The sequence below is a fragment of the Corynebacterium sp. c3Ub_189 genome (assembly GCF_039907195.1).
Lineage (GTDB): Bacteria > Actinomycetota > Actinomycetes > Mycobacteriales > Mycobacteriaceae > Corynebacterium.
On record NZ_JASBOF010000010.1, the window covers coordinates 1 to 94,443 of the forward strand.

83 protein-coding genes, 3 tRNA genes and 2 pseudogenes are annotated in these 94,443 nt (G+C 55.8%); 55 read left to right on the plus strand and 33 right to left on the minus strand.

Annotated features, from left to right (window positions below):
• Positions 1 to 175: 175 nt before the first annotated feature.
• The 3 genes from QKD99_RS06200 to QKD99_RS06210 all read right to left on the minus strand — a co-directional run bounded on the left by QKD99_RS06200 (position 176) and on the right by QKD99_RS06210 (position 3,738).
• Positions 176 to 1,048, minus strand: a complete 873-nt coding sequence (locus QKD99_RS06200) for a hypothetical protein (RefSeq protein WP_347950992.1) — start codon at positions 1,046 to 1,048, stop codon at positions 176 to 178.
• 234 nt (positions 1,049 to 1,282) lie between these two features.
• Positions 1,283 to 2,341 carry a hemolysin family protein gene (locus tag QKD99_RS06205; RefSeq protein WP_239278682.1) on the minus strand — a complete coding sequence of 353 codons (1,059 nt, stop codon included), beginning with the start codon at positions 2,339 to 2,341 and terminating at the stop codon, positions 1,283 to 1,285.
• Positions 2,341 to 3,738: a hemolysin family protein gene (locus QKD99_RS06210; protein ID WP_347950993.1), complete on the minus strand. Its 1,398-nt coding sequence runs from the start codon at positions 3,736 to 3,738 to the stop codon at positions 2,341 to 2,343. The genes QKD99_RS06205 and QKD99_RS06210 overlap by 1 nt, the downstream gene beginning before the upstream one ends.
• 147 nt (positions 3,739 to 3,885) lie before the next feature.
• Here QKD99_RS06210 and hemW point away from each other — a divergent pair, with 147 nt between their 5' ends.
• The 9 genes from hemW to QKD99_RS06255 all read left to right on the plus strand — a co-directional run bounded on the left by hemW (position 3,886) and on the right by QKD99_RS06255 (position 13,256).
• Positions 3,886 to 5,025 (plus strand): radical SAM family heme chaperone HemW, encoded by a 1,140-nt coding sequence (gene hemW / locus QKD99_RS06215; protein WP_347950994.1) that lies wholly within the window; start codon positions 3,886 to 3,888, stop codon positions 5,023 to 5,025.
• Positions 5,026 to 5,134: 109 nt separating this feature from the next.
• A complete protein-coding gene (locus QKD99_RS06220; protein WP_284868329.1) occupies positions 5,135 to 6,307 on the plus strand; it encodes an ATP-binding protein in 1,173 nt (390 codons plus the stop codon).
• Between the two features lie 10 nt (positions 6,308 to 6,317).
• The gene (gene hrcA / locus QKD99_RS06225) at positions 6,318 to 7,367 is read left to right on the plus strand and encodes a heat-inducible transcriptional repressor HrcA (RefSeq protein ID WP_284810930.1); all 1,050 of its coding nucleotides are present in this window, start codon (positions 6,318 to 6,320) and stop codon (positions 7,365 to 7,367) included.
• A 69-nt stretch (positions 7,368 to 7,436) separates the two neighbouring features.
• Positions 7,437 to 8,588, plus strand: a complete 1,152-nt coding sequence (dnaJ, locus tag QKD99_RS06230; RefSeq protein ID WP_297846045.1) for a molecular chaperone DnaJ — start codon at positions 7,437 to 7,439, stop codon at positions 8,586 to 8,588.
• Positions 8,588 to 9,346 carry a 16S rRNA (uracil(1498)-N(3))-methyltransferase gene (locus QKD99_RS06235; RefSeq protein ID WP_347950995.1) on the plus strand — a complete coding sequence of 253 codons (759 nt, stop codon included), beginning with the start codon at positions 8,588 to 8,590 and terminating at the stop codon, positions 9,344 to 9,346. Before dnaJ ends, QKD99_RS06235 begins: the two co-directional genes overlap by 1 nt.
• Before the next feature lie 23 nt (positions 9,347 to 9,369).
• Positions 9,370 to 10,350 carry a PhoH family protein gene (locus QKD99_RS06240; RefSeq protein ID WP_347950996.1) on the plus strand — a complete coding sequence of 327 codons (981 nt, stop codon included), beginning with the start codon at positions 9,370 to 9,372 and terminating at the stop codon, positions 10,348 to 10,350.
• Positions 10,347 to 10,964 (plus strand): rRNA maturation RNase YbeY, encoded by a 618-nt coding sequence (gene ybeY / locus QKD99_RS06245; RefSeq protein WP_005326445.1) that lies wholly within the window; start codon positions 10,347 to 10,349, stop codon positions 10,962 to 10,964. The genes QKD99_RS06240 and ybeY overlap by 4 nt, the downstream gene beginning before the upstream one ends.
• A 52-nt stretch (positions 10,965 to 11,016) precedes the next feature.
• A complete protein-coding gene (gene pdxY, locus QKD99_RS06250) occupies positions 11,017 to 11,865 on the plus strand; it encodes a pyridoxal kinase PdxY (RefSeq protein ID WP_225746602.1) in 849 nt (282 codons plus the stop codon).
• 374 nt (positions 11,866 to 12,239) lie between these two features.
• Entirely contained in the window at positions 12,240 to 13,256 is a 1,017-nt protein-coding gene (locus QKD99_RS06255) for a formamidase (RefSeq protein ID WP_284791389.1), read from the plus strand.
• An 84-nt stretch (positions 13,257 to 13,340) separates the two neighbouring features.
• Here QKD99_RS06255 and QKD99_RS06260 read toward each other — a convergent pair whose 3' ends face one another.
• Positions 13,341 to 13,730, minus strand: a complete 390-nt coding sequence (locus tag QKD99_RS06260) for a hypothetical protein (protein WP_225746604.1) — start codon at positions 13,728 to 13,730, stop codon at positions 13,341 to 13,343.
• Between QKD99_RS06260 and QKD99_RS06265 the strand changes: the two genes are divergently transcribed.
• The 4 genes from QKD99_RS06265 to QKD99_RS06280 all read left to right on the plus strand — a co-directional run bounded on the left by QKD99_RS06265 (position 13,729) and on the right by QKD99_RS06280 (position 16,577).
• Complete coding sequence (locus QKD99_RS06265) at positions 13,729 to 13,932, plus strand: hypothetical protein (RefSeq protein WP_225746605.1); 204 nt, start codon at positions 13,729 to 13,731, stop codon at positions 13,930 to 13,932. The genes QKD99_RS06260 and QKD99_RS06265 overlap by 2 nt on opposite strands.
• A gap of 118 nt (positions 13,933 to 14,050) precedes the next feature.
• Positions 14,051 to 15,088: a GTPase Era gene (era, locus tag QKD99_RS06270; RefSeq protein WP_347950997.1), complete on the plus strand. Its 1,038-nt coding sequence runs from the start codon at positions 14,051 to 14,053 to the stop codon at positions 15,086 to 15,088.
• Positions 15,089 to 15,094: 6 nt separating this feature from the next.
• A complete protein-coding gene (gene recO, locus QKD99_RS06275; RefSeq protein WP_347950999.1) occupies positions 15,095 to 15,811 on the plus strand; it encodes a DNA repair protein RecO in 717 nt (238 codons plus the stop codon).
• 10 nt (positions 15,812 to 15,821) lie between these two features.
• Complete coding sequence (locus tag QKD99_RS06280; protein ID WP_080970435.1) at positions 15,822 to 16,577, plus strand: isoprenyl transferase; 756 nt, start codon at positions 15,822 to 15,824, stop codon at positions 16,575 to 16,577.
• A 25-nt stretch (positions 16,578 to 16,602) separates the two neighbouring features.
• Here QKD99_RS06280 and QKD99_RS06285 read toward each other — a convergent pair whose 3' ends face one another.
• From QKD99_RS06285 to QKD99_RS06300, 4 genes are all read right to left on the minus strand, one after another.
• Positions 16,603 to 16,797 (minus strand): helix-turn-helix transcriptional regulator, encoded by a 195-nt coding sequence (locus tag QKD99_RS06285; RefSeq protein ID WP_347951000.1) that lies wholly within the window; start codon positions 16,795 to 16,797, stop codon positions 16,603 to 16,605.
• A gap of 3 nt (positions 16,798 to 16,800) precedes the next feature.
• Positions 16,801 to 17,250: a hypothetical protein gene (locus tag QKD99_RS06290; RefSeq protein ID WP_347951001.1), complete on the minus strand. Its 450-nt coding sequence runs from the start codon at positions 17,248 to 17,250 to the stop codon at positions 16,801 to 16,803.
• Between the two features lie 174 nt (positions 17,251 to 17,424).
• Positions 17,425 to 17,844, minus strand: a complete 420-nt coding sequence (locus QKD99_RS06295) for a transcriptional repressor (protein ID WP_049378544.1) — start codon at positions 17,842 to 17,844, stop codon at positions 17,425 to 17,427.
• Positions 17,845 to 17,914: 70 nt separating this feature from the next.
• Positions 17,915 to 18,205 carry a metalloregulator ArsR/SmtB family transcription factor gene (locus QKD99_RS06300; protein ID WP_204611260.1) on the minus strand — a complete coding sequence of 97 codons (291 nt, stop codon included), beginning with the start codon at positions 18,203 to 18,205 and terminating at the stop codon, positions 17,915 to 17,917.
• Positions 18,206 to 18,389: 184 nt separating this feature from the next.
• On the opposite strand from QKD99_RS06300, the gene QKD99_RS06305 reads away from it, so the two are divergent.
• Genes QKD99_RS06305 through QKD99_RS06315 form a run of 3 tightly spaced genes read left to right on the plus strand, consistent with a single transcriptional unit; the run spans position 18,390 to position 20,721 of the window.
• Positions 18,390 to 19,769 (plus strand): glycine--tRNA ligase, encoded by a 1,380-nt coding sequence (locus tag QKD99_RS06305; protein WP_049378546.1) that lies wholly within the window; start codon positions 18,390 to 18,392, stop codon positions 19,767 to 19,769.
• A gap of 2 nt (positions 19,770 to 19,771) precedes the next feature.
• The gene (locus QKD99_RS06310) at positions 19,772 to 20,281 is read left to right on the plus strand and encodes a hypothetical protein (RefSeq protein ID WP_347951002.1); all 510 of its coding nucleotides are present in this window, start codon (positions 19,772 to 19,774) and stop codon (positions 20,279 to 20,281) included.
• Complete coding sequence (locus QKD99_RS06315) at positions 20,281 to 20,721, plus strand: hypothetical protein (RefSeq protein ID WP_347951003.1); 441 nt, start codon at positions 20,281 to 20,283, stop codon at positions 20,719 to 20,721. Before QKD99_RS06310 ends, QKD99_RS06315 begins: the two co-directional genes overlap by 1 nt.
• A 104-nt stretch (positions 20,722 to 20,825) precedes the next feature.
• On the opposite strand, the gene QKD99_RS06320 is transcribed toward QKD99_RS06315, so the two are convergent.
• Positions 20,826 to 22,853 (minus strand): TPM domain-containing protein, encoded by a 2,028-nt coding sequence (locus tag QKD99_RS06320; RefSeq protein ID WP_347951004.1) that lies wholly within the window; start codon positions 22,851 to 22,853, stop codon positions 20,826 to 20,828.
• Positions 22,854 to 22,907: 54 nt separating this feature from the next.
• Between QKD99_RS06320 and QKD99_RS06325 the strand changes: the two genes are divergently transcribed.
• The 4 genes from QKD99_RS06325 (at position 22,908) to QKD99_RS06340 (ending at position 27,373) form a co-directional block, all read left to right on the plus strand.
• The gene (locus QKD99_RS06325; protein ID WP_347951005.1) at positions 22,908 to 23,495 is read left to right on the plus strand and encodes a YdcF family protein; all 588 of its coding nucleotides are present in this window, start codon (positions 22,908 to 22,910) and stop codon (positions 23,493 to 23,495) included.
• Between the two features lie 133 nt (positions 23,496 to 23,628).
• Complete coding sequence (locus QKD99_RS06330; RefSeq protein ID WP_347951006.1) at positions 23,629 to 24,270, plus strand: ABC transporter ATP-binding protein; 642 nt, start codon at positions 23,629 to 23,631, stop codon at positions 24,268 to 24,270.
• On the plus strand, positions 24,267 to 26,030 hold the full coding sequence (locus QKD99_RS06335; RefSeq protein ID WP_347951007.1) for an ABC transporter permease: 1,764 nt from the start codon (positions 24,267 to 24,269) through the stop codon (positions 26,028 to 26,030). The genes QKD99_RS06330 and QKD99_RS06335 overlap by 4 nt, the downstream gene beginning before the upstream one ends.
• 50 nt (positions 26,031 to 26,080) lie before the next feature.
• A complete protein-coding gene (locus QKD99_RS06340) occupies positions 26,081 to 27,373 on the plus strand; it encodes a deoxyguanosinetriphosphate triphosphohydrolase (RefSeq protein WP_297552616.1) in 1,293 nt (430 codons plus the stop codon).
• Between the two features lie 149 nt (positions 27,374 to 27,522).
• Here QKD99_RS06340 and QKD99_RS06345 read toward each other — a convergent pair whose 3' ends face one another.
• Together QKD99_RS06345 and QKD99_RS06350 are read right to left on the minus strand one after the other, a co-directional pair.
• The gene (locus QKD99_RS06345) at positions 27,523 to 27,756 is read right to left on the minus strand and encodes a barstar family protein (RefSeq protein ID WP_297552618.1); all 234 of its coding nucleotides are present in this window, start codon (positions 27,754 to 27,756) and stop codon (positions 27,523 to 27,525) included.
• A 2-nt stretch (positions 27,757 to 27,758) separates the two neighbouring features.
• On the minus strand, positions 27,759 to 28,220 hold the full coding sequence (locus QKD99_RS06350; protein WP_347951008.1) for a ribonuclease domain-containing protein: 462 nt from the start codon (positions 28,218 to 28,220) through the stop codon (positions 27,759 to 27,761).
• Between the two features lie 212 nt (positions 28,221 to 28,432).
• On the opposite strand from QKD99_RS06350, the gene dnaG reads away from it, so the two are divergent.
• A complete protein-coding gene (gene dnaG / locus QKD99_RS06355; RefSeq protein ID WP_179386822.1) occupies positions 28,433 to 30,355 on the plus strand; it encodes a DNA primase in 1,923 nt (640 codons plus the stop codon).
• Between the two features lie 79 nt (positions 30,356 to 30,434).
• Here dnaG and QKD99_RS06360 read toward each other — a convergent pair whose 3' ends face one another.
• Entirely contained in the window at positions 30,435 to 30,716 is a 282-nt protein-coding gene (locus tag QKD99_RS06360) for a hypothetical protein (protein WP_005324241.1), read from the minus strand.
• A gap of 156 nt (positions 30,717 to 30,872) precedes the next feature.
• Here QKD99_RS06360 and QKD99_RS06365 point away from each other — a divergent pair, with 156 nt between their 5' ends.
• The 4 genes from QKD99_RS06365 (at position 30,873) to QKD99_RS06380 (ending at position 34,399) form a co-directional block, all read left to right on the plus strand.
• Positions 30,873 to 31,022 carry a hypothetical protein gene (locus QKD99_RS06365; RefSeq protein WP_347951009.1) on the plus strand — a complete coding sequence of 50 codons (150 nt, stop codon included), beginning with the start codon at positions 30,873 to 30,875 and terminating at the stop codon, positions 31,020 to 31,022.
• Positions 31,023 to 31,185: 163 nt separating this feature from the next.
• The gene (locus QKD99_RS06370) at positions 31,186 to 32,427 is read left to right on the plus strand and encodes a phosphatase PAP2 family protein (RefSeq protein WP_347951010.1); all 1,242 of its coding nucleotides are present in this window, start codon (positions 31,186 to 31,188) and stop codon (positions 32,425 to 32,427) included.
• Positions 32,428 to 32,513: 86 nt separating this feature from the next.
• On the plus strand, positions 32,514 to 33,695 hold the full coding sequence (gene wecB / locus QKD99_RS06375; RefSeq protein ID WP_347951011.1) for a UDP-N-acetylglucosamine 2-epimerase (non-hydrolyzing): 1,182 nt from the start codon (positions 32,514 to 32,516) through the stop codon (positions 33,693 to 33,695).
• 38 nt (positions 33,696 to 33,733) lie between these two features.
• Positions 33,734 to 34,399, plus strand: coding sequence for a DUF1707 domain-containing protein (locus QKD99_RS06380; protein ID WP_347951012.1), 666 nt, complete (start codon positions 33,734 to 33,736; stop codon positions 34,397 to 34,399).
• 436 nt (positions 34,400 to 34,835) lie between these two features.
• Here QKD99_RS06380 and QKD99_RS06385 read toward each other — a convergent pair.
• Positions 34,836 to 34,908, minus strand: a tRNA-Asn gene (locus tag QKD99_RS06385).
• Positions 34,909 to 35,123: 215 nt separating this feature from the next.
• On the opposite strand from QKD99_RS06385, the gene wecC reads away from it, so the two are divergent.
• The 4 genes from wecC (at position 35,124) to QKD99_RS06405 (ending at position 41,199) form a co-directional block, all read left to right on the plus strand.
• Complete coding sequence (gene wecC / locus QKD99_RS06390; RefSeq protein ID WP_347951013.1) at positions 35,124 to 36,389, plus strand: UDP-N-acetyl-D-mannosamine dehydrogenase; 1,266 nt, start codon at positions 35,124 to 35,126, stop codon at positions 36,387 to 36,389.
• 189 nt (positions 36,390 to 36,578) lie between these two features.
• Positions 36,579 to 37,874, plus strand: a complete 1,296-nt coding sequence (locus QKD99_RS06395; RefSeq protein WP_347951014.1) for a glycosyltransferase family 4 protein — start codon at positions 36,579 to 36,581, stop codon at positions 37,872 to 37,874.
• A gap of 1 nt (position 37,875) precedes the next feature.
• Entirely contained in the window at positions 37,876 to 39,303 is a 1,428-nt protein-coding gene (locus tag QKD99_RS06400) for a glycosyltransferase family 4 protein (RefSeq protein ID WP_347951015.1), read from the plus strand.
• A complete protein-coding gene (locus tag QKD99_RS06405; RefSeq protein ID WP_347951016.1) occupies positions 39,304 to 41,199 on the plus strand; it encodes a glycosyltransferase in 1,896 nt (631 codons plus the stop codon).
• Here the strand turns inward: QKD99_RS06405 and QKD99_RS06410 are convergent.
• Positions 41,184 to 42,032 carry an ABC transporter ATP-binding protein gene (locus tag QKD99_RS06410; RefSeq protein ID WP_347951017.1) on the minus strand — a complete coding sequence of 283 codons (849 nt, stop codon included), beginning with the start codon at positions 42,030 to 42,032 and terminating at the stop codon, positions 41,184 to 41,186. The genes QKD99_RS06405 and QKD99_RS06410 overlap by 16 nt on opposite strands.
• Entirely contained in the window at positions 42,022 to 42,969 is a 948-nt protein-coding gene (locus QKD99_RS06415; protein ID WP_347951018.1) for an ABC transporter permease, read from the minus strand. The genes QKD99_RS06410 and QKD99_RS06415 overlap by 11 nt, the downstream gene beginning before the upstream one ends.
• Positions 42,970 to 43,092: 123 nt before the next feature.
• Between QKD99_RS06415 and QKD99_RS06420 the strand changes: the two genes are divergently transcribed.
• Positions 43,093 to 43,869 (plus strand): DUF6270 domain-containing protein, encoded by a 777-nt coding sequence (locus QKD99_RS06420; RefSeq protein ID WP_347951019.1) that lies wholly within the window; start codon positions 43,093 to 43,095, stop codon positions 43,867 to 43,869.
• Between the two features lie 33 nt (positions 43,870 to 43,902).
• Here the strand turns inward: QKD99_RS06420 and QKD99_RS06425 are convergent, their stop codons facing one another.
• From QKD99_RS06425 to QKD99_RS06435, 3 genes are all read right to left on the minus strand, one after another.
• Positions 43,903 to 45,135, minus strand: coding sequence for a hypothetical protein (locus tag QKD99_RS06425; RefSeq protein WP_347951020.1), 1,233 nt, complete (start codon positions 45,133 to 45,135; stop codon positions 43,903 to 43,905).
• Positions 45,136 to 45,211: 76 nt separating this feature from the next.
• Positions 45,212 to 47,863 carry a glycosyltransferase family 2 protein gene (locus tag QKD99_RS06430; RefSeq protein ID WP_347951021.1) on the minus strand — a complete coding sequence of 884 codons (2,652 nt, stop codon included), beginning with the start codon at positions 47,861 to 47,863 and terminating at the stop codon, positions 45,212 to 45,214.
• On the minus strand, positions 47,856 to 48,131 hold the full coding sequence (locus tag QKD99_RS06435) for a hypothetical protein (protein WP_347951022.1): 276 nt from the start codon (positions 48,129 to 48,131) through the stop codon (positions 47,856 to 47,858). Before QKD99_RS06435 ends, QKD99_RS06430 begins: the two co-directional genes overlap by 8 nt.
• A 180-nt stretch (positions 48,132 to 48,311) precedes the next feature.
• On the opposite strand from QKD99_RS06435, the gene QKD99_RS06440 reads away from it, so the two are divergent.
• The 12 genes and pseudogenes from QKD99_RS06440 (at position 48,312) to QKD99_RS06495 (ending at position 62,698) form a co-directional block, all read left to right on the plus strand.
• Entirely contained in the window at positions 48,312 to 49,511 is a 1,200-nt protein-coding gene (locus QKD99_RS06440) for a glycosyltransferase (protein WP_347951023.1), read from the plus strand.
• A 168-nt stretch (positions 49,512 to 49,679) separates the two neighbouring features.
• Positions 49,680 to 50,621 carry an NAD-dependent epimerase/dehydratase family protein gene (locus QKD99_RS06445; RefSeq protein ID WP_347951024.1) on the plus strand — a complete coding sequence of 314 codons (942 nt, stop codon included), beginning with the start codon at positions 49,680 to 49,682 and terminating at the stop codon, positions 50,619 to 50,621.
• A gap of 82 nt (positions 50,622 to 50,703) precedes the next feature.
• A complete protein-coding gene (locus tag QKD99_RS06450; protein ID WP_347951025.1) occupies positions 50,704 to 51,096 on the plus strand; it encodes a hypothetical protein in 393 nt (130 codons plus the stop codon).
• Complete coding sequence (locus tag QKD99_RS06455; RefSeq protein ID WP_347951026.1) at positions 51,096 to 53,279, plus strand: glycosyltransferase family 2 protein; 2,184 nt, start codon at positions 51,096 to 51,098, stop codon at positions 53,277 to 53,279. The genes QKD99_RS06450 and QKD99_RS06455 overlap by 1 nt, the downstream gene beginning before the upstream one ends.
• Positions 53,280 to 53,281: 2 nt before the next feature.
• Positions 53,282 to 53,959, plus strand: coding sequence for a hypothetical protein (locus tag QKD99_RS06460; protein WP_347951027.1), 678 nt, complete (start codon positions 53,282 to 53,284; stop codon positions 53,957 to 53,959).
• Positions 53,946 to 55,031 carry a glycosyltransferase gene (locus QKD99_RS06465; protein WP_347951028.1) on the plus strand — a complete coding sequence of 362 codons (1,086 nt, stop codon included), beginning with the start codon at positions 53,946 to 53,948 and terminating at the stop codon, positions 55,029 to 55,031. Before QKD99_RS06460 ends, QKD99_RS06465 begins: the two co-directional genes overlap by 14 nt.
• Positions 55,032 to 55,131: 100 nt before the next feature.
• Positions 55,132 to 55,938, plus strand: coding sequence for an ATP-grasp fold amidoligase family protein (locus tag QKD99_RS06470; protein WP_347951029.1), 807 nt, complete (start codon positions 55,132 to 55,134; stop codon positions 55,936 to 55,938).
• A gap of 334 nt (positions 55,939 to 56,272) precedes the next feature.
• The gene (locus tag QKD99_RS06475; RefSeq protein WP_347951030.1) at positions 56,273 to 57,181 is read left to right on the plus strand and encodes a hypothetical protein; all 909 of its coding nucleotides are present in this window, start codon (positions 56,273 to 56,275) and stop codon (positions 57,179 to 57,181) included.
• Between the two features lie 128 nt (positions 57,182 to 57,309).
• Positions 57,310 to 58,731, plus strand: coding sequence for an APC family permease (locus tag QKD99_RS06480; protein WP_347951031.1), 1,422 nt, complete (start codon positions 57,310 to 57,312; stop codon positions 58,729 to 58,731).
• Between the two features lie 86 nt (positions 58,732 to 58,817).
• Positions 58,818 to 59,726: a UTP--glucose-1-phosphate uridylyltransferase gene (locus QKD99_RS06485; protein ID WP_347951032.1), complete on the plus strand. Its 909-nt coding sequence runs from the start codon at positions 58,818 to 58,820 to the stop codon at positions 59,724 to 59,726.
• A gap of 848 nt (positions 59,727 to 60,574) precedes the next feature.
• Positions 60,575 to 61,000 carry a hypothetical protein gene (locus tag QKD99_RS06490; protein ID WP_347951033.1) on the plus strand — a complete coding sequence of 142 codons (426 nt, stop codon included), beginning with the start codon at positions 60,575 to 60,577 and terminating at the stop codon, positions 60,998 to 61,000.
• Between the two features lie 503 nt (positions 61,001 to 61,503).
• Positions 61,504 to 62,698: pseudogene (locus QKD99_RS06495) on the plus strand (IS3 family transposase).
• 464 nt (positions 62,699 to 63,162) lie between these two features.
• Here QKD99_RS06495 and aldA read toward each other — a convergent pair.
• The 5 genes from aldA to QKD99_RS06520 all read right to left on the minus strand — a co-directional run bounded on the left by aldA (position 63,163) and on the right by QKD99_RS06520 (position 67,993).
• On the minus strand, positions 63,163 to 64,596 hold the full coding sequence (gene aldA, locus QKD99_RS06500) for an aldehyde dehydrogenase (protein WP_347951034.1): 1,434 nt from the start codon (positions 64,594 to 64,596) through the stop codon (positions 63,163 to 63,165).
• A 19-nt stretch (positions 64,597 to 64,615) separates the two neighbouring features.
• On the minus strand, positions 64,616 to 65,494 hold the full coding sequence (locus QKD99_RS06505) for a dihydrodipicolinate synthase family protein (RefSeq protein ID WP_347951035.1): 879 nt from the start codon (positions 65,492 to 65,494) through the stop codon (positions 64,616 to 64,618).
• A gap of 3 nt (positions 65,495 to 65,497) precedes the next feature.
• Positions 65,498 to 66,292: an amidohydrolase family protein gene (locus QKD99_RS06510; protein WP_347951036.1), complete on the minus strand. Its 795-nt coding sequence runs from the start codon at positions 66,290 to 66,292 to the stop codon at positions 65,498 to 65,500.
• 12 nt (positions 66,293 to 66,304) lie between these two features.
• Entirely contained in the window at positions 66,305 to 67,096 is a 792-nt protein-coding gene (locus QKD99_RS06515; protein WP_347951037.1) for an SDR family oxidoreductase, read from the minus strand.
• Between the two features lie 150 nt (positions 67,097 to 67,246).
• Positions 67,247 to 67,993 carry an IclR family transcriptional regulator gene (locus QKD99_RS06520; protein WP_347951038.1) on the minus strand — a complete coding sequence of 249 codons (747 nt, stop codon included), beginning with the start codon at positions 67,991 to 67,993 and terminating at the stop codon, positions 67,247 to 67,249.
• 259 nt (positions 67,994 to 68,252) lie between these two features.
• Between QKD99_RS06520 and QKD99_RS06525 the strand changes: the two genes are divergently transcribed.
• From QKD99_RS06525 to QKD99_RS06540, 4 genes are all read left to right on the plus strand, one after another.
• Positions 68,253 to 69,455: an enolase C-terminal domain-like protein gene (locus tag QKD99_RS06525; RefSeq protein WP_347951039.1), complete on the plus strand. Its 1,203-nt coding sequence runs from the start codon at positions 68,253 to 68,255 to the stop codon at positions 69,453 to 69,455.
• Positions 69,456 to 69,468: 13 nt separating this feature from the next.
• Entirely contained in the window at positions 69,469 to 70,800 is a 1,332-nt protein-coding gene (gene fucP / locus QKD99_RS06530; protein ID WP_347951040.1) for an L-fucose:H+ symporter permease, read from the plus strand.
• Positions 70,793 to 71,236, plus strand: a complete 444-nt coding sequence (locus QKD99_RS06535; protein WP_347951041.1) for an RbsD/FucU domain-containing protein — start codon at positions 70,793 to 70,795, stop codon at positions 71,234 to 71,236. Before fucP ends, QKD99_RS06535 begins: the two co-directional genes overlap by 8 nt.
• Before the next feature lie 842 nt (positions 71,237 to 72,078).
• The gene (locus tag QKD99_RS06540) at positions 72,079 to 74,841 is read left to right on the plus strand and encodes an AAA family ATPase (protein ID WP_347951042.1); all 2,763 of its coding nucleotides are present in this window, start codon (positions 72,079 to 72,081) and stop codon (positions 74,839 to 74,841) included.
• A gap of 645 nt (positions 74,842 to 75,486) precedes the next feature.
• On the opposite strand, the gene QKD99_RS06545 is transcribed toward QKD99_RS06540, so the two are convergent.
• From QKD99_RS06545 to QKD99_RS06570, 6 genes and pseudogenes are all read right to left on the minus strand, one after another.
• Positions 75,487 to 75,906, minus strand: coding sequence for an organic hydroperoxide resistance protein (locus tag QKD99_RS06545; protein WP_005328206.1), 420 nt, complete (start codon positions 75,904 to 75,906; stop codon positions 75,487 to 75,489).
• Positions 75,907 to 75,960: 54 nt separating this feature from the next.
• Positions 75,961 to 76,053: pseudogene (locus tag QKD99_RS06550) on the minus strand (organic hydroperoxide resistance protein); the annotation flags it as partial.
• Positions 76,054 to 76,061: 8 nt separating this feature from the next.
• Positions 76,062 to 76,673 (minus strand): hypothetical protein, encoded by a 612-nt coding sequence (locus QKD99_RS06555; protein WP_347951043.1) that lies wholly within the window; start codon positions 76,671 to 76,673, stop codon positions 76,062 to 76,064.
• Between the two features lie 38 nt (positions 76,674 to 76,711).
• The gene (locus QKD99_RS06560) at positions 76,712 to 78,283 is read right to left on the minus strand and encodes a PTS ascorbate transporter subunit IIC (protein ID WP_347951044.1); all 1,572 of its coding nucleotides are present in this window, start codon (positions 78,281 to 78,283) and stop codon (positions 76,712 to 76,714) included.
• Between the two features lie 11 nt (positions 78,284 to 78,294).
• Positions 78,295 to 79,110 (minus strand): PTS sugar transporter subunit IIA, encoded by an 816-nt coding sequence (locus QKD99_RS06565; RefSeq protein WP_347951045.1) that lies wholly within the window; start codon positions 79,108 to 79,110, stop codon positions 78,295 to 78,297.
• 303 nt (positions 79,111 to 79,413) lie between these two features.
• On the minus strand, positions 79,414 to 80,319 hold the full coding sequence (locus QKD99_RS06570) for a DUF5067 domain-containing protein (RefSeq protein WP_284815331.1): 906 nt from the start codon (positions 80,317 to 80,319) through the stop codon (positions 79,414 to 79,416).
• Between the two features lie 131 nt (positions 80,320 to 80,450).
• Between QKD99_RS06570 and QKD99_RS06575 the strand changes: the two genes are divergently transcribed.
• From QKD99_RS06575 to QKD99_RS06590, 4 genes are all read left to right on the plus strand, one after another.
• Positions 80,451 to 80,524: transfer RNA gene (locus QKD99_RS06575), tRNA-Ile, on the plus strand.
• Between the two features lie 108 nt (positions 80,525 to 80,632).
• Entirely contained in the window at positions 80,633 to 81,688 is a 1,056-nt protein-coding gene (locus QKD99_RS06580; RefSeq protein ID WP_347951046.1) for a TRIC cation channel family protein, read from the plus strand.
• A gap of 96 nt (positions 81,689 to 81,784) precedes the next feature.
• On the plus strand, positions 81,785 to 83,377 hold the full coding sequence (locus QKD99_RS06585) for a mechanosensitive ion channel domain-containing protein (protein ID WP_347951047.1): 1,593 nt from the start codon (positions 81,785 to 81,787) through the stop codon (positions 83,375 to 83,377).
• A 130-nt stretch (positions 83,378 to 83,507) separates the two neighbouring features.
• Entirely contained in the window at positions 83,508 to 84,596 is a 1,089-nt protein-coding gene (locus tag QKD99_RS06590) for an alkene reductase (protein WP_347951048.1), read from the plus strand.
• A 147-nt stretch (positions 84,597 to 84,743) separates the two neighbouring features.
• Here the strand turns inward: QKD99_RS06590 and QKD99_RS06595 are convergent, their stop codons facing one another.
• The gene (locus tag QKD99_RS06595) at positions 84,744 to 86,414 is read right to left on the minus strand and encodes an alkaline phosphatase D family protein (protein ID WP_347951049.1); all 1,671 of its coding nucleotides are present in this window, start codon (positions 86,412 to 86,414) and stop codon (positions 84,744 to 84,746) included.
• 402 nt (positions 86,415 to 86,816) lie between these two features.
• Between QKD99_RS06595 and QKD99_RS06600 the strand changes: the two genes are divergently transcribed.
• Positions 86,817 to 87,611, plus strand: coding sequence for a serine hydrolase domain-containing protein (locus QKD99_RS06600; protein ID WP_347951050.1), 795 nt, complete (start codon positions 86,817 to 86,819; stop codon positions 87,609 to 87,611).
• 474 nt (positions 87,612 to 88,085) lie between these two features.
• Positions 88,086 to 88,496 carry a hypothetical protein gene (locus tag QKD99_RS06605; protein ID WP_040425190.1) on the plus strand — a complete coding sequence of 137 codons (411 nt, stop codon included), beginning with the start codon at positions 88,086 to 88,088 and terminating at the stop codon, positions 88,494 to 88,496.
• Between the two features lie 79 nt (positions 88,497 to 88,575).
• On the opposite strand, the gene QKD99_RS06610 is transcribed toward QKD99_RS06605, so the two are convergent.
• Positions 88,576 to 89,361 carry an HAD-IIA family hydrolase gene (locus tag QKD99_RS06610; protein ID WP_225746655.1) on the minus strand — a complete coding sequence of 262 codons (786 nt, stop codon included), beginning with the start codon at positions 89,359 to 89,361 and terminating at the stop codon, positions 88,576 to 88,578.
• Entirely contained in the window at positions 89,358 to 89,651 is a 294-nt protein-coding gene (locus tag QKD99_RS06615; RefSeq protein ID WP_225746656.1) for an acyl carrier protein, read from the minus strand. Before QKD99_RS06615 ends, QKD99_RS06610 begins: the two co-directional genes overlap by 4 nt.
• Positions 89,652 to 89,678: 27 nt before the next feature.
• Between QKD99_RS06615 and QKD99_RS06620 the strand changes: the two genes are divergently transcribed.
• Positions 89,679 to 90,677: an alpha/beta hydrolase gene (locus QKD99_RS06620; protein WP_347951051.1), complete on the plus strand. Its 999-nt coding sequence runs from the start codon at positions 89,679 to 89,681 to the stop codon at positions 90,675 to 90,677.
• Between the two features lie 114 nt (positions 90,678 to 90,791).
• On the opposite strand, the gene aceE is transcribed toward QKD99_RS06620, so the two are convergent.
• A complete protein-coding gene (gene aceE / locus QKD99_RS06625; RefSeq protein WP_347951052.1) occupies positions 90,792 to 93,539 on the minus strand; it encodes a pyruvate dehydrogenase (acetyl-transferring), homodimeric type in 2,748 nt (915 codons plus the stop codon).
• 337 nt (positions 93,540 to 93,876) lie between these two features.
• Between aceE and QKD99_RS06630 the strand changes: the two genes are divergently transcribed.
• Both QKD99_RS06630 and QKD99_RS06635 read left to right on the plus strand, forming a co-directional pair.
• Positions 93,877 to 94,275, plus strand: a complete 399-nt coding sequence (locus QKD99_RS06630) for a DUF3052 domain-containing protein (protein ID WP_005324380.1) — start codon at positions 93,877 to 93,879, stop codon at positions 94,273 to 94,275.
• Between the two features lie 68 nt (positions 94,276 to 94,343).
• Positions 94,344 to 94,416, plus strand: a tRNA-Val gene (locus QKD99_RS06635).
• Positions 94,417 to 94,443 lie beyond the last annotated feature (27 nt).

Genomic DNA, 94,443 nt, shown 5'->3' on the forward strand with positions numbered 1-94,443 from the left:
ATGCTCGCGAAGGCTCTTTCTTATTGCGGGCGAAGTCTCGGTGGGTTCTCTTGCAAGGCGTTCGCCATTACCCTCCCTTCGCGCTCACCGGCGCAGCGAATTCCGCGGCGAAAGCGCCGCTGGTGAGCGCGAAGGGCGGCGGGGTAGAGGAAGGCGGGAGGCAGGAAGCGAGGACTTAGGCAGAACGGGCGGTCTTTTGTCTGGCGGAGATGGTGGAAATGAGGTCGGTCAGGAAGCGAGTGGGGTGGTCGATGAGCTGCCGTGGGGTATAGCAGAGGACGGTGAAGCCGGCCTCGCGCAGACGTCGGTGGCGCTCACGCTGATGGGCAAGCGCCTTCGCGGGGATGATGTCGATGAGGTAGGCGTTGTTGATGCATAGAGCGGTTGTGGTGCCTGGCAGCGCGGTGAACGGCGCCTCGAAGAACATGGGCCAGGGGAAATCGGCCTCAATGATAAGGGCGCGGGCGAAAGACTCGTAGGGAGAGCGGGAAAGAGCAGAGGCGTGGTGGATTACGGCGCGGACGATGCGGCTATTGCGCACCCGGCCCATGCGGGCGAACTCTTCCTTGAGGTCTTCTCGGCTGAGGCCGGAACGCAAAGCGGAGTCGGCGGCGATGAGGCCGTCGGTGAAGCCGTGGTATCGGGCGACGTCGATAACCGCGCGGGCCTTGGAAACGCATCGGGTGCCGTCCACGAGGACGGGCTCGGGAAGGGAAGCCTTGCGGTAGATGCGCTCGGGATGGCGGCGGTCCTTGTGGGGAAGCGTATTGGTGGGAAGGGCCATTTCAATCTTTTCCTCGGCCGTGGCGATGACCCACAGTCCGTGAACGCGGGCGGCGGACTTGGAGATGAGTACCGCGGTATAGGCGCTGCGGGCGGCGGCGATGGCGCGCAGGCGCAGCTGGGAGGGGAAGTCGAGGCAATGGTAGTGATCGCGCTGGACTGCGATGCGTGGTGCGAGTTTGAGGTAGGTGCCGTTTTTCAGGTCGGTCCAAAAGGTGGGGTGGTTGGTGCGGATGGAGTCGATATTGGTCAGTGGTGGTGTCATGCCTCCTAGAAAAGGGCACACCGTCGGCCGGCGCGAGGAAATGCCGGCCGGGGCTGTGGATAACGAGGCGGCCGTGAAGGCAGAGTGAGCGAAGTGGCGGCTGGGAAAGTCGCGGACGCAGTTATCCACAGCCCCAGGAAATATTCCTTGCGGGCGGGTGCGAAAACGGCAAAGCCCGCGCCGGCCACAATGAAGCGGGCACGGGCGCGGGCGCGGGCGAGGACGCGGCGGGAACTAGACGGCTGGGGGAGGGGTGACCTTATCTAGCTGCTCGGTAATCTGCGGCCATAGCTGGCCCATGATGTCGTCCCAGGTAAGAATCCACACGGCGTTGTCCTTATCGGCCTTGCCCACCATGACGAGCTGCTCGTTGCGAGCGCGCATGTGGTCCAAGGTCTTTTGCACGGTGGTGGAAGAAGACACGGACAGGGCAGGGCGGGAGAACTCGAGAACCGGGGTCTCTGGTTCTGCCAGCAAGGTATCGCGCACGTGGACCACGCGGGGGACGCGGGAGTCCTTAGGGAAGACCAGCACGCGCATGATGTTCTTGCGCACAACGAGGTCTTGGAGGTCTTCCACGGTGGCGTCGGAAGGCAGGGGCACTACCTCAGAGCCGTGCTCGCGGGCCATGGCGCCCACAGTGGAGTTTTCCAACTCGATGACATCAGAAATCTGGTTGGCAGACTCATCATCCAAAGCGCCGGTCTCGCGGGAGTGCTCGACCAAGGTGCGCAGGGTTTCGGCGTCGTAGCCGGCCGCACCGGCGCGGTCGACGGGCTCTTCGCCGGCCATGGAGACCATTTTGTTGGCCATGACGTTGATCCACTTCAGCAGCGGGCGGAAGATCCACACGAAGCCACGTGCGGGGACCGCGATGAACTGCAGGGCGGTCTCCGGGTGAGTAATAGCCCAAGACTTCGGTGCCATCTCACCCAGCACGAGGTGGAGGAAGGTGACGATGAAGAGGGCGAGGAGGAAGCTGACGACGTCGGCAATGCCCAGCGGCAGGCCCGCGGCCTCCAGCGGTGCCATGAGCAGGTGGTGCACCCACGGCTTGGTCACAGCACCGAGCACAAAGGTGGCGGCGGTAATGCCCAGCTGCGCGCCGGCGAGCATGATGGTCAGCTCATTGAGCGAGCGCAGTCCGGCGCGGGCGGTACGGGAGTTTTCCGCATCCTCTTCCAAGCGGTTGCGGCGAGCGCCCATCAAGGAGAACTCGATAATCACAAAGAAGCCGGAAGCGGCGATGATAAGCAGGGTAACGAGGAGGTTAAACCACCAAGATTCGGTCATTATGCATCCTCCTTCTTAGCGGCATCATCATCGGAGTGGTCGGAGTAATCCTCCACCAGCTCGATGGCAAGCACGGACGGCACGTGGCGGTCCACCTCTTGCACACGCAGGCGGAGGGAGCGAACGGGGGCCTCATCGTGGTCCACCCAGTCCTCGGGCTCGGCCTCGAGCTGGATGGTGTGTTCCTCGCCTACCTCAGGCAGCGCACCGGAGTGCGCAATGACGAGGCCGGCGACGGTCTCAAAGTCGCCCTCAGGCAGGTCGTGGCCGATGGCGCGCTCGATCTCATCAATCGGCGTATCGCCGTCGACCAACCAGTGGGAATCGTCCTGCTCGGTGATTTCCTCGGTTTCTTCGATATCGTGCTCATCGGTGACATCGCCCAAGATTTCCTCGGCCAAGTCCTCCATGGTCACGATGCCCACAAAGCCGCCGTATTCATCGATAACGCACGCCATCTTCTGGTCGCTATCGCGCAGCTCTTCCACCACATCCGGCAGCGGCATCAGCTCAGGGACCACGACGGCCTCCTGCATGATGCTGGTGGCCTTGGTGGCGGCGGGCAGGTCGCTTCCCAGGACGTCGATAAGATGCACCACGCCGATTGGATTGTGTTCATCGTCGATGACGGGGTAGCGCGTGTGGTCGGTAGACATCATCTCGCGGACCTCACCAAGGGTGGTGTCCGGATCAATGACGTCCACACGGGAGCGTGGAATCATGGCGTGTTCAACGTCGTGCTCTGGGAAGTCCAGCAGGCGGTCTAGCACCATGTAGGTATTCTCATCCAGATCGCCGGCCTCGTGGGAGGAATCCACGATGGATTCCAGGTCATCGGCGGTGGCAGAGGAATCGACGTCTTCTACCGGTTCGATGCCAAAGAGCTTGAGGATGGCATTGGAAGAGTACTCAAAGAAGTGGATGAGCCAGCCAAAAAGTCGCAGGTAAAGCTGTGTGGAGGCGGCCAGCCAGCGCGCCGTCTTCATCGGTGCGGCGATGGTGTAGTTCTTGGGGAAGAGCTCCGCAAACAGCATCGTCGCAATCGTGGAGATGAAAAGTGCCGCGATGGTACCAACGGTGACTGACACCGCGGAGGGAACGCCGACGCCGCCCAGCAACGTACCCAGTCCTTGGCCCACGAGCGGCTCGGCCACATAGCCGATGAGCAGGCCGGTAATCGTAATTCCGAGCTGCGCGCCGGAGAGCATAAAGGAGGTCTGCTGAGTAATAGCCAGCGCGCGTTGTGCTGTCTTATCCCCCTCAGCAGCCTGGGTCCGCAGCTGCGTGCGGTCCACGGACATATAGGAAAATTCTTGAGCCACGAAGTATGCGTTCGCGACGATGATGAGGCCGATGACTACGAAGCCGGCCAGAATCATCAAAATAGCCGATAACATGATTTACTCCCCACCGCCTAAAAGGAGGTAGGGACATCGACTCGGAGGTTCCACTGAGGGTGCCTTTCTACTTGGGAAGATGGAAACATACTACATGCTTAACCCCGCTTTCGGCCATTTTGTTCCCGGCCTATTAGGGTTTTATCCATGACTGAACCCTTCGGGCTGTATATCCACGTTCCTTTCTGCGCCACTCGTTGCGGGTACTGCGATTTCAATACCTATACCCCAGGCGAGCTTGGCAGCCCGCGCGATCTCACCGGCCCCTACCTGGATGCCTTGGACCGCGAGCTGGAGTTGGCGGCTGCGCGCGTGGGCCGCCCGGCCGAGACCGTTTTCATTGGCGGCGGCACGCCTTCGCTGCTGGGCGGGCAGGGTCTGAGCCGCATCTTGAACACCGTCCGTTCCACCTTTGGCCTGAAACCTGGGGCGGAGGTCACCACCGAATCCAATCCGGAGTCCACCTCGCCGGAGTATTTTGCCCAGCTTGCCGACGCCGGCTATACCCGCATCAGCCTCGGCATGCAGTCCGCATCCCCGGGCGTTCTCCAGCTCCTCGAGCGCGCTCATACACCCGGCCGCGCCTTTGCCGCCGCCCGCGAGGCCCGCGCCGCCGGCTTCGAGCATGTCAACCTCGACATGATCTATGGCACTCCCACCGAAACGGATGACAACGTGCGCGAGACGCTCGACCGCGTGCTAGAGACGGGCGTGGACCACGTCAGTGCTTATTCGCTCATCGTAGAAGACGGCACGCGCATGGCGCGCAAAGTCAATAAAGGTATCCTGCCCGCCCCCGATGAGGACGTGCTGGCACGGCGCTATGAGATGATTTCTACCACCCTCGAGGCAGAAGGATTCGAGTGGTACGAGGTCTCCAACTGGTCCAAGCCCGGCGGCGAGTGCGAGCACAACCGCATCTACTGGGTAGACGGCAATTGGTGGGGTGCAGGCCCAGGCGCCCACTCGCACTTGGGCAACGAGCGCTTCTTTAACGTCAAGCACCCCTCGCGCTACATCGAGGCCCTCGGCCGCGACGAGCTGCCCATCAAAGAGACCGAGACGCTTACCGACGCCGACCGCCACATGGAGAAAATCATGCTCGGCCTTCGTCTGCGCGAGGGCATCCCGGAGGCCTGGCTCGATGCCCACGCTGCCCCCGCCCTCGAGCGCTTCATCGGCCGCGGTCTGCTCGAGCGCGCCGGCAATCGCGTACGCATCACCAAGCCCGGCCGCCTGCTGGCCGATGGCATCATCACCGATCTCCTCGTCGCCGAAGAAACCTAATCCTCGTTCCCAGATCTTTAGACTTAGTCCAGTAGAAACCAAACCAGTTAGTTTTGACTCAGTCGATGAGAAACCTGTTATTCCGCTATTTTCTTGTTAGTCTTTTGATATGGACGATGCACTAAATCCGTATACTCCCGGTTCGGGACTTGCCCCTACAGTCCTCACTGGGCGCGACAGGGATCTACAAGCTTTTGACAACTTGATTAAGCGTGCAGAAAACAATTTGCTTGGCCGCCCGATGCTGCTCATTGGCCTTCGTGGAGTCGGCAAGACGGTCCTTTTGAACCAATTGAAATCACGGGCCGATAAGTGTGACTGGCTCACGGTAAAAGTTGAAGCTTCGCAAGGAGTGCGCGGGGCAGAGAGCGTACGGCGGGCAATTGCCAACGGGCTAGGAAAAGCTTCGCTGCGCTACCGTGCGAAGGCGTTGGTGAAAGAGAGTGCTTTGGCACTGTCGCGGGCGGTTGCATCATTTCACCTTTCCTTGGGGGACGGAGCAATGAACCTAGGAGTGGAGACTAAGGATTTAGCTCCTGTTACCGGAAACCTAGAGCTCGACCTGCAGGATGTCACCTCTGCTGTAGCGGAAACCCTAAAAAGGGATCGAAAGGCCCTTGCTTTCTTTATCGATGAAATGCAAGACCTAGATGAGGAAATGATGGAGGCGTTAATTTCAGCCCAGCATGAAGCAGGCCAAAACCGTCTACCCTTTTATATAATCGGCGCTGGTCTACCGAGCTTGCCCGGAAAAGTTGCTAGGTCGCGCTCCTATGCGGAGCGCATGTTTGAGGTACACACCATTGACCGCCTTGGCTTGCATTCGGCGCGCAAAGCTCTATCTGCACCCGCTGAGCGCCAAGACGTGGAATTCGAAGATGGCGCTCTGGATTTTCTTGCGGAGGCAAGTGGACAGTATCCGTACTTTTTACAGGAGTTTGGATCCCAAATTTGGAAGGTAGGCGAAATCTCACCGTTTACCATTGCGGATGCAAGGCAGGCCGCTCGCTTGGGAACAAAGCAACTAGACGCAGGCTTCTTCCAAGCTCGCTGGGATCGAGCTACGCCAGCTGAAAGAGACTATCTCAGTGCCATGGCAGCCTTAGGCGATGGTTCAGCGGAAACGAAAGAAATCGGTGAACGTCTAGGGAAGGATAATAAAGCTCTTGGTCCGGTGCGGGCTAAGCTCATAAACAAAGGTCTCATTTATTCCCCTGAGCACGGTAAAGTCAGGTACACCGTCCCGAACTTTAAAGAATTTATCATTCGCCGAAGCGAATAGGAGCGCCATAGTGTCTACCTCAACCGATGCCCGCCGCAAGGAAGTCCTGCGCGCCATCGTGGCGGACTATATTGCCTCCCAGGAGCCGGTTGGCTCTAAGTCGCTGCTAGAGCGCTACCAGCTGGGAGTTTCCTCGGCCACCATCCGCAATGACATGGCCGTGCTCGAATCCCAGGGCCTTATCTCCCAGCAGCACGCTAGCTCCGGCCGCGTGCCCACCCAGCAGGGCTACCGTCACTTCGTTGACTCCCTCCATGAGGTTAAGCCGCTTTCGGCCCCAGAGCGCCGCGCGATGCTCAACTTCTTGGAAGGCGGCGTCGATTTGGAGGATGTGCTGCGCCGCTCGGTGCAGCTACTGGCGCAGGTGACGAAGCAGGCGGCCGTCGTCCAGCTGCCCAACCTCAAGGTCTCTCGCGTCAAGCACTGCGAGGTCGTGGCGCTGTCCCCAGTGCGCCTGCTGCTGGTGCTTATCACCGATAACGGCCGCGTGGACCAGCGCAATGTGGAGCTCGATGAAATCATCGACCAGGATCAGACCTTCCGCTTGCGCGACATCGTCAATAGCGCGCTGGTAGGCAAGACGCTTAGCGACGCCTCCGTGAAGCTCGCCCACCTCGTCGATGACGCCCCCTTGGATATCCGCCACCACGTGCTCAAGGTGGCCACCACGCTCATCGAGACCCTGGTGGAGCAGCCCTCCGACCGGCTGATTATGGCCGGCGCCTCCAACCTCACGCGCGTGGCGCGCGAGTTTCCGGAAGGTCTGCCCAAGATTATTGAGGCACTAGAAGAGCAGGTCGTCGTCCTCAAGCTGCTCGCCCGCGTGCCCGATTTGGGCAACGTCTCCGTGGTTATCGGTGAGGAAAACGAGGAAGACCAGCTGCGCCAAGCCTCCGTGGTGGCCACGGGCTACGGCCTGGGCACGGGCGATGAGGTGGCCACACTCGGCGGCCTCGGCGTAGTGGGGCCGACCTTTATGGATTACTCGGGAACAATTTCTAAGGTCTCTGCCGTTGCACGGTATGTGAGCGAAATTTTGGCCGGCGAGCAGTGCGAGTAAACTGGCTGGCCGCGAATAATTTTTTCAAGTTAACCCCAACAAGACGAATTAGAAGGAATATCTCTTACAGTGGCTCGTGACTATTACGGCATCCTCGGTGTTGATAAAAACGCAACTGACCAGGAGATTAAGAAGGCCTACCGCAAAATGGCCCGCAAGTATCACCCGGATCTGAACCCGGATGATGACGCTGCCGCGGAAAAGTTCCGCGATGCCGCGTTGGCCCAGGAGGTACTGCTGGATCCGCAAAAGCGCCAGATTGTGGACATGGGCGGCGACCCCATGGAGCAGGGTGGCGGCGGTGCTGGCGCCGGCGGCTTTGGCGGCTTCGGTGGCGGCGGCCTCGGCGATATTTTCGCCGAATTCTTTGGCGGCGGCGCCGGCGGTTCCCGCGGCCCGAAGTCTCGCGTCCAGCCGGGCAATGATGCCCTGCTGCGCACCCGCATCACTTTGGAAGAGGCCTACACCGGCCTAAAGAAGAAGGTCACCGTGGATACCGCGGTGCTGTGCGATAGCTGTGGTGGTACCGGTTCCGAGTCCAAGGCCAAGCCGGTTACCTGTGATAACTGCAATGGCATGGGTGAAATCCAGGAGATGCAGCGCAGCTTCCTGGGCAACGTCATGACCACCCGCCCGTGCCCGAAGTGCCAGGGCTTTGGCGAGGTCATTACCGATCCGTGCAACCACTGCGCCGGCGACGGCCGCGTGAAGAAGCGCCGCGATATCACCGTGAATATCCCGGCCGGCATTAATGACGGCATGCGCATCCGCATGGCCTCCCAGGGCGAGGTCGGCCACGGCGGTGGCCCGGCCGGCGACCTCTACGTCGAGGTTCATACGGAGGAGCACCCCGTCTTCCAGCGCAACGCTGATGACCTGAACCTCACCGTGCGCGTGCCGATGATTGATGCCGCCTTGGGCACCAACTTCACCATCGACCAGCTCAATGGCGAAGAGCTCACCATCGACATCGAGCCGGGCACCCAGCCGGGCGAGTCCATCAAGGTCGATGGTGCCGGCATGCCGCGCCTGCGCACCGATGGCTATGGCAACCTCTTTGCCCACGTGGACGTCGTTGTGCCGAAGGACCTGGACCGCAAGACCCGCGAGTCCCTAGAGAAGATCCGCAACTCCCGCGACGAGGGCGCGCGCGTGCGCACCACCGGCGACGGCCAAGAGGAATCCTTCTTCAGCCGCATCCGCGATAAGTTCCGCCGCTAATGTCGCTGCCCGTCTTCATCCACCCGGATCTCTCCGCCGCGCGCACCGGCGAGGCCTTCAGCTTTTCCGGCCCGGAGGCCCGCCACGCCGTGACGGTCAAGCGCATGGGGGAGGGCGAGCGCCTCGAGCTTATCGACGGCACCGGTACCCGCCTTGCCCTCACCATCACCGCTACCTCGGGCAAGGACTCCTTGGAAGGCACGGTCGACTCCATCGACACCGCGCCCGATCCCACCCCGCGGGTGAGCGTGGTACAGGCCATCCCGAAGTCCGAGCGTGCCGAGCTCGCCGTGGATCTTGCCACCCAGGCCGGCGCGGATGAGATTATCGCTTGGCAGGCGGATCGCTGCGTGGCTAAATGGGACGGTAAGAAGGCACCGAAGGCGGTGGCCAAGTGGCAGGCGGCTGCCGATTCCGCGGCCAAGCAATCCCGTCGCGCCCGCATCCCGCAGGTGCGCGGCCCGCTGACCACACCGCAGCTTGTCCAAGAACTCACCGGCGGCCGCGACGGCGCTTCCTCCCACGCACCCACCGTGCTCGTATTGCACGAGGAAGCTACCGTCTCCATCAAGGACGTGCCGCTCACAGAGGACGTCGTCCTGCTCGTCGGCCCCGAGGGTGGCATTGGCGACGCCGAGCTCGATCGACTCAAAGAAGCCGGCGCCACACCCATCAAGCTCGGCCCGGAAGTGCTGCGCACGGCCAGTGCGGCAATGGTGGCCCTCGCTGCAATCGGCATGCGCACCGAGCGTTGGTAGGCGGCGCTGGTAGCCTAAAGCACGTGCCTATCATCACGAAGAAATGTGAGCTAGATTCCGCCTACATCAGCAGCGTGCTGGGTAGTGCGGACGATAACCTGCGCGTGCTCAATAACCGCCTGGATGCGGACCTTTTTGCCCGCGGCAATGTCGTCACCGTCACCGGTCCGGATTATGAAGTGGCCCGTGCCGCCAAGATCCTCGATGAGCTCGAGGCCATCGCCCGCCGCGGCCACGCCGTGTCCACCGATACGGTCAAGCACACCATGGACATGGTGGCCGTGGAGGCGCCGCAGTCGGTATCGGCGGCGCTGGCGGCGGACATCGTTAAGCGCCGCGGCAAGGCCGTCCGCCCGAAGACGGTGGGCCAGTCTGAATACGTGCAGGCCATCGACGATAATACGGTGGTCTTTGGTATCGGCCCGGCCGGTTCCGGCAAGACCTACCTGGCGGTGGCCAAGGCCGTGCAGGCCCTGCAGACCAAGCAGGTCTCGCGCATTATCCTCACCCGCCCGGCCGTGGAGGCAGGGGAGAAGCTCGGCTTCTTACCGGGCACGCTCAATGACAAGATTGACCCGTACCTGCGCCCGCTGTACGACGCCTTGCGGGACATGCTCGACCCAGAAATGATTCCCAAGCTCATGGAAGCCGGCATCATCGAGGTCGCCCCGCTGGCCTATATGCGCGGCCGCACGTTGAACGATGCCTTCGTCATCCTTGACGAGGCCCAAAACACCACGCCCGCGCAGATGAAGATGTTCCTCACCCGTCTGGGCTTTGGCTCCAAGATTGTGGTCACCGGCGATGTCTCCCAGGTAGACCTCCCCCACGGTCAGGTGTCGGGCCTGCGCATCGTACGCCGCATCCTGCGCAATGTGGATGATATCCACTTCGCGGACTTGGGCTCCAAGGACGTGGTGCGCCACCAGCTGGTCGGGCGCATCGTCAATGCCTATGAGACCTTTGATAATAAGAAAGCCGCAGAATACGAGGAAATGGAATGAGTATCGAGTTTCTCAATGAATCCGGCTTCGAAGGCGTCAACGAGGAGATGCTGATTGACGTCGCCTCTTATGCCTTCGGTGCGATGGACATCAACCCCGATGCCGAGTGCACCATCACCTGTGTGGATTTGAAGACCATCGAGGATCTGCACGTGCGCTGGATGGATCTGGAAGGCCCCACCGATGTCATGAGCTTCCCCATGGATGAGCTCACCCCTGGCGCCATCGCCGGTGGCGGCCGCCCCGATGCCGCCGACCCAGGCCCGGCCATGCTGGGCGATATCGTCCTGTGCCCCGAGTTCGCCCTGCGCCAGGCGGAGGCCGCCGGCCACTCCCTAGGCCACGAGCTGGCCCTGCTTACCGTCCATGGTTGCCTGCACCTGCTGGGCTATGACCACTCCACTCCGGCCGAGGAGAAGGAAATGTTCGGCCGGCAAAACGAGCTGCTCGCGGATTGGTACGACGATGCGGCCGAGCGCGGCGTTTCCTATCAGCCCAAGCCTTCTGGCCCGAAGGCTTTTCCTGACGCCGCCGAGCGCGCCAATCTGGACAAGCAGGTTCCCGGTGGCGGAATCCCTGCGGTGGGCGAGCCACAAGATCGCCCGGAGGAATAATTTTTGTCTTTTCCTTGGTGAGCGCGCGGGCAGCGTAGCACAATGGGTAGCTATGACTATCCTTTCCATCCAGTCCCACGTCACCTACGGCCACGTTGGCAACTCCGCGGCCGTCTTTCCCCTGCAGCGCGCCGGCCATGAGGTATGGCCGGTCCACACGGTGAATTTCTCCAACCACACCGGCTACGGCGACTGGGGCGGACCGATGATTCCAGCCAGCGACGTCACCTCCATCATCGACGGCATTGAGAAGCGCGGCGCCTTCCCGCAGATCGACGCCATCCTTTCGGGCTACCAGGGTGGCGCCGACATTGCCGACGCCATCGTGGAAACCGTCCGCCGCATCAAGGCCGCCAACCCCAAGGCCCTCTACGCCTGCGATCCTGTAATGGGCAATGCCAAGTCCGGCTGCTTCGTCTCCGATGAGATCCCGCCGCTTTTGCGCGACCGCGTCGTGCCCGTCGCCGATATCATCACCCCCAACCAGTTTGAGCTGGGCTACCTCACCGATTCCGAGGTTGGCACCCTCGATCAAACCCTTGCCGCGGTGAAGAAGGCACAGGAAATCGGTCCGAAGACCGTGCTGGTTACCTCCGTTAAGCGCCCCGAGACTGCCGACGACCAGATTGAGATGCTTGCCGTCGACGGCGACCGCGCTTTCTTGGTGTCCACTCCGCTGCTGCCGTTCAAGCGCAACGGCTCCGGCGACGTCACCGCCGCCTTGTTTACCGGCCACTACACCGAGACCAGCGACGTCAAGGAGTCCCTGCGTCGCACCGCCTCTTCCGTGTATGACCTGCTGGAAAACACCTATGAAGCCGAGTCTGCTGAGCTCCGCCTCATTCAGGCGCAGGACGTCTTCGCTCACCCGCGCATGCAGTTCGACGCCGAGGAGCTTTAGGCCTGGGCGGCCCCGTTCGCGCGCGTGGGAACCCGTGAAGTTTGGCCTCCTAAAGTTAGGTCCATTCTGATCGAGCCGATCTGAGGAAAACTTCCCCTCAGATCGGCCTTTTCGCCCTCAATTCGGCCCGATCACCTTGGACTTTTCTCCTCTGCTCCCTTAAGAACCCGCACCTACGCCCACCCCAAGGTCTATCGAGTGTCGGCCGAGCTGAGTAAACTTTCCCTTCAGCTCGGCTCTCTTATTTCATCAAAGGCGGCTTACGACGAGTCTCTCATACGAGACTACTTCTCTGGATGAATAGTGTGGCGTACTACCACAACATCAGTAATATGGCTCCCGTCACATCATCTACTTTGCGATAGGAGCCCACCATGTCCAGCACCGGCAGCATCAGCGCATCCCCCGACGGCCTGTTGATGGCCCTCATGCAGTACCCCGTTCCCGTGGTCAATACCCCGGAAGACGTCCAAGCCAGCGTGGACGAAATTTGCCGCATGGTGGGTTCCACCAAGGCGGGCTACCCGGACCTCGACCTTATTGTCTTCCCGGAATATTCATCCTCCGGTCTCAATACCAAGATTTGGTCCTATGATGAATTCCTCATCGGCCTCGATGACCCAAAGGTGGACCAGTTCAAGCAGGCCTGCAAGGACAATGATGTCTGGGGCGTCTTTTCCATCATGGAGCCAAACCATGAGGAAGGAAAGCCGCCCTTTAATACCGCCATCATCATCAACTCCGACGGTGAAATCGCCCTGCACTACCGTAAGCTGCAGCCATGGACTCCCATCGAGCCTTGGTACCCAGGCGATTTGGGCATGCCGGTTTGCGACGGCCCGAAGGGCTCCAAGCTCGCTGTAAACATTTGCCACGACGGCATGTTCCCTGAGCTCGCACGCGAGGCTGCGTACAAGGGCGCCAACGTCTATATCCGCATCTCTGGCTACTCCACGCAAACCCAGGATCAGTGGATCATGACCAATAAGACGAATGCCTTCCAAAACCTGATGTACACCGCATCCGTAAACCTGGCTGGCTATGACAACACCTTCTACTACTTCGGTGAAGGCAACGTCTGCAATTACGATGGCCACATGATTTCTGAGGGCCACCGCAATCCCGGCGAAATCGTCACCGCCGAAATCTTCCCTGAGCTGGCTGACAAGGCCCGCATCAACTGGGGCCTAGAAAACAACATCTTCAACCTAGGCAACCGCGGGTACGTTGGCTACCCCGGTGGCAAGACTGACAACTATCTCACCTGGGTCGAGGACTTGGCCAAGGGCGAGTACAAACTGCCTTGGGCTGACGACGTCCGCATCAAGGACGGCTGGAAGTACTACCCGGACGGCCCGCAGCTCGGCCCACTGCCGGACGAGTTTAAATAAGCCCTGCTAATCCACCACCAAGGCCCTGCACCCGTTTGACGGGTGCAGGGCCTTGACGTTGCTTAACGCTCTGCCTCTTTTCTGTTAATACTCGTAGCCTTCAACCGCACCCGTATCCGAATCGGCTGGCGCATCCGTAACCGCGCCAGACTCTGGTGCGTAACCTGCATCTATATCGCCGTAGCTATCGGGATAGTCCGAATCGGAAGGTGGAAGACCTCCATTGCACAGTTCGGCCCATTCCTCGGGGTACTTGTATCGTCCTTCTAAACCGCCACAGACTGCTTCAGCGCGTACGGAACGCCGGTGGGACGGCGTATCGCATAGTTCTGTAGGTCTTTCGGTGCCGTCAGAAAATGTGCCGATGATGGTCAAGTTTCCCGGATCGCAATACAGGAGCTCCGGCTCGGCAGCCACGGCTTGGGGTTGGGTCTCCGGCTCGGGAGCGACACTTTCTGCAGGTTCTTCAGTCATGCTCTCTTCACTGCTGGTGGTAGAAGAAGTGGTGGTTGAAGAATTGGAGGTGCTGGAAGAAGAGGTTGCGGAGGAACTCGTGCTCGTCTCTGGGGACGGTTCAGAATCTGGAGAGGAGCATGCGGAGAGGAAGAGAGTAAGTGCAGCGCCCAGAATTAAGGCAGGAGACTTGCGGGACATGAAGGGACCTTTCGGAGAGTAAGCACGGTTTGTGCTGGGGAGAGAGGTTTCTCCATAGATTAGCCCTATGCCGCTTCACCGGTGCGAATTGGCCATGAACTAATCGGAGATCTTGACTCTGTGGGCTATTATTGCGGGTAATGAGTTCTGATTTTGATGCACAGTTTGATGCGGCATTCGAGGGCCTGCCAGAAGACCCCGATGATGCCGTGTCGGAAGGCGCCGAGAATACGGCAGCCCCGCTTGATTATTCGCAATACACCGATACCCCGGAGGGTTTCCGCTCGGGCTTCGTATCCTTTGTCGGGCGCCCGAATACCGGCAAGTCCACGCTGACTAATGCCCTGGTGGGGCAAAAGATTGCGATTACCGCTGACCAGCCGGAGACCACCCGCCATACCATCCGGGGCTTGGTACACCGCGAAGACGCTCAAGTTATCGTCGTGGATACGCCGGGTCTGCACCGTCCGCGCACCTTGTTGGGCGAGCGCCTCAACGAGGTGGTCAAGGATACCTACGCTGATGTGGACGTTATTGGCCTGACCATCCCGGCCGATGAAAAAATTGGCCCGGGTGACCGCTGGATCCTGGAAAACGTGCGCAGCATCGCGCCAAAGACCCCGATCATCGGCATCGTCACCAAGCTGGATAAGGCCAGCAAGGACCAGGTAGGCGCCCAGCTTCTGGCCCTGCACGAACTGCTTACCCAGGAGGATCCGAATGCGGTAGTCATCCCGGTCTCCTCCAAGGAGGGCGTGCAACTGGATGAGCTGGTGCAGGTCATCGTGGACCACCTGCCGGAAGGCCCGAAGTTCTACCCGGATGATCACATCACCGATGAGGGCCAGGAAAAGCGCATCGAGGAACTCATTCGTGAAGCCGCCTTGTCCGGCTTGAAGGCGGAGCTGCCGCATTCGGTGGCGGTGCAGGTCGATGAGATGCTGCCGTCGCGCACCCGCGAGGGCGTGCTGGATATCCACGCCATTTTGTACCTAGAGCGCCCCGGCCAAAAGCGCATTATCGAGGGCAAGGATGGCCTGCGCTTCCGCCGCATTGTGGGCAACGCCCGCAAGGAAATTATTAAGCTGCTGGGCCAGAACGTATACCTAGACTTGCGCATTAAGGTGCTGAAGAATTGGCAGTCCGACCCGAAGTCGCTGGGTAGGCTCGGGTTTTAAACCACTATGCGCGAGAACTATCGTGACCGCGCAGTGGTCATCCGCACCTATGATTTTGGCGAGGCCGATCGCGTCATTGTCCTGCTCACCCGCGATCACGGCCTTGTACGCGCGGTGGCCAAGGGCGTGCGCCGCGCCAAGTCCCGCTTTGGCTCGCGCCTGCAGCTCTTCGTCAACCTCGATGTCCAGCTGTACGTGGGCAAAAATCTAGCCACCATTTCCCAAGCGGATACGGTGGATTACTTTGGGGCGCGCCTCATTGAGGACTATGAGCGCTACACGGCAGCCTGCGCGGTACTGGAATCGGCAGAGCGCCTTGCTTTTGCCGACGCCGCTCATGACCCCTACCTCTACGAATCCGTCACCGCGACCTTGGAGCAGCTCCAGATCGCGGACCCGACCATGACGCTGGATGCCTTTTTGCTGCAGGCGATGGCGCATGCCGGTTGGGCACCGAGCCTGTTCAACTGTGCCCAGTGCAACCGGCCCGGCCCGCACCACGCCTTTCACCCGGCGGTCGGCGGGGCGGCGTGCCACGAATGCCGGCCGCCGGGCGCGGCCGAGGTGGATCCGGAAACCCTGCATCACCTGTGGCTTTTGGCGCATAACCATCCGACGAATCCCACGAATGCGCAAAAGCAGGAGGGGCACCGCCTAGCGCGGGCGCACCTGCAGTGGCACATGGAGCGCAATGTTTCCGCATTGCAGGTTATGGAGCAGTAGAATATAGCCCGTGATTACGCCAGACCCGAACCGCACTTTGACCCCGCCGAATATCCCGGACGAGTTCCTGCCGCGCCATATTGCGCTGGTCATGGATGGCAATGGCCGCTGGGCCCAGGAAAAAGGCATGAAGCGCACCGAGGGACATAGGCGCGGCGAAGCCGTGCTTCTTGACGTCGTCGATGCCTGCCTTGCCGCCGGCGTTCCTTATCTTTCGGCCTATGCTTTCTCTACGGAGAATTGGCGCCGCAGCCCCGAGGAGGTCCGCTTCCTTATGGGCTTTAACCGTGACGTGTTGCGCCGCCAGCGCGAGTGGCTCAATGAGCGCGGTGTGCGCGTAGTGTGGGCCGGCCGCCGCCCGCGCCTGTGGCGCTCAGTAATTAAGGAGCTCGAGGCTGCCCAGGAGCTGACCAAGGATAATACCAAGATGACCTTGGCCATGTGCGTCAACTACGGTGGTAGGGCAGAGCTGGTGGATGGTTTTCGGGACATCGCCAAGCAGGTTGCAGCCGGCGAGCTCAACCCGCGCGATATTAAGGAAGAAACCATCGCGCAGCATCTTTATGATCCGGACATGCCGGATGTGGATCTCTTCCTGCGCCCGTCCGGTGAGAAGCGCACCTCCAACTTCCTGCTGTGGCAGTCCGCGTATGCGGAGATGATTTACCAGGATAAGCTCTTCCCGGATTTCACCCCGGAGGATCTCTTCGCTGCCATCGAGGAATACGCGCGGCGCGACCGCCGCTTCGGTGGCGTTAAGAAGTAGCGCGCAGCAGCGAAGCGGTGTGCGTTTATAGCTCGGGGATAAAGATGTCCTCGATGCGGCAGGAAAAGTGGCGCGCGATCTGAAATGCGAGGGGGAGCGAAGGATCGTAGCGTCCTTTTTCAATACTGATGACCGTTTGGCGCGAAACGCCTAGCTCGGTGGCCAAGCCCTGCTGGGAGAGACCTTGGCTCTCGCGAATTTTTTTGAGCCGGTTGTCCATGGCTTAGCTCGCTGCGCGCCTGTGGGCAAAGTAGCTAATGCCAAAGGTTCCGGTGACAAATACGCCCAAGATGATGGTGAGCATGGTGCCGGAAACCTGGAATTCCCAAAAAGAAGAAACAACGCCTAGACCGCCAATGCCATAGAGCATGGCGTGCAGGGTGTTTTCCGAGGCCTGCGAATACCAATGAGATTCGATGGAATTTTCTGGGTCGGGTGTTGCACCGCGGATGGTGGACCGATCCACCATGAAAAGCCAGCTAGCTGAGATTGCAACAGGAAGGAGACACAGCGAATACACCGCAAACGCTAGCCACGGCGAATCATTGTGTATGAACGCGGCCATGATGGCACCGGCGGCCGCCGCTATGGCCGCGCCTGCAGCCAGGGACAAAGTGATGAGCTTAGTTTGTGAGCCGCCAAACTTGGGGCGGCCAAAGTGAGTGGTCCGCACGGAAATCTCCTGAAACAAATGATTGTAAAGCGTGCTTGACACACACTATATGTCAAGGACACTTTACTGTAAAGGGGGCTTTACTATCGCGATAGTTGCAGAAGAAAAACCTCAGGCTCCGGGAGTCGGAGTCTGAGGTTAGGGGAGTGGTTGCGATCGACGGCGCGCGGCCGTTTAGGCGGAGGCGGCGCAGTCGCTGCAGATGCCAAAGACCTCGGCATCGTGGCCGGTGAGCTCGAAGCCATAGTCCTTCGCGACGGAGGTGGCCCACTTTTCAATGGGGCCGCCGTCGATTTCCTCGGTGCGGCCACATTTGGTGCATACCAAATGGTGGTGATGGGCGTCGGTCTCGCAATGGCGGTAGAGAGTTTCGCCATTGGGCATGTGGAGTGCGTCCACTGCATCGATATCGGTTAGGGACTGCAGGGTGCGGTACACGGTGGTCAGGCCCACCTTTTCCTCACGCTCTTGGAGCTCGTGGTAGATCTCCTTAGCAGAGGAGAATTTCTCCATTTCCCGGAGCACCTCGACGACTGCGGTGCGCTGCTTGGTATTGCGCGCGCCTAGTTTGGGAATACTGTCGTGTAAAGCCATGCCCTCAATATTATCAGTGCTTTTTCAATAACTGCACAGTCAGGCGGCTTTTTATGCAGGAGGGGAGGGGCTAGGAGGCGATCTTGGCGGCGTCGGCAAGCAGGTCCAAAACCTGCGGCGCAATGAGCGAGTAGGTTACCTCGCGGCCGCTGCGCTCGGAGTCCACGATGCCTGCCTGCTTGAGCACGCGCAGGTGCTGGCTGATAAGGGGCTGGGACTTGCCGGTGGCCTTGACCAGCTCATGAACAAAGTGATCGCGCTCGGCCAAACGGGAAATGATGGCGATGCGTAGGGGCGAATCGAGGGCAGCGATCACGCCGGCAGCCGCAGAAGTATTTGGGGCCTTGTAAGTGGTCGTCATAGGGAATGTCACCTTCAATTAAATACCCATTACCTGTCGGTCACCCTTATATTACCCGATACGTGCAATACGTTGTATTTATTTCAGATTAAATTCATGCCCCAATCCCACCGCCGGGAAGTGCTTCGGGTTAGACTGAACGAGATTGTCAAGACTGTCCCCTACCAGAGGAGTCCGAAAACTAATGGCATCCGTCATCGATACCGTTGTAAACCTGTGTAAGCGCCGCGGCTTGGTCTACCAGGCAGGTGAAATTTACGGCGGTTCCCGCTCCGCGTGGGACTACGGCCCTCTTGGTGTAGAGCTCAAGGAAAACATCAAGCGCCAGTGGTGGCGCCACATGGTTCAGTCCCGCGCAGACGTCGTGGGCGTAGATACCTCCGTCATCCAGCCGCGTCAGGTCTGGGTATCCTCCGGTCACGTCGAGGTCTTTTCTGACCCGCTGGTGGAATCCCGCCACACCGGCAAGCGCTACCGTGCCGACGACCTCATTGAGGCCTATGAGGAAAAGCATGGCCACGAGCCAGAAAACGGCCTGGCAGACATCAACGATCCGGAAACCGGCCAGCCGGGTGACTGGACCGAGCCGAAGGCCTTCTCCGGTCTGCTCAAGACCTTCCTGGGGCCAGTCGATGATGAGCAGGGCCTGCACTACCTGCGCCCGGAGACCGCACAGGGCATCTTCGTTAACTTCAAGAATGTGATGACCTCTTCGCGCATGAAGCCGCCGTTTGGCATCGCGAACATCGGCAAGTCTTTCCGCAACGAGATCACCCCGGGCAACTTCATCTTCCGCACCCGCGAGTTTGAGCAGATGGAAATGGAGTTCTTCGTTAAGCCAGGCGAGGACGAAGAGTGGCACCAGTACTGGATTGATGACCGCTACAACTGGTACGTGGACCTGGGCATCAAGGAAGAAAACCTGCGCCTGTACGAGCACCCGAAGGAAAAGCTCTCCCACTACTCCAAGCGCACCGTGGACGTGGAGTACGCCTTTGGCTTCAAGGGCTCCAAGTGGGGCGAGCTGGAGGGCGTGGCCAACCGTACGGACTATGACCTGTCCGTACACGCCAAGGGCTCGGGCGAGGACCTGTCCTACTACGACCAGGCCAACGACGAGCGCTGGATCCCGTACGTTATCGAGCCGGCCGCCGGCCTGGGCCGTTCCATGATGGCCTTCTTGGTCGATGCCTACGATGAGGAAGAAGCTCCCAACGCCAAGGGTGGCACCGATAAGCGCGTGGTCCTGCGCCTGGACCGGCGCCTGGCACCGATCAAGGTGGCCGTACTGCCGCTGTCCAAGAAGGAAGAGCTCTCCGAGCCAGCCCGCAAGCTAGCCGATAAGCTGCGCGCTTACTGGAACGTGGACTTTGACGTCTCCGGCGCCATCGGCCGCCGCTACCGCCGCCAGGATGAGATCGGCACCCCGTTCTGCGTCACCTTCGACTTCGACACCCTCGAAGACGATGCCGTAACCGTGCGCGAGCGCGACACCATGGAGCAGGAACGCGTGAAGCTCGATGACCTCGAGGCTTACCTCGCCGCCCGCCTGATTGGGTGCTAGGGATGCATTACACCAGCTGGGATCGCTCCGACCGCGCAAAGCCTGTGCTCTTGGCCGAAGACGGCCCGGAGCAGCTGGGCGTATTCTCGGAGCATTCCGCGGAGGTGGACGGCCACTTCTGGCGCACCGAGGTCAGTGATCTGGGCGCCTCTGCCACGCTTGCCGACGGCTGTATTTACCGCCTCGCCGGCCGCCCCGGCCGCGACAAGCGCCTAGAGGCATCGCTCAACGGTCGTACCTTCACCTTCATCAACGAAAACAGCGGCGACTGGATCATCGATGACGTCGATGACGAAAAGGTAGGGCAGTTTACCGCGCGCAATTCCGGCGTGCGCAAGGCCATCCTCGAATTCGAGCACGATGCCGAGGGCCTGACCGCCGCGGAAATCGCCGGCTTGAGCTGGTTTACCCGCGTCATCCTGGATGCCAATACCCAGGGCAAGGCCTGGGCCTGGATCATTACCTTGGTCCTGGCATCCATCGTCGCCCTCGTCGCGCTATTCGTCCTCTAATGACTGCACAGTGGACCTGGCGCGCGGGCGCTCTCACCAACGTCGAGGGGCACGAGCTTGCCTCCGTGCGCGACGGCGTGCTTGCCACCGCGACCGGCGAGCGCCTCGCAGTAAAATCCTCGCTGGATTCTTCCTCCCCGCGGTTCTTCCTGCGCGCGCAGACCGCCGCGGGCGAGGATTTCTCGGTCACCCAGGCCGGGATGACCGTCACCCGCTTGCGCGCGATCTGCGCTGACCGCGAGTACCTGCTGGAGCGCCGCAACCCCTTCCGCCGCGAGCGCCGCATCGTGGCCCGCGGCACGGGCAACGAGGTTGCCAGCACCGCGCCGGCCGGCGATAGCCTGCGCGTGAGCGTGGGCGAGCTGCCGGAGCTCGACGCCATTTTCTTGAGCTACGCCTGCTTGCTTCTCGACGCCAACCCGCGCACCCTGCGCACCTAGCCCAGCGCCGGGGAGAGCCGGGAGCCGGGCCACCCGCGCGCGAGCCTAGGGCAGGGCTGCCGGGCCGTGGGAGTGGACTGGGCAGGCTAGGCGGAATGGGCGGGCTAGAAGGAGCCGCCGCGGAAGCCGCCTCCGCCACCACCGCCGAAGTCCCCGCCGCCAAAGCTTCCTCCGCCGAAGCCGCCGCCTCCGAAACCACCGCCGAAGCCGCGGCCGCCGCCGAGCATTTGGCCAAGGACCATACCGGTCACGACATTGCCGGCGGCGTTGCCCATCTGCTGGCGCTGCTGGCGGCGACGGTGCTCGTCGATGTCATCCTTGGCGCGCTGCAGCGCCGCCTGGGCTGCGGCCACCGCTTCGCGGGAGGACTGCAGCGCGGCGCGGATATCGCTGCGCTCGGTGTGAAGGGCTTGGGCGTGGAGGCGTTTGGCGTCGGCAAGCGCAGTGCGCGCGCCCGAGCCGATGATGCGGCCGCGGGAGGAAATGAGGTCTTCTGCGGCCTGGATATTGGATTCCGCTACGGAAATCTGCTGGCGGAAGAGATCCAGCTGGCGCGCGTGCGTGGAGGTCTTTTCGCGCACGCGGTCGAGCGCTTCATCTAGTTGGGTATCGATAGAGGTCAGCGCGGTGTGCTGGCCCAGAGGATCCTGCTGGCCGTGGGCCTTGGCATCGTTGACGGCGGTGCCGGCGCGGCCGAGCAGATCCTCGAGCTTGTCCCAATCCGCGGTGGTTCCCTGGGCCTTGCCTTGGCGCTCGAGCTCGCGGGCCTCGTCGATCTCGCCCTCGACCTCGGCGATAAGCGCCTCAAGGTTACCGCGGGCGGTGGCGATATTCTCCTCGGCGTTTTCCACGCCGGAAATGAGGCGATCCGTCATCTCACAGGCGTGCTCGATATCGCGAATAAGTCCCACCAGCGGGCCCTGCTGGCCGGCCGGCTGGGTCTGGACCCCGCGGGCCTTGTCGAGCAGTTTCTCGGCCTCATCGAGGGAAGCGGCGGCAAGCTCGGGGTTATCGGCAATGGAGGAGAGCACGTTCTCGTCATAGTTGGACTTCAGGCCGGCCAGCGTGGACTCGGCTTCCGGCAGGCGGGCGCGCAGGCCCACGGTCCGCTGGGTGAGCTCATCCAGCTTTTCATCGGAGTGGATGAGCAAGTCGCGCATCTTGGCAAACTCCTCGGCCTGCGCATCGAGGGCATCATCGGCCTGGCCGCAGGAGGAGACAATTTCTACCAGCATCTGGCGGCGCTCGGCCGGGGATTCCGGCACAGCATCATCCAGGCGCTGGCGCAGGTGGAAGGCCTTTTGCAGGGTAGAGGTGGAGTGGTTCATCGCCTTGGTAAACGGGCGCACGCGCTCTGGGCCGAACTCGGAGAGCGCGATATTAAGCTCCTCCTTGCCGCGGCGGATGGACTCATCGGTAGAGACCAACTCCTCTTGGGCCAGCTGGTCCAAAGTCTCCAGCGGCAGGCGATTCAACTGGTCGGTGTCACCCGGGGAAATCTCGCGGGCGGACTCCAGCGTCTGCGCATTATTCTTCTTTGTAGTGCGGCGCGAGTAGTACATGATTCCGCCGCCGGCGGCGACGATGGCGGCCGCGCCACCGCCCAGCCACGCTAGTCCAGAGGAATCGGAGGCGGAGTTAGTGGAAGAGGAGTTGCCCAGGGCGGCGTCGGCAAGCGCGACGGCCGAAGCACCGTATTCATCGCTGGCCAGCTTGTCATAGGCGGCGTCATACATCTGGTCCAGCCGGCCCTTGGGCCATGCATCGCCGGCCTGCACGCCCATCTTGCGGTCATTGATGGATAGCACATAGACCGCGGAATTCGGCCCCTTGTCCTGGACAGCCTGGCCCGCAAAGGTTTCCGGATCCGTGCCCAGCTCATCGGTGATATAGACAAAGAGCGTCAAGTGCTCGTCCTTTTGCAGCTGGGCAATCTTCTCCCTGAGCTCGGCCTTTTCTTGGGTGCTTAATACACCCGCGTCATCGGTAACCTTTTCCGTTAGGGTTGCCGTATCGGTACCCTGCGCCACGGTGGTGGTCTCGGCGGCGAAGGTAGACCCCGCACCGACGGAGGTGCAGCCTAAAATGAAAGCGGCAATGGCCGCGCGGCCCAAACGTGCACTCAAATTCATGCCCACCACTTTACCGGCTTAACTTAGCCCTCCGGCAGGTAGTGTGGTGGGGCAGTGAAGTACGCAATTGTTTTAGGAACCGCCCAATACGATGGCCGCCCCTCCCGCATCCTGGCCGGCCGCCTGCGCCACGCCGGCGAGCTCGCCACCACCGAGGGGCTGGAGGTCATTACCGTGGGCGGCAAGCTGCCCGGGGATAGGTTTACGGAGGCCGGCGTCGGCCGCACCTTCCTGCGCGAGCACTTCCCGCACCTGACCGTGCACGCGGTGGAGGAGGGGATGGATACCCGCAGCTCCCTCAGCGCGGTCAAGGAAGCCTTCGCGCTTTCCGACGCCACCATCATCACCGATCCCCTCCACCGCCTGCGCACCGTGCTCATCGCCCGCCAAGAGGGGATCACGGCCACCGTCTCCGGCACGCCGTACTACCCGGCCGCGCGCTTTTCTAAGCCCTGGTGGCGCTACCTTGCCCACGAAACCGGTGGCGTGGCCTATGCGTTGGTGGCCGGCCTGCTTCCCGCTCGCGGTGCCGCGGCGCTGCGCAATGGTTTCTACCGCGTGGAGCAAGTGCTGCGCCCCAATCAGAAGCTGCGGCATGAGACGATTCAGCGGGAAGATAGGAATACTTTTCCACGGCGATAAGAAAGATCGCATGATATTCTGCAGGCTGACGAAACATTTCTAGGGGAGAAGGGTTTCTTTTCCGCTACATCAGGAAATAACACCGAGCCATGTTGGTCAGCGCTGAAATGCTACGAAGCCTCAGGAGCAAAGCATGTTAAAACTGGAAAACCTATCTGTGAAACTAGGCAGGAGAAGTAGTCCGCTATTCTCTATCAGCTCTGTGCATGAGCCGGGGACCCTCACTTGGATTCGAGGCACCTCTGGGTCCGGCAAATCCACGCTGCTTCGCGTTATCTCTGGCCTCCAGAAGCCAACATCAGGATCCGTCAATATTTTCGGACATGATTTATGGAGCTCATCCGCTCGAAGCAGAGATCAATTTCGAGCTAAATCGATGGGAATAGTGTTTCAAGATTCCGGCGTAGTGCCCTGTTTGACAATCGACGAAAACCTTTCCTTCGCGCAAGGGCTAAGCGGAGTGACCGCAGACTCGGATGCTAATAGCTCTTTGCTAGCTCAACTCAATATGAGTGAATACGGAGCCTTTCTACCGCACGAGCTTTCAGTGGGACAACGCCAACGCGCGGCCATAGCAACGGCAATGTCTAAAAAGCCCCAACTCGTTTTCGCAGACGAACCGACGAGTGCATTGGATGAGGACAACGCATATTCAGTGTTGCGATATCTGCATAATTACATTGTAAGAAACCACGCAATCGCCTTGGTAGTTTCCCACGATGACCGTTTAGCGCAGTTTTGTGATCAGGTTTTGGAAATCGGGGTAAACCAATGAATTTTCGCGCTGTGGAAGCGAAGATCCGTAAAAGCACATTTGCGGAGAGTATCCCGCTACTAGCTACCTCGTTTGTGCTCATCTTCTTTGTCTGCCTGTTAGTCTCCACAGTAGCGGCGGACAAGGTAGCCGAATCTATGGCAATGGGGATGACGTATTCGGCGTTCGTATCGATCATTCCCTTTGCTCTGGCACTCAAATATTGCTTAAGGCATGTGGTGGAGGGGAGACGCCACCACTATGAGGCCCTTCGTTCATTTGGGCTAGCATTAAAACGAATTCGGCGAGCGTTATTTCTTGAGCTACTTATAGTTTATTTTTTCTTTTCAATAGTTAGCGCAGTTTTGGTTCCAGTGCTAATGAAGCCAATTTTCCTGGTTCTATATTCGGATTTTGGCATTGATCTTCCGCAAGGACTTCCTTCGCCGCTGCTCGTCGCTGTGATCACATGGTGTGCGATCGCTTGCCTGAGTTTCGTTCTTCTCCAACAGGAGACGAGAGTTTTGGAAGATTTGAGCCAAGGCCCAGCTCGCATAGATCCAAAACCAAGGAATCCGCGGGCTGCAGAACTCCTTCGATATCCTCTAGGGATAGCGGCCAGTGTTGTATTGCTGGTGGGATTTGTGGCGATGCCCCAGGCGGATCCGTCTAGTAGGTGGCCGATGATTTTCGTCTACTGCGTCCCCTTCTTGGTGAGTGCTGCTTCTGTATTTTTCTACGCAGTTGTCTTATATTTCGCCGAATATCTCTCCCTCAAGATTAGGGGATGGGATCCTCCGATTTTAGGAGTCCGGTATGCGCGGTCTTTTATCGCCGCTACTACATTGCGGGTCTCTTGTGTTTTTATCTTGTTTCCCATCATTCTTTTTATTGTGAATGATTCAGCCCTCTACTCAGCAAGAGAAGAGTTGGCTGACAATGTAAGGGACGTCTATGTAGGGGCGCCGCAGGATGGACAAACTTTCGGCACCTCCGCCGCTAAAAACGTTTGTCAGGACCACGCCGCAGATTGCCTAGGAGTTCTTAGCTGGGTTCCTGCTGTCCAAGACTCGGGAGAGCTCCAGCCTTCCACTATGGAAGACGGAGCTGTCTTTGCACTAGTAGAAGATAGGAACGGAGCAGTAGGTTCCTTGGTCAAAGACCAAGGAGTAGTTGAAACGGACCCCCGATCTCCATTTGATCAAACGTGGATGCGGCCATGGGATAAAACCTTTAATGCTGAAGCAGATCCTACTTGGGGAGCGGGCGAAAGGAAAGATGAAGGGTATGCTGTAGCAATTTTTTCGAAGCAAGTCGAATTGAGCGACAGTCAAGAGATGGAGGTTGTAGGTGCTCAGCAATGGGCAGAAAACCTACCTTCAACGTTGCTTTACGGTCCAAACGGTACTGGTACAAGCGAATTTATCCCGTTGTTCGCCTACGTGATTGTCGGGGGAGCAGTTCTCATCTTCGGACTGGCGTTGGCTCAACAAGGTCGACTCATTCGCTTCACTAAGACCATTTGGGAACAAGGCGTCTCACTTGCTGAAGCGCACAGGAACAGGAAATTGGCTAATTGTTTGCCTTCGGCTTTTGCTTTGGCCTTATCGCTAGGATCAGCCGCTCTACTGGGCACATATATGCATTCTTATATATCGCATAAACTTGTACTGCACTTTCCAGCTGTCCCGTTTGGACTCATACTTTTCCTGGTGGTAGTTGTGGGCTTGGCTGCTGTGGGCAGCAACTTTGTGAAAGGCCCGCAGCCTGCTAAAAACTAGGCGGCCACGTTGCTCACCCCAAAGGCCAGTTCACGGAATAAGCTTGGGTCGTGTCCTATTCTTATTCCGCGCCCGACTTCGCCCGCTTGGCCGATGAAAAGCCGAAGGGCTCAGCTTTCCATACCGTGGAAGAACATCGCGGCGTATTCGCCCGCGACCGCGCCCGTGTGCTGCATTCGGCAGCCCTGCGGCGCTTGGCCGATAAAACTCAGGTCGTCGGCCCGCGCGATGGCGATACTCCACGCACCCGCCTGACCCACTCGCTGGAGGTGGGCCAAATCGCCCGCAGCATTGGCTCCGGGCTCGGCCTCGATCCCGATCTTTGCGATATGGCCGGTCTTACCCATGACATCGGCCACCCGCCCTATGGCCACAATGGCGAGAATGCGCTCAATGAAGTTGCCCTTAACGGCTTCGAGGGCAACGCCCAAACCCTGCGTATCCTAACCCGCTTGGAGCCCAAGGTCATCGTGGACGATGCCCACGGCGAACCCCAAAGCTTTGGCCTCAACCTCACCCGTGCGGCCCTCGACGGCGCCTGCAAATACCCGTGGACCAAGACCAACCCGGATGGCACCACCAACCGCAAGTACGGCGCCTACGACGAAGACGCGCACCTTTTGGACTGGCTGCGCGAAGGCCATACCGATAACCGCAAGTGCATCGAGGCCCAGGTCATGGACTGGTCCGATGACATCGCCTACTCCGTGCACGACGTGGAAGATGGCATCATCTCCCGGCGCATCTCTTTGAACGTGCTCTGGGACTTAGTGGAGCTCGCCCAACTAGCAGAAAAGGGCGCCAAGGCCTTCGGCGGCACCGCCGATGAGCTCTTGGAGGCGGCCGATAGCCTGCGCAACTTAAGCGTCATCAACGCCATCGGTGACTTTGACTATTCCTTGCGCGACTACGCCAACCTGAAAAAGATGACCTCGGAGCTCGTCGGCCGCTACGTCGGCGCAACCGTTGGCGCCACCAGCGAGGCCAATGCTGATCTCATCGCCTCCAATGGACTTGGCCGCATGCACGGCAACCTCATCGTACCCAAGCGAGCCGAAGCCGAAGTAAAACTGCTCAAAACCATCGCCGTCCTCTACGTCATGGACGAGCCCGCCCACCTCGCACGCCAAGACCGCCAACGCGAGCGCATCTACCGCGTCTACGATTACCTCGTCGCCGGCGCCCCCGGCTCCCTCGACGCCACCTTCCGCCTGTGGTGGGAGCAGGCCGATACCGACGCTGCCCGCGACCGCGCCATCATCGACCAGATCGCCTCCATGACCGAGTCCCGCCTGGAGCGACTGGCTCGCCGGAGCGCGGAGTTGTCTGGGTTCCTCAGCTAAACCTGGCCCACCCAGCACCGCTAGAGTTAGGTCGAAACTCATCGGGCCGATCTGAGCGCGAAAAGGCCGAATTGAGGGCTCACAACCCTCAATTCGGCCTGATATCTATGGACCTAACGCCCCCAGCCCCAGTCCAGGGGCCCGAGTCGCTAGCGCACCAACTTCACTCCCTGATCCTCCAAAACGGTGGCAACTCCCTCCAACTCCGCGTCTGCGATTTCCATGTCGGAGGCAATGATGACGGTGGTGCGCTGCTCGCGTAGGAAGTCCGCGAGGTCATCGAGGTTGCGGGGGCCGCAGTCCTCGCAGCCGGGGGTGCGGCCTAGCGCGTTGAAGAAGTCCGCGCGGGTGCGGATGTGTTCAGTAATGAGGATGCGTTGCATGATTACTCCTCCGCGTCTGGGATAGAACAGAAGCTTTCATAGTGGTCATCGGTGTAGTACCACACGTCTGGGTCGGTCTCGCTGCCGCCGCCGGTGATGATGCGGCGGGCGCCGCGGTTCTTGCTGCCCGGGGTTTCTACCGTGTATTCGCGGTAATAATTCATGTCCTGCTGCGGCAGGCGTCCCTCGTAGTTGCCAAAGCGGGCGTTGTCATTATCCGGGTAGTCGTAGGGTCCACCGGCCAAGATGTCGTCCGCGGTGTCCTTCGCCTCGGCGGGGAGGGAGGACATCTCGCAAGTATCGGCGTCGCCAGCCTTAGCGCCTCCTGCGGACTCAGACGGTGAAGAAGCAGAGGAATCATCATTGCCGCCGAGGTCGAAGCCGAAGTAGCCTGCAACGACGGCAATCACAAGGCCGCCGAGGGCTACTGGGAGCGATTTCTTAGACGCTTGGGACTTGGGCATACCTTTATTCTTGCAGGTGCAGCGACAAATACCGAAATCGGCCGGCACTCTCAACAAGGCCAAAAATTCCCCCGTCACGGGGGGTAGGTAAAGGCATGCGGAATATACCCCATCAGAGGGTAATTTCCGCCCAAACCGTGAACCCACAGGCACCACACCATCCTGGCCCAGCCATTTGAACATTCCCGCCGCGCGCGGGGTAGTCTGTACGCATGGCAAAAGGCAGAATTCCGGACAGCGACATTCAAGCTATCCGTGAACGCGCGCCTTTAGAAGAGATCGTGGGCGAGTACGTTCAGCTCAAGCCCGCCGGACACGATTCGCTCAAGGGCCTGAGCCCCTTCAAGGATGAAAAGACCCCGTCCTTCCACGTGCGCCCGCAGCGCGGTTACTATCACTGCTTTTCCACCGGCAAGGGCGGCGATGTCTTTAGCTTCCTGATGGAAATGGAGCAGGTCTCCTTCCCAGAGGCAGTGGAAGCGGTAGCGCAAAAGATCGGCTACCACATTAACTACCAGGGCGGTTCCACGGGCGCGCGCAATGAGAAGCCCGGCACGCGCCAGCGCCTCATCGCTGCGAATAAGGCGGCGCACGAGTTCTACCGCCAGCAATTGGAGACGCCGCAGGCGGCCACTGCGCGCGATTTCCTGCTGGATCGCGGCTTTTCCCGCGAGGTCATCTATGACTTTGAGTGCGGCTATGCGCCGGAGGGCTGGGATACCGCCACCAAGCACCTGCTGCGCTTGGGCTTTTCCTTCGAGGAACTGGAGGCGGCCGGTATCTCCAAGATGGGCAAGCGTGGTCCCATTGACCGCTTCCACCGCCGCCTGTTGTGGCCCATCAAGGACCTATCCGGCAACGTCATTGGCTTTGGCGCCCGCAAGCTTTTCGACGACGACAAGCTCGGCAAATACATGAACACCCCCGAGACCATGCTCTATCACAAGTCCAAGGTGCTCTTCGGCCTCGATCTGGCCAAGCGCAATATTGCCGATAACCACCAGGCCGTGGTGGTAGAGGGCTATACGGACGTCATGGCCATGTATGCGGCCGGTGTGAAAACCGCAGTGGCATCGTGTGGCACCGCCTTTGGTGGCGAGCACCTCCAGGTGCTGCGCCGGCTCATGCTGGATGATTCCTACTTCAACGGCGAGCTCATCTATACCTTCGACGGTGATGAGGCAGGGCAAAAGGCCGCCATGCGCGCGTTCGACGGCGAGCAGAAATTCACCGGCCAGTCCTTTGTCTCCGTGGCGCCCGACGGCATGGACCCGTGCGATCTGCGCCTGCAGAAAGGCGATGCCGCCGTGCGCGAGCTCATCGCGGACCGCATCCCCATGTTCGAGTTCGTCATCCAATCCGTCATCGCGGAGTACCGCATCGATACTGCGGAGGGGCGCCTGCAGGCCCTGCGGCGTGCGGTCCCCGTGGTGGCGCAGATCCGCGATCAGCCCTTGCAGCGCGAATATGCCCGCCGCCTTGCCGGTTGGGTGGGTTGGGCCAATCCGGAGGAGGTCCTCCAGCAGGTCCGCGCGGAGGCGCGCAAGCCCAAAAAGGCTGAAAAACCCACCATCCGCCGCTTTGATAACGCGAAGCAGCAGCCGGCGCAGCAGGACGTGCCGATGATCCATCCGCCGAGCCCCAAGGAAACCCACCTGTGGCCACAGCGCGAGGCCCTCAAGCTAGCCTTGCAGATGCCGCAGGTAGCAGGCTCGTACTTTGATGGCATTACTGCCGACGCCTATACCAACGACGCCTACCGCCTCGTCCGTCAAGCAATTTCCACCGCTGGCGGCGCCGCCCAAGGCGCGTCCATGCCGGCCGTGGAATGGATTGCCGCAGTGGCCGGCGAGATGCAGGATCTCACCGGCCGCAACTTCGTCTCCGAGCTTGCCGTAGAAGCAATCCTGCCTACCGACGTCGGCCCCGAAAAATACGCCGACTCCGTCCTTTCCCGCCTGCAAGAAACCGTGGTGGGCGATCAGATCGCCCAGCTCAAGGCCCGCCTCGGCCGCATGCGCCCTTCCGATGATGAGGCCAGCTATAACTCGCTCTTCGCCGACCTCGTTGCCCTCGAGCAGGCCCGCCGCGAGCTTAATGACCGCGCCTTCCGCGGCACGCCTCCCCAAGCATAAAAGTCTCCCCTCGGCACGAACCCAAATAAAGTGCGCGCCGAGGGGAGGGGAGAGACCTAAAGGCTAGATTGCTACCGCCCTAGTCCTCATCGGGCTCATAAATGCGGTCCGCATTATCTACCTGCGATCCGCGCAGCCGGCCCTTGCCCTTGCGCTTGGAGGACAAATCGCGAACCTCGCGCATGCGCGGTTCTGGGTCTAGGCGATTAGCCACCGCCTTGCGTGCCGAAGTAACAGCGGACTTAGTCACGGGGGAGTTGACGGCCTTTTCGTAGGCGCCCTTGATCTGGTGGTAGCGCTTGCGGCCAGCCTTAGTGCCAAAAACGTATCCTGCTGCGGCGCCGAAGACGAATTGGATCATTATCTAGCGTGTCCCCTTATTTCTGTGCGAGTAAAAGTTCCCCACCAGCCTACCGCGAAGCCTAGGCGCGCGCCGCCAGCCACGAGTGAGGGGTAGCGCTAACCCCGCAGTGGACTAGCGCTTTTCATGGCGCGGAATACGCGCTAGTTTAAGTGTGTGGAAAATAACAAGCGCAGGGATTCGGCGGCGGCCTCAGCAGTGGCGCTGGCCGCGCTTTTTACCGCGAGCATTTCTGTGGAATCCTCCGGCCACCAACCGGAGGCCGCCGCAGCGCACCAAGGCCCCAATTGGCCTGAAGAGTGCTGAGTGGTGGCCGCAAAGGTCTACCTAGCAATCCACAATTGTGCATGCGAGTTTAGCGTCGCGTTCACTTCCCCGTAACTTTAGCTGGATATTATTCGTGGGAATTTGATGCTAGTTAAAGGTTTCTACGTTGAACTATCGGAATAAACTTCGACCCGCAGCCCGCGTGTTCGTCCTCTGCGCAGCCACTGGACTGACTATAACCCTCGCACCGGCGGCCGCAGCCCTCCCCGTAACTGTGCCCCAGCTGCGTGAGCCCGTCACCCAGCGCACCTCCGGCGCAGCCCCAGTCCAGCACCCCGGCGCCCCAGTTCCAGAGCCGTTTAGCACGGACTATATCGCGGGCTTTGAATCCGATGTTTCGTCTTATCAATTTGGCAACTACTGGCAGGTAGTCCAGCTTTTTGACCACATCAAGGCCCAGCCGGAAATCCGCCAGGAAAATATGGACAAGGCCGTCGCTATCAACAACGCCGCAGCCGGTGACCCCGCTTTGATCCGGCGCGCGCAGGCCGATGCCAAGGCCAGCTCGACCAGCGTGCTCAACGCCGTTTCTGACTCGATGGGCAAGAACCTCGGCGGTGCCTTCCGCGCCGCCTTGGCTGAGCACCGCTTGCCCAAAACCGAATACCTTCTAGGCAATGGCTATGCGGCCCGCGCAGGCGGACTGGCCAATTCCACGATGTCAGAGAAGTACTACTTCAACTATCAACGCCCGTACCAGCGCGCGCCGCAAGCTATCAAGCGCTACGACGACGGCTCCACGGATCTCTATCCCACCTCGCCAGCCTTCCCTTCGGGCCATACCAATCAGGCAACGTGGATTACCACGCTGATGTCCTTCATGCTGCCCGAGGTAGGCCCACAGCTCATGCTGCGCGGAGCGGAGGCCGGCAACCACCGCGTTGTACTGGGCGTGCATTACCCGCTGGATGTCATCGGCGGGCGTATGACTGGCCAGGCCGCCGCGGCCGACCGCTTGAATGACAAGCGCATGCGCAACGCCCTGTGGCAAGCCTCGATGGAGGTGCGCAAAGAGATCAAGTGGCGCACCGGAAAAACGGTGGAAGAATTGGTGGCCCAAGATAGGCAAGAGGGCACCGACTACCGCTCCACCCAGGATGCGGTCGCCGAATATTCGAAGTTCATGGACTATGACTTCGCCCCGCGATACCGCACCGACGCCCCGATGGTCGTCCCACAGGCCGCCCCAGTGCTGCTAGCCGCATCCCATCCAGAGCTCAGCTGGGACCAGCGTGCCGAGGTGCTACGCCAGACCGCGCGCCCTGCCGGGAACCCGCTGGACTGGCAGGCAGAAGGCGGCTCCTGGCAGCGCCTCGACCTAGCCCGCGCCATGGCTGCCACGGTGACCATCGCCCCAGACGGCAGCGTGAGGGTCAGCGGTTAGCTATTCCAACAATGCGCGCGGGGGTACAACGCTCCCGCACATGGTTCAATGAAGAAGTGTCCCCATCAACCAAAAGGAAATGAGTAATGACTAAGCCCAAGGTAATGACCATCTACGGCACACGCCCGGAGGCCATTAAGGTCGCCCCTGTGATCAAGGCGTTGGATAATGATGAGCGCTTTGACTCTATTCCGGTTTCCACCGGTCAGCACAAGGAAATGCTGGAGCAGGTCAATTCCATGTTCGGCATCACCCCGAAGCATGACCTGGGCTTGATGAAGCCGGGCCAGGGGCTCAATGAGATTGTGTCCCGCGCGATTGCGGGTCTGGATTCCATCATTGAAGAAGAACAGCCGGATGTCATTATCTCTCAGGGCGATACTTCTACCGCCATGGCCGCAGCACTCGCTGGCTTTCACCGCGGCGTAAAAATTGTGCACTTGGAGGCGGGCCTGCGTACCGGCGATATCCACTCGCCGTTCCCAGAAGAGGCTAACCGTAAGCTCATCGGCCAGGTAGCCGAGCTGCATTTGGCTCCTACCGCTGGTTCGATGGAAAACCTGCGCCGCGAGAACGTGCGCTCCAAAGACATTGTGGTCACTGGCAACACAGTTATCGATGCCCTACTGGAAGCAGCATCCTGGGACACCAAGTTCGAGGATCCAGCTCTGCAGGAAGCTGCAGATTCGGACAAGCGCCTTGTCGTTGTGACCACCCACCGCCGCGAGAATCTGGAAGCTATGAAGGAAATCGGTGGCGCAGTCAAGGATCTGGCTGAGGCCTACCCAGAGATCAACTTCGCTCTGCCGCTGCACCTAAATCCCAAGGTACGCGAGGCAGTTCTTCCAGAGGTTGAGCACCTGCCGAATATCATCATTACCGATCCACTGCCGTACGACCAGTTCACCCAGCTGCAAAACCGCGCGACCATCATCCTTACTGATTCCGGCGGAGTCCAGGAAGAGGCTCCCGCGCTGGGCAAGCCGGTTCTGGTTATGCGTCAAAATACTGAGCGCCCCGAGGCCGTTGTCGCCGGCACCGTGAAGCTGGTGGGTACCAACCGTGAGCTCATCGTGGCCGAGGCTAAGCTTTTGCTTTCCGACGACGCTGCTTTCCAAGCCATGGCCAACGCTGTTAACCCCTACGGCGATGGCAAGGGCGCGCAGCGCGCCGTCGCCGCTATCGCGGAGCTGACCGGAGTAGGCGAGCGCGTAGACGACTTTCTGCCCGAGGTTAATTCCTCCAAGGCCGCCCAGAATAGGAAATAACCTGCGCATGAGGGAGATATAGCGGATATCATAGTGGTATGAAACCGCTAGATATCCGCTGTAATCACCAAGAGCGCATGAAGGCCGCAGACATCCTAGGAGATGCGCTGTCGGCCGGTCAGATTGACCTCGATGAATTTGAAAAGCGTTCGGCAGCGTGCGAGCAGGCTACAACCCGAGGCGAGCTCATTGAGCCGCTTGCTGACCTCGTAGAGATCCCAGAGGTGCTTCTCTTCGGTGGCCAGAGTGAGGTGGCGACCGTATATTCCGGCGATCAGGAATCCAACGCCATTGCCAAGGTGCAGCAGGCCATAAAGCAGATTCAGCCTTCGGTCGGCCAGCCCCAGTCCCTAGCACTGGGAATCTTCGGCGGCTCTACCGTCAATGGTGGGGCAGTGGCACGCACATTAACCGCTGTAGGAGCCTTTGGCGGCGTGGACATCGACCTCACTGGAGTTGCTTTGCGCAACCGTACAACCACCATCAATGCCGTAGGAATCTTCGGCGGGGCGGATGTCTACATCCCCGAAGGTTTCCGAGTCCGCGTCGGCGGTTTCGGGCTCTTTGGCGGCCACGATCTCAAGGTTGAGCACGGCGCCATCCACCCGAATGACCTTCCGGTAGACGCGCCCGAGATTATCGTGAATTGTTTCAGCCTATTCGGTGGAGTGGATGTGCATGTGGGGCGCCGTTACGGTGCGTAGAAATTACTATTTTCGACGAGTAGAAGACGATTGTGGTCTTCATTGAGAGTGCGACAATCTTTGGCTGCCGAGTTCTTTTGGGGACTTTCTTGTCGCACTCCTGAGTTGTTTTAGGGGTGCGTACAACGAGTAGATCGCGAGTCTGTTCCTCGTTGGCTCCTGAGCTCTGGTCGTCCACTGCGGATTGGCCGGTGAAGTGTTGGATGACAGCGGATGCATCAGCAAAGGAATTGAGAGCAGAGAAATTTCAATGATCCACTCTCAACAAGGGGGATGATTTGTGGACATCTTTTCGGTAGGTGCGAAACCCAGTTGACGTTCAGTTAGTCATCTTAAACTTCCAAGTGACTTTGTAGGGTGGGAGTATCACTAGTAGGCACCTGGGTGTAGATAGCTAAAAACACCGCCAAGAGTTTTACTTGGCGGTGTTTGCTTGCTCCTCCAACTGGGCTCGAACCAGTGACCCTTCGATTAACAGTCGAATGCTCTGCCAACTGAGCTATGGAGGAATATACGATGTACTTCGAACTCGCTGTTCTCTGTGCAACGAGAATTAACTATATAGGGGACGAAGGGTTAGGCACAAATCGCCTGTAAGAGGCTAATAAACGGGGTTAAATGAAGGCGGTGTGGTGCTCGCCGAAGAAGCGGTAAGACTGTCCCACTGAGCGAGGCTTAGATCCCGTGTAGGGTATGGGCTTGAAAGTATTTTAGAAAGGTATTCATGCATTCTGAAAAGTCTCCCCAGACATTTGAAAAAGTTTGTGTGGTCGGTTTGGGCTATATCGGGTTGCCCACCGCTGCGTTCATTGCTTCCAAGGGAGTTCATGTCACCGGCGTTGATGTGAATTCTAAATTCGTAGAGTCAATCAACAAAGGGGAAGTACCTTTCTTTGAGCCAGGGTTCGATGTTCTTCTCAAGCGAGTAGTAGATGAAGGGTACTTGGTAGCCCAGACCGAACAGGTTGAAGCGGATGCATATATCGTCTGCGTTCCTACTCCTTTCAAGGAAGACCACAAGGTTGATACCAAGTTCATCAATTCCGCGGTTGAGGCTATGGCCCCGCACCTGCGTCCTGGTGCATTGGTTGTTTTGGAGTCTACTTCTCCTCCAGGAACTACCGAAGATATGGCGAATTACATCCTTGAACTTCGGCCTGACCTGTCTCTCGATGAAGACGACGAAAATGCAATTTTCGTAGCCCACTGTCCGGAGCGAGTGCTGCCGGGGCAGATTATGGAAGAGATGGAAAACAATGACCGCGTCATCGGTGGTTTGACCCCACGGGGTACACAGCTTGCTGTTGATTTGTATGGCACCTTCTGTACTGCTGAATTGCTGCAGACCAATGCCACGACAGCTGAGATGGCGAAGCTCACCGAGAATTCCTTTAGAGATGTGAACATCGCATTCGCTAACGAGTTGTCGCTGATCAGTGACCGCTTGGGAATCGACGTGTGGGAGCTCATCGAGCTGGCTAACCATCATCCACGAGTAAACATCCTGCAACCGGGCCCTGGAGTTGGTGGCCACTGCATTGCAGTCGATCCCTGGTTCATTGTCTCCTCCGTTCCTGAAGAAGCGAAGATTATCAAGATGGCTCGAGACGTTAATGACGGAAAGCCAGCTTGGGTAATTAAGCAGGTTAAGGCTGCGCTTGAGGGTAAAGAGAGCTCCACGGTTGCGGCGCTTGGTATTGCCTTTAAGAACGATATCGACGATCTTCGAGAGTCCCCTTCGCTGAATATAGTGAAAACGCTTGGCGAGGAGAATCCAGAGCTAGATATCCGAGTAGTCGAACCGAATGTTGCGGAGTTGCCTGATTCGCTTTCCTCGGTACCTAACCTGAAAAAGCAGGAATTAGAAACTGCAGTACAAGATGCAGATGTGGTTCTACTCTTGGTTAACCACAAGGAGTTTCTCCAGATGGACACTTCCCTGCTTGAGGGGAAGTCAGTTATTGACACTAAGGGTATCTGGCGCTCTTAATAGGAACGACTGGGAGGCGCCAAAATAGTTTGGCGCCTCCCATCTTTACGAAGTTGAAGTACTCCCCAAGCCATGTTCCTTTCAAACCGTGGCTTATACTGTTCTAATAGGCGCAAAATGGTCTTTGAGTAGACACTTTTGGTTTGGATGATAGTTCCCTTTTGGTCTGAGCGAAGGTGGGAGCCTTTCTTGAAAATCCTGGTGATATCGCAGTATTGGTATCCGGAAAATGGCGTACCTCAACGGCGTTGGACTTGGCTTTCAGATCTACTTAGGGACGAATTTGCACTTGAAGTCATCGCTCCACCTCCGCACTATCGTAGGAATCTGAAGCTTTTAGCTTGGGTGAGACAGGTTGTTGGACGTGGCTGGAAAGATTTAGAGCTTGGTCCCTCAGGTGAAAGAATTCATCGAACCTTTTTCATTCCAAGTGGAAATTCATTAACGCAGAAGGCGTTTAATCAGCTTACGGTCGCCATGGGCATGATGCTAAAATTGTCCGTTTTGAGTGTCAGCAATTCTAGTAGAAAGCCAGACGTAATCATTGGCACCGTACCTGCGTTGCCTACGGCCGTAGTTACTTATTTTGCGTCGAAGGCTTTGCGTACTCCGTACGTAATTGATCTGCGCGACGCTTGGCCAGATCTTCTTTCTCAATCTGACCAGTGGAATAGAAGTGTCGGCTCCCGCTCGTTTCGAGAATTGCTTCTTTCACATGGACCACTACAGGGTGCTTCATGGTTGACGGACCGATCGGTTAACTGGGTTCTTGAACATGCGAGCGGAGTGATGGTGACCTCGAGCCACCTGGAAGAAAACCTAAGGAGTAGATTTTCCAATAGGGGCCGTGAACTACCCCTAGTAACTATCCGGAATGTGTTCCCCTCGCGAACTGATTTTGTACACCATTATGAGAATGAAGATGACAAGGGGACATTGAATGTCCTTTACGCAGGGACCATTGGTAGAGCTCAAAACCTTGCCAATGCCGTTGACGCGGCGAGGATTGCTGCTACTGCGGGTGTCGACGTTCATTTGAGATTTGTTGGTGCTGGGGCAGCGAAGGAAGCTTTGAGCGAAATGGCTGAGGAACTCAACGTTCATGCCGAATTCTATTTTCGTCGGCCAGCTGATGCGCTTGATGAGCATTACGAATGGGCTGATACTGCGTTGGTGCATCTAACCGATTGGGAGCCTCTAAAGCGAGCCGTTCCTTCAAAAACTTACGAGCTAATGTCATCCGGTCTACACATTTCCGGTGTAGTGGCGGGAGAAGCCGCGGAAATCATTGAAACCTGTAATGCAGGTGAAGTTGTTCCTCCTGAGAAGCCCGAAGAGCTTGCCGCCTTGTGGGTACGGTTGGCAAAAAATCCTAGTCAACTCCGTGTAGGAAGTTCAGGCAGAGAATGGGTCGAAAAAGAAAGGACTAAAATCGCCCCAGAAAAACTTCATTCCTTCATTCGTAACGTTCTTGGAGATAAGTAGGATGTGGCTTCGTCCCTACTTTTCCCTTCCATCTACCATCATCAGCCTGTTGTGGGAAAATCCCATCGAATTCTCTCTAAAGGTACAGCAGCGGTTTGGTATTCGCTTTTGGGGGGCCTCCAATAAAGAAACTTCTGCGCCTTCTTGGAGTACCAAGGAACCACGTAATTATGAATTGCCGGGACAAATTCATCGAAGCATGCGGCGCTCCAAAGATGAGCGGAAGGCAGTACTGTATTTTGCCAATAATTCGGCGCCCTATACACAATCGGGTTACACCGTACGGACTCATGGGATGCTCAGGGCGTATAACAAAACAAACTCAAGAAAGATAATTTGCGTTACTCGTTTTGGCTATCCTGTGGTCGTGGGCCGCATCCCAAGGTCTCGAGAGGATGTTCTCGACGGTGTTACTTATCGTCGGATCATTCCGAGGATTTTCTTTCCAAGCAGTCGGCTTCGTGTTCGAGAGGAAATTCGAGAACTGACGAAAATTGCTGAATCAGAGCAGGTCGGAGTCATTCATACAACTACTGATTACAGAAATGCATACGTAGCATCTCAGGTGGCGAAGCGGCTTTCGATTCCGTGGGTTTATGAAGTGAGGGGAGAGCGGGAAAATACGTGGCTAAGCCAGTTTGAAGCTGTGGAGAGAAAGGCGGCTGCTGCGTCCGGATACTATAACTATGCCCACGAAAAAGAAATGGAAGCGGTGAGTAAAGCAGGCAGTGCCATTTTTCTCAGTGAGGTGGCAAAAGAAGATGCTGTTTCAAACGGAATTGACCCACGCCTGGCTTGGGTAATTCCAAATAGTCTGCCTGAAGGCGGTAAAGCCGCGGAAGGCCATGATTCGGCTCAAAAGCTAGTTTCATCATTGCTCGATGACAACAAGAAATATATTGGGACCGTGTCTAGTCTTGTGCATTACGAGGGCTTATCTATCGTTATACGGGCATTGCCCTACCTCCCAGAGGAAGTTAATGCTCTTTTTGTCGGTGATGGGATAGAGCGACATCGGCTTGAAGCACTCGCCAGATCATTGGGAGTACACGACAGGGTAGTTTTCGCTGGGAAGCAACCAACTGAATCGATAGGTGAGTGGTATCGTGCGCTTGACGTTTTTGTTGTACCACGAATTTCTAGCCTAGTTACTGCGAGGGTAACTCCAATCAAACCTCTAGAAGCCCTGCGAGTAGGAATTCCAGTCTTGGCATCAGATCTCCCAGCACTTCATGAAGTCACTGGAGAATTTGCGGTCTATTTTGCACCCGAGCTATTGGAAGATTTTGTAAGAAAGATAAAGATGATTCTTGACGGCAACGTCAAGATAGACCAAGAACGAGTTGACCAGTGGCTGCGCACCAGAACTTGGGAACATAACGTGAAGAAACTAGAAGCGTTGTATAGCGAACTGACCGGAGGTAAGTAGATGAATTTTGAATACTATTTGACCACTGTTCGCAGTGGTCTTACAAAAGCAGTTCGAAATACAAAGGCGAATGGAATTCGTAATACTCGGCAGAAGGCATTCAGGCTATTAAATAACAAACTGGTTTTGAGGAACGCTCACGACCCACTACATGTAAAGCCACTTCCTCCAAGTTTTAAAAGCCAACGCTTTGACTCTGTAAAAGTTGGAGTCATCATGGATGACTTTTCCCTCGAGGTATGGAGTGAAGAATTCCACACCATTCCCCTCGACCCAGAAAAAATTGAGTCACAACTGGCTGATGGGAATTCGCCGAAAATTGACCTTCTTTTCGTAGAGTCTTCTTGGAATGGAAACAACGGAAAGTGGAAATATCAACTCGCAGGACAGAACGCTCCCTCTGAAAAGCTGGGAGAGCTCGTTAGAGAATGCAAACGTTGGGGGATTCCGACGGCCTTCTGGAATAAGGAGGATCCGCCTCATTTCCACGATTTCTTGGGGACAGCAAAGCTTTTCGACGTAGTTTTTACCACCGCCGAAGAAAAAATTCCTGAATACATCGAAGAATTAGGGCATGACAGGATCTATTGTCTGCCTTTTGCAGCCCAGCCAAAGCTGCATAATCCCATCCGGCTCAGCGGCGATGAAAAGCCTGGAGATATTGCTTTTGCGGGTATGTATTTTAAGCACAAGTTCCGAGAACGCAGGGAGCAGATGGACTTACTCCTGGGCGCCGCCGCAGCAGTGGCTCCGCGGATGCAGGCAGGATTGGCTATCTATTCGCGATATTCAGGTGGTGATGAGCGCTATCAGTTCCCCGCGCCATTTGATAAGTACGTAGTCGGCGGCTTGCCCTACAAGAAAATGGTGTCGGCATACCGCCAACACAAGGTATTTCTGAATGTTAACTCGGTTGTGGACAGCACTTCGATGTGTTCAAGGAGAGTCTTTGAAATCTTGGCTTCCGGAACTGTCGTTGTAAGTACCCCCAGCGCCGCGATACATAAATTTTTTGACAAAGAAGAGTTGCCGACAGTGAGCGATGGAGTCGAGGCGCAACACCTGCTGCGAGCTCTAGTGAATTCGAAAGAACTGCGTGACCGAATAGTTCATAAAGCGCAGCGGAAAATTTGGGCTCTGCACACTTATGAAAAGCGAGCAAAGTTTGTGCTTGAAAAGACACTTGGTTTCGCTAACGAGCAGCCTGAAAAGCCGCGGATTTCAGTTATAAGTTCCACTAACCGGCCCAACCAAATTCGGCATTTGCTTGAACAAGTCGGGCGACAATGTGGTGTGGAAATTGAACTGTGCTTGGCACTTCACGGTTTTGATGAACAAGAAGTCGATCTTCCTCAACTGCAAGCGCAAAGTAATGTTCGAAATCTTAAAGTGGTGGAAGTTTCCTCCGCCGAGAGCCTGGGCAATTGTTTAAATCGCCTGGTTGAGCTTTCCACTGGCGACTTCATTGCGAAAATGGATGATGATGATGAATACGGCCGGCATTATCTTCTTGACCAGTACTTTTCCCTGAAATTCTCTGGGGCCGATCTTGTTGGCAAGCAGGCTGTGTATGTGTCCTTAGAGGAAAGCTCAATTATTGCGCTAAAAAACTCGGTAAAGGAACATCGTTGGACTGACTTCGTCGCAGGCCCAACCCTATTTGGTCCTCGTTCGACATTTGAAATTCACCGTTTTGAAGATAGAACAAATGGCGAAGATTCTGCCTTCCTTTCTAGCCTTGTAAAGGCAGGAAAGCGCATCTATTCTGCGGATCGCTTTAATTTCCTACAGGTCCGAGGAAAAACAAATCACACTTGGGGTTCTAAAGACCTAGAATTTTTAGCCAATAGCGAGGTAGTACTTTTTAATACCTTTAGAGATCATTTCGATTTCTGAGTGGAGCCCTTATTTAGGGCCCTTTCCGCTTCGTCGTCGAAGATTATCTTTGGCTCTTCGAATCTACTTCGCATCTTTTCGATGATGGCGTCTGCTTCTTCATCCTTCCCAGTCGCGGCGCGGTTACCCCAGACTCGGTAAGATTTAGCAACTTGTTGAGCAGGCCCATCAGCAATCATTTCTCCCTCGTGAAGCCAAATTGCCCGTGAGCAATGTTCCTGAATAGTGGTAGCACCATGGGACACCAAGAAAACGGTTCCGGCTGTGTCTAAGAAGTCGTTCATTCGCTCCTTGGCCTTTGCAGCGAATGTTGAGTCACCAGTTGATAGTGCCTCATCAATAAGGAGAATCTCCCGTTTGACTGACGTGGCAATCGCAAATTTCAAGCGAGCTGTCATACCCGATGAGTAGGTTTTTAGCGGTCTATCAATGGCGTCTTCAAGGTCCGCCCATTCAATTACGTTAGGAATAAGCTCGTTAACTTGATCAGGTTGAAGGCCCATAGCTAGTAGACCTAGCTTCGTATTATCGCGACCCGACATTTGCCGCTGGAGCGCAGCGGACACGCCCAACATGGTTGGTTTGGCGGAGACATAAACCTCACCTCTAGAGGGGGATTCTGCCCCAGCCATTAGACGAATCAGGGTTGATTTTCCCGAGCCATTTTTTCCTAAGATACCGATGGATTCGCCCGAGTGAGCAACAAAAGAAGCTGACTCCAGGGCGCGAACTTCCTTCATTCGGCTACGGAAAAGGCCTACATTGGACCCGTTTTTAGAAACGAAATAAGACTTGCCAAGCTTCCTGGCGACAACAGTTGTCTTATTTGACACTCGCGTACCTTTCTTCGGCCTTCCAGAAGAATATAAACCCAATGATAAGGAGCCCAAAACTCCAAGCAATCAAATGGATCCAGGAGGATAGATCAGGAAGCTTATTGTAGATCGTGACGTCTCTGCACGCCTGAAGGAAGATATACCCTGGATTGTTCTCCATGATTTTTTGCGCCGTCGGGCTACCGCTAAACCTATCGACAGAGAAAAACACACCTGAGGTGAAAAACAGCGCGCGGCTGAGAACACCGACTAGTGCTTTCAGATCTGGGATGAAAGCTGTTATCCGGGCAATGATAAAAATTACGCCCAAAATTAGTAGGTGGGCCAGGATATATAGGGGGATAATGAGAAAAATCTCCCAGGTGGGACCCTGTGGCCACTGGAAAGCGAAAGACAGGACAATTGAGATTATTGCGGGAGGAAGGTTGTCAATGAACTGCTTTGTAACTAAGGCAATAGGAAGCGCGGCTTTCGGGAAAGAAAATGAGGATATAAGGCCGTAACTGCTTTGAATGAGTTTCGTACCGCTATTTAAACCAGTTGTAATGAAGCCGAAGAAGATTACGCCAATCGTTAGGTATCCAAGAAAGTTATCGATGCCTCTTGAAGTCTTGAGGATGACACCGAAAATGAAAGCATAAATCATGACGTCGATAAGCGGCTGAATGATAATCCAGGCTCTACCGAGCAGTAAATCGCGAGATGACTTAAAGGCTTTGCTACGCGCGTCGAAATATATAAAGTGACGTAGCTTCCATAATTGGGAAACGTAATCTGAAAAGCGCGGGAGGGCGTTAATAGTCTCAAGGGGTTCGCGAGACACCAAGATTGCTGACTCTTTACCCTTTTCCAGTTCATTGCTCAGAACTAAGCTTTGTACATCTACTGAGCTGGAGGACTGGGCGTGTGTGCTCCTAGAACGGCGTCTAATCATGCGGTAACGAACTCCTGACCAAAACAACTTTCCTTACCATAGTACGAGTTAAGGCAACCAGTGCCTAGCAAAGCCATGCGCCGTAAAGCTATAGGTCTGTGTAAGTGTTATATGCTGGGCGGTATGCAAGATTCGGCAGAGGCTTTTGACCTGTCTAAAGAGGCGTGGAGAGTTTTTATATATGGTGGTTGTGTAAGCCGCGACACTGTAGCGTTCGCCGATCCCCGCGCCTATAGCCTTGCGAAATACGTTGCGAGAAACTCTTTGCTCTCGGTCGGGACAGATTCCCGCGTTAACTTACCGGAGTTAGTCCTTCCTAGTTCATTTCAGAAAAAAATGGTGAACTTTGATGCCTCCGGCGAGCTGTTGCAAGAGCTCAGGAAAATGCGCGGCGTGGATGTGTTTCTTTGGGATCTAAACATAGAACGTTCTGGTGTCTGGCAATTCGGTGACGGGACAATTGCTACGAACAGCGCAGAGCTTAAACGAGTCGAAGGAATAGCGCCGGTCCTAGAAGACGCGAGATTCATTGCCTTTGGCTCGGAAGAGCATTACACACGGTGGTGTGCAGCAGCGACTATGTTCATCGCGATTCTTCAGGAACTAGAACTCAAGGAACGACTCTTGGTGTTGGCTCCAGAGTGGGCTGTCAAGGATATCCACGATAAGAAGAATAAGAAAGTTGCTGGAAAATCAATTGAGTTCTACAACGACGTCTTTTCAAATTACCTGACCCATCTTGAAACCCTCGGCGTTAATGTTGTGCGCCTAGCAAATACGATCAGTGATCCGGATCATAAATGGGGTAGCGCTCCGTTTCATTATGAAAAGGGGCTGTACCGGGAACTCGATGAGGAAATCCGGAGTTTTGCCCGACAGAAGAATCCCTTCGACCGGTAAGTAGTGGATTCTGAAGGGGAGCCAGCGCATGTCCTAAGAGGATGTGGTCTGAAATCCGAAACCAGCTTCTAGATCAATTTCAGTTTCCTGGTCGTCCGATATATCCCACCTTGCCAAGCGTAGACGAAAACCGGTTACCGACGGTGGAAGGTTAAACTCTGAAACCGTGGTGGTTTGGTCGGGAGCGAGGGTTTCTACGTAGTGGAAGAAGGAGCCTAAGCTCGGTGACCAACTAAGTGAAACATCATTGGGTGCGAGTTGTTTGCCAGCTGAGTGGAAATCGAAAAGAAGCACAAGATCTTTGCGATTCAGAGCCGTGGTCGAGTGCAGTTTTATGTGACAAGATTTCGGCTGGTTGGTGAAAGAAAAATTTTCATCAATAAGGTTTTCCATTTTTCGTCTAGGCAACCGGGCCCGCTCAAAAGATGGTTTCACTCTGGAGCTGGAGAGTTCAATGTGAAGTCGGCTTTCTGAGGAGAAGCTTTGCCGGTCTTTTGAGACTATCTCATCAGCAATTCTTTCCAGTGATTTGTTGGTAAGTAGCTTGTCTGAGGGCTGAACCGCGAAGGACACTTGCTTCAGATCAACACTCAACGGGGCAGTTTCCAAAAACGGAGTCAGCATCACCTTCTCGTACTCAAAATCACTGCGGTTTGTAAAAATCCACAAGCGCTGTGAGTAGCTTTCTGGAACTAGTGTCGCGGCACAGTCTAAGTCTGACTCTTTAGGACCGAGTGATTCTACATAGTCGTCCCAGCCTCGGAGGTGGTGGCGCGTAAGACTGGGTTCTATGGCTATGATGCGAGCATTGTTGGCCGCTCCGTATTTAATCGCGGCGAAACCACTGGAGAGCTCACCAAAAATGAGCAGTTCGCTCTCGTTCCCAATTCGGCTCAGAATTGAGTTGATGTTTGATTCAAGGCTCGGGCAAAATTCTGTGGATTCAAACCAGGTATGGCTGAGGCCGGCATCTGCTAAAAGGTTAGGGTCCGATAAAAGCAGAACGTTGCACTCAAGACTCGAAAAAATGGAATCTTCCTGCCGGCCAGGAAGCCTGAAATAGCCCGCTGGCGCCGGCAAAAAGCGAACCAGAGTTTGCGAGGCTTCCCTATAATCCCAATGGACTCGAAGTGGAATTCCTTCTTCCATTTCCACTTGGATATCCCCGGTGTCTTTGGCGAAGTTCCAATTAGACAAGAAGTCCGAAACGGACCGGAAGGTGTGGCTCGGCTTTGTAGAAAATGTTCGTTGAAAAGTCTGGTTCATCGAGTTGGGAGTGCTGCATTAGTAGATCTGGCTGCGTCACGGACACGGTATGGATGGCACAGCCAGATCGGTTTACTTACTTTTTCAGCGCGCGGGCTTTGTCCATGATTCGTCGGACTTCAGGGTTCGAGTTCTCTGACAATCCGTAGATATTATTAATCTCCTCGATGAGCTCAATGCATTCATCGAGGTCATCGCTATCAACGTTTTCCAGTTTCTTTACATACCAATGCTCAAGGAACTGGGTGAAGCGGTCCTCCTGGTACGCACGAAGCAGGCCAACCTCCTCTAACCATTTAGCCCTATCCTTTTCTAGAGGGAGGTATTTCCGGTAATACTTCGGCGAAATTGCATTGACCGTAGAGGTGGAAATTTCGGCGTAGTAGATATGTGCTGCACGACTGGTGATTGCAACCTCTCTTGCGTAGTACAGCATTTGTTGGAAAAAGTAAGAATCCTGCCCAACTGCGCCCACTGGCTGTTCCAGATTGAGAGACTTCAACCAAGCAGTATCGGCTACAAGGGCCTGGATACTCATGGGTTTGAAGCCGAGCTTCTCAAGTAGATCGCCGTTTTTCCCGTCTAGTGCAGCGCTCTTCGCCATTGCCTTTTTGAGCTCTTTGGAATTATTGATGCGGTTACGCTTTCCTTTAAAGCGGACCATGTTTCCAATAGCGAAGTCGGCACCGGTGTCTTTCACTCGGTCCAGCAACCTAATATAGGTGTCATTAACCTGTTCGTTGTCTGGATCGAGATACGTCACATACGAAGTTTGGGTTAGCTCAAGTCCTTTGTTACGAGGACGCGAGGCGCTACCTGAGCCTCCAGGGGGGAACCTGAAAACCTCAACATTGGGCTTCGTCTTTTCCAAAAGGCTCAAAGCGGCCTGTGTTTTGGGGTCCGTAGAGCCGTCGTCGACAATAATTACCTTCGTTAGCTTGTTAATGCTGCTCCGGAAAATGGATTGGCAACATTTATGGATTAAGTGCTTGCCGTTATTGTAGGCGGGAACAATTACGGAAAGCTCAGCCTGCTGGGAGATCTCCTCTGCTTCATTGCTGCTGGTGAAACTTGACTTGATGGTCATTGACGTCTCTACAGTGGCATCGTTTACCGTTTCTCCGGCACTGATCCAGTAAGCCGTAGCTGGTTCTGAGATGCCATTGTTGTGGGTCGTAGGCTCGTAAGCTTCAACTTCGGAATCGAAAGCCGTGATATAGAGTGCATCCGGTGCTGAATAGCGATATGCGGCCACGGCATCATTGATGATGTCGGGGCCGAAAGTCTCGAGGCGATTGGCGAAGATAACTAGGTCACCGTATTCGGATCCCTTAATTTTCGAGGCCTCGCGTGAAGGAACGTAAGTGCACTCAAAATCAGATGCTTGTGACTCTTGGAACTGCTCGAATTCGGCTTGACTGTTTGCAACAACGAGAATCCGGTGGTCGTCCGCGGGGGTGCTAATGCCGACGGAATTTAAGATCTTGTCAACCCTGTCGAAGGCGGTGTCGTGAAGGAAAACTTCACGGATTCCTTCGACCTGGCAGTACCTGAGGTAGTCGTCGCTCAGGGTCTCGAGGAACTGTTGCGTGTCTAGCTCGGTATCCATGATCGCCACTGAGGGATACCGCGTATTAACGCCCGCGCTGTAGTTTGAAATCAGCAGTGTTCCCATTGCGAGAAGTTCAACGACGCGGTTAGCGAACATCGTCTGGCTACCCATAACAGAATTTAGATTAAATGCCAGAGGAAGAAGCTTCTGCAGACGGAGCAGCTGATCGTGGGGTAGCGGGCGGTGAAGATTAGCTACAAAGCGGTCGGGGAACATGTACTTTTCCAAATTCTTAAAAGAGTTTGGATCAAGATCCAAGTTCCTGTCGACAACATACAAAGGCAGTCCTGCGCAAAGTGCTCCGTCAAACATCTTCTCAGTACTTTCGGCACGAGAAGGGTACTTGTGGCTCATCCATGATCCGGCGAAAACCATCTCACGTCCCAAATGGCGCATGGAGCCTAGCGGGTTGTGGATTTTGTAATTTACTCCGAACCGCAATGGCTCAACAGGAATACCATCTGGAATATCTTTCCTGTACTTAGGAATAACCTCTTCGGCAGAGGTGAAAACGTGATCTGCAAGTCGGGCTATGCTTACAAAAGACTCATAGTTCGGTGGGTCTTCTTTGGAATAGAAGACCACAGGTATTCCTTGATCCTTCGCGAACGGGATGATTGTCTTTTCTAAGAGCTCGCGCTTTCCGGAGGTCTTGCGCGGTAGATTTACCCACTCTTCATTCAGTCCGCGCCAAGCAGATACGACTAAGAGGACGTCAGTCTGAGGAATGGCTTGGCGATAGTTTTCGGGGGTGATCGGGCTGAAATCAGCAGCTACTTCAAGTGATTCATAAAGAAAGCGATCGGCGATGATTCCGATCTTTGCTTCTCGCTTGGTGTTCCAATTTTGTGCGGTAGCTTTTGGTAACTTTTCTGCTTCCGCAAGTAGCTTCTGCATGGCGGAAGCGTTATTTTTTTCGAATTTTGCAAATTCACGAAGGTAGTCGTTGCGTTTAATGATCGGTTTGACCAACGGGCCTTCACCCGTCAGGTAATTGCGAAACATCGGGGTTTGGCTAGACTTGCCAAAGCTCGCGGCACGAACCTGGCCGGCATTAGCCTTTTTCTTTACCTTGCGCAGGCGCTTGTGCTCAGCTTGAATCTCTTCTTTACGCATTCTTTCCCTTCCCAAAGGGGAGTCCTTCTTTTAGCTTCCAGTAACGGCGTTGAAGCTTTAGCGCCTTTGTACTCTCCAGCGTTTCAACGCGTTGTTTGAGGAATGAAATCTCTTTCTGCTGTTTCTCGATCGTGTCGAGGAGTTTGCCGCTGCGGTCGGCTTCCGCGGCCAAGTCTTTGTAAGATGCCGACAGCTCAGTCGAGAGTGAATTGATGACTTCGAGAGCTCGTTTCGCGACATCGTCGTTAGTGAATGGAGTTTGATTCATAAACAGGTGCCCTTAGCCGTTGAAACGGTTAACCGAGGTGAAAGTTACAGGTTCAACATATCAGAGTGACGGCTACGGAAGACTGAAGTAAACTAAAACCTTATTGCGGAGTCGGGCTGTTTCAGCTTTGCCCGCCTTGCTTTTAAGCCATTTCGTTTATGCTCGCGACCTCATCACCTTGTGGAGGAAAGTTTGTCTGTACGGGAAACTCCAATAGTTGCTGTAACACGGTGCGGAATCGGTGTTTTTGATAAGAAATGGTGGTCGGCTCGTCTGAGGCTATTGAAAGCGATCACGGTACCAAGTTTATCTCGCTTTAAAGGGCAGAATTTCACTTGGTATATCGTTCTCGATAGTGCAATCCCTACCCAAGTTTATGAGGAGTTGCATTCGATCGTCTCGGACGCGGCTCAGGACTTTGTCCGATTCGTTTTCGTGGAAAGCAATACTCAAACCAGAGATGCAATCATGAATGCTGCGAAAGCCGCAGTACCCCCGTCGAAGAGGGTAGCTGTACTACGAATCGATGACGATGATGCTATCGCTTCCGATTTCTTCGATAATGTTTTTGATGAGATTGCGAAGGAGCCTGATCAGCCTGCCGTAGTTTCCATGGCTAAGGGATTTGCACTCAATGCTCCCGACCAAGAAGTAGGTAATCTGACCTATGCATCTCATCCGTGCAATACAGTCTTTTACGGGAAATTGACCGAGCTTGACAAGGTCATGTTCCAGAATCATGTCAAGTGGCTCTCGGTAGCAAAGCGCCTTGGATATAGGTCAGTTGCATCGGATGTTGGAAGCCCTCAGTTTCTGTACACCTATCACAAACAGGCTGATGGTTCGTATGAGAAGCGAGTGGGCGGCATTGATGCATGGAGAAAGATTTCTGCAGCAGATGTGGAACGGTTTGGGATTGACCTCGAAGCTCTGCGAGAGTGGGTGGATCTTCAAGCCTCCATGCCCGCAACTATCGGCCTGACTTGGCGCCGAGCTCAGGGCGAGCTGTGGAAGATGGAACAGCTTAAAGCTTCAATGAAGCAGCTGAAGCGGGAGATCGTGAAGACCAATTCTTCCATTTTTGATCCTGCTGTCCCGTTTCTTTATGTGTATCAGCCCATGCACAAAGCCAAGGTGAAGGCGGGGCGCATCAAATTTACCGGCCTGACGAACAAAGGAGCAACCGTCTCTCTTCACGTGACTGGAAAGAGTGGAATCTACCGAGAAATGGCGCGTGCGGAACTCAACTCGGACTCTGGAGATTTTGCGTTAACCGGAAAATTCAACGTTGGGGAATGGAACATTCGAATCATATCGGAATTTGATTCCGGAGAGGGAAAGCAGTGTAAGCAACTTGACTATAAGATATACGCGCGTTGATTAGAGCCACCGTGGGAAGGGCCTTCCCTTCGGGAGTTCAAAGCATTTGGAAGATTTGGATGCTTAATTCAAAACGGCGGTGTAGTCAAAGTCCTGTAGAGAGTACCGCGCGTAAGTGTATCCATGGCTGTTACCGTAAAGTAGCCTGTGAAGGAAAGGAAGTAGGTTATGAAGACCCTGGTGACCGGCGGCGCGGGTTTTATCGGCTCTCATCTCGTGGATTTGCTTGTAGAGAGCGGGCATGAGGTTGTTGTATTAGACAATTTTTCTCATGGTCGCATGGAAAACTTGGCCGCTGCGCAAGCGGCCGGAAAAGTTGTAGTCGTTGAAGATGACATTCGTACGGCAGACTTTTTTAAATTGTTCGAAGAACATAGGCCTGAAGTTGTCTTTTCTCTCGCAGCACAAATTGATGTGAGAAAGTCGGTTGAAGATCCTCTCGCGGACGCAGATTCTAATATATCCGCCATAATTAGAATGGCCTCGGCCGCCAAAGACTGCGGCGTGCGTCGTATTGTGCACACTTCGTCGGGAGGAGCTATCTACGGTGAGCCTGATTCCTTCCCAGTTTCAGAAAAGACTCCAGTAGCTCCAAAGTCCCCCTATGCGGTCTCCAAAGTAGCCGGTGAGCTATATCTGAAGTCCTTTAGCTATCTCTATGGTCTAGAAACAACATTCATTGCACCTGCAAATGTGTATGGGCCAAGGCAGGATCCGCATGGAGAGGCTGGAGTTGTAGCTATTTTTTCCCAAAAGCTCTTGGAAGGTGCAGAAACATTCGCGTTTGGTAGGGGAGATAACACTAGGGATTACGTCTATGTAAAGGATGTCGCCCGGGCCTTCATCCTTGCAGCACACCAAGGTGTTGACGGAACGCGGTACAACATTGGCACTGGGCGTGAAACTTCCGATTTAGCCTTGCACAAACTCATTGCTGCTGAATCTGGGGCAGAAGCTGAACCCACTATGCTTCCGGCTCGCCTAGGTGACTTACCTAGGTCATCATTGGACTCGAGCTTGGCCTGCGCGGAGTTAGGGTGGAAGCCAAACTATGAACTTGAGCAGGGATTGACTGAAACCGTTTCGTATTTCCGAGAACTGCGTGGTTAGACCCAAGATAGAGTCTTTTCTAGCAGTTCTACCATGCTTGCCTAGACAGCGACTTACATTCTAAAAGGATATACTTTTCCCTATGCAAAATCGGCCAAATGTCATTTTCCCGAGCGAGTTTAAGGAGTTCTCGCTGGCTTTATCAGGACCTTTTGAGTATCAATACCGAGATTTCGTCGCTACCTTTACTTTCTTCGATGCTGAAGGAAAGATATTAAGCCCAGAAGAAGTCAGTGCGACTTGGTCTCCAAAACTAGGGAGCAGCTTTCGTTATTTGAAGCCGGATGAAGCGGGTACGCAGTCCACGATAATCAAGCCAATCACCCTAAATACTCCAGCGGTTTCTGCATACGTGAAGGTCTCTCCTTGGAAGAAAAAGGATAGGAACCTGGCACAAAAAATTCAGGAGTCGCTGTTTGTGGCCGTGAAGGATGATGAATTGGGATTGACCTGGACCAGAAGGATTAAGAACTAATGAGCGTATCGGTAGTACTAAATTCACTGCCCTCGGATAGGGAATCGTGGCGTCCTTTTATTGAGCATTTGCGCGGGATCCCGGAAATAACAGAGTGTAAGCTTTCTCTTCCTGCAGCCGGCTTGGCAGAAAATGAAGAGGAACTGGATGAGCTATTCGCACTTCGGGACGAGTTTTTCACGGTTTGGCAACCAGTTGAGGAATATAACGTAGCCCAACGCCTTAACTTGATTGCCGCGGAGGCTGCAGAAGAAACACTTCTTTTCCTGGAAAAGCCATTTTGGTTGAGGATACCGACTGGCTCAGAATCAACTTGGTATCAGCTTCGTAGAGAGCGAGGTATCAGACCTATAAGCCGCTATGTAGCGAATCGCAATTCCGAACAAGTTGGCCCAGAACTCGCTTCGGCTCTTCCATTTTCTAGCGAGCGACTAGGCCAGGCGTTTCTCATACAGAAGAAGCATTTCTTGGAAATGCGTGGCTATGATGAAAATGAGCAGTTCTGTGACGCCTTGGGCTTCGATTTCTTTCTTCGCCAAAAGCGGGGTGGCTTTGACTTTGAAAAGCCGGCTCAAGACATTGCAACGATCGTGCCACGGGATGAGCTCCGAGAAGACACAGCGTCAGAAGCACAGGCCAAAAGCATAGCGCTGGCAAACCATACTCTTTACCGGAATCTCGAAGAATGGTCAGTACCAAGGGAGCTTAGAGAGCCACTCATTACAGTGGCGATTGCAACCAAGGACCGACAGGAAATGCTGGTAGAAAGCATCAATTCGGTTCGGTACCAGAGCTTTCAAGAATTTGAAATCGTGGTTGTCGATGATGGCTCCGAGGACCAGAACAACGTAAAGAATTTGGTAGAGGAACTGGGGGATCCTCGAATCAAGTTCGTCGCTCATGCAGAAAGCCTAGGGGTTGCCGCCGCTAGGAATACAGCGGCACAGCACTCCGACTGCTTGTTAACGGCAGTTCATGATGATGACGATCTAATGCTCCCAGATAGGTTGTTAGATGGCATTGCTCCATTGAGCGACACGGTAGATGCCACGTATGGTAGTTGGATAAATTTTGACGACGCTACTGGTGAACTGCGTGGATTTCTTACCCGCACCGGATTTAACGAGAAGATGATTGCTTTTAATGGTGCCGGTCCGGGGCACAGCACGTGGACGGTTCCAACATGGCTGATTAAGCAATTCGGCTATGATGAGCGGCTGACTTCATCGGTAGACCATGAGCTCGCTTCTCGTTTAATGAACTCTGGCGTGCGCTGGCTTCACGTCCAGAAGTTTATGTATTTGCGTCGTGTGCACGATCTTCAAATCACCGCACAAGATACGGATAACCAGAAGGCCGGTCATACCCTTTCAAAACTGGCCAATCGGTTCCTAACCTCTCGGCGTGGATATGAACAGATGGCGGCTCAGGGTAAAGGTAATAAGTATCCCTCGACCCCGGGCACGGGTAACCTGCATGCCAATTTCGGCGGTTACCTTCCTGATCACCTCGTTAAACGGGATCTTGTCTTCACCGGCAACACGGTTACTAAGTCCCGTGCCGCTGATATGCCAGACCGAGTCACTACGATTCTTACTGGACGAGATTTGCAAACCGGAAAGGCTCTTTTCGAAGAGGCAAGGCTTGAAGATGTCTCTCAGGGAGATTTGGTTCAACTGAGGGAAATAGGCGTTAAGAATTTTGTAGTTAAGCCGTCAATGGTTCTGTCTGAAGAAGATGAAGTTGAAGGGTTAATTTCCCCAGAAGATTTCGAGATGATGGAACGTGAAGTAGCGGCTCGGGTCCGCAAGGCCGCGTTGGGGCGCCTCGTCCACTTAACAAAGCAGTCCAAGCAGATGGACAATAAGTTGCACTATGTGGTTATTTACCTCGATGAAGAAGCATGGATTTCTGAGGACGAGCTGCAAGCTGAAAATCAGAAGCTGTTGAGGCGTGTTATCGGCACTGGTGAATTCGGCTTTAGCACGACCATGTATTTGGTCGGTTATGGAACATCCCGTGAAGCAGTCCAAGCGCTCGGAGAATTTACGGATCGATTTAATCAAGCGGAAATTCTTCTGCTGAATGAGGATCCAAAGGAATTCCTCCCGTCTTTCCAAGCAGCACGTGAGCAGGAAGCGGTGGCTGCTTCCATTGATGATTCCGGATTGGCAGGTATGTAGCGGTGAAATTTGATTACGAGAATCAACTCAACGGCAAATTCTGCCTTCGTCAAGAAGCTGATGATGCTACAGATGTCTTGAGCTTTCCACGGGAGCTTCGTGCAGATATCACTTTGTTGAACGTGCAACCGTTGAATGCATTGCTAGCAGGTAGCCTCCTTTTTGGAGCGCTTGACAGCGGGCAATTTATTTCGTCGCCCGAGGCTTCCCTCGAGCTTGATCGCACTTTCCGACGCCTCTTTGGCGAGTATTCCCCGCACCTCCACGTGAATCCCCTGAAGCAAGCAGAACCAGAGGATCATACACAGCTGATCCTTGCGGACTACCGTAGTGAGGCAACACCTGCTCAACCAGAAGGCAAAGGCCGAAACGTACTTATTCAAACTCGAGACAGCGCAAAATGGACTGGAAAGCTCTTTTCCCTAGACCGGGTCGAATTCGCAGTCAATAAGTCGGTGTTCGCGGACAGTCGGCACAGTAGTGAACTTAGGTTCAATGTTGCGCTGGGACTGCTACTAGCAGGCGACTGGAGGTCTTCTTCCATTGTCGTGGAGGACAGCATTGGCGAAGGCGAACAGAGCAAGAAAGAACTAGCTGAGCTTTGCGCTGCAATCGGAATACAGCTCAATGTAGTAACCAGCGAGATCTTGGAAGGAATGCTAAACGATGTCCAAGCGTAAGATTTTGATGCCGGTTCGAACTGTCGCCGAGTGGGGCGGCGTTCACGAGTGGACCGTTGATGCAGCCTCTGCGTTGGTGAAGCAAGGCCATGAAGTTACTTTCGTCGGCAGCGGCGTTGTGTTCAAAGAGCGCGCGGAAGCAACAGGCGCCTCATTTAAGGTTGTCAACTGGAAAAAGGGCTGGAAAAAGGTCGCGCAGCAAGTAGGGGAGGAAGGGAATTTTGATCTGATTTTCTCCCATGCCCCGGCGGCACGGCAATTCGGACTCGTAGCCAACGAGATTGCACAAGAGGAGCATGTTGTCATGATTCATGGTGCATACCATGACTTCATGTACGAGTGGTCCGACCAGGTAGATGCTTTCGTTGCTGCAAGCCCTTCGCTGGTGCATTTCGTCCAAAGGTTTGGGCGAGTAGCACCGTGGAAGGTGTCGAATCTTCCCAATGCAGCGCCAGATGAAGTATTCGATTTACCGCTTCTGAGTCACGATGAAAAGCTTAAGGATGGCGTAGGCCATATCGTGACTGCTTCTCGTCTTTCCAAAGACAAGACCCCACAGATCGATTCGGTAGAGGAAGCTGTCCGTGCTCTAAGTGAATTGTACCCGGACATTAAATGGCAGATTGATGTTTGTGGCGATGGCCCTCTTCGAGAATATTTCGATCGACGCTATCGAATGCTCTCCCGTGAGCTGAAAAACGTCTCACATGTCATGCACGGTTGGGTCCTTCCACAGGACGTCCCACAGATGATGAATAAAGCATTTCTCACCGTCACTGCAGGAATGGCGGGCATGCGAGCGCTTGCCTCTGGCTCCCTTTGCCTGGGTACTGGTGCACGTGCAACTGTTGGCATTCAGACCGGAAAGAACCTGCGAGCGGGTATTTGGAGTAACTTTGGAGACCATGGTGTCTTTCGGTTTTCACCAATCAGTGTTGGAGCACAGCTCGAACGGCTTTCGGACCCTCGTGCATATGATGAAGCTGTTTCGACCGCGCGGTCAGTAGTTAAGCTTGGAAATTCCCAAACTGTGGTTAACGGGCTCATGCTCGCGGCTTTGCAATGTGGATAGTCTATAGGAGCAGCCGTAGGATTAAGACCTATTGTGGGATTAGTTCATGACTGGCCTAGACTAGCAGACCAATAAAAGGAAGAATGGAGAAAAGAGCAGAATGGTAACTTGGGTTGAGAAAGTCGAACAGCGTCTAAAGCATACAGAGAAGAACGTACCGTGGTGGGTTAACGACAAGGCAAAACTCCACAATTTTGCCGAGGAACATGGGATTCCGATGCCGGAGGTATTTCGGTACTGGGATGAGCCATCCCAACTTGAAACACTAGAGGATCTTCCATCGCGGTTCGTCCTTAAACCAACAGTGATGCATTCTAATTGGGGTGTTCAGCTATTAGAACGTAAAGAGCCCGGCAAATACTACGATTCCCTAAACTCTGCGACATACGGACTAGATGGAATTCGCAAGGTTCAGGAAAACGCGTATTCTAAATGCAACTACAAGGGGCAGTACAAGTTAATGGCTGAAGAATTTGTACAAAGCCCCGACGAAGCTAAGCCTGTTCCATTCGACTACAAAGTCTATTGCTTTTATGACACCCCGATGTTGGTTCAGCAAGTCGATCGTAACGGCTCGAAGGATAAGCATTTCTTCTTTGATGGTGAGTTTAACCCGCTACCATCGGAGGGATATGTTGAAAGCGATTGGCGGCATGTTGAGCTGGGAGAGCCTGTAATCCCCCATGATCCAGCAGCATTGCTCGAAGCAGCTGTAAGGACAACGGTGGCCTTGAATACTCCGTTCATGCGGGTAGATATGTTCCATGGGAAGAACGGCACTGTAATCGGAGAACTTACCCCAGCACCAGGCCCTCTTTATTATAAGAAGATTATGTGGCTCTCTGATAGCTTCGATGAAGAATTGGGTCGAGCTTGGGAATTAGCCGAGCAGAAGGTTTCTAATTGATTTATGGATGTAGCTTGACCGGGCTGATTAGAAAACACCGAGCTTAAGGAATATTTTGCTTTACTACCCAAATCGTGTTTCGCTCTCTGAAGACTCTAACTTTAGACGTGTTCCGCCGAGGAAGCCACAAGATCGTCAAGAGAACTACCTCGAAATGTTCGATTTTGACACCGTCTTTTCTGATCTTTTTGTGAGGGACGGACGCTTATGGATGGTTGGTCCACCTTTTGCGAATTTAGAACCCGAGCTGAGGAGTTCGACCTTCAGGTGGAACAAGCTGGATGTATCATCTGACGTCGTTTTCGAGAATCTGAATAGAATGTCTCGGGCCTCAGTGCCAGTAGACGCTTCTAATGGGCTTCTAGAGATTGATGGGCCGTTGGGGTCATGGAAAGTCGAAGTTGATGAACTCTGGGACGGTTTGTTCCGTGGTTCGAACTTGTTAGTGACGCAACAAAAGAATAACCGCCTTGAATGGATTGCGTATTGGGCTTTTTACAATGCGCAGGTTAACGGCGTAGATTCAGTAGTTTGTTATGACAATAGCAGTGAGAGCTATACGGCGGAGAAGATTGATCAGATTCTGGCAAGGATTCCGGGGATCCAAAATCATGTGGTGGTGAAGTGGGATACTCCTTTCGGCGCTACAGGTGGCCCTAATAACGTGTGGGACTCCGATTTTGGGCAACATATCTCATGGGAGCACGCAAGGAGAGCGTTCGCTGCCAGTGCAGCATCGTGTTGTGTTATTGACATTGATGAACTTCCGTTCTGCATTGACGGATCACCATTGGCAGAGAAGCTCGCAAACTCTGAAAAGGCGGCAATGTTTTTCAATCGTCAGCCCATTCGTCAATTCCCCAATAGGAAGGACGAATTGGGACTGTCACCTAGAACGCATGCGGATTTTTCCTTGGGAGAGACGAGAGGTGCGTGGCTCGCGCCAAAATATATTTATGCGCCAGCGAGGTTGCCGGATCAAGCTCAACTCCTAGTTCACGTGATTCGAGATCTGGGAGTTCAAAATGAATCCGAGAAAGAAGTACGTGCGGGGCATTTTGACTCAATCCGGATTCGGTGGCGGAGAGGTGAAAGACGGCCAGTTGGAAATTTCGAGAGTGAAGACCAGATAAAAGAGCCGGTTGAAACGGTTTCTGTCTTAGACGACAATTTCAATAGATTGGTTCCACAGTGGGAAGCACTTGAAGAAAGCCTGAAACCTTTTTTCAAACAACAAGAGTAAGCACCGAGCATGCCTAAGGTGGTATACGCCTGGAGGTACTAGCTCGACAAAGGAAAACGTATTGACACTTTTGGACAGTTAGGACCTCGATTTCTAAAGATTTAGAACTTTTAAGAGTGCGAGACGAAATGACTAGATTGGGAACGGGCAGACGACCAAGATTGCAGCGGAAATATAAGCCAAGTTGGATCTTTGCGTTGGCCCTGGGGGCGGCAATTGGTTGGGGAGCATTTGTTCTTCCGTTTGATTGGATGATGAGTGCTGGTCTATCAGGAACTTTGCTCGGGTTCGTCATTGGCGGGGTTATCATTACGATAATTGCGATCAACTATGGTTTGGCAATTAGAGCTATGCCCGTCACTGGAGGAGCAATCAATTTTGCTAAGACTTCCCTTGGAGACCGGCATTCCTTTGTAGTGGGGTGGTCCCTAGCTCTGGGATATTCTTGCATTGTTGCTCTTAATGCTTCCGCTGTCACACTAGTCTTTAGATCTACATTTCCGTCGTTTGTTATGCGGCTTCCGCTTTATAGCGTTGCGGAGTGGACCATTTATCTCCCCGAAGTGCTCATAGCATCCGCATTTATTGGTCTTTTCGCGTGGATTAACATTTCTGACACAGAGTTGTCCGGTAGGTTTCAGTTTTACGCAGTCCTAATCATGTTGGTTGCGGTTTTGGCGGTTTCAGCAGTTATAGGATTCTACTACTTTAGGGAAAATCCCGAGCTAGCCCCCAGATTTCCAGAAAGCCGTTCTCCATTTTCTGCGGTGCTTGTTATTTTGGCCTTCGCCCCGTGGGCATATGTCGGCTTTGACTCGATTCCCCAATTGGCCGGGGAGTTCAATTTCTCTCCTAAAAAGGCGATGGCACTTTTGGTGAGCGGAACAGCAGCAGCCTCTGGAATCTATAGCCTGATGATGATTACCACCACAATTGCGGTAGGAACTAAACACGAATTGTATGCAAAGTTCGCATGGCCAACAGCCACCGCAATAGGCGATATTATGGGGTGGCCGGGGCTTCTTCTTCTGGTCCTTGCGGTTAGCGCCGGTGTTCTCACTGGCCTAAATGGATTTTATACAGCCGCTAGTAGGGTAATTTTTTCCCTTGGGCAAAGCAAGATGTTGCCTGAGTGGCTTGGACGACTGGACTCTAAGAAGGGCACTCCAAAAAATGCAGTTTTGGTCGTTATGGCCCTGTGCCTTTTAACACCTTGGTTTGGACGATCTGCGCTTACATGGATCGTTGATATGTCAAGTGCTGGAGTTACAGTTGCGTATTTTTACACTTCTTACTTTGTGTGGAAGGTTGGCAAAGATGGACTGACCCAGAGTACTGGGGAGCCTGTCGAACCTAATCTTGTTTGGAAGCTCTTCGGGCTCGGGGGATGCCTTATTTCAGTCGGGTTTTTGTTGCTATTGTTCGTGCCTGGTTCTCCTGGTGCCTTGAGCATTCCTTCCCTTATAGCGCTGATCGTTTGGGTAGTAGCCGGAGTTGTAGTGAGAAACAAAATGACACGCAAAAATCGATCAAAGGCCTACTTCAAGTAGATTATTTAATTCCTTTCTGAGTTGCTCCGGTACTGAAATTGCGTCAGTTGCACGTGGACAAGAGCAAATCGATTAATGTAGAACTTATGCAGAATTATCTTTCATCTGTTCGTACCGTTGTTGTCCCCGCAGCCGGCATGGGTACCCGTTTTCTGCCTGCCACAAAGACAGTTCCAAAAGAACTTCTTCCCGTGGTTGACACCCCTGGTATCGAGATAATCGCGGAAGAAGCTGCGGCAGCGGGGGCATCGAGGCTGGCCATTGTGACGTCGCCAAGCAAAGACGAAGTCATGCGCCACTTTGATGAGTTCCCAGATCTCGTGGAGCTTCTCCGTGCCCGTGGCAAGGACGAGCAGGCAGCGAAGGTTGAGCGTGCCGCGGAGATCATTCATCCAGTTGCCGTAACCCAAGACAAGCCCTTGGGATTGGGACATGCAGTGGGGCTGGCCGAGTCCGTATTGGATGACGATGAAGACTACTTTGCAGTCATGCTTCCGGACGACGTCATTGAGCCGACTGCTGCCATGAGTGAGATGATTCGGGTACGCCAGGAGCAAGGCGGTTCCGTGTTGTTGGCGGTGGAAGTAGATCCCGCACACGTCTCAAGCTATGGCGTATTCGATATTGAAGCTACTGGCGACGCCCGTGTAAAGAAGGTCGTAGGCATGGTAGAAAAGCCCGCGGTTGAGGATGCGCCGTCGAATTTGGTGGCTACGGGCCGCTACCTATTGGATCGCGCGATTTTCGACGCCCTTCGCCGCATCGAGCCAGGCAAGGGCGGGGAGCTACAGCTTACCGACGCCATCGATCTGCTCATCTCCGAAGGCCACCCCGTCCACGTCGTCGTCCACGATGGCATCCGCCACGACCTTGGCAATCCCTCTGGCTTCATTCCAGCTAGCGTCGAGTTCGGCCTCCGCCACCCGACGTACGGACCGGCACTGTTCCATGACTTGGAAGCAATTATGGAAAAGTACCGGCCGGAGTTGGGGTAGACATTAGTGATCGGATCACTGAACCGTTAGGGCTGCAGCACACCTAATTGGATTTCTTATCTCGCCTGACACGCGCAGGGATGGTCCGCGAGGTTCTGCGCAAAAGATGAGTTGTCTGGAGCGAAACTTGACGCCGGAGAAGAAAAGCGTCGGCCGCAACCTCAACCTTGCCCATGAAGTAGCGCGAATGGGGTTTCTCTAGGGGCTTCAGTGAAGGGGCGGAAATGTGGGCAATCTCGGATTCAGGATTGGGATAGAGGGTTTGGGGGAGGCGTCGCTAAGCGCCCGCTCCTTTTATGCCCCGGCCCCAACGAGCGCCCGCGGCGCGGCTCATGCTTGGCTGAGGCTGCGGAGTTTCGATTCGCCGGCGTTGGTTTTCTCTACGGACCAGAATCTCTCCGGACGCAGGGCGGCTGCCTTGTGGAATGGCGGTGCGCCGGTGCGGATGAGGGGGGGTGATGCGGGAGGCAGTGCTAAGCGACGTGCGGCAGGCAGGCCACATCGTGCACCAATGCGCGGGCGAGTGGGGCGCAGACTGCAGCTCAAAAGTACTGGGGCGTTGTGGGCGGGGTGGAAAGGGGCGTCGGCAAGCGAGGATGTGGCAGAGTACTCGATGGTGGGCAGAGTGAAGGCGGGGCGTCTGCGCGGCGCGGATGCTGCGGAAGTCGGATACGCTAAAGGCCTTAAGGGCGCAAGACCACAGGCGCGACAAATGTTTGGGCCTATAAGTTTCTCCGTGGCCGGTGTGCTTTCTGCAGACGTATTTTGTTTAGTCTCATGTCTTACTCAGCGGGCGCTGGTAGCGTCTTATTGCATACCGCCACCAGCAGCACAGGAGGCCATATTCTATGGACGCGGATATTACCGAGCTGCTCGTATACGTCGGGCTAGTGCTTGTCGCGGTGCTCTTCTGGACCTACTACATCCTGGACGTGCGGAGGAATCCCCGATCGGAAGAGTGGTATGACGAAAGCGCCTGGGAGGGTGCAGCAAGTGATGGTGTCCTCTTCTATTATCCTTACTGCTCGCTGATTATGGGTGTTGGCGGTGTCGTAGGGTTGGTCGAAAGCATGAACCCTCCTGAGTTTGTCGACTCAGTGCTGCGGGTTGTGTTCGTGGCAGCTGTCTTTATCGGAGCTGTCGGGATGACGGGTGGTTTCGGGATCCCGCTTCCGTGGCCTTTTGTTCCGCGTTGGGTCGTTGACATTCGCAAAGCAAAACGTGCTCGAAGGCGCGAGCGTAGGGAAGCTAGGAGGAGGGGAGAGGGAGAGTAGGGCTGGGGGTTTCCGCAGTCTCCGAGCCCGGATCCCTGATACCCGAGGCGTGCTACATGGCCTGAAGCTGATCATAGGAATCCGGGGAGGCTGCGTCTGGGTCATCAATCAGTGTCGCGGTTCCAGCGTCAACAAGCAGCTTGATCTTGTCGTGAGTCAGTAGTTACGCTCCATCTTCGCAAGCAGGTTCGATGTCCCCACACTAACCATCAGACACTCTCTTTTGTATGTGTTACTTCAAACCTGGTGGAAGGGAGGAGCTCTTTACTTGGTCAATTCCGGGGCCTCAGGTGAAACCCAGCGGAAGACCACGTTCCTAACTTAGTCAGGCGCATGCTTGAAACCGGTTTGTCGAACCGAGTGCGAATATTGGATACTAACGAAAATGCGCCCAATGCGGAAGGTTGTATTTGTACGCTGTCCACGAACTCGGACCTGACCCCTGTTTGGTAGACACCTGATATCCAGCCCGGTTGGGTTGGGAAGAAAGGTAATCTACCACCATGCCTAGGTACTCCGAACAGTTCAAACGTGATGCTGTGGCCCTCTACGAAAACAATGAGGACCTCTCACTTCACGCGGCTTCAGCAGAGCTTGGAGTCAATCGCTCCTCACTTTATTCCTGGCTTAATCAGTACGGCACCGGCAAGCGTGCCCGCACGAAGACCGTGCGTGACAAGGCGAAGGCGACGACTGATTCTGAACGGATCCGCCAGTGAGACAAAAGAAAACGCGAAGCTGCGCGAAGAACGCGACATCCTGCGCAAGGCCGCGAAATATTTTGCTTAAAGGGACACGCTGGTAATCCGCTTCCAGTTTGTCTATGACCATCGAACCGAGTACTCGGTCAAGCGGATGTGCCACGTGTTAAAGCTCAATCGCTCCTCGTTCTACAAATGGGTCAACACTTGCGAAGAGCGCAGGTTAAAGATGTGTTCTGATGCTCTTATTGGTGCACGAATCAAGACCGTCTTCGATGATGGGCATGGGCTTTATGGTGCTAAACGCATCGCTGCAAGCCTCAACGACGATACGGACTTCGGCCCGATCAACCATAAGAAGGTCGCACGCATCATGAAATCCATGGGGCTGAAAGGCTTTAGTAAACGGCGTTGATGTATTACCACTAGGCGTAAGCCTGGCCACCGAGTCATGCCCGATTTAGTAGGCCGTAGATTCACCGCGGACAGACCGAACCACGTCTACGTAGGCGATATTACGTACCTGCCGTGTAAGGGCGGCAAGAACATGTACCTAGCCACGGTCATTGACGTCTACTCGCGCAAACTCGTCGGTCATGCACTAGCCGATCACATGCGGGTATCACTGGTTATCGAAGCTTTGTCTCATGCCAGAAGAGTCCGCGGAAGCCTTAACGGGGCAATTTTCCATTCCGATCACGGCAGTGTGTACACCTCACAGGCATTTAGGGACCACTGCGCCCAGTTTGGTGTGTGCCAATCCATGGGAGCAGTGGGTACGAGTGCCGATAATGCCCTGGCGGAATCATTTAACGCCACGTTAAAGCGTGAAGTTCTGCGTGATCGGAAAGTCTTTGGCAATCCCATCATCTGCCGCCAAGAAGTCTTCCGGTGGTGCATGCGCTATAACACGCGCAGACGACACTCCTGGTGCAACCTTCTTTCCCTCGATGACTTCGAAGCGCTCACATCGGCTACACTGACCCAAGCAGCATAGCTAACGCCCGACGTGTCTACTTTCCGGGGGTCAGGCCCACCACCACAACACCAAACCCACAGGCCACAATGTCAAGGGTGACCTTCATCACCTAGCCGTGAGTCAAGTCAGGACTGCCAGACAGGGGCGGAGCCGCATCGCACGTAAGTTGTCTCAACAATGGCCACCGAATCCATGTCGGAGACTTCGACATGCGCAAGGTCTCCGGCCCAGAAGGTCCAGATGACTAAAATACTCGGCCGGTTAAGTACCAACTACGTAGAACACAGGTATTAAAATCCGCATCTGGCACTCATGGGGTGGAACGCGGTAACTTGCCGCCGTGCTGACCATTCCTAAACTGACAGCGACACTGCTCTCTAGTAGGAGAACCCTTGCTCCACTTCGCCAACTCTCTTGCCTACGACGCGCTGGTGAAGGACCGAGGGGGAGCGGTCCGAACTGCTGGCAGAAGCGTAGGGGTCCTACAACTTCGATTCAGTGTAGACAACGTGAGTTTCCACGTATTCTAGGAGGCCATGCTTGCCATCCGCTCCGCCGATTCCGGAATTTCTACGGCCCGCATGGAATCCTTGCATCGCTTCGAAATTCTCGCGGTTAATATACGTTTCTCCGTACTGTAGCTCTCGCGACGCTTTCATTGCGTGATGCAGGTTTTCGGTATAAATCGAGGAAGTTAATCCGTAGTCGGATGTGTTGGCGAATTCCAATGCTTCATCGAGGTCGTCTACGACGACAATTGGCAGTACCGGACCAAATACTTCCTGCCGAGTAATCGCACTTCCTTTCTTGACGTTGTCAAGAATCGTTGGTTTGAAGAAGTAACCTTCGGGGAGTGTCTGATCGCGTTCGCCGCCGCAGAGAACATCGGCGCCTTCCTGAACTGCTTCTTCGACGAATTTTTCAACCCTAGAAAGCGCAGCTGAGTTAATTAGTGGGCCCATGTCAAGATCAGCATCTGTACTGGTGTCGCCGTACTTCGTGGAATTGAATTTATCCACCAACTTCGAGACGAATTCCTTGTGCACGTCCTTTTGGACTAGGACGACTTCAGCGCAGTTACACACTTGACCGGTATTGATGACCCGCGAATTCCAGATCGCGTCTGCTGCTAGATCCAAATCAGCGTCCTCGAGAACAATTGCAGGAGCTTTTCCGCCTAATTCGAGGTTTACTCGAGTGAGATTCTCCGCGGCAGCCGCCATGATCTTTTTGCCGGTATTGACAGATCCTGTCATCGAAATCAGATTCACATCTGGAGATGATGTGATCGCAGCGCCTACAGTTGCACCAGTCCCAAAAACCATGTTGAAGACACCAGCTGGTAATCCTGCTTCTTCAACGAGCGCACAGAATGCAGCTGCGTTGAGCGGAGTCTCTTCACTTGGCTTCATCACAATCGTATTTCCGGTGAGCAATGCGGGGGCAAGCTTTCTTACAATCAAAAAGAACGGGAAGTTCCAAGGAAGGATTGCTCCTACTACGCCAACGGGTTTATACGTCAAAGTAATGACCTCGTTGGGCCGATCTGATGGCAGTACTTCGCCCTCCAACTGACGCGCGAAGCCCGCCATGTAGTCAAGGTAGTCGGCCGAAAAACCGACCTCGGTAGCTGCAAGGCTCTGTGTCTTACCTTGTTCCTCAACGAGGTACTGGGCAAGTGATTCCGAGTCTCTACGGATCAGTGACGCAAGCTTAACTAGAAATCCGGCACGATCAATCATGGTGCGCTTCGCCCAGTCCGGCTGCGCCTGCTTTGCAGCTTTAATCGCAAGGGAGACTACGTGTTCTTCGGAATCTGGGACTTCACCGAGAAGCACTCCATTGGAAGGGTTGTGAACAGGGATCTGGTTTTCGACATAGAAGAACTCTCCACCGATGTAGTTTTGGATGCTCATTATGGCTCTTTCTGGGTAGTTAGATTTCAGATATGAGAGTTTCAATCAATTGCTTTTCGCTATCTGATAGCGGAATGTGGTGGGCTCGGGTACCTACTTCGAAATTGAGCGCAGTCTTTACCCGAGTAGCGTATTGAATTGTGGGGATAAACCAGTCTCCGACTTCGTAGACTGCCATCAGACGAGAAATTGCAGAGGCACAATTCAAAGCAGTACCGTAATCTTGGTTTTCATAGGAGCGATGCATTTTCACAAAAGTCCCAGGTATTACGTTCGTGAGTCCGCTTAGAACTCCTGCGCCTCCGGCAACGCGGTTCGAGATGTAGTATTCGTCGAAACCAGAAAGCACTGCGAAGTTATCGCCGGTCGCTTTAATCTCTTGTCGATTATGGGCGATAGAGTCAACCGTGTCCTTCAATCCGACAACGTTCGGATTCGCGGAGCTCAGTCGCCCGACCAGTGAGGGGCTCAGGTCGGTTCCCGTGCGGTCAGGAAAGTTGTACAGGATTATTGGTGTATCAGTGGCGCGCGCGAGCTCTGTAAAATACTGTTCGGCCTGCTCTTCCGTGGGGCCAAAGTAGTACGGACTAACCACAACTGCCCCGTCGGCACCGGCAGCTCCTGCTTCTCGCGTCAGCTGGGCGGTTTCATCTAGGCTATTGGTTCCAGTCCCGACAAGGAGCTGGGTCCGATCGCCGAGGCACGATTTCGCGAATTTGGTCGCCTCAATTCTTTCTTCGAGGGAGAAGCTATAAAACTCTCCAATACTTCCGAAGATTAGTATTCCATTGACTCCAGCCTGAGCCAGATTGGTAAGGTGTTCTTCCCACGCTACAAAGTCGAACTCTCCATCTGCAGTTAGCGGTGTGATGGAAGGACAATAGATTCCAGGTTGCATTTCTTATACTCCTAAACGATAAATGGCGGACGCATTGTTCTTAAAGACTGCCGGATCATCCCCAAAGACATTCCGCACAAGCTGTACCTGCTGAGCGACGGCTTCCCTCACTGCTCCTACCGGCCAGTTTGAAGCAAACAATAAACGGTCAGTACCGAAAGTACTTTTGACAAACTGAAGAATCTCATGAGCGAGACCAGGTTCATCAACGGGAATGCCGGACAATTTGCAAAAGGTATTTGGCGTATTCGCGAACTCGCGAAGGTTCTGCATGTTTTCTGAGGTGAGGGCAGCGATATTGCCAACATGATTGAGGATTATTGAGGCGTCCGGCACGAGCCTGGAGGCTTGGGCAATGTCAGGGATTTCTTGTGGCCGAATTACAGCATCGAACGGCAAACCGTGATTAGAGAGCAACTCTAATCCTGCAAGGAAGCTTTCCTCGAGGCAGCGCCCTGGTTCTGCTGACGGGGTGTGGAGAACTTCGCGGACACCATTGGAATCGGCGAGTATGTCCATCTCAGTAGAGAGTTTAGCCCGGCTGACTATGCCAAAAGCCGGAACAAATGTCTTTAGTTGACGTACTAATTGGTGCTCCTCGTGAGGATCTTCGCAGTCAGCTTCGATATGGACTAACCCCACTAGGCGTACGTCGTCGATCTGCTCATATTGGCGCATCAGTTCATGAACAGAGAAAGAGCGCTTAAGAGCTGTGGGTTCAGCTTCTAACCAGGGCAGCGTTTGTTTCTCTAGATTCCACTGGTGAAAGTGACTGTCGATTATGTCAAGGGTGCTCAAATCTCGACCTCCCTATTGCTGTAGGGCACGGTCTAAGTGAACATATCCGCCATCGACATGAATCCATTGGCCGGTTGTGTGCGAAGACCGCGGTGAGAGCACGAAGACTGCAGTGTCAGCAATCTCCTCCACAGAAGTCATCCGCGCTCCGAGCGGAATATTCTGGGTGATCTCGTTTAGTCGCACTTTTTGGGCGTCTTCGTCGCCAAAGCTAGTGATCCACTTCTCATAGAGCGGCGTCCAGGCTTCAGCGACAATGATCGCATTGCTTCGCACATTATCCTTTGCAAGTGCAGCCGCCCATTCTCGAGTTAAACCCAGGATGGCGCCTTTCGCAGCTGCATATGCGGAAGTATGGCCCTGCCCGGTTAGCGCAGTCTTGGATCCAATGTTCAGAATCGAGCCTGAAGATTTCTTCAAATGCGGAAGAGCAGCTCGCACCAGCTCGTAATAATGAGTCAAGTTTGCGTGCAACGACTCCTCGAACTGCTCCCATGACGTGTCTTCTAGGCCAAGGTTGTCATTCGCACCGGCATTATTAACCACTCCATATAGGGAACCGTATTTGCCGATGACTTCATCAACAACACTTTGGATCTTGTCGGTGTCGCGGAGATCAAGGGTGAAGTATGAAAAATCTTCACATACAGCGCGGAGAGCCGACTCGAAGTCCTCATCAATTGGATTCCTGTCTATAACTACGGGAATTGCGCCTTCCTTGGCTAAGGAAAGGACGATGCCTTTGCCAATTCCCTTCTTGCCGCCTGTAACAGCGACCACCTTTCGGTTTAGGTTGAGCTCCATATACTCGTTACCTCCGGTAAACAAAGTTGACGCCACATGGAACATGGTTCCATGTGGCGTCAACTTTAGCGCAGATTTACGTGATGTAAACCCCTTTTGCAAAAACAAGTGATTTACATCCAAGAATAGAGCTAACCTTTGTGGAGAAGGCTATGAAGCGCCGATAGCGTGAGATACCCCGTCTGCAGCCTCCAGGACGAGTGGTGCGTACTCCTCAAGGTCAGAGATGCTTTTTTCCATCGCCAAGGCTGTCATCGAGATTGCGTATTTGACATGTCCGTCCCGTGCTTTAACCGGGGCCCCAATGCAGCGGATTCCAGGGACATTCTCTTCGTTATCGAAGCAGTACCCCGTGCTTTTTATGTGCTTGAGTTCTTGCTGCAGCTCTGCGAGCGAGGTAATTGAATTCGGTGTTCTTGCCGGTAAACCGGCAGCTACTGCTACTTCTGCGACATCGTCCGTGGGTAGAAAAGCAAGGATTGACTTACCGATCGCAGTGGTGTGCAGCATCAAGGATTGCCCAACGCCTGAGGGGATGTGATATGGCGCCACCCCTTCAATCTTGGAAAGGTAGATAGCTTCGGTTTTTATTAACCCGCCAAGGTGTACCGTCAGGCCCGTGCGGTTGACTAGGTGTCGTAGATGTGGTTCGGCAGCTTGGGAGATATCGATACTGTTGAGCGCCGTGCCGCCTAGCTTTAGCAGGGTGGGGCCGGGGAAATAATCGCCGACTTCGCTTTGTCCGATGTACTCGTAGTCCAAGAGTGTCTGGATTAGGCGGTGCACGGTGGCCTTCGGGAAGCCAGTGGCCTTTACAATATCAGTGAATCGCGGGTGAGCGATGGCTGCCTCGAGGACTACCAGTGTCTTGTCTGCTGCAGTCAGAGATTTATTCACACCTACAAGTGTACAAAGCTCTCGGGTGGTGGTGAATCTGGGGCCTGGAAACTAAAGAAAAGCTTGTGGTGCAAATTACCCCTTGCGTATCAGCGTGAGGGGTACTACATTTTTCATAACAGCAGAACACGGTTCTACTGTACGGAACAAGTGCGTTGTCAATACCACACGGAGGCCTCGTTCGATGAGTCGAATTACTGACCTAAAGACGTATGATTTCAGATTTCCGACTTCGGCAACTTTGTCGGGATCTGACGCTATGAATCCAGATCCGGACTACTCATCCGCATATTTGGAAGTGCACACAGACGCGGGAGAAGTAGGTGTCGGATTTGTCTTTTCCATTGGAAGAGGCAACGACATCATTGTTAAAGCTATTGACACGCTGGCCGAGAGGTTTTTAGGTAAGGAAATCGAGCCGTACCTAGAGAAAATGGGCAGTGCTTGGAAGGAACTTGTTTATGATTCTCAAATCCGTTGGTTAGGACCGGAGAAAGGTGTCGCTCACATGGCAATTGGTGCGATACTTTCCGCCTTTTGGGACCTGAAGGCAAAAAGAGCGAACAAGCCATTGTGGCTGCTTCTGGCGGAAATGGAGCCAGAAGAGCTGGTGGAAACGCTGGATTTCCGTTACCTCTCCGATGCTCTTACTCCTGAGGAGGCCTTGGAAATCTTGCGGCAAGGCCAAGAAGGCAAGGAGACCCGAATTCAGCAGTTGCTCGAGGAAGGCTATCCAGGGTATTCGACCGCCGCTGGGTGGCTCGGGTACAGCGACGAAAAGATGCTCAGTCTTGCTAAGCGGGAAACGGAAGAAATGGGATTCTCGCTAATCAAGCTCAAAGTCGGGCAGAATCTGGCTGATGACCTTCGTCGTTTGTCGTTGGTACGTAAGGCCATCGATCCCAACGTAAAACTCGCGGTCGATGCCAACCAGGTTTGGGATGTTCCCGACGCTATTGAGTGGATCAATAAGTTCCACGAGTTTGACTTGGCATGGGTCGAAGAGCCTACGAGTCCGGATGACGTGCTAGGTCACGCGACCATTGCTAAGGCAATTGCCCCGATCCCTGTAGCGACGGGGGAACAGATGCAGAGCAGAATTCTCTATAAACAGTTTCTTCAGGCAGAGGCGTTTGGGGTTATGCAAGTTGATGCAGCCCGAGTTGCCGGTCCACAGGAGCTGATTGTCCAGTATCTCTTGGCGAAAAAGTTCGACACGCCCGTTTGCCCTCACGCCGGTGGTGTTGGGCTCTGTGAGTCAGTGCAGCACTTCGCAATGTTTGACTTTGTTGCCATCTCTGGCACAAGGAAAAACCGAATGATCGAGTACGTCGATAACCAACATGAGCACTTCATTGATCCGGTGATGATCAGAAACGGCAACTACGTTGCACCACGCTCGCCCGGCAATAGTTGCCAGATGAAGTTGGAAGCAGTCAAACAATATGAGTTCTCTGGATAGAAGGGTGACGGACATGTCTGATGTGACCTTAAACAAAACAGACCAGGATGGAGTGAACAGCAGTTTCGTTTATCCCGGTCTGCTGCTACCGTTTGCCTTGATTGTTGCGTGTTTCGCGGCTTGGGGAATCTCCACTGACCTCACTGCACCGATGGTTAATGTTTTCAGCTCAGTTTTCGACATGAGTGCATTTCAGTCAGCGTTGGTGCAATTTGCCTATTTCGGTGCGTATTTCCTTCTGGCAATTCCTGCTGCAATCATTAACTCCAAGTTTGGTTTCAAAGGTGGCGTGGTTATTGGAATGTCACTAGCTGCTGCCGGAGCCTTCCTGTTCTTTCCTGCAGCGGAACTAATGACATTTGGTACATTCCTGCTTGCTCTGTTTGTCTTAGCAGGCGGTTTATCGATTGTCGAGACCTCAGCGAACCCTTTTGTATTGTCTCTTGGGCCAGAACACAATGCAACGCGTCGATTGAACTTTGCACAGGCATTTAATCCAATCGGTTCGAACATTGGTGTCCTAATGGCAACTCTCTTGGTCGCTCCCCATATCTCCGAGGCTGTGGCGAAGCAGGGGATGAATGAGGAGGAGTTGCTTGCTCAGACATCTAGCGAACTCGAAAAAGTGATGGTCCCGTACATCATTCTCGGAATTCTGTATTTGAGTCTCGCGGTAGCGATTGCTGTAGTCAAAATCCCCAAAAACCAGCGAATGGAGGAGACCGATTTCTCAGGGGTTGAGCCTGGTGTCTTCGGCCGCTTGATTCGGAATAAGACGTACAGATTTGGCGTTGTCGCACAGTTCTTCAATATCGCAGCACAGACCTGCATTTGGACGTTCTTGCCATTTTACGTGGAATACACGCTGGGGGCTTCAAAGTCAGATGCGGGCTGGTGGTTGCAGTTGTCACTGATTTCCTTCTTGCTAATACGATTTGTGATGGTCTGGCTCATGGGCAAGTTTGACGGCCGTTTGCTCTTGACCATTATGTGCGGCGCAGGTGTGGTGTTCTCCCTAGTTGGAGTTCTTCTTGGGAATGTCGTGGGTGCCCTCTGTATTGCAGCACTATCTGGATGTATCTCGCTTCTTTTCCCGACAATTTATGGAGTTGCTCTTACCGGTGTCGGCAAGGACACCAAGTTTGCATCCTCAGGCTTGGTCATGGCTATCGTGGGCGGCGCCATTGCGCCTTTAGTCCATGGAAGCTTACAGGACGCTACAAACCCGCAGTTTGCTTTCATTTTTGTCTTGGTCTGCTTCTTGATTGTCGGTGCTTTCGGTGTCTATTCCATGCGCCACGGCATCGATCGAAAGGCCCAGGAGAAGGAGTCCACCAATGCTTAAAGGGATTCCACCGATTTTGTCTCCTGACCTTTTGAAGGTACTGGCAGAAATGGGACATGGTGACGAGATAACAATTGCAGATGCTCACTACCCACTTTCGGGAGCGGGTGGCCAGATCATTCGCGCTGATGGGCATCGGATATGCGACCTTTTAGAGGCTATTTTGAGGTACTTCCCTCTGGATCAATATCACGAATGGCAGTACGCGCTGATGGAGCCCGTTGTGGGAGACGCAGCACCGGTTGTTTGGCAGGCGTATGGCGAGATAATAGGTAGGCATGATCCTGCAGAAGAAACCTTGCTAGAGCGATTTGAGTTTTACCGACGAGCTAGTCACTCCCATGCGACGATCATGACCAGTGAGACGGCGCAATATGCAAACATCATTCTGAAAAAAGGGGTAATTGTGAACTCCCCTGAAGGGCCAAAAGGCTGAGTGCGACCTCGTAGGAGAGAATGGAGCCAGACCGATTGAAGTAGAGAGGCCGAGTACTAAGCGCGGAGAGAATCCAGACTAGATGATCTCCCGGTTGCATAGATGCGTCCGCCACTTGAAACCGCCCAGGAAATCTGCGAAATCTCCGTCAGTTAGGGCCCGGGCCCGCCTATGTGTGCTCGACCTGTTCCGTCGAGTGGGCCTAACCCCCGACGTGTCTACTTTCCGGGGGGCCAGGCCCCTCCTCTCGCGACAAATGAGGGCTGGGGTAGGGATTGCGTTAAAATGCTTACCTAGCTGAGTAGGCTCTATAGTTGACGCCTACACTTCGCGGTAAAGTCGCCGGAGACTAAGTGGTTTACGGCAACCTTGGAACGCCATCGAACGACGGGTAGCTCTGGGAAAGTGCAGAAGTTGGGCGTTGCCTGTTCCAGGGAGTGTGCTGAGACATTGCGACCGTTGACCCGTATTGGGCAATGTTCAAGATGAGGGGTTCTTGACCAGCATTGTTTGCCCATTCGGAATGCCGAACGCTTGGCCTTCGTCTTTTGAAAGTGGATCGTCTGTAGAGCGTGCGCTCGTGCCGAAGCATGAGAGATAGTCGGTTCAATCCAGGTTAAGAAACTCTTCGGAATAGCAACCAAAGGATGAGAGGTTGACTTCACCATGCGCCCGATTATTTCTGAGCCCCTAGGAGACGAGAATTTTCGGTACAAAGACTTTTTCGTACTTGTAAAGTAGCAATATAGGTTCCGTGATTTTACGGTACGGGAGTTTCTAGGGGCTGTTAATCGCCTCGAGCTGCAGGTGGTGCAGCGAGTTAGTTATGAGGAGCGGAGCGAATGACGCAAACGGATTTCTCAAAAGAGATAGTCACCTGGGCAGCAGAAGGCCTGACAGAGCAATGGCAACATGAACTACTTACCGATGTGGCAGGAGGCGTGACCCTTTCCGCGGAATATTTCGATGAACTTGCCGATAAAGCTGTAGAGGCATTCTTCGCGCCGGACGAGTGCTGGTTCCAGCCAAGATCAAGAAAAGCTACGGGCAAAAAGAAAAGCTTTTCGGAGAAAGATTTCGGAATTAAAAAGTCTTCAGAGGAACCAGTAAAATTGATTAATGTTTCGCATCATTCTGGTGTGAATCGGTTGCAGCCTGGAGAAAGTATTGAAATTGAACCGACCGGAATGACTGTAATCTTCGGTAAAAATGGTTCGGGTAAATCAGGCTACGCACGCATTCTTAAGAAATTCGCCGCTAGTAGGGGCGATAATCGAATTCTGCCAAATGCTTTGGCCTCTGCTGCAACGACTCCAGAAGCTTCCATCTGCTTCCTCGAGGGGGACAAGGAAAGGAAAGCAAAGTGGACGGGTGTGGAGAAGTTTGTTGACAGTAGCTTTCAGCGCGTCCGAGTCTACGACTCGTCATCTGCACAAAGTCTTCTAGCCGATGAACAGAAAATAGCTTATTCTCCCACGCAAATTAAAGTATTGTCTCGTTTCGTTGAAGCTTTAGGCGAAGTCAAGATAGAGGTAGACCGTCGACTTAAAGAACTCGAGCTTAGGGAAAAGAAAATCGACACATTTGGAATTGAGGAGTTTGGTCAATTCTTAAATGATGTCAGATCGATGGAGCCTAAAGAAGCAAAAGAGGCTATCGACGGTCTGCAGGAGTTCTCTGACAGTCAAGAAGAGGAACTCGCCAACCTTGAAGAGCGGTTTTCGAGACTTAGACTGGATTCAAAAGAAGTCTTACTTAGGAGAATTGAATCGAGGAAGAGTTTGGCGCAAGCAGAACGCGCTAAAGCGGGAAAAATCGCCGAAGTGCTCCAAAGATTGACACCGAATGACGCTGCACTAATTCGGAGCGAATTTGAACGAGCGAAACAGTCAGTTAACGAAGTACAGAATTCCTTAGGCGATGCCGATAAACTTCGAATTTGCGTAACTGATAACTGGCCATTTTTGTGGAACACTGCTAGGAACTTCTTTGCCTCACTCCCGAGCGGGCATGAGCAGCATGCCTCGGAGGTCTCACAATGGAAAGCATGCCCTGTATGTCACCAGGACTTGGATTCGAATTCCAGAAATAGGCTCCTGGCTTTTGAACGGGTTGCTAAAGGGGAGGCGAATCAACGTTTAGAAAAGGCAGAGGCCACCTATGAAGCAGCTAAGGAGGCCCTAAATGGAATCCAGAACTATTTTGATCTTGAAGGTACTGAGTGCTCAACAGCTTTAGTGAGGGAGCTAGAGGTGCCGAGTGACTTAACAAATGTTTTCGTAGACGGGCTCACAGAATTTTACTCGAATGCAAAGCGACTTTTTTGGGAAATAGAATCTGAACTCACCGCAAATGAATCTGGGATCATTGGTGGTGTAGACGCCGACCTTTCGCTGGAAAAGCCAACGACTGGTGGGGACATGGTTGTGGAAAAGCTAAAAGATCTAAATAGAGCTTTCGACCTATTCGAAGAAAAACTTAATCGAGAAGAAAGTGAATTGCGATCGTCGGATTTAGACGACGATGCGGAAGATAGCTTGGGCGGGAGAATTGCTTCACTCAAGTGTCTGCGTGCGGCGGCTGAGAATAGATTTGTGCTCAAGGAAGAGCATGACACGAGGGCGTTCATAGAGGCTCACGTAGCGGCTTCTAAGGCGTGCAATGCTCGTAGTGCGACGTACCTGGTGAAAAAGTTGTCCAATGATTTTATCGGAGAAATATCTAGTCGCTTCTCTATCGAATTGGCTGAGCTCGGATTCGACTCGTCGATCCCTGTAGAGCTGGTGTTAGCCAAAACCTCTAAAGGGGTCAGCTATATAAAGCCACAATATAATTCCCAAAAATCCCATCGGATGGAAGAAATATTAAGCGAAGGGGAACAGCGCATTGTCTCGATGGCTGGATTTTTTGCGGACCTGACTGGATCTGACGATTCATCATGCCTTATCTTTGACGATCCGGTTACAAGCCTTGACCATAGATTCCGGGAAAAGGTTGCACGTCGTTTGGTGAGGGAATCATCGATGAGACAGATCGTTGTTTTTTCGCATGACTTTGCGTTTGTGCAATTGTTGGATCAGATGCTGAAGGAAGAGAATCTAGCTCGAACCGCCGAGGGGCAGCCTCGGCTTCCAGAGATCTCGGAAGTCGAGATATATAGGAGAGCCGACGGTGCAGGTTGCTTGACCCCAATTGATTTGAAACGACGAAAGCTCAAAAAGCAATTTGGCGCTTTGAAGAAAGAAATGCAGAGGCTTGAAGTTTTGGAGCGAAAACAGCCGGATGACTATCCTCCAGCTGGTGAGTCTTTCCTAGGCGCTGTAAGGGAAACGTGGGAGCGAGTTGTTGAAGAAACATTGTTAAACTCCGCTGTTGTAAGAATGGATCCCGCGGTACATACGCAAAACCTTCGACCACTGATCGATATCAATGAAGAAGATTTGGCTACCGTGGAATTAGGAATGACAGTTGAATCGAGGCTTATGCGTGGTCATAGCAAAGCTGGAGAAATTTCCGCTCAAGAATTTCCGAAATCGACCGACCTAAAGAAAGAACTAGACAGACTGACAACTTTTCACAATACTGTCCAAAGGAGACGCCAGTAGCGGATGTGCCTGACCTCCTATCGAATTGAATGAGTATGGGACTTATTTCATCGCTGGTGGTCGGACATACTTCACGCTGGCATCCACATTATTTTGAGGCCTCGCACATTCTGTGCGGGTCAGGTTCCTATTAGCAGTCTGGAGTATGTCACTGCCTTCGGCGGCATCACCCCCTCGGATCACTTTCAGACTGGGACGAAAATAAGCCATACCGAAGCCAGCGACTAGTTCCACTGCCCCAAGGGCAGAAGGAAGGTAGATAAACATAACCTGCCCAAGTATGGGGCTAGGAGTGCGAATCCTGAGCTCCTTCAAGCGGAACTACCAACAACTTGATGGGATAAGTAGTTCAGCTCGCCCGCCTTCGTCTGGCATTTTTCTTAGCGAGATCCATTTCGATCAATTAGCGGGGCTAAGGGAAGGCCGAGGGGAAGCCTAATTGTTAAAAATCGCCGATTTTATAAAATAGGCGCTCCAGCTGGCGGGCTAATTGATAAAACGTGCGCTTTTAAAAATGGGGTTTGACCTTGCTGAATCATCGAGCGGTCGACGGGGACGTAGACGAAAGAGGTTGCGCAAGGCATAAAAAGACCCACGCGGCGCTGAAAGTAGCGCGGCGTGGGCCTGGGGGGAGAGGACTAGGAATTAGTCCTGTGCAACACCAACGTTGACTTCGATGTTGCCGCGGGTGGCTTTGGAGTAAGGGCACATCTGGTGGGCGGCGTCGGCAAGCTCCTGTGCCTTGTCGTCCTCAACGCCTGGGATGGTGACCTCGAGGTCCACGCCGAGGTAGAAGCCCTCGTCGTTCTTGCCTAGGGAAACGCGGGCACCGACGGTGGAGTTCTCCACGTCTACGCCCTTGTCCTTGGCCACTGCCTTCAGTGCAGAGTGGTAGCAAGCGGCGTAACCGGCAGCGAAGAGCTGCTCCGGGTTAGCACCCTCACCGCTGCCGCCCATCTCCTTCGGGGCGGTCATGGTGAAGTCCAGATCGGAATCCTTGACTACAGAGCGGCCGTCGCGGCCCGCGCCGGTGGAGAGTGCTTCGGTGGTGTAAACGGCGTCCATGATGACTCCTTTTCTATTGGGTCTTTGTACGTCCGCCGATTGTACGCAAGAACGCTAGTCTTCGACGACGCTGACGGTGACCTCGATATTGCCGCGGGTGGCGTTGGAGTAGGGGCAGACTTGGTGGGCGGCGTCGGCAAGCTGCTGGGTAGTGGTTAGTTCGTGGTGGCCACGCGCTTGGACCACACGCCTCTGTCCGCGGTTTGAAACGAGGCGCGCACCGTTTTATCGCCGGGCTTTTCGCAGGTGAGCACACGCTGGTCGCTGCCCATGCGGCAATCCAGGTCATAGGACTGCTTGGTCACCGGGCTGCTGGCGGTGATATCTGCGTGGTATACCGCCGTCACCGTGGGATCTTTCGAGCGCATGGTGTAGCTAGCCTGCATCGCGGCATCGAAGACCGCGGCGGCGAATTCGCAGGAGGTCAGATCGCCGGCATCGATAGAATCGCCCGATGACGATGTGCCGCAGTAGCCGCCAATCTGGCCCGCGTTGATGTTGTGGTTGCCGCCGGCCGGCGGAGCAGGCTGCTCCGGTTCAGCTTCTTTGGTGACCGTTTCGGTGCGGGGTTGTTTCGTGTCCTTCTCCGAGCCGGATTCTTCTTCGGCTTCGCCCGCGGCGGAGCTATTGTCCTGTGCGGTGGAGAAGGCCGGCTCATTCGCCGGCGCGGAGTTGTTATTCGAATCGGAGCCGGAGCCGCAGGCGCTCACGGTGAGGCCAGCGGCGAGAAGGATGGACGCTACGGGGAATAAAGAAGGGCGCTGCATAGGGATACTGTAGCGCCCTTTGGGGTGTGGTGTGGGGGTTACTGCTCGATGCGGGCGGGTGGAACCGGGGCGCCCTCGGGCGGTAGCACCTTGGGATAGTTCTTGGCGGTGCCGGAGGACGTAGCAGCCGCGGTTGCGCCCTCGGGGGCACCGGCAGCGCTGGTGGGGGCAGGGCGGTGAGGGGAGGGGTCCCAGTGGGCGTCGACAAGCGTGCGCTGGCAAACCCAACCCAAGGCCAAGATGGCCAGCGCGATAAGGGCAATGAAGAATAGGCCCAGAGCGCCGTCGGCGTGGATGGACCAGCCCAGCAGCAGGCCGAGCCAGCCAAAGTCGGCATCGCCGAAGGTGGTATTTGCGGAGCCGAAGGAACCCAGGACGCTGAGGAGGAACGCCGGCAGGAAGGTAATGATGAGGCCGTTGACAAAGGCGCCGAGTGCCGCGCCGCGGCGGCCGCCGGTGGCATTGCCGTAAACGCCGGCCGCGCCGCCGGTAAAGAAGTGGGGCACGAGGCCCGGCAGAATCAGGGCGACGCCAAAGGCCGGGTTGAGCCAGGTGGAAAGTACGGCAAGGCCCACCAGTCCGCCCACGAAGGAAGAGATGAAGCCGATGAGTACTGCATTTTGGGCATAAGGGAAGACGATGGGCGCATCCAGTGCGGGAATCGCGCCGGGCACGACCTTGGCCGCGATGCCCTGGAATGCGGGTACGAGCTCACCCAAAATGGTGCGCACGCCAAAGAGGATAACGGCCACAGCCACGCCGAACTGGAGGCCTTGGGTGACGGACTGCATCAAGAAATTGCCCACATTAGTGGCGCCGTCAGGGAAGGCGGTAAAGGCTTCCTCCGAACCGGCGCGGGCAATGAATAACACGGCGAGCACCACGTACATCAACGCCATGGAAAGCGCGGTTGCCACCATAGAATCGCGCAAGAAGCGCAGGCCTTCTGGCAGCTTCAGGTCTTCAGTAGAGGGCGACATCTTCTTTCCCTTGCCGCCTACCAGCTTGCCGACGCCGCCCGCGGCCAAGTACCCCACCGTGCCGAAGTGTCCGATGGCAACGGAGTCATCGCCGGTGATTCGGCGGGTAAATGGGTGCGCGATAGCCGGGAGCGAGACCATAAGGATGCCGAGCAGGGCCGCGCCAAAAGCGATGACGACCCAAGACGAGTACCCGGCAGGGGCGAGCACCATGGTGAGAAGTGTGGCCATGAAGAGGACGTGGTGACCGGTGAGGAACACGTAGCTCATGGGCGTGAAGCGGGCGAGGAGCAGGGAGACCACAAAGCCGAGGATCATAATCCAGGCGACCTGGCTGCCGAACTGGTCTTGTGCGATGCCTACGATGGCCTCATTCGTCGGGACCACGCCTTGCGCGCCGGTAGCGCCCGTAATCATGGCGCCGAGCGGTTCCAGCGAATCGGTAACGAGACCGGCGCCGGCACCAATGAGCAAGAAGCCGAGCGTGGCCTTGATGGCGCCGCCAATGGTTTTGCCGGTGCCGCGTCCCATCGCGGCCAAGCCGACCGAGGTGATGATACCGATGAGGAATGCCGGGACGGAGAGGATCTCATTGACGAGGAAGTTTGCTATAGCAAGAAGAAAATCCATGAGGATGCTCCTTAGATGTCATAGAGCTCGCGCAGAGCCCCATCGATTTCAGACATAGAGGTGAAGTCTTGAATGACGTAGACGGGAACGCCGACGTCGCCAAGCGTTGCTGCGATTTCGCCGGAGGTGAGCAGGAAATCTGCCTCGCTCGCACGACCCTTGGCGGAGATGGTGTCCGTGGCTTCTACATTCAGGTACGGTCCCCAGCCCCATTCATCGAGGACCTGCTCTAGCGTGTTCTTAAGGAACAACGACGTTCCTAGGCCGTTGCCGCACACCGTGAGGATCTTTCCCTTGGACGCGACAGAATCTGCGGCCGTGTCCTTTGCTTCTTGGGGCTCTGATGTTGCCTGCGGCCTGGCCGCCGGCTGCTTTTTGTTTTGCGTGTGTGCAGTAAGAACCGCACGGAGCTCCTCTTCAGAGTCCACGCGATTGAGCTCATCACGCTTGGTAGCAAGCAACTTTGCTAGCTGCTTCATCGCCTGCAGATGCTCGGAGTCATTGCGCGCGGCAAAAGCTACGACTAGGTCGACGGGATCGTTAGAGTCATGGCCGAATTTCACCGGGCTATCCAGCCGTACCCACGACAGGGAGGTTTCCTTCACCGCCTCCGACGGCCGCGCGTGCGCGAATGCGAAGCCAGGAGCAACCACAATGTAGGGGCCCGTTTCTTCCACGGAGTGCACCATTGCCTCGGTGTAGTCCGCGGTGATTGTGCCTGCTTCTTCCAGCAGCGAGCCCGCGAGCCGGATGGCCTGCCTCCAGTTATCTGCGGCGCCGTGGAGCTCCACCGCGCCGGGCACTAAAAGGGAATCTAGTGTCGCCATATGTATCTCCCATCACAGAAATAGTGACATCGGGGTGAATGTCACTGATGATTCTATGCTGTGGAGAAACCGGAGGTAAAAGCAGGGGTAACGTTTGCATAGGGAAGGGTTGGAACAGCCCTAGGGCACTCCATCGGGCTGTGGGAACTGCTGAGTTTGCTGCAGAGTAAGGAGCGGCCATGTGCGGCCAGACAGAGCCGGGGCGCGAAAATGGTTCGATCTCACTTCAGGCCTTGTATTTCAGCGGGCTTCGGCTTCTGCAGTAGCCAGAACGGGAGAGTTACTCGCGTTGAGTACGGGCAGTTAATCGAGCTCGAAAGTTTGGCGGCCGATTTCGTCTTGGCTGAAGGACTTAGACGCGACAAGGTCCACAGGTGTGGTTAAATCATCGAGCTCGTAGGCTATTGTTCCGGCGACAGTTCCTCCCTTTTTAATCTGTTCAAGCTGAGTATCGGAAGTTTCAGGATCAAAATAGGAACCGAGGTCGAGCTCGTTTACCTTATTCGGATCATTGTCTTGAATGGCGGTGAAGTACACGACGAAGTCAGTGGTGGTTAGGGTTTCATCCGTTTTATTCGTTACGTCATAGTTAAAGACGAGAAGTGGCTTTTCACCTATTTCGTTACCGGGCTCACCGGGTTGAACAACACGGTGATCGGTAATTTCGAACTTGGCGGCTGGAACATCCAGGACTCCGTCTTTGAAGGATTGGCTGAAATCTGTGCTCTTTAGCTCTTTAACGGTTGTCGGATCATCCTTCACCTTTTTCATGTGCGTGGTGAATTCCTTATCTTCAATCGCGACCTTGAAAGTTAAGGAGTCGTCATCGATAGAGAAATCTTTCTTATTGGAAGAAGCGGCCATCCACTCAGAGGCGGTGGCAACGGTATCGCGGTTTGAGCTAACGGTCTCACCGGATGCAGCGGCTTGAGCGTCAAAGGTGCCGATCCAATAGATCATGCGATTTTCGCCGTTGTCCATGACCCATTCGATGGTGATGACGTCATCGGTGATGCTGGCTTCCATCCAGCCATCTTCAGATGCGCTGTCCTCTTGCTTCCACGTTCCAATTGCGGACTTCGCATCAGCCTGTGCACCGGATGAGGAATTATTGGAGTCGCTTGCCTTTGGGTTGTCACTTCCGCTACCTGAGCAGGAAGTAAGCGTGAGTGCAGAGGCGAGAACGAGAGAAGAGAGTAGTTTGCGCATAAATAATTTCTACCCTCAGGGGGTAGGAAACGTACAAATACTCAAAAAGGTAGGGGGAAAATTGGTCTTTAGCCCCGCATTGGCTACTCTTTTGAGAGCGGATCTTCGCCCTAGTGGTGCGTTATCCGCGCGGGGCTATAGCTCAGTCGGTTAGAGCTACGGACTCATAATCCGTTGGTCCCGGGTTCGAGCCCCGGTGGCCCCACGGTGAGAGGGAGGCGTCGGCAAGCAAGGCCGGCGCCTTTTCTCGTGCCTGGGCGCGCATTTGGGTGTGCTAATTGCGCGGTGGCGGGCGGTGAAGTCTAATAGCCATATGGTTGAAGTGGATCCGCTCATTGAATCTCTCTACCGCTGGTCCGATATCAGCGGCGTGCTGCTGATGGGAATCATCGGCGGCACAATGGCGCGCAAGCGCGGCTATGACATCATCGGCTTTTTCTTCATCGCGATGTTTTCTTCCCTGGGCGGCGGCATGGTGCGCGACGTGCTCATCAACCGCGGCACCGTGGCGGCCATGAGCCAGCCGGAGTACCTCTACTTGGCCTTTGCCGGCGCGCTCATTGCCCGCTTTGTCTACTTTAAGGGCAAGACCTGGGATTATCTGCAAGCGCATGGCGACGCCGTCGTGTCCGGCCTCTGGGCTGCCACCGGCGCTGTGAAGGCCATTACCTATGGGCTGCCGCTAATCCCGTGCATCATGATGGGTGTGTTTACCGCCACCGGCGGATCCATGATTCGTGACATCGTCATGGGGCGCGAGCCTAGCGTCTTTGGCGATAACCAGCCGACGGTCATCCCGGCCGTGGCCTGCGCAATCATCGTCTTAGTGGGCCACCACTATGACATGATGGCCGTGGGCATGATTATCGGGCCGCTGGTTTCCATCTTCTTGGCTCTGCTGGGCATTTGGGCCGGCTGGCGCGTGCCGGCGTATCAGGAATGGGCGCCGATTAATCACACCGCGGCGCAGGTGAAGGTGCTGGCGAAGAAGGCCGAGAATAAGAGCCGCGCGGTGGGCCGCCGCTTGGAGCCGCACCGCGTGCGCTCGTGGCGCCACCGCCAGATGGAGGCCGCACTGCAGCGCCGCATCGAAAAGGAAGTGCGCTCGGGCAAGCGTCGCAAAGAGGCCGCCGCGGAGGCCAGCGAGTTTATGGAGTCGTTTGAATCGGACGTCGATCAGCTCAGCGCCCAGACCGCGGAGACCGAGAACACCGACATTGGCGTGGACCTTAGCGGCGACTCCTATGAAGCGGAAGAACAAGCCTCCCACGAGGAATCCCAGCGTCTGCTCGATACCATCTTGGAAGATGACAAGCTTACCGATGAGCTCATTGACCGCCTCATGAAGCGTTATAACTCCCGCGACTAGGGGCCGGGCAATCCGCGCTCGATCCATCGGGTGCTTGCACGGTTGCTGGCAGCCAACTGGCATCTGGTTTTCAGGCACGCGGCCTAATCTAGAGGCATGAATCTGAAGTATTACTTCTACGAGCTGTGGGGCCTCTTTGTTGACCATGGCTTACCGCTTATCGCGCTATTGCTGATAGGCATTTTGATCCCGCGCATCGGCAGGCTGGCCATCCGCATTATGGAGCACCGTCTCGATGAAGACGAAGAAGCCACCAAGGCGCGCCTGGCGCTGACCGGTGCGCTGGTCTACATCGTGCAGGCGGCGGCGTACTTCCTCATCATCTGGGCCGCGCTGACCAATCTCGGTGTACCTGCGGTAGGCGCTGCGGTGCCGGCGACGATAGTCTCGGCCGCCGTGGGCTTTGGCGCCCAGTCCATCATTGCGGACTTTCTCTCCGGCTTCTTCATCCTTTCGGAAAAGCAATTCGGCGTAGGTGACTATGTCAGTTTCGATGGTGTGACGGACGTGGAAGGCACCGTAGTGATGCTGACCCTGCGCACCACCAAGGTGCGCACGCCTACCGGCGAGCTGGTCACCGTGCCCAATAGCTCGGCCGGCGCGGTCACCAACTACTCTCAGGAGTGGTCGCGCGCCGTGGTCAACTTTGATGTGCCGGTGCAAGAAGGCGAGACCCTGCCAGAAATCACGCGCCGGGTGCGCACGATTTCCGAGCAAGCCATCCAGGAACCGTCCATCGCCGTGGACGTCAATGGCGAGCTCGAGGTTCTACCGGCCACCCAGCTGGTGGCCCCGCAGGCGGCCGGCCAGTCGTGGCACGTGACCTACCGCGTATTGGTTACCGTCAACCCCGCCCGCCAGTGGGCGGCGGAGCGCGCCATCCGCTCCGCGCTGCTTTCCGAGTTCTGGGATCACTACAACGTGGCTGACTTGGACGAAATCCAGCGCCCGCTTCTTCCGGTGGGCGACAATGCTGCGGCACAAGAATCCGTCAAGGATGCCTCCGCGGCAGGGGAGGGCTCGCGCCCCGATTCCCAGCCGGAAAACCAGTCGCCCGAGGTGGATGGCCCAGATAGCGATGGCCCCGGAAAGCCTGCGCTGCCGGATGAGGAGGACCACGAGCCCGAGCCCACCCAAGGCATCTGGCGCGCGCTGGAGACTAATTCCAAGTTCCAGAAGATCGCCACCATTGGCGGCCGGGTCCGCGCCTCTACCACGGGCCTCATCCTCGCGTTGCTCGTCGTCGGCGCCTTGGCCCTGGCCTCAAGCAATCCCGAAAATGCCGACGCCGGCTGGCTCTCGCCTGAGCATTGGCGCGATAGCGGCGCGGAGGCCTCTTCCTCGCCGCTTTCCGACGCCCCCTCCACCAACCCCACCCCCGAAACCACCGAGACCGGCACACAGAACGAGCCGACGGAGGACAGCTCTGCTGCCACGGAGACCGCCAACCCGCAAGGCTCTGATGGCGCTGGCGCGACTGATTCGCCTGCCGGCAGCGGTGGTGGCGGTGGCCAGGAAACTGGTGCTACAGGTAATGCCTCGCCCGCTCCGAGCGCCGCCAACGGCGGGACCGATTCCGGCAACGGGGCCGGCGCTGCGCCCACTGCCGGGAGCGACGCTGGCGATGGCGCCCAAGCGTCCGGAACCGCCGGCAGCACCGGCCAAGAGATCCCGGCAGAGCCGCGCTAGTAAGGCTTCTACAGTAAGCCGGTCCGTCCAGCGCTCATTATTGGGCGAGGTAAAGCTGGCATACACGCTGGTGTCATTATCCTTTTGACAGTGGTGAAATAGTGCAGCCCGGCTGCGCGTTGCACTGGGCATGACTTCACTTTTCGAACCACTGGAACTTGGCCGATTCAAGCTAGATAACCGCGTCACCATGGCGGCGCTGACCCGCCAGCGTGCAGGCGAAAGCGGTGTACCCACCGAGCTGCACCAGAAGTACTACTCGCAGCGTGCGACGGCTGGTCTGGTGGTTACGGAGGGAACCTTCCCGGCGTGGACCAACCGCGCATTCCCGGGCCAGGCGGGCATTGCGACCGACGAGCAGGCAGAAGGTTGGCGCGCCGTCGCAGACCGCGTGCACGAGGAAGGCGGCACCCTGTTCATGCAGATCATGCACGGCGGCCGCACGAGCCACCCAGACCTGATTGACGGAGCGAACCCGGAGGCGCCGAGCGCCTTCGATTGGGGCGGAACCGTGCGTGGCTTCGCTGGCAAGATGGACGCGCCGATCCCGCGTGAACTGAAGAAGGAAGAGCTACCGCGCATCGTGGACGAATTCCGCCAGGGCGCGCGCCGGGCAGTTGACGCCGGCGTTGACGGCGTGGAGATCCACGGCGCCAACGGCTACCTGCTGCATGAGTTTATGGCGGCCTCGTCCAATAAGCGCGAGGATGAATTTGGCGGCAGCCCGGAAAATCGCTGGCGTCTGCCAGAGTTGGTCATCCGCGCCGTCGTAGAGGAAATCGGTGGCGACCGCGTGGGCGTGCGTTTCTCCCCGGCACACAACGTGCAGGGCGTCATCGAAGACGATCAGGAAGACATGCTGGCCACCTACGGCGGGCTTCTCGATGCCCTGGCACCGCTGAACCTGGCCTATGTGTCCTTGCTGCATGGCGAGCCGGACAGCGAGCTCATCGCCACGCTGGCACAGAAGGCACGCGCAAACGGCGTGACCAAGGTGCTTATGAATGATGGCTTCCCCACGATTACCTCGAAGGAGGATGCCCAGCGCGAAATCGAGCTGGACTACGTGGATGCCGCAGTGGTGGGCCGTCAGCTCATTGCCAACCCGGACCTGGTGCGGCGCTGGAGTGAGGGCCTTGAGCTCAACGAGCCGGACCAGGCTACGTTCTACCTGGGCGGCGAGCGCGGCTACATCGACTATGAGTATGCCGCGGACTAGGGAAGAATCCGCGGCACCAAAGGGGGCCCGACAGGCGGGCGAGTGATAGGTAGTGAAATTCCCCAGAGAGGGTCTTTCACTATCCCTATCGAAGGTGTACTACTCGTTCGTTAACACCGAGTACCTGTCATGTGACAGAACTTACAACTACTTGGTGTAGCCCTCACCCGGGCGCCAGGTCATGGTCACGGCCTCGCGCACCGGGGACTTGGCGGTGAGCAGATTATCCACGCGCAACCAGTGCATTTCCGCCGAATCCGGGCGCACGGTGACATAGCTGTAACCGTGGTGGTCCAGATCCACGTGGCGGGTGTGCGGGTTGGCTCCCATCAAGTAGCGCTCAGCCAACTTGGAAAGCTCATTGCCCTCCGGCAGCTTCAGCTGCTCGTTCACGTTGGGCGCAGACACGGAGGCGCAGACCATCTCGGCGCCGAAGATGCGGCCATCCTTGCTGATATTATGCGCCCACTCGGAGTGGATATCGCCGGTGACAAAGAGGGTGTGGGAGTCGTGCTTAGAGAGGGCGTCGATAAGCAAGCGGCGCTCTGCAGAGTAGCCATCCCACTGGTCGCCGTTGACCGGAATGCCGGTGATATTGGAAGACAGCGAGGAAGAAACCGGCTTGGTCTTCTCATCTTGTTGCAGGGTAGCCAGGTTCATGGGGGAGAACATGACGGAATTGCCCAGCATATTCCACTTGGCAGAAGAGGTCTCGATCTTATTGAGCAGCCAGTTGTACTGCTCAGAGCCGAGCATCGTGCGGCCTTCAGCGGCCATCTTGCGCGGGCCAAAGCGCACCTGCTCATCGCGGTAGGTGCGCAGGTCCATCATGGTCAGCTCCACCAGATCACCGAAGGTCAGGCTGCGGTAGAGGTGGCCCTGCTCGGACGGGTTGGTCGCGCGCACCGGCATCCACTCAAAGTAGGCCTGCATCGCGGCCTTGCGGCGGTCCAGGAAGGCTCCTTCCTCGCCTTCGGTGTGGTTCTCGGCGCCCTCGCGCCAGTTATCGTTGGCTACCTCGTGGTCATCCCACACCACGACCCACGGCAGCGCACCGTGTGCGGCCTGCAGGTTCTCATCGGTGCGGTAGCGTCCGAAGCGGATGCGGTAATCCTCCAGCGAGATAATCTCGTGCGCCGGGTGATGCAGGCGCACCGGGCCATAGCCAGCGTATTCGCGCTGCGGATACTCGTAGATATAGTCGCCCAAGAAAATCATGTAATCCAGCTGGTCCGCGCGGCCGCGCTGGGCAATATCGCCATAGGCATTGAAGAAGCCGGACTCCCAGTTGGCGCAGCTAGCCACGCCAAAGGTGAGCTCTTCCGGGGAGGCGCTCAGCGCCGGGGCGGTCTTGGTGCGGCCGACGGGCGAGTACTTATCCTGCGCCTTAAAGCGGAAGAAGTACACGGTCTCCGGCTCCAGGCCATGCGGATCCACGTGCACGGTGTGGTCCTGGCCGGCGTCGGTGGTCACTTCGCCCCGCTTGACGACGTCCCCAAACCCCTCATCCTTGGCAATTTCCCACTCCACCCGGGTGGCCTCGCCCAGGCCAGATCCCGGCATGGCATCGGCATCCGGGGTCACGCGGGTCCACAAGATGACCGAATCCGGAATCGGGTCACCCGAGGCCACACCGTGGAGGAAGGGCCGCTCGCCCAGCTTGGGCTCCACCATGTGCTGCTCCACGCGCGGCGAGAGGCTGCTTTGGGCGTTGGCGGCTGCACCGGACAGAGCGATGGCGGCACCGGCGGTACCGGTGGATTGCAGGAATCGGCGGCGGTTAACTGCGCTGCCCGTGTTCTTAGAATTATTAGACATGGTTGAAAGTTTTCTCATGTCTAATGGGTGTGCAACCGTTTCTTGCCCGATTCCATAAAATGTTCTTGTTGTTTTAACCGGTGGTTTACTTGGGCGGCTTCCTGTGGGCCTGACGCGTCTGGTGGTTGGGCGGTTTCGAGGGGCTTTCGCCGGCTTCTGTGGCTTAGGTCCATTCTGATCGGGCTGATTTGAGGCCTTTAGGGCTGAATTGAGGGGTCTATTCGCTCAGATCGGCCCGATCACCTTCGACCTAAGGCGTGCGGAACCCAGTAGACCTAAGGTATGTGGGATTCGTGAGCCCAAGGCGTACGCGGGCCCAGTAGGCCAAAGGAGTGACCGGCTCGAAAAGGCGCGCCCAAAGCGGTCCAGTCCTTCCGAATGTGGCTCAGTAGGCTAGAGAGTATGAGTGAATTTAGCCAAATTAGCCAGTGGCCCGCGGATACGGTGGCCGGAGCCTTGCTGCACCGTGGCGAGGTGCAAGAAACGGTGGGGGATACCGCCCGTGAATTTCCGGTGGCATCGGTAACCAAGCTGGTCGCAGCGTACGGCGTGATGCTGGCCGTGGAAGAAGGAGCCGTGGAGCTAGAGCAGCCCGCCGGCCCGGAGGGCTCCACGCTCGAGCACCTGCTTGCACACGCCTCTGGCGTTTCCTTTGATTCCCGGGAGTCGCAGAAGCCGGTGGGCGAGCGCCGCATCTATTCCTCGGCCGGTTATGAGTGGGCCGCGGATGCCGTGGCCGAAGCTACGGGCATGGACTTTGCCGAGTACCTGCGCGAAGGCATTTTGGCCCCGCTGGGCATGGAGTCCACCCGGCTGGAAGGCTCGGCCGGGCACGGTTTGGTTTCCACGGTGGAGGATCTCGCGGCCTTTGCCGCGGAAGTCCAGAATCCACAACTCCTGCACCCCTCCACCGTGGCCGACATGCGCCGCGTACACTTCGACGGATTGCGCGGCATCGTTCCGGGCTACGGCAGTTTCAAAGACTGCACCTGGGGTCTAGGCTTTGAAATCCACGGCGATAAGGATCACTGGATGGGCGCCCTGCCTGCCGACGCCGTCGGTCACTTCGGCATGTCCGGCACCTACCTCTGGGTCGCCGGCGACTATGCCATGGTCGCGCTCACAAACCGCGACTTTGGTGAGTGGTGCAAGCCGCTCTGGCACGATACGAATACCGCCATCTGGAACTCTTTGTAATCTTCCCGCTGTGGCGGAGCGAGCGCCTTCCACTGGGGGAAGTGGTGCGGTGGAAGGCTCCCCCGCGGGGCGGGGAGAAGTCGGGGAATTTCGTGCGAAAGGGGGCATCCTGCGCGGGAAACCGGTGCGAGCGCACGGGCAGCGGTTGCGTGAGAGCCTAGTTGTGCTTTCCCGGGCGTGAGCAGGGCTTCTGTTGCCCGCCGTCAAGGAAGGCAAGAATTTTCTCAGCAAACTCCAAATTTCACATTTGTAACATTGGTTTCACCTGCACCTTTGGCCCCAGTCTGTACCTAGGGTTGAGGTTTAGCGAATGGGGGTTGAAGTGAAAGTTGAGGGTTGTAGGGAGGGGTGTGACGCAGGAAAATTGTGAGCAGACGCATCAGACAGTTCGTTGGGGAAGACGAAGCTCGTCTTGCATCGCGCCGGGCCGGCAGGCCTCGTGCGGTGGTGATCTATGTCGAGGGAGAATCGGCTATGAATACGTGCGTTAACCCTGCGCCGGTTGAACAGCCGGCCTCCACCTCCACGTGGCCCTCCGTCAACGGCGGTGCCACCGTGGTCACCGGTGTGCTGAAGATTTCTGGGATGCCGCGCAAGCTGCGCTCGGAGATTGAACACGCCATGGATCGGTGCATCCGTACCGAGTCGGAATTTATCATTCCGGGCGATGATCCACTGACCGCTCAGTGGTGCACTCGTTGGTTCCGGGATGGGCTTTCCGTAGCGGCGCTTGCCCAGGGCGGGAGCGCCTGCGCCAACGCGGGCAGCGGTATCGGCTGCCACCAGGTGCTTACCGGCACCCGCGAGGAGCTGGACGCGCTTGATTGCGTTGTGCGCTACCTCGCGCAGCGCCACGGCTTTACTGCTGCTGTGCGCCTGCCGTAGAAGGCGCGAAAGGGGTTGGACCAGCTGCTGCTGGCCAACCCCTTTGCTTCTGCCGCCGGATGGTGCGATTGGGAAAGAGCTATTCCGCTTCGGCGAAGGGATCCAGGATCTTGTCTGGCAGCTCCGCCACGGATTTCAGCACGGCCGACGGGCGGTACGGGTAGCGGGAAATTTCTCGGTCATCGGAAATGCCGGAGCGCACCAGTACCGTGCGCATGCCGGCCTCAAGGCCCGCCTTGACGTCTGTATCCATGCGGTCACCAATCATGACCGTGTGCTCCGAGTGAGCACCAATATGATTGAGCGCCGAGCGCATCATGACCGGGTTGGGCTTGCCTACATAATAAGGCTCGCGGTTGGTGGCGGCGGTAATGAGCGCGGCCACGGCGCCGGTAGCTGGAAGTACGCCCGTGGGGGCGGGGCCGGTGACATCCGGGTTGGTGGCAATAAAACGCGCACCATCGCGGATGAGGTTAATGGCGGTGGTAATCGCTTCAAAGGAGTAAGTGCGGGTCTCACCAAGCACCACGAAGTCCGGGTCATCGTTGGTGAGGATCCAGCCTGCCTCATGCATGGCGGTGGTCAGGCCGGATTCGCCCACTACGTAGGCCTTGCTGGAGCTTACCTGGCTGGAAAGAAAGTTCGCGGTAGCGGTAGCGGAGGTCCAGATGCGCTCAGCGGGAATGTCCAGTCCAGTATTGCGCAGGCGGGCAGATAGGTCCCGCGGGGTAGACATGGAGTTATTGGTCAGCACCATGTACTCGATGTCATTGTCTTTAAGTGCCTGGATAAATTTATCGGCGCCAGGGATCATCTCACCTTCTTTGATGAGCACGCCGTCCATGTCTGATAGATAAGAAATCATTGGTGATCCTCCACATACTCGGCGATATCGCCGATGGTTTCGCTGTTGAGCATCGTCTCCTCAGAAAAGCGGACCTGGAAGGCCTCTTCCGCGCGCACGGTGAGCTCCACCAAATCGAGCGACTCCACGCCGATATCCTTCAGGCGGGTCTCGCGGCCCAAGTCTTCCTCGGTCCCGGTGACCTTGTGGATGAGTGCGATGAGCTGGCTAAGGGTATCTCGTTCCGGCTCCTTATCCGGCGCACTCGCATTGAACTTTGCCTGCAATTGGGCACTGAGGTCGTTTGCCATGCCCACCAGTCTAGTATTGATCCCGTTATGGCATTGAGAAAACGTTCTTCCGTTGTGGCGCGTAGTTGGCTCAAGCGCCTGCGCCCCTCGCACCGCGCCGAGCTAGAAAAGCTCTATGGCGGATTGCATGATCCCTCTACCGAGCCGGGGCTTACCCACATCAGCGCGTCCGGCACCGTGGACCACGATGGCCTAGACATCGCCTGGTACGAAGTAGGCCAGCAGGACGCCCCGGTGACGGTGGTGTTCATTCACGGCTATTGCCTGTCCTCAGAAGCCTATTATGACCAGGCCAATTACTTGCGCGACCGCAACGCGCGCGCACTGTTGGTGGACCTGCGTGGGCATGGGCAGTCCTCCACGGTCGCCCCAGAAGAGTGCACCGTTGACGCGGCTGCCGACGACGTCCTAGCCGTCATCCGCGAGCGCGCTCCCCGCGGCAACTTGGTCATCGTGGGTCATTCCCTGGGCGGCATGGTTGCCTTGAACCTCATCCGCCGTGCGCCGGCCGAGGTGTATGAGCGCATCAAGGGCGCGTTGCTGATTTCTACTTCTATGCGTCGCTTTGCGGCCAAGGGTGTGGCCCAGATTTTGCAGTCCAAGTCCTTGCACGCGCTCTACCGCTTGTGCCTGCGCCTGCCCGGGCGCGTCGATAGTGCCCGCTTCGAAGTTGCCCGCTTTATTGCCCCGCTTTTTGCCGTGACCCTAGCCGGCTTTCCCCAGATGGAGAAGCTGCAGTTCCATGTTGCCATGCTTCTCGATACCCCCTTGGCCTCCTACTCCGGTTTCTTCGACGATCTTCTGGAGCACGCTGAGTACGGCGCCGCCGAAAGGCTGGCGAAGCTCCACGGTGAGGTAGTGGTGGGAACCGCCGATATTGTCACCCCACGTTCGCAATCCGAAGTGCTCTGTGAGAATTGGCCAGCCGCGAGTCTGCAGACGGTGGAAGGCTCCGGGCACATGGTGATCCTCGAAGACCCTGAGGCCATCTCCGCAGCCCTCGGCCGCGTCCTCGACGCGATATAGGCAGACAGCTCAAGCGAATACCTCTCGAGGCACGCAAAAGGCGCCGCGGCGGGAAGCCGGCGGCGCCTTACTTGTAACGCATTGGTGCGGTTCTAGCTCGCACCAATGCGGGGATTAGGCCTCGATGTGGGTGGTAGCGGTCGGATCATCCAGCTTGAGATCCTTGGCTGCCTTCTCCACAACGGAGCGCTCAATCTTGCCCTCGCGAGCCAGGCCATCGAGTACGGCGACGACGATGGACTCGGCATCGATGTTGAAGTAGCGGCGTGCGCCTTCGCGAGTATCGGAGAAGCCGAAGCCATCCGCACCCAAGGTGATGTAGGTACCTGGGACGTACGGGCGGATCTGCTCCTGCAGCTCGGTGGTGAAGTCAGAGACGCCAACGAACGGACCCTCGTAGCCCTTGAGCTGGGAGGTAGCAAATGCCTCGGTCGGCTCCTCACCCTTGCGCAGGGCCTCCTTGTTGCGGCGGGCACCGTCGCGGGCCAGCTCGTTCCAGGAGGTGACGGAGAAGATGGAGGCCTTGACATCGAAGTCGTCGGCAAGCAGCTGCTGCGCGCGCAGCGCCTCGTGCACGCCCACGCCGGAAGCCAAGATATTGGCAGCAATGGAGCCGCCCTCAGCGGTGTTGAAGTGGTAGATGCCCTTGTGCAGGCCCTCCACGTCCAAGTCCTCCGGCTCGGCCGGCTGGTGCACCGGCTCGTTGTAGACGGTGAGGTAGTACATGATGGCCTCATGGTCCTTGCCGTACATGCGCTCAATACCGCGGGTGACCAGGTGCGCCACCTCGTAGCCGAAGGCCGGGTCATAAGAAACCACGGCCGGGTTGGTAGCGGCCAGGACAGGGGAGTGGCCGTCCATGTGCTGCAGGCCCTCACCGGTCAGGGTGGTGCGGCCGGCGGTAGCGCCGATAATGAAGCCGCGGCCCATCTGGTCACCAGCCGCCCAGAAGGCATCGCCGGTGCGCTGGAAGCCGAACATCGAGTAGAAGATGTACAGCGGAATCATGGCCTCGCCCTGGGTGGCATAGGACGTAGCTGCCGCGGTGAAGGAGGCAGCGGCGCCGGCCTCAGAAATGCCCTCGTGCATGATCTGGCCGTCGGTAGCCTCGCGGTAGGACAGCATCAAGTCATGGTCAACCGGCACGTAGTTCTGGCCGCGTGGGTTCCAGATCTTCATGGTGGGGAACCAGGAGTCCATACCAAAGGTGCGGGCCTCGTCCGGAATGATCGGCACAACGCGCTTGCCCAGCTCCTTGTTGCGCATGATCTCCTTGAAGGTGCGCACCAGGGCCATGGTGGTGGCTACTTCCTGCTTGCCGGAGCCCTTGCGCACGGAGCGCAGCTTATCCAGCGCAGGTGCCTCAAGCGGGGTGAAGTCCTCACGGCGCTCCGGCAGGAAGCCGCCGAGCTCTTTACGACGCTCCAGCATGTACTTGATCTCCGGGGAATCCTTGCCCGGGTGGTAGTACGGCGGCAGGTACGGATCCTTCTCCAGCTCCGCATCGGAGAACGGAATCTCCTGCTTATCGCGGAAGCGCTTCAGATCATCCAGGGTCAGCTTCTTCATCTGGTGGGTAGCGTTGCGGCCCTCGAAGTTGTGGCCCAAGCCGTAGCCCTTAATGGTGTGCGCCAGGATGACGGTTGGCTTGCCGGTGCCCTTGTTCTCCAGCGCGCGAGCGTAGGCAGCGTAGACCTTGCGGTAATCGTGGCCGCCACGGCGCAGTGCCCAAATCTCATCATCGGACATGTCTTCTACCAGCTTGGCCGTGCGCTCATCGCGGCCGAAGAAGTGCTCACGCACATAGGCGCCATCATTCGCCTTAAAGGTCTGGTAGTCACCGTCGGAGGTGGTGTTCATGACGTTGACGAGGGCACCCTCGGTGTCCTTTTCCAGCAGCTTATCCCAGCCGCGGCCCCAAATAACCTTGATGACCTCCCAGCCAGCACCGCGGAAGAAAGACTCCAGCTCCTGGATGATCTGGGTATTGCCGCGAACCGGGCCGTCAAGGCGCTGCAGGTTGCAGTTGACCACGAAGGTGAGGTTATCCAGCTCGTAGAGGGATGCGATCTGCAGCAAACCGCGGGATTCTGGCTCGTCCATCTCGCCATCGCCCAAGAAAGCCCATACGTGCTGCTTGGAGGTGTCCTTGATGCCGCGGGTCTCCAGGTACTTATTAAAGCGTGCCTGGTAGATAGCGTTAATCGGGCCCAAGCCCATGGACACGGTGGGGAATTCCCAGAACCATGGCATTAGACGCGGGTGCGGGTAGGACGGCAGGCCCTCGCCCTCACCGCGGGAGACCTCTTGGCGGAAGCCGTCCAGATCCTTTTCGGTCAGGCGGCCTTCCATGTATGCGCGCGCGTACATTCCGGGGGAAGCGTGGCCTTGGAAGAAGACCTGGTCGCCGCCCGAAGGATCGTCCTTGCCCTTGAAGAAGTGGTTCAGGCCGACCTCGTATAGCGGGGCAGCGCCTGCGTAGGTGGAGATGTGGCCGCCCACGCCAATGCCCGGGCGCTGTGCGCGGTGCACCATGATGGCTGCGTTCCAGCGGATCCAGCGGCGGTAGCGCTTCTCCAGCTCCTCATCACCTGGGAACTCCGGCTCCATGGTGGTGGGGATGGTGTTGACGAAGTCCGTAGACGTCAACGACGGCACCTCAACGCGCTTCGCAGTAGCGCGCTCGAGCAGGCGCAGCATCAAGTAGCGTGCGCGCTCCGGATCGGAGTGGTCCAGCAGACCATCGAGGGAGTCCATCCACTCGCGGGTCTCTTCTGGATCATTATCGTGAAGATACGATGCAACGCCGTCGCGGATGAGGGGGAAGTTGGAGTCGCCCTGGTGGGCGTCCTTCTCGGCCATTTAAACCTCCTATTTAAGGGTCTGCACAGTTTGCCTACTAGGATACGCGCTCACAGATCCACAGTCGTTGTGAAGTCCGACTTAAGGGGACGTGCGGTACGTTACATTGCCATAACCAGTACCTTTGCAAAGTTTGTTGGGGTAAAAGAGGGTAGTTTGCTAACTCTGTGGAGCCAGCTGCGTTGGTGGCAGGGCCTGCAAAATGGGGGAATTGCGGCCCTTAGGCGGGTAAAAGGGGCCGGTGGACGTTAAAATGCTTCTATTAAGCCGCGATTTACCCGCAGGATGCGGGCGATACGCGGACCAGACATTCACTAAAATAGGAAGGAAATGCATAGTGGCTGACGCTGCAGTCAAGCTCGGAATCAAGGAAGGGCAAATCGCCCTGGAGCTTGGTTGGGACGAGGATTGCGATACCGCAATCTCTGAATCGATCGAGGCCGTGCTCGGCGATGACTTCTTGGAAGAAGAAAATGACGAGCTGTGCGATGTAGTCCTTCTTTGGTGGCGCGAAGAAGACGGCGACCTTGTGGATGGACTGGTGGACGCGAGCCGCCCGCTGGCCGATAACGGTGCAGTCTGGCTGCTTACTCCAGGTGCCGGCAAGCCGGGAACCGTAGAGCCTGGGCTCATCTCTGAGTCCGCTCAGCTGGCAGGCCTAGTGCAGACCAAGGCGGAGCGCCTAGGCGAGTGGCAAGGCTCGTGCTTGGTGCAGCGCGGCTACACCAAGAAGTAGGGCTTTACCTGCCGATTTGTGTTGCTTTAGCAACCTGCGCTACTGTTTCTAACAGCGCAAGAGCGCATGCGGCTTTAGCTCAGCTGGAAGAGCAATTGGTTTACACCCAATAGGTCGGGGGTTCGATCCCCTCAGGCCGCACAAGGTCAGAGCCCCTTTTCGAGAAAT

Bases quoted from the DNA above. Each gene is read 5' to 3' on its own strand.
- QKD99_RS06200 (WP_347950992.1), bottom strand. From the start codon at position 1,048: ATGACACCACCACTGACCAATATCGACTCCATCCGCACCAACCACCCC.
- QKD99_RS06205 (WP_239278682.1), bottom strand. From the start codon at position 2,341: ATGACCGAATCTTGGTGGTTTAACCTCCTCGTTACCCTGCTTATCATC.
- QKD99_RS06210 (WP_347950993.1), bottom strand. From the start codon at position 3,738: ATGTTATCGGCTATTTTGATGATTCTGGCCGGCTTCGTAGTCATCGGC.
- hemW (WP_347950994.1), top strand. From the start codon at position 3,886: ATGACTGAACCCTTCGGGCTGTATATCCACGTTCCTTTCTGCGCCACT.
- QKD99_RS06220 (WP_284868329.1), top strand. From the start codon at position 5,135: ATGGACGATGCACTAAATCCGTATACTCCCGGTTCGGGACTTGCCCCT.
- QKD99_RS06235 (WP_347950995.1), top strand. From the start codon at position 8,588: ATGTCGCTGCCCGTCTTCATCCACCCGGATCTCTCCGCCGCGCGCACC.
- ybeY (WP_005326445.1), top strand. From the start codon at position 10,347: ATGAGTATCGAGTTTCTCAATGAATCCGGCTTCGAAGGCGTCAACGAG.
- pdxY (WP_225746602.1), top strand. From the start codon at position 11,017: ATGACTATCCTTTCCATCCAGTCCCACGTCACCTACGGCCACGTTGGC.
- QKD99_RS06255 (WP_284791389.1), top strand. From the start codon at position 12,240: ATGTCCAGCACCGGCAGCATCAGCGCATCCCCCGACGGCCTGTTGATG.
- QKD99_RS06265 (WP_225746605.1), top strand. From the start codon at position 13,729: ATGCTCTCTTCACTGCTGGTGGTAGAAGAAGTGGTGGTTGAAGAATTG.
- QKD99_RS06260 (WP_225746604.1), bottom strand. From the start codon at position 13,730: ATGACTGAAGAACCTGCAGAAAGTGTCGCTCCCGAGCCGGAGACCCAA.
- era (WP_347950997.1), top strand. From the start codon at position 14,051: ATGAGTTCTGATTTTGATGCACAGTTTGATGCGGCATTCGAGGGCCTG.
- recO (WP_347950999.1), top strand. From the start codon at position 15,095: ATGCGCGAGAACTATCGTGACCGCGCAGTGGTCATCCGCACCTATGAT.
- QKD99_RS06285 (WP_347951000.1), bottom strand. From the start codon at position 16,797: ATGGACAACCGGCTCAAAAAAATTCGCGAGAGCCAAGGTCTCTCCCAG.
- QKD99_RS06295 (WP_049378544.1), bottom strand. From the start codon at position 17,844: ATGGCTTTACACGACAGTATTCCCAAACTAGGCGCGCGCAATACCAAG.
- QKD99_RS06300 (WP_204611260.1), bottom strand. From the start codon at position 18,205: ATGACGACCACTTACAAGGCCCCAAATACTTCTGCGGCTGCCGGCGTG.
- QKD99_RS06305 (WP_049378546.1), top strand. From the start codon at position 18,390: ATGGCATCCGTCATCGATACCGTTGTAAACCTGTGTAAGCGCCGCGGC.
- QKD99_RS06310 (WP_347951002.1), top strand. From the start codon at position 19,772: ATGCATTACACCAGCTGGGATCGCTCCGACCGCGCAAAGCCTGTGCTC.
- QKD99_RS06315 (WP_347951003.1), top strand. From the start codon at position 20,281: ATGACTGCACAGTGGACCTGGCGCGCGGGCGCTCTCACCAACGTCGAG.
- QKD99_RS06320 (WP_347951004.1), bottom strand. From the start codon at position 22,853: ATGAATTTGAGTGCACGTTTGGGCCGCGCGGCCATTGCCGCTTTCATT.
- QKD99_RS06330 (WP_347951006.1), top strand. From the start codon at position 23,629: ATGTTAAAACTGGAAAACCTATCTGTGAAACTAGGCAGGAGAAGTAGT.
- QKD99_RS06335 (WP_347951007.1), top strand. From the start codon at position 24,267: ATGAATTTTCGCGCTGTGGAAGCGAAGATCCGTAAAAGCACATTTGCG.
- QKD99_RS06345 (WP_297552618.1), bottom strand. From the start codon at position 27,756: ATGCAACGCATCCTCATTACTGAACACATCCGCACCCGCGCGGACTTC.
- QKD99_RS06350 (WP_347951008.1), bottom strand. From the start codon at position 28,220: ATGCCCAAGTCCCAAGCGTCTAAGAAATCGCTCCCAGTAGCCCTCGGC.
- dnaG (WP_179386822.1), top strand. From the start codon at position 28,433: ATGGCAAAAGGCAGAATTCCGGACAGCGACATTCAAGCTATCCGTGAA.
- QKD99_RS06360 (WP_005324241.1), bottom strand. From the start codon at position 30,716: ATGATCCAATTCGTCTTCGGCGCCGCAGCAGGATACGTTTTTGGCACT.
- wecB (WP_347951011.1), top strand. From the start codon at position 32,514: ATGACTAAGCCCAAGGTAATGACCATCTACGGCACACGCCCGGAGGCC.
- QKD99_RS06380 (WP_347951012.1), top strand. From the start codon at position 33,734: ATGAAACCGCTAGATATCCGCTGTAATCACCAAGAGCGCATGAAGGCC.
- wecC (WP_347951013.1), top strand. From the start codon at position 35,124: ATGCATTCTGAAAAGTCTCCCCAGACATTTGAAAAAGTTTGTGTGGTC.
- QKD99_RS06400 (WP_347951015.1), top strand. From the start codon at position 37,876: ATGTGGCTTCGTCCCTACTTTTCCCTTCCATCTACCATCATCAGCCTG.
- QKD99_RS06405 (WP_347951016.1), top strand. From the start codon at position 39,304: ATGAATTTTGAATACTATTTGACCACTGTTCGCAGTGGTCTTACAAAA.
- QKD99_RS06415 (WP_347951018.1), bottom strand. From the start codon at position 42,969: ATGATTAGACGCCGTTCTAGGAGCACACACGCCCAGTCCTCCAGCTCA.
- QKD99_RS06420 (WP_347951019.1), top strand. From the start codon at position 43,093: ATGCAAGATTCGGCAGAGGCTTTTGACCTGTCTAAAGAGGCGTGGAGA.
- QKD99_RS06425 (WP_347951020.1), bottom strand. From the start codon at position 45,135: ATGAACCAGACTTTTCAACGAACATTTTCTACAAAGCCGAGCCACACC.
- QKD99_RS06430 (WP_347951021.1), bottom strand. From the start codon at position 47,863: ATGCGTAAAGAAGAGATTCAAGCTGAGCACAAGCGCCTGCGCAAGGTA.
- QKD99_RS06435 (WP_347951022.1), bottom strand. From the start codon at position 48,131: ATGAATCAAACTCCATTCACTAACGACGATGTCGCGAAACGAGCTCTC.
- QKD99_RS06445 (WP_347951024.1), top strand. From the start codon at position 49,680: ATGAAGACCCTGGTGACCGGCGGCGCGGGTTTTATCGGCTCTCATCTC.
- QKD99_RS06450 (WP_347951025.1), top strand. From the start codon at position 50,704: ATGCAAAATCGGCCAAATGTCATTTTCCCGAGCGAGTTTAAGGAGTTC.
- QKD99_RS06455 (WP_347951026.1), top strand. From the start codon at position 51,096: ATGAGCGTATCGGTAGTACTAAATTCACTGCCCTCGGATAGGGAATCG.
- QKD99_RS06465 (WP_347951028.1), top strand. From the start codon at position 53,946: ATGTCCAAGCGTAAGATTTTGATGCCGGTTCGAACTGTCGCCGAGTGG.
- QKD99_RS06470 (WP_347951029.1), top strand. From the start codon at position 55,132: ATGGTAACTTGGGTTGAGAAAGTCGAACAGCGTCTAAAGCATACAGAG.
- QKD99_RS06480 (WP_347951031.1), top strand. From the start codon at position 57,310: ATGACTAGATTGGGAACGGGCAGACGACCAAGATTGCAGCGGAAATAT.
- QKD99_RS06485 (WP_347951032.1), top strand. From the start codon at position 58,818: ATGCAGAATTATCTTTCATCTGTTCGTACCGTTGTTGTCCCCGCAGCC.
- QKD99_RS06490 (WP_347951033.1), top strand. From the start codon at position 60,575: ATGGACGCGGATATTACCGAGCTGCTCGTATACGTCGGGCTAGTGCTT.
- aldA (WP_347951034.1), bottom strand. From the start codon at position 64,596: ATGAGCATCCAAAACTACATCGGTGGAGAGTTCTTCTATGTCGAAAAC.
- QKD99_RS06505 (WP_347951035.1), bottom strand. From the start codon at position 65,494: ATGCAACCTGGAATCTATTGTCCTTCCATCACACCGCTAACTGCAGAT.
- QKD99_RS06515 (WP_347951037.1), bottom strand. From the start codon at position 67,096: ATGGAGCTCAACCTAAACCGAAAGGTGGTCGCTGTTACAGGCGGCAAG.
- QKD99_RS06525 (WP_347951039.1), top strand. From the start codon at position 68,253: ATGAATCCAGATCCGGACTACTCATCCGCATATTTGGAAGTGCACACA.
- fucP (WP_347951040.1), top strand. From the start codon at position 69,469: ATGTCTGATGTGACCTTAAACAAAACAGACCAGGATGGAGTGAACAGC.
- QKD99_RS06535 (WP_347951041.1), top strand. From the start codon at position 70,793: ATGCTTAAAGGGATTCCACCGATTTTGTCTCCTGACCTTTTGAAGGTA.
- QKD99_RS06540 (WP_347951042.1), top strand. From the start codon at position 72,079: ATGACGCAAACGGATTTCTCAAAAGAGATAGTCACCTGGGCAGCAGAA.
- QKD99_RS06545 (WP_005328206.1), bottom strand. From the start codon at position 75,906: ATGGACGCCGTTTACACCACCGAAGCACTCTCCACCGGCGCGGGCCGC.
- QKD99_RS06555 (WP_347951043.1), bottom strand. From the start codon at position 76,673: ATGCAGCGCCCTTCTTTATTCCCCGTAGCGTCCATCCTTCTCGCCGCT.
- QKD99_RS06560 (WP_347951044.1), bottom strand. From the start codon at position 78,283: ATGGATTTTCTTCTTGCTATAGCAAACTTCCTCGTCAATGAGATCCTC.
- QKD99_RS06565 (WP_347951045.1), bottom strand. From the start codon at position 79,110: ATGGCGACACTAGATTCCCTTTTAGTGCCCGGCGCGGTGGAGCTCCAC.
- QKD99_RS06570 (WP_284815331.1), bottom strand. From the start codon at position 80,319: ATGCGCAAACTACTCTCTTCTCTCGTTCTCGCCTCTGCACTCACGCTT.
- QKD99_RS06580 (WP_347951046.1), top strand. From the start codon at position 80,633: ATGGTTGAAGTGGATCCGCTCATTGAATCTCTCTACCGCTGGTCCGAT.
- QKD99_RS06585 (WP_347951047.1), top strand. From the start codon at position 81,785: ATGAATCTGAAGTATTACTTCTACGAGCTGTGGGGCCTCTTTGTTGAC.
- QKD99_RS06590 (WP_347951048.1), top strand. From the start codon at position 83,508: ATGACTTCACTTTTCGAACCACTGGAACTTGGCCGATTCAAGCTAGAT.
- QKD99_RS06595 (WP_347951049.1), bottom strand. From the start codon at position 86,414: ATGTCTAATAATTCTAAGAACACGGGCAGCGCAGTTAACCGCCGCCGA.
- QKD99_RS06600 (WP_347951050.1), top strand. From the start codon at position 86,817: ATGAGTGAATTTAGCCAAATTAGCCAGTGGCCCGCGGATACGGTGGCC.
- QKD99_RS06605 (WP_040425190.1), top strand. From the start codon at position 88,086: ATGAATACGTGCGTTAACCCTGCGCCGGTTGAACAGCCGGCCTCCACC.
- QKD99_RS06610 (WP_225746655.1), bottom strand. From the start codon at position 89,361: ATGATTTCTTATCTATCAGACATGGACGGCGTGCTCATCAAAGAAGGT.
- QKD99_RS06615 (WP_225746656.1), bottom strand. From the start codon at position 89,651: ATGGCAAACGACCTCAGTGCCCAATTGCAGGCAAAGTTCAATGCGAGT.
- QKD99_RS06620 (WP_347951051.1), top strand. From the start codon at position 89,679: ATGGCATTGAGAAAACGTTCTTCCGTTGTGGCGCGTAGTTGGCTCAAG.
- aceE (WP_347951052.1), bottom strand. From the start codon at position 93,539: ATGGCCGAGAAGGACGCCCACCAGGGCGACTCCAACTTCCCCCTCATC.